The sequence below is a fragment of the Plantactinospora sp. ZYX-F-223 genome (genome assembly GCF_039649625.1).
In the GTDB taxonomy this organism is placed as follows: domain Bacteria; phylum Actinomycetota; class Actinomycetes; order Mycobacteriales; family Micromonosporaceae; genus Plantactinospora.
Genome location: NZ_JBDJAV010000015.1, coordinates 1 through 115343, shown reverse-complemented (window position 1 = coordinate 115343; position 115343 = coordinate 1). Strand labels below are relative to the sequence as shown.

Here is a 115343-nt window from a genome sequence, read left to right as displayed (position 1 = left end):
GAGAGTGCGGCGGTGTCGGAGCAGCGCCAGCCGAGCTTGTCCAGCCGGCGGTCGACGGTGCAGCCCGGTGCGTCCTTGTCGATCACCAGCAGCGAGATGCCGGCCGCACCCGGTGGACCGGTCCGGACGGCGGTGGTGACGAAGTCGGCCCGTACCCCGCTGGTGACGAAGATCTTCGTGCCGTTGACCAGGTAGTCGTCACCGTCCCGCCGGGCGGTCGTACGCAGCGCCGCCACGTCCGAGCCGCCGTCCGGCTCGGTGACGGCGAGTGCCCCGATCCGGGCCCCGGCGAGGGTCGGCCGGACGTACCGGTCGATCAGCTCGGCGGCACCGCCCGACTCCGGCCGACCGTCCCGCTGCCAGGCGGCGACGATGTGCGGCAGCGCGATGCCGTGCGTGAAGAGCGCGGCGACCAGCCCGGACGAGCCGCCGGCCCGGATCAGTTCCTCGGTGACCAGCAGGCTGTCCCGCAGGTCGCCGCCGCTGCCGCCGACCTCCTCCGGAAAGCCGACCCCGAGCAGTCCCAGTTCGGCGGCGACGCCGTGCAGTGCCCGGGGCACCTCGCCGGCCCGTTCCCAGCCGTCCAGTTGGGACAGTACGTCGCGCGCGACGAACCGCCGGGTCAGCTCCCGGAGCTGCCGCCGTTCCAGGCTCTCCGGCTCGCTCATCCCGACCCCGCTGCGGCCGGTCGTACCGCCGCCTCCCCGGCCTGGACCGCCTCAGCGGCGTGCAGGGGCGCCGCACCGGTCCCCGCCGCCTCACCGGCCCGCAGGGGCGCCTTGCCGGTCCCCGCCGCCTGCGTCGGTGGCCCGGGGAGCAGTTCGGCCGGCAGGTCGACGACGCGGGCGCGCAGCAGTTCGCCGAGCGCCTTGGCCTGCGGGTCGAACCGGGTGGAGCCGGCCGCGCCCGCCCCCAGCAGGCCGGTGAGCACGAAGTTCACCGCCCGCAGGTGGGGCAGGTCGTACCGCCGCACCGGCAGTGTGGCGGTCTCCGGCAGCAGCGTGCGCAGCCGTTCGACGGTCAGCCAGCCGCGCAGCCAGTGGTGTCCGGCGTCCGACCGGGCCCACACCCCGAGGTTGGCGTCGCCGCCCTTGTCACCCGAGCGGGCGCCGACCACCGTCCCGAGCGGTGCCCGCCGGGTCGGGCCGGTCTCGGCCGGTGGCTCGTCCGGGCCGGCGAGCGGCTCCGCGTCCGGGCCGGTGAGCGGCTCCCCGTCCGGGCCGGCGAGCGGCACCGCGTCCGGGCCGGCGAGCGGCTCCGCGTGCTGCGGCGCGGTGACCGGCGGAGGTGCGATGTCGACCCGCTCGCCGGAGGGGAGCACGGCGACCTGCCGTACCCGCTCCTGGGCCACCTGCTCGGCGGCGAAGACCCCGTACGGGCTGGCGTCGCCGGGCGGGGTGGTCAGGGTGCAGCCGGGGTAGGAGGCCAGGGCCAGTTCGACGGCGGCGGCCGAGAAGGCCCGCCCGGCCCGCTTGGGGTCCCTGTCGTTCAGGTGTACGTGCAGCAGCGCGCTCGCCGTCTCGGTGTCGACCGCGTCCGCATGGTCGGTACGGGCGAGCGTGAACTCCAGCCCGTCGGCGCCGACCGCCTCGGTGAGCTGCTCCCGGACCAGTGCCACCTTCGCCTCGATGTCCAGTCCACAGAGGACGAACGTCATCGAGTTGCGGAAGCCGCCCAGCCGGGTGACTCCGACCTTCAGGGTTGGCGGCGGGGGAGTGCCCCGGGCCCCGCTGACGCGCACCCGGTCCGGGCCGGCGTCGGTCAGGGTGACCGTGTCGAGCCGGGTCACCACGTCCGGGCCGAGATAGTCGGGGCCGGCGATCTCGTACAACAGTTGTGCGGTGACGGTCTCCCGGGTGACCGCCCCGCCGGTGCCCGGATGCTTGGTGAGCACCGCCGAGCCGTCCGGGTGCAGCTCGGCGATCGGGAAGCCGGGACGGCGCCCGCCGTCCGGCAGCTCGGTGAAGAAGCTGAAGTTGCCGCCGCTGACCTGGGTGCCGCACTCCAGCAGGTGGCCGGCGACGGTCGCCCCGGCCAGCGGGTCGAGATCGGCCCGGGTCCAGCCGAAGTGCGCGATCCCCGGGCCGACCGCCAGCGAGGCGTCGGTGACCCGCCCGGTGACCACCACGTCCGCTCCGGCGCTCAGACAGGCGGCGATGCCGAACGCCCCCAGGTACGCGTTCGCGGTCAGCGTGCCCGGCCGGTCCAGCGCGTCGCCCTCGACGTACCCGATCCGGGCCGGCAGCCCGAGCCGGTCGGCGAGGGTACGCAGCGCGGCGGCCAGCCCGGCCGGGTGGAGCCCGCCCGCGTTCGTCACGATCCGCACGCCCCGGTCCAGCGCGGTGCCGAGGCAGGGTTCGAGCTGCCGGAGGAAGGTGCGGGCGTAGCCGAGTTCCGGGTCGCGGTGCCGGTCCCGGCCGAGGATCAGCATGGTCAGCTCGGCCAGGTAGTCGCCGGTCAGCACGTCGAGGTCGCCGCCGTCGAGCATCTCCCGCCAGGCGCTGGACCGGTCGCCGTAGAACCCGGAGGCGTTGCCGATCCGCAGCACGTCCGGGCTGGCGCCGATCACGACACCCCGCCCGGCCGGCGGTGTTCAGCTAGATCGGGGTGTCCGCCCGGCTCGCGGCCGGGGCCGGGTGGGCCGGCGAAGACCTGGGCGATGCCGAGCCACTCGGTGGCGACCGGCCCGACCGCGACCAGGGCCAGGTCGGCGTGGTGCCGCCGCCGGGTGACCAGCAGGCAGAAGTCCAGCGCCGGCCCGGAGACCCGGTCCACCGCGTCGGCCGGCCCGAACCGCCAGGACTCACCGTCGGGCCCGGTCAGCTCGACCCGTACGGGTGCGTCGGGGATCGGGCGGCCGTGCGTGGCGAAGGCGTGCCCGACGGTACGGGCACCGAGGTAGGCGACGTGCCGGAGCCGGGCGGTCGGCGTACGGGTGACGCCGAGCGTGTCGGCGACGTCCTCGCCGTGCGCCCAGGTCTCCATGATCCGGGCGGTGGCCATCGAGGTGGCCGACATCCTGGTGCCGTACCAGGGCATCTTCACCCCGGCCGGCACGCCGCGCAGCGCCCGGTCCAGGGCCGACCGGCTGGCTCGCCACCGGTCCAGCAGTTCGGGTACGGGTGCCAGGAACTCCGACGCGCCCCGGTCGATGAAGCCGTGCGGGTCGTTGGCCGCGTGCCGGATCGACTCGGCGAACGCGTCGATGTCGGTGGCGGCCAGCGTGGCGACGTGGTCGGTCCAGGCGAGGTGGGCGATCTGGTGGGCGACGGTCCAGCCCGGCGCGGGGGTGGGACGGGCCCAGTCCGCCTCGGGCAGCTCCACGACCAGCGCCTCCAGCGCCGCCGACTCGGCGGCCAGGTCCGTCAGCAAACTGTCCAGGTCGACCATGCGCGGCCTCCTTGCCGGTCACGGATCGTGTGCGTTCGGTGCGGGTCGGTGGTGCGGCGGTGCGGGTGGGTGGCGTAGTGGTGCGGGTGGGTGGCGTAGCGGTGCGGGTCAGGGGTGTGCGGTGGCGACGATCGAGGCGAGTTGGTGTTTCCAGATGCCGAGCAGGGCGCCGCGCCGCGCCGAGTCGTCGGAGAGCAGGTTGGCCACCCCGAGCCCTCGGAGCAGGTCGAGGGTCGCCTGGATCGCCTCGCGTACCCCCGGTTGCCGTTCGTCGGCGCCGAGCAGGTCGACGGTGAGCCGGTGCATCTCGCGGCCGACCCGGGCCTCCAGCGGGACCAGCGCGTCCCGCAGCTCCGGATCGGTCCGCCCGGCCACCCACAGCTCCAGGGCGGCGACGAAGAGCGGGCCGGTGAACGCACTGGCCAGCATGTCGATGACCCGGTCGAGCCGCTCGGGTCCGGCCGGCAGGCCGGCCGCCTCGGCCCGGATCTCCGCTGCCCGGCGCTCGGCCAGGTGCTCGACGGCGGCCATCACCAGGGTGCTCTTGGTGGGGTAGTGGTGCAGTTGGGCGCCCCGGGAGACGCCGGCCCGGGCCGCCACCACCGTGGTGGTGGTGCCGGACCAACCCCGCTCGACCAGGCACTCCACAGTGGCCTCCAGCACCCGGGCCTGGGTGGCCCGGCTGCGTTCCCGCTGGGGGGTACGGGTCGGTGTGCTGGACACGGGGACAGCCTGCCGGGTGAGAAACAAACAGTCAAGACTGCTTGTTTCTCGTCGCTGGTCTGTCGATTCCACTTTGTACACTCGGCGTACCACCCAACCGAGGCGTCGTGGTAACCCGGAGTTGGTTGACGGCGTTTTGTGCGAAAAGTACGGTATCTCTGCTTCGCGGTTCGCGAGGCGTTCTCGCGCGTGGCGGAAGGTGGGTCAGCAGGATGTTCGACGACCTCGTAGAGGAGATCCAGGAAGATCTCGACGAGCTTGAGGACGCGTTGGAGGACGTCGGCCTCGACGTCGAGATCGACGGGGAGTAACCGTCCGGGGTGGTCGACCCGGGTCGGCTACCCCAGGCGCCGTACCGGCGCGTCATCGGTGCGGCGTTCGCGTCCCGGCTCGGTGACCCTGTCGTTCCGCCAAGTACGGCAACCGCGTGTACCGTCCGAGATGGTGGCCGCCTGGCGTCGGCGGTGAGCCTCGTCCAGCCCTTCCCCGGGAGGTTGTCGCGGACATGACCGAGACGGACACGATCGGGGCGCGGATCAGGTACTGGCGGCTACGCCGGGGCGGCATGACCCAGGCCGTACTGGCAGGGCTGGCCGGTGTCTCGCAGTCGTACATCTCCCAGGTGGAGGCGGGACACAAGGGCATCGAACGCCGGTCGACCCTGGTGGGCATCGCCTCGGCGCTCCAGTTGACCGTGGCCGACCTGCTCGGTCAGCCCGGTGACCCGACCGACCCGGTCAAGGCCGGTGCGGCCGACACGGTACCGGCGATCTGGACGGCCCTGATCGAGATCGAGGAGGGCGAGCGGCGTACTCCGACCCGGAACGTCGAGGAGTTGACCGCGGCCATCACGGAGAGCGCCGAGTTGCGCGACCGGGCCGACCACGGGGCGATGTCGCGGCTGCTGCCGAGCCTGCTGCCGGACGCCGCCGCCCACGGCGGAGTGCTCCTGGCCCAGGTCGCCTACCACACGGCGGCGTGCCTGCGACACCTCGGCTACCGGCACCTGGCGCTGTCGGCCGCCCGGGTGGCGCTGACCGCCGCCGAGGAGGCCGAGTCGGCCGCCTGGATCGGTGCGGCCCGGTTCGCCTGTACCCAGGCGTTGCCGATCGAGGCGGCCGGGATCGCGAACCGAGCCGCCGGCCGGGCCCTGGCCGACCTCCAGGCCGCAGCGGCGGCCCCGGACGTACGCCAGATGCTTGGCCAACTGCACCTGTCGGCGGCCCTCACCTCCACGGTGGACGGCCGGCCGGACGACAGCCGGGCACACCTGGCGGAGGCGAGCCGGGAGGCGGAGAGCCTCGGTGACCCGGCGGACGGTGCCGGCTTCAACCAGTGTGGGTTCGGCCCGACCAACGTGCGGCTCTGGGAGATGTCGATCGCGGCGGAACTCGGCGAGTACGGCCGGGTCCTCGAACTGGGCCGATTGGTTCGTCCCGACGCGCTCCGGCCAGCCATCCGGCACATGTCCTACTGGCTGGACCTCGGGCGGGCACTGGCACACTCCGGCCGGTCCGATCGGGAGGCGTTGGTGGCGTTCATGCGGGCCGAACGCGCCGCGCCCGCCCCGTTCGCGTTGAATCCACTGGCCAGGGAGGCGGTGTTGACGATGGTGCGCCGGTCCCGCCGCCGCTCCGTCTCGGCGGACCTGCGCGTCCTCGCCCGCAGGTTCGGAGTCGACGCCACCGCATAACCGCGAGTGATTAGCTCGTCACGCCGCTTCCGTAGCCTCTCGGTCACGGAAGCGGCGCCACGACCTCCGTCGGCAAACGGTCCCGGCCGCACGTTGCTTCCGCTGCGCAGGTGCGGGATCCAGCTTCCCCTTCTGGCTTCCGCACCTGTCTGAACAGGGTGCGGTGGTCGGTGCCGTGTGGGGCCCGGCCGCCGCGCCCCCAGGACTCTGCGGCGAGGAGATCACCATGCGCGGATGGCGGTGGGCCCGGCGGTCCGACCCGGTGCCTGATCCGGTCGGACCGGCGACGGCGTACCCGGACCAGCGAGGCTGCTACGCCGAAGGTGCCGCGCCGGTCGAGCGGCAACCACCGGAACGGCAGGCGGCCACGGCAGACCCGACCTCCGGCGGGCAGGTGGACGGGCCGGCGAGGCCCGGCGGGTACGGCCGGCGGCGCGGTTACCGCCGCGACGGCATCGGCCGATGACGGAGCCCGCTGGAAGGGTTGCCGGCTCGGGGTTGGCGATCGCCCGGACCGTCATCGCGATGCGCCGGGCCGCCGAGCGCTGCTGGCACTCCTCGCCGTCCGCAGCGCCGGGTTGCGTACTCCTCGAATGGGCGGCCCGGCGAGCCACCCGGCAAACCTTGACGCTCGCCGCCCGGCGGATCGTCGCCGCGCACTGGCCCACCGCCGGGGGCGGCTGCCCGCTCTGCGTGACCCCGGACTGCCCGGCCTTCCTGACCGCTGCGGCCTACCTCGATCTGATCGGCGACAGCTACCTGCCACTGCCGGCCCGCTCCGCGAGCCGGCCGCTGCTGCCGGCGGTCTCGGAATCTTGGCAAATTAGGGCACGCGGCGAACCATAGTTCGCCAAGGATCTTGGCGAGGTCGCTGTGCACGGCGGGCGCGGATCGGCCCCGCACCATCCCGGTGGTGGTACGGGGCCGAGGGCGTACGTGGTCGGTCAGACCCGGGCGCGGCGGGCCAGGCGCTCCGGGTCGAGGATGATGATGCTCTTGCCGTCCAGCCGCAGCCAGCCCCGCGAGGCGAAGTCGGCCAGCGCCTTGTTGACGGTCTCCCGGGAGGCGCCGACGAGCTGGGCGATCTCCTCCTGGGTCAGGTCGTGGGTGACCCGGAGTACGCCGCCGTCCCGGGTGCCGAACCGGCCCGCCATCTGGAGCAGGTTCTTCGCCACCCGGCCGGGCACGTCGGTGAAGATCAGGTCGGCCAGGTTGTCGTTCGTCCGGCGCAGCCTGCGGGCGAGTACCCGGAGCAACTGCTCGGCGATCTCCGGCCGGTTGTTCAGCCACGGCCGCAGCGCCTGCTTGCGGAGCCGGGCGAGCCGGGTGTCGATCACGGCGGTGGCGGTCGCCGTACGCGGGCCGGGGTCGAACAGCGAAAGCTCGCCGACCATGTCGGACGGGCCCATCACGGCGATCAGGTTCTGCCGGCCGTCAGCGGCCCGGCGACCAACCTTGATCTTGCCACTCAGGACGATATAAAGGCTGTCGCCCGGTTCGCCCTCGTTAAAGACGATCTCGCCCTTGCGGACCTCGATCGTCTCCATGTCCTTCGCGAGTGCCTCGGCAGCCTCGGGGTCCACGCCCTGGAAGATCCCGCTCCGAGCCAACACCTCGTCCATCGCGCACCTCCGCCCACGCGAGCCGCCCGCGGCCGGGTTCCGGCCGGTGATCGGCGCGCGCCGCCAAGTCTAGGCGCATGTGAAGAGTAATCGGAGGAGCACCCCTGGAATCTTGATCTGGCGCCGGGGCGGGTAACCCCAGATAACCCGGGGGTACGCCCGGTTTGGCGGCTGCTGTGTCCGCCCGGGCGGGTCCAGGGCTCACGCCCGGGTCCAGGTGGTGGTCGGGCCCGGCGGCGACCGAAGGGGTGGACCTTAGAGTCGGTCGGTGCTTGGTGAACTCGCGTTGACCTACCGTGCCGAGGAGGGGCGGGAGGTCCCGATGCTGGTGTGGCGGCTCGACCGACCGGCGCTGGCGATCAGCTCCGGGCCGCTCGGCGGCGGGATCGGGGTACGACACTGGGTGGTCAACGCGACCGTGCCGATGTCGTACCGCCGGGACGACCCGGAGGTCCACCTCGGCGAGCTGGCCGACCGGCTCGGCCTGCACGGACCCGGGGTCGGACTGCTCACCGGGGTCGACGTGACCGAGGTGGTGACCGCCGACGACGGCGGTGTCCGGATCTGGGCCACCGTCGGTCTCGGTGCCCCGATCTGGGCGGCCGAGGCCCCCGGGCGCAGCCTCCGTCCGGTGGACCACGTTGGCACGGTCAACATCGTCGCGCTGTTGCCGGAACGGCTCGGCGACGCCGCACTGGTGAACGCCGTAGCGACGATCACCGAGGCGAAGGCGCAGGCGCTGCGCGAGCTGGGCCTGCCGGCCACCGGTACCGCCACCGACGCGGTGACCGTGCTCTGCCCGCCGGACGGCCCCGCCGCCCCGTACGGCGGCCCACGGTCGCGCTGGGGTGCCCCGCTGGCCCGCGCCGCCTGCCGGGCGGTACGTGAGGGCGGCGCTCGACCGACCGTCCCCTGGTCGCAGCGCTGACGGTCGTGACCTCAACGGTCGGGTGCCCGGCGGGGCTGCCGCGGTAGCGTGCGTAGGCCATGATGACTGACGTCGATCTGGCTGACACGGCGTCGTGGTACGGGGGAGCGATTCGATGCGACGACTCGGCGGCATCCTGCTGATTTTCGCGCTGACCGGCGGATTGGCCGGCTGTGGCGGTGGCGACGAGCCGCGCCTGCTTCCGGTCCCCGACACCTTCGTCGCCGAGGGCACGTCCCGACTCTCGGATCCGTTCGGCGACCTGGAGATCGAGTCGCGGGAACTTCCCGAGGACGCCGTTCTCGTCGGCGCGGAGTACGAGGTGGCACTGAGCCGGTACGGCGTGGCGAGCGAACTGACCGAGGAGGCGGTCCGGGAGCTGCGCCTGCGGGGTCAGGCGCAGGCCGCTCCCTGGCTGGCCGGTAACGGCCGGGAGTTCCTGATGCTCCACCTGACCGAGCCCGAGCAGCCCACGCGTCGGCTGTCCAACCGGTTCCCGGAGTCGGCGGTGCTGGTGGACGGCGAGCCCCGGAAGCTCGGCGAGACGGCGCTGCTGCCGAACCGGGTGGTCGTGGTGTCGGTACCGGCGGGGGCGGACGCCACCCTCGCCGTCACCGAGGGCGGGCAGACCCAGTCGATCAGCATCCGCACCGGCAAGCTCGTCGGACCGTCGCCGAAGCCGGTGACGCCGACGTCGTCCCCACCCGAGGGGGATCGGCCGGTCGCCTCGGGTTCCGCCCGGCTGGCCGACTACGTCACCGTCGCCCGCCGGGATCCGGGCGTGGGTTGGGACGCGTTGATCGACGTCGACATCGAGGTCGAGCTGCGCCGGTACGACCAGAAGCGGGGCGCGGCCCCGGACGGCGCCCTCTGGACGTACGTCAGGGTGAAACTCCACGCCAACCCCACCCGGGTCAAGTTCAAGATTGATCTGTCCCGGAGCCTGACCATCCGGACCGCCGCCGGACAGGTGCTCCGGGTCCCCGCCGGTACAACGCTGACGGTGCCCAACTTCCAGGCCCCGGGTTCGACGCTGACGGTTCCGGCCACCTGGTCCGAGGCGTTCCGGGTACCGGCGACGACCCGGAAGCTGTCGGTGACCTACCGGACCCGGGCCACCGTCACCGAGGACGACGGCCGGAAGGCGGCGTTCGAGCGTCGGGACACCCGCAACACCGGCACCATCACCCTGAAGTGACGGCGCCGGTGTAGTCGACCGAACGCGGGTCGAGGACCGTCCGGGACCGGCCGGAGGTGACCCTCGGGGAGTCCCGACAGGCGGTACGGCAACATCGGCCGATCGACGGTCGCCCCGGTTGCCCGATCCCGGTACTGTCACCGGGCGATGTACGAGACCGAACCGACCACCCCCAAGTCCCGCCGGGCGCCCCGCAGCGCCGGCCGGACCGTCCTCGTCGTGACCGCGGTCCTCGCCGTCCTCCTCGGCACCGGGGTGGCCGGAGTGGCCGCCTTCGACATGCTCGGCGGCGACGACCCGGCCGGGCCGCAGGCCGCGCCGAGCGCCGCCGGCTCCGCCTCGGCCGACCCGTCCCCGACCGGGGAGCCGGCGCCCAAGGTCATCTCCATGTCCGCCACCGGCGACATCGTGATGGGCAACGCCCCCGGACGGCTGCCGGCCAACGGTGGCAAGGGGTTCTTCAACTCGGTCAAGAAGGCGCTCGACGCCGACCTGGTGATGGGCAACCTCGAAGAGCCGCTGACCGACGACACCGGGACCTCCAAGTGCGGCGCCAACTCCACCCGCTGTCACCAGTTCCGGGCTCCGCCGTCGTACGCGGCGCACCTCAAGGAGGCCGGCTTCGAGCTGCTCAACCAGGCCAACAACCACGGGTACGACTACGGCGAGGCCGGCTACGAGAACACCCAGGAGGCCCTGGAGAAGTACGACCTCCAGCACACCGGCGCGCCCAACCAGATCACCGTGGTCGACGTCGAGGGCGTCAAGGTGGCGGTGGCCGGCTTCTCGTCGTACGCCTGGTCCAACAGCCTGATCAACATCAGCTCGGCGAAGAAGGTGATCCAGAAGGCCGCCACCATGGCGGACCTGGTCGTCGTGCAGGTGCACATGGGCGGCGAGGGCTCGGAGAAGACCCGGGTCCGGCCGGGCACCGAGATGTTCCTGGGCGAGAACCGGGGCGACCCGATCAAGTTCTCGCACTCGATGATCGACGCCGGTGCCGACCTGGTGGTGGGGCACGGGCCGCACGTGATGCGGGCGCTGGAGTTCTACAAGGGCCGGCTGATCGCGTACAGCCTCGGCAACTTCGCCGGTGGCGAGGGGACGCTCAGCAACAACGGCCGGCTCGGCTGGGGAGCCGTGCTCAAGGTCTCGCTGACCGCCGAGGGCGAGTGGGCGGGCGGGCAGCTCATCTCGACGTACATGAACGGCGCGGGCAAGCCGACGATGGACTCGCAGCGCCGGGCCGCCGGGCTGGTCCGGGACCTGTGCAAATCTGACTTCCCGAAGACCGGCGCCCGGGTCGCCGCCGACGGCAAGATCACCCCGCCGGCCGCCGCGAGCTGACCCGGCCGTCGTGAGCTGAGACCCGGCCGTCGTGCGTCGAGACCCGGGCGTCGTGACCTGAGGCGGGGCGTCGCGAGCCGAGGCGGGGCGTCGGGCCGGCTGCCTCCGGGGCGGGCGGGCTTCCCAGGGTTCGGCCGGGTCGGGCTCCCCGGCGTCGATGTCGGCGCCGCGACGTAGGCTGGCCGGCGTGAGTGCCAGAGACGACTCCGCGCAGACCGGAGTCGCAGTCACGCCCGGCGAGGCGACCCGGGCGATCCGGGCGGCGCGGCCGGGCCGGCGTACCGTCGAATCCGATCTCGGCCGCAAGCGACGGGCCCGGCGGATCGGCCGGGAGCTGACCGAGACGCACCCGGACGCCCACTGCGAGCTCAACCACCAGGGACCGCTGCAACTGGCCGTGGCGACCATCCTGTCGGCGCAGTGCACCGACCAGCGGGTCAACGAGGTGACGCCGAAGCTGTTCGCCCGCTATCCGAGCGCGGCCGACTACGCCGGGGCGGACCGGGCCGAGCTGGAGGAGATGATCAGGCCCACCGGCTTCTTCCGGAACAAGACCAACTCCTTGATCAACCTCGGCCGCCAGCTCGTCGAGCGGTACGACGGCCAGGTGCCCCGCCGGCTGGCCGATTTGGTGACCCTGCCCGGGATCGGTCGCAAGACCGCCAACGTCATCCTCGGCAACGCCTTCGGGGTGCCGGGGATAACCGTCGACACCCACTTCGACCGGCTGGTGCACCGCTGGGAGCTGACCACCGAGACCGACCCGGTCAAGATCGAGCACGCCGTCGGCGCGCTGTTCGAGCGGCGCGACTGGACGATGCTCTCGCACCGGGTGATCTTCCACGGCCGGCGGGTCTGCCACGCCCGCAAGCCCGCCTGCGGCGCCTGCACCCTGGCCCGGCTCTGCCCCTCCTACGGCCTCGGCCCGACCGACCCGGCCGCCGCCGCGAAACTGCTCAAGGGCCCCCGGGCCCGCGAGCTGGCGGTGCAGGCGGGGGTCGATCCCGACCTGGTGCCGGCGACCGCCGCCGTCGGCGACACCCCGTGAAGCGGCGGATCCTGGGCGGGCCACTGCTGGCACTGGTGTTGCTCGCCGCCGCCTGCACCGGACCGGACGCGGAGCCGGAGGCCGGCGCGGCGCCGGGTGGGGAGGAGAGCGCCACCACGGCCGCCTTCGCCGACTGCGCCGCCCTGACCGCCCCGCTCGCCGCGCCCGGCGGCCCGGCCAGCCCGACACCCGGGTCGGGTCGGTTGTTGCCGGCGCTGAGCCTGCCCTGCTTCGTCGGGGGCGGCGAGGTCGCCGTCGGCGAGCTGCGCGGGCCGGCCGTCGTCAACCTGTGGGCCTCGTGGTGCGCGCCCTGCCGGAAGGAACTGCCCGCCTTCCAGCGGCTCGCCGAACGGGCCGGCGACCGGCTCCGGGTGGTCGGAGTGAACAGCGGGGACGCCCGACCCGCCGCCCAGTCGATCGGCGAGGACTTCGGGCTGGAGTTTCCCAGCCTCTACGACCGCGACAAGAGGCTGCTGACCGAGCTGGGCGGCCGGGCCGTACTGCCGGTCACGCTCCTGGTGGACGCCGAGGGGCGGATCCGGCACCGCGACGAGTCAGGTGCCCTCGACGATGCCGAGCTGGCCACGCTGGTCCGCCGGCACCTGGGGGTGGCGGTGCCGTCGTGACCGAGTACGAAATTCCGGCGTGGTGCGAGCCGCTGCTCACCCGGGTCCGGTCGGCGCGCACCGAGGACTTCACCCGGGTACGCACCCCCGCCGACGGCGGGCGGGCCAGCGCCGTACTCGTGCTCCTCGGCGAGCAGCCGGAGCACGGGCTCGACGTGTTGATCCTGCAACGGGCCGCGACCCTGCGTACCCACGCCGGGCAGCCGGCCTTTCCGGGCGGGGCCTGCGATCCGGACGACGAGGACGCGGCGGCGACCGCGCTGCGGGAGGCGCACGAGGAGGTCGGTCTCGACCCGAGCAGCGTCACCGTGCTGGCCCAACTGCCCAAGCTGTGGATTCCGGTCAGCGACTTCGTGGTCACCCCGGTACTCGCCTGGTGGCACCGGCCCCACCCGGTGCACTCCCGCGAGCCGGCCGAGGTGGCACACGTCGCCCGGCTGCCGATCGCCGAACTCGTCGACCCGGCCAACCGGGTCCGGGTACGCCACCCCAGCGGCTGGATCGGCCCGGCCTTCCAGGCCCGGGGCATGCTGGTCTGGGGCTTCACGGCCGGGGTGCTCGCCACACTGCTGGAGATGGCCGGCTGGGCGAGACCCTGGCCGCAGGACCGGATACTCGACCTTCCGCCGACGAGCCCGCCCCCGAGCCCCGCACCCGGCGCGGAGGAACACCCGACACGGCGGACGAGCTGACCGGACCGGCAACCCCCTCCTGACCGGCCATCCGGCGGCTCGGGGCGCGGTGCTCGCGGTGGGCTGGGCGGAAGGCTCGCGGCGGGAGATTCGGAAACCGATTCGGCGGTAAGCGCCGGTGGCCCAGGGCATTTCCAGGTCTCCCCCGTACCCTGAACGGGTGTCGGTGGTGGATGTCGTTCTGATCCTGCTCATGTTGCTGTTCGCGATCAGCGGCTACCGGCAGGGATTCGTCATCGGTCTGCTCTCCTTCACCGGCTTCTTCGGCGGCGCCCTGATCGGGTTGCAGGTCGGTCCGCTGCTCGCGGAGCAGTTCACCAGCAACTCGACCCGGGTCGTGGTCGCGCTGGTCTCGATCTTCGGCCTGGCGGTGCTCGGTCAGGCTCTCGCCGGCTGGCTCGGTTCACACCTGCGGCACGCCATCACCAGCCAGGCCGGCCGGACGGCCGACGACGTCGGCGGGGCGCTGGTCTCGCTGTTCGCCGTACTCCTGGTGGCCTGGCTGGTGGCCGTCCCGCTGGCCTCCTCCTCGCTGCCCTGGCTGGCCAGCGCGGTCCGCAACAGTGCGCTGCTGACGGTGGTGGACCGGGTACTGCCGCCGGAGGCGCAGGCGCTCTCCGAGGCGCTGCGGGACACGGTCGACACCAACGGCTTCCCGGACGTGTTCGGCGGGCTGACCCCGACCCGCTCCCGCGAGGTGGCCTCGCCCGACCCGGCACTGGCCGGCTCCCAGGTGGTGGTGAACGGGCGACGCTCGGTCGTGAAGGTGCTCGGCAACGCCCCCAGTTGCTCCCGCCGGATCGAGGGCTCCGGTTTCGTGTACGCGGAGAACCGGGTGATGACCAACGCGCACGTGGTGGCCGGCACCCGGAGCGTCCAGGTCGAGGTGGCCGGCGAGCGGCACAGCGCCCGGGTGGTCGTCTACGACCCGGACCGCGACCTGGCGGTGCTCTACGTGCCGGAGATGTCCGCCCCGGTGATGCGGTTCGCCACCGGTGAGGCGGCGATCGAGGACGACGCCATCGTGCTCGGGTTCCCGCTGGACGGGCCCTACAACGCCCAGCCGGCCCGGATTCGCGACGTCGGCGAGATCGCCGGTCCGGACATCTACGAGTCGGGCCGGGTCAACCGGGAGATCTACACGATCCGGGGTCTGGTCCGCAGCGGCAACTCCGGCGGCCCGCTGGTGGCCCCGGACGGCCAGGTGCTCGGGGTGATCTTCGCGGCGGCGGCCGACGACCCGAACACCGGCTTTGCGGTGACGGCCGACGAGGCTCGCTCCACCGCCAGCACCGGGCTGGAACGGACCCGGGTCACCAACACCGGCGCCTGCACCTGACCGGGGACCGGTGGCGAGACGGTGACGGGGGACCGGCGGCGGAACGGCACCGCTCGGTGGTGGTGTCAGGGGCGGTCGCGGTGGAACCGGCGCCGGACCACCAGCACCGCCCCGGCGACGACCAGCAGGAAGAGGACGCCGCCGCCGCTCCACAGCCTGGGCAGTGGATGGCTGACCTGGTCGCCCGCCGCCTGGGCGGTCCAGTCGGCCGAGCGGCCGGACGCCGCCGCCGTGCCCACGGTCTCCGCTCCGTCGCTGGGCGGTGGAGTCGTCGACTCCTGACCGGGCGCCGAGCCGAAGCCGGCGACGCCGGGCGGCGCCGCGCCGTCGTCCAGCGGATTGGCCCGTACGCTCGACACCTCGCCGTTCAACGCGGCGACCGGGTCGATGACGCCGAAGCCGAACCGGTCGTCCCGGCCGGACGGCCCGACGTCCCGGGCGGTGTTGATGAGCCGGTTGACCACGTCCCCGGCGGACATCTTCGGCCAGTGTGACCTGACCAGGGCCGCCGCCGCGGCCACCAGCGGCGACGCGAAGCTGGTGCCCTGGACCCGCCAGAAACCACCCGGCCGGGCGCCGGTCAACCCGGTGGCCGGGGCGGAGAGCACGGTCTCGGGGCCGGTGATCGAGCCGGACCAGAGCGCGTCGCTCTCGCGTTCCAGGCCCGCCACCGCGACCACTCCCGGCTCGCGGGCCGGATACCAGACCCGTTTGCCGGCGGACGATCCCAGGTTGCCGGTGCAGGCGACGACGACCACGTCCCGGGCGAAGGCGTAGTCGAGGGCGGCGGCGAGCGCGGGACTCTCCCCGGTGCCGCCGAGCGACAGGTTCACCACCTGGGCGCCGTTGTCGACCGCCCACCGGACGCCCTTCGCCACGATCAGGGCGTCGTCGTAGCGGTTCTCCTCGTCGAGCACCCGGACCGGCAGGATCTTGGCCTTGGGGGCGAGCCCGGCCACGCCCCGGGTGTCGTCATTGCGTCCGGCGATCAGTGCGGCGACGGTGGTGCCGTGTCCGACCGGGTCGGTCTGCCCGTTGCCGCTCCCCGCGACCAGGTCGATGCCGGGCAGCACCTGCCCGGCGAGGTCCGCGTGCGAGGCGTCGACCCCGGAGTCGACCACCGCGACCGTGACGCCCTTGCCGGTGGCGACCCGCCAGACCGCCCTGGCGTCGAACTCGTCCAACTGCCACTGCTCGTCCCGCACCGGGTCGGCCAGCACAGGCAGGCTGACCGGCGGCGCCGACACGGCGGCGGTCGCCGGTGCCGGACGCGGGCCGAACAGCGATCCGGCGATCCCGGCCGTGGCGAGCAAGGCCGCTCCGGCGACCCGGGCGACAGCACTCTGATGTATATGCGGCAGCCTGGTCACAGCATGGTCATTTCACCCCGGGGGACACATGATGCACGGAGGTTACCCCGTTTCACCCCCGTCGCGTGGTGAAACTTTGCAACCGATCTGAGATCCACTGTCCACCGCCGCGAGACCGAGGGCCCGGTCGCCCTGGTGATCAGGTCGGCCGGGCCCTCGGGCTCGGAAAAGGGTCAGGTCGATGGGAGGTAGGCGAGCTGCACCAGCCGGATGCCTTCCTTCCGGGTCACCAGCCGGCCCCGGCCGGGCGGCATCGGGCCGGGGCGTACCGAGCCGATCAGGGCGCCCTCGTCCTTGCTGCCGGACATCACCAGACCGGGGGAGGAGAGCTCCCGGAGGCGCTGGATGATCGGCTCGTAGAGCGACCGGGAGGCGCCACCCGAACGCCGGGTCAGCACCAGGTGCAGACCGACGTCCCGGGCCTGGGGGAGATATTCCACCAGCGGCAGCAGCGGGTTGTTCGGGCCGGTGGCGACCAGGTCGTAGTCGTCGACGAGTACGAACAGCTCGGGCCCGGTCCACCAGGAGCGGTCCCGCAACTGCTGCGGGGTGACGTCCGGCCCGGGCAGCCGGCGCTGCATGTAGCCGGCGACCGACTCGATCAGCTCGCTGGTCGCCTGGGCGGCGGTGCCGTACCCGATCAGGTGGTCGGACTGGATCACGCCCAGCAGGCTGCGCCGGAAGTCGACCAGGATGATCCGGGCCTGCTCCGGGGTGTACCGGCTGGTGATCGAGGTGGCCAGCGCCCGCAGGAAGGACGACTTGCCGCACTCGGCGTCGCCGAAGAGCAGGAAGTGCGGCTCGGAGGCGAAGTCGATCGACACCTGCTGGAGGTCGGCCTCGGAGATGCCGATCGGCAGCCGCAGGCCGGCCGCACCGGCGACGTCCAGGTCGGCGTAGGGCAGCACCGGCGGGAGCAGCCGGACCCGGGGGGCCGGTGCCCCGCTCCAGTTGCCGGCGACCGCCTTGACCAGTGCCTGGGTCTGCCCGCCGCCGAGGCTGGACAGCTCCGGCAGCACGGTCAGGAAGTGCAGGCTCTCGGCGGTGATGCCGCGACCCGGCGACTTCTCCGGCACGTTCGCCGCCGCCTTGCGGGAGACGATCGAGTCGGTGGGGTCACCGAGCCGCAGCTCCAGCCGGGAGCCGAACAGGTCGCGGATCGCCGGCCGGAAGTCCATCCAGCGGGGCGCCGCCGCGACCACGTGCACGCCGTACGACAGGCCACGGGTGGCGATGTCGGTGACCAGAGGCTCCAGGTCGTCGTACTCGCCGCGCAGGGTGGGCCAGCCGTCGACGACCAGGAACACGTCACCGAACGGGTCCGCGCCGACCCCGACGCCGCCGGCCGAGGCCCGCCGCTTCCGGTACGCCGGCATCGACTCCACGCCCAGCTCGGCGAAGCGCTGCTCGCGCTCGTTGAGCAGGGTGGAGATCTCGCCCACGGTACGCCGCACCGCCGCCGCCTCGGACCGCCCGGCGACCCCGCCGACGTGCGGCAGGTCGCGCAGCGCGGCGAGCGAGCCGCCACCGAAGTCGAGGCAGTAGACCTGCACCTCGGCCGGGGTGTGGGTGAGCGCCAGCCCGCAGATCAGGGTACGGAGCAGGCTCGACTTGCCGGACTGCGGGCCGCCAGCCACCGCCACGTGCCCAGCGCCGCCCTCCAGGGAGAGCCAGAGCAGGTCACGCCGCTGCTCGAACGGCTTGTCGATCATCGCGACCGGCACCTGGAGCGCGCCGTGCAGCTCGGGGTTGCCGAAGGTGAGCCCCCGGGACGGGTCGGTGACCACCGGGCCGAGGATCTCGTCCAGGGCCGGAGCCTGGGACAGCGGCGGCAGCCACACCTGGTGGGCCGGCGGGCCCTGGCCGACCAGCCGGGAGACCATCACGTCGAGCAGGCTCTGCGCCGCCGGGTCCTCCGGGGCCGGCTTCGGGGTGGCCGGCACCACCGGTTTCGGCACCGGCACGAAGTGCGTCGAGTACGACAGCAGCCGGGGACCGGTGTAGCCCTGCGCGCCCGGCCCACCCGTGGTGGCCTTCTGGTAGGGCCCCGAAACGTACGCCGCCTTGAACCGGACCAGTGGCTCGGTGCCGAACTTCAGGTAGCCGTGCCCCGGCGCCCGGGGCAGCTCGTAGGCGTCCGGCACCCCGAGCACCGCCCGGGACTCCAGCGCGGAGAAGGTCCGCAGACCGATCCGGTAGGACAGGTGCGTGTCGAGCCCGCGCAGCCGGCCCTCCTCCAGGCGCTGCGAGGCGAGCAGCAGGTGCACCCCGAGCGACCGGCCCAGCCGGCCGATCTGCACGAAGAGGTCGATGAAGTCGGGCTTGGCGCTGAGCAGCTCGGAGAACTCGTCACAGATGATCAGCAGCGAGGGCAGCGGTGCCAGTGCGGCGCCACCGGAGCGGGCCTTGTCGTAGTCCTTCAGGTTGGCGTAGTTGCCCGCCTTGCGCAGCAGTTCCTGCCGGCGGATCATCTCGCCGTTGATGGCGTCGACCATCCGGTCGACCAGCGGCAGCTCGTCGGCGAGGTTGGTGATCACGGCGGCGGTGTGCGGCAGCCGGTCCAGCGAGGCGAAGGTCGCACCACCCTTGAAGTCGACCAGTACGAAGTTGAGCGCCTCGGACGAGTGCGTCGCCGCCAACCCGAGCACGAGGGTGCGCAGCAGCTCGGACTTTCCGGAACCGGTGGCGCCGATGAGCAGGCCGTGCGGGCCCATACCGTCCTGTGCGGACTCCTTGAGGTCCAGGTCGACCACGCCGCCGTCGCCGCCGACGCCGATCGGCACCCGCAGCTTGTCCCGGTTGGGCCGGGGCGCCCAGCCCTGCACGGTGCTGAAGTTCTCCGGGTCGCCGACCCCGAGCAGCTCGCCCAGGGTCATCTCCTTGACCAGCGAGTCGTCCGAGGAGCCCTTCTGCGCGGCGGCGAGCCGCAGCGGGGCGAGCCGGCGGGCGACCGCCTCGGCCTCCTCGACGCTGAGCCGGTCCGGGGTGCCGACCTCGGCCTGCCCGTCCATCGAGTAGGTGTTCAGCCGGCCGCCGTCGGTCTCCAGTACCAGCATGGCCCGGTCCAGCAGCCGGGGTGGCGGGCTGTCCAGGTCGATGATGGTCACCGCGTCGATGCCACTGTCCCCGGCGAGGTAGCTGGTACCGTTGAGGTCGCCGCCGTCGAGCACGATCACCACGTGCGGGCCGTCGGTCGCCGGGCCGGAGAGGCTGAACCGGGAGCGGTTGCCGACCACGTCGTCGATCAGCTTCTCCAGCTCGACCGCGGAGCTGGCCACCAGGCGTACCGGGCCGAGCGCGTCGACGGCGGTCGGGTGGTGGGCGTGCGGCAGCCACTTGGCCCACTCCCACCGGGCCCGGCGCTCAGGGCCGGCGCAGATCGCGATCAGCAGCTCCTCGGGGGCGTGGAAGACCGAGAGCTGGGTGAGCACCGCTCGGGCCAGCGCCTGCGGGTCGCCGCCGGCCGGCTCGCGGGACTGGTCGCGCTGGCTGGGCGCGTTGCGGACGAAAACCCGGGCGAAGCCCCGGATGGAGAGCGCCACCGGCAGGTCCGGCACCACCGAGTACGCGTCGAGGAACCGGCGCAGCGCACCGGCGGTCATCGGCTCCAGGTCCTCCAGTGGCCGGGTCACCGGCGGCACCAGCGGGGTGGCCAGGGTCTGCGGGCCGACCGCGACCCGGACGACACCGAAGTCGCCGTCGCTGGGGCGCCGCTCCCAGACCCGGTAACTACCCACAGTGGACCAGAGCTGGGCCGGGTCGGGATGCCGGTAGAAGAGGCCCGCCCGCTGCTTCGCCGCGGTCTCCCGGACCCGGCGCCGGAGCGTGGCCAGGTGCCGCAGGTATTCCCGGCGGGCCTGCATCATCTCCGACTTCTTCGGCGAACCGGAGGCGCTGCCCCAGGAGGACGCCACCATGGCGAGCGAGGAGACGCCGAACAGCGCGCCGATGACGTACGAGGAGGGGCCGCTCTGGCCCCGGCCGAACATCATCGCCATCGCGACGGAGCCACCGAGCATCGGCAGCACCATCATCAGTTGCTGCCACTTGCCGCCGGTCGCCTGCGGGATCTCCGGCGGTGCCTCGACGGCGAGTTCGCCGGTCGGGATGTCCGGCGCCGGCCGGCGCGGCGGGCGCTTGATGACGACAGTGCTCATCGGTCGCCTCCCGCCGGCCGGTCCGCGCTGTCCCGCCGATCGGTGCCCACCTGCCCGGACCAGCCGCCACCCGGCCGTACGTCGAGCTCCGGGGCACGTCCGGCGCGGTTCCTGCCGCTCCGGCCCTGGCTACCCGTGTCCATGTGAGAGACCTCCCCTAAGGCCGCGCCAGCGGAGCAGTTGACCGTCCTGGCGGGCCATCCGACGCCCCCGCGTCGCAAATGTCATCGCGCTCGGTCGGACGAGTGTGACCCATCCTAGGTAAAGTGCGGTCGTCCGCGCAGCCATGGGTTGCCCCCTCGATGGAGGACTGTCGATGAGTACCGGGCTCGCCCGCGTCACGATCAGCGCGCCGCAACGACGGGTGGACGTCGCGCTGCCCGAACACCTGCCGCTGGCCGAACTCCTGCCCGAAGTTCTCCGGCATGCCGGCGAGGGGTTGGCCGACGACGGCGAGAAGCACGGCGGGTGGTTGCTGCGCCGTACCGACGGCGAACCGCTGGCCGCCGGCAAGGCCCTGCTGCCGCAGGGGGTGCGCGACGGCGACGTGCTGCACCTGGTGCCGGCCCGGGCGCAGTGGCCGGAGCTGGAATACGACGACGTGGTGGAGGCGATCGCCGACGGGGCGAGGCGCCGGGGCAGTGCCTGGTCCGGCCGGAACACCCGGATCGGCACGCTCGGCGCGGCGGGCGCTCTGCTCGCGATCTGCCTGCTCGCGGTGATCGCCGGCGGCACACTCTGGGAGTTCGGCGCCTTCGTCGCGCTCGGTGCGGCCGTGCTGCTGTCGCTGAGCGCGGTGGTCGCCTCCCGGGCGTACGGGGACGCCACCGCCGGTGCCGCCCTCGGCGGGTACGCGATGCCGTTCGCCTTCTTCGGCGGTGCCCTGCTGGTCGCCTCCGGTGACCCGGTGGGCGTGGTCGGCTGGATCGGCTGGCTCGGTGCGCCGGAGGCACTGGCCGGCTCGGTCGCGCTGCTGCTGATCGCGGTGCTCGGCATGGTCGGGGTCGCCGCCGGTCTGCGGGTCTTCGCCGCCGGTGTCTCGGTCGGGCTGCTCGGCGCGCTGACCGCGCTGGTCGGGTTCCTGCTCTCGGCGGCCGGGTCGGCCGCGATCCTGATGGCCGCGCTGGTCTGCGCGATCGGCATGCTGCCGCTGCTGGCGATCCGGTTCGGCAAGCTGCCGATGCCGCCGATCACGCTGCCCACCGGTGCCGAGGCGGCGGAGGGCTTCACGGCCTCGACCCCGGTGCAGAGCGGCGCGCGGGAGCGGCCCGACCGGGGGCGGGTCTTCGCGGCGGTCGCCCGCACCGAGGAGATGCTCACCGGGATGCTGGTCGGGCACGCCGTACTCGCCGTGGTGGCGGCGCTGGTGCTGGTGGCCTCGGGCGGGTTCTCCGGCCGGCTGATGGTCGCCGTCTCGGCGGCGGCCCTGCTGCTGCGGTCCCGGCTCTTCGTCACGGTCCGGCAACGGGTACCGCTGATGGCGGCCGGGATCGGCTCCGCCGTGGTGCTCGGAATCGCCCTGCTGTTCCGGATGCAGGAGACCGGCCTGCTGCTGCTCACCGCCGGCGGCCTGGTGCTCGCCCTGGTGGTGATCGGGGCCGGCGCGACCTACTCGAAGCGGGAGCCCGGGCCCTACCTGGGCCGCACCGCCGACATCATCGACACCCTGATGGTGATCGCGGTGGTGCCGGTGGCCTGCGCGGTGCTCGGCCTGTACGCCCAGGCCCGCGGCCTGCTCGGCTGACTGTGCGGGTGGGCTGACCCCGCGCCCCGTCCCATCCCGGCGGGCGGGCCGTGATGACCGACGAAATCGGCCGGTGGTCCCTGACGGTGCCACCGGCCGGTTGCTGTGCTGCCGGGGGTCAGTGCGGCGACTCGCCCCGTTCGACCGCTTCCTGGTGCCGGCGGAAGGACGTCCGGATCTCCGCCTCCGCCTCGGTCCGACCGACCCAGGTGGCGCCCTCGACCGATTTGCCTGGTTCCAGGTCCTTGTACACCTCGAAGAAGTGCTGGATCTCCAGCCGGTCGAACTCGCCGAGGTGGTGGATGTCCCGCAGGTGCTCCTGGCGCGGGTCCTCGTACGGCACGCAGAGGACCTTGTCGTCGCCGCCCTTCTCGTCCGTCATCCGGAACATGCCGATCGTCCGGCACCGGATGAGGCAACCTGGGAACGTGGGTTCGGGTACCAGCACCAGAGCGTCGAGTGGATCGCCGTCCTCACCCAGGGTGCCTTCGATGAAACCGTAGTCCGCCGGGTACTGGGTCGACGTGAAGAGGGTCCGGTCCAGCCGGATCCGGCCGGTCGCGTGGTCCACCTCGTACTTGTTGCGGTGACCCTTGGGGATCTCAACCGTGACGTCGAAATCCATCTCGCACGCTCCCTCGTTTGCCGGCGCTGGCCAACGGAACCACAACAGTCGGCACCTGCGCGGGTGATCTCGCGATTCACCTTGCGGCGCCGGCCCCGGTGCGGTGTTCGGACCAAAGTAGTGTCGCCTAGGCAGAATTCGACGGGGAGGAGGGGCCGGTGGGGAGTGAAGATTCACACTCGGGCCTGACCGGAGAGAACCCGCCGGAGCACCCGGCACAGGGCCGCGTGGTGGTGCCGGGCGCCAGCGGGTCGCAGCCGCCCGCCGGGTCTGCGCCGGTCCGGGGCCGGGCCGCCGTGCCGCTGCCGACCAACCTGCCCATCCCGCCGTCGAACACCGCGAATCCTTCATTCGGGTCGCCGGCCGGGTCCGGCCGGGCCGCCCCGCCACCCGGCGCCGCCGGCTGGTCCGGGCAGAGCGTGCCGATTCCGCCGTCCGGTGCCGCGCCCGGCTGGTCGGGGCAGGCCGTACCCGTTCCGCCGGCCGGCGCGGCCGGGTGGTCGGGGCAGGCCGTGCCCGTGCCGCCCGGTGGACCGGGGAAGGCCCCGACCGACCCCTCTGCCTGGTCCGACCGGCCCGCGCCGCCGGCCTGGCCCGGGCGGCCGGGCTCCGGCGCACCGGGCGGGCCGGGCACGCCGGCTTCCGGCAACGGCACGCTCCCACCGGGTACGCCGCCGGGCAGCCCGCCGCCGGGGGTGACCGCCGGCGGGGCGGTGCCCGGCGGGGTACCGCCGGCCGGGCGGCGGAGCCGGGGCAGGCTGCTCGGAGTCCTCGCCACCGCCCTGGTGCTCGCGCTCGCGGTCGCCGGGGTGGCCGTGGTGCGCCCCGGCCCGGTGGACGGCTGGCTGGGCGGGGACGGCTCGGCCACCCCCGGCGCGCTCGACCCGACCGAACCGCCACCACCACCCGTACTGGCCGCCGCCGGGGCGAACGCTCCGGCACCCACCCCGGCGGGCGTGCGGGCCGCGCTGAGCCCGTTGGTCACCTCGTCCCCGCTCGGCAAGGAGGTGAACATCTCCGTCGTCGACGCGGTCACCGGGCAGGCGCTGTACGAGAACGGCCAGGACACGCCGACCATCCCGGCGTCGACCACCAAACTGGTCACCGCGGCGGCCGTACTCGCGGCCCGTGGTCCGGCGTACCGGATCGCCACCCGGGTGGTGGCCGGGCAGAACCCGGGCGAGGTGGTGATCATCGGTGCCGGTGACCCGACGCTGGCGGTGAACGCCACCGGCTGGTACCCGGGCGCCGGGCGGCTCGACCGGCTCGCCGCGCAGGTGAAGAAGGCGCTCGGCGGCACCGCGCCGACGAAGGTGATCGTCGACGGCACCCTCTTCCCCGGCCCGGTCGTCGAACCGGCCTGGGACTCGGACATCCCCACCGGCGGGTTCGGTGCGGTGATCACCGCCCTGATGACCGACGGCGCGCGGAAGGACCCGGAGGACAAGGGCCGGGGCCAGGAGCGGTACGCCAAGCCCGACGAGGCCGCCGGGCGGGCCTTCGCCAGGCAGTTCGGGCTGCCCAACTCGGCGGTGGTGATCGGCAAGGCGCCGGCGGCGGCCGCCACCGCCCCGGCCGCGGCGGCCAGCGCCAGCCCCGGCCTCCCCAGCGCCGGCACCGAACTGGGCCGGGTCTCCTCGCCGCCGATGATCCGGTTGGTCGAGTTCATGCTCCGGGAGAGCGACAACGTGGTGGCCGAGGCGCTGGCCCGGCAGGTCGCGCTGAGCCGGGACAAGCCGGCCTCCTTCGTCGGCGCGGCCGAGGCGGTCGACGAGATGGTCGGCGAGTTGGGGCTGCCGGCGGCGGAGAGTGCGCTCGCCGACGGCAGCGGGCTGTCCCGGGCCAACCGGGTCACCCCGAGCCTGCTGACCGACGTGCTGACGATGGCTGCCAAGCGGACCCGGCCGGAACTCGCCGACCTCTTCCCGGGGCTGCCGGTGGCGGCCTGGTCGGGCACGCTCAGCGACCGGTTCGACCGGTCCGGCGCGAGGGCGACCACGGCCGGAGCGGGGGTGGTGCGGGCCAAGACCGGCACGCTGAGCGGGGTGCACGCGATCTCCGGCGTGGTGACCACCGCCGACGGCCGGCTGCTGGCCTTCGCCGTACTCGCCAACAAGGTGCCGGTGGGGCAGTACGAGGCGCAGCCGGAGCTGGACCGGATCGTCACCACCCTGGCCCGGTGCGGCTGCCGCTGACCCTGCTAGGCAGGGGGTGGGGGGCAACAACTGGTGGCGCTTCGGTCGTCACTAGTGCTCACTAGCCGGCTAGAGTAGCGGCGTGAATCTGAAGGAGTGGGCAGCGGCCACCGGAATCTCGTACGCGACCGCACGGAGGCGGTACGAGTCCGGGACGCTGCCCGTTCCGACGTATCGGCTGGGCCGGCTTATCGTGGTCGGTGAGCCTGTCACCGGCTTGACCGGCAGCACCGGGCAGACAGTGGTGTACGCCCGGGTTTCGTCCGCCGATCAGAAGCCGGATTTGGACCGGCAAGTCGCCCGGGTCACCATGTGGGCCACTGGGCAGAACCTCGCCGTGAATCGCGTGGTTACCGAGGTTGGGTCCGCACTGAACGGGCACGGTAAGAAGCTCCTCGCTTTGCTGCGCGATCCGGCTGTGACGACGATCGTGGTGGAGCATCGAGACCGGTTCGCCGGGTTCGGTGCCGAATACGTCGAAGCTGCCCTCACCGCGCACAGCCGCCGGCTGCTGGTGGTCGACCCGGCCGAGGTCGACGACGCCCTCGTGCGCGACGTGACCGAGATTCTGACGTCGCTGTGCGCCCGCCTGTACGGCCGTCGCGCTGCCGCGAACCGGGCTCGCCGCGCGGTTGAGGCCGCAACCATCGGGGACGACCCAGCGTGAGGACGATCCAGGCGTACCGGTTCGCCCTCGACCTCACCCCAAGCCAGGAACGCGACGCGTACGCGCACGCCGGGGCGGCTCGCGTCGCGCATAACTGGGCGTTGGCCCGGGTCAAGGCGGTCATGGACCAGCGGAATGCCGAGCGCGCCTATGGTGTGCCGGACGAACTTCTGACGCCTTCGCCGTCCTGGTCTTTGGCCGGGCTGCGCCAGGCATGGAACGAGGCGAAGGCCGAGGCGGCACCGTGGTGGGGCGAGGTGTCGAAGGAGGCGTTCAACACCGGCCTGGACGCCCTGGCACGCGGACTGAAGAACTGGGCCGACTCCCGCTCGGGTAAGCGGGCCGGTCGCCCGGTCGGGTTTCCCCGGTTCAAGTCACGCCGCCGGACCACACCCAGCGTGCGGTTCACCACCGGGGCGATCCGGGTCGAGCCCGACCGGATGCACGTGGTGCTGCCCCGGTTGGGCCGGTTGAAGCTCCACGAATCCGCCCGTAAGCTCGCCCGCCGACTCGAAGCGGGGACAGCACGAATCATGTCCGCGACCGTGCGCCGCGACGGTGGACGCTGGCACGTGTCGTTCACCGTCGAAGTCGAACGAGCCGAACGGACCCCGGCCCGGCCGGACGCCGTGGTCGGTGTCGACGTCGGGATCACGAACCTCGCGGTGCTGTCCACCGGTGAGCTGGTCGACAACCCACGCCACCTGGTCGCCGCGCAGATCAGGCTCCGGCAGATGGGTCGGGCGTTGTCGCGCAAGACCGGACCCGACCGGCGGATCGGGCGGCGGCCGTCGAAACGGTGGGAACGCGCGGTGGCCCGGCTCGGCCGCGCCCATGCGCGGGTGGCGAACCTGCGCCGCGACGGGCTGCACAAGCTGACCAGCGAACTGGCCCGCGAGTACGGCACGATCGTGGTCGAAGACCTGAACGTGGCCGGGATGCTGCGTAACCGCAGGCTGGCCCGGCACATCGCCGACGCCGGTTTCGCCGAGTTGCGACACCAGCTCGCCTACAAAAGCGTCTGGAGCGGTAGCCGGCTGATCGTGGCCGACCGCTGGTACCCGTCATCGAAGACCTGCTCAGGCTGCGGCGCGGTGAAAGCCAAGCTGGCCCTGTCCGAGCGCACCTACACCTGCACCGCATGCCGCCTGGTCCTCGATCGAGACCTGAACGCTGCGCGCAATCTGGCTGCTCTCGCGGCCGAGTTCGAAACCGCCGGGAGTGGCCCGGTGGCAGCACGTGGAGCCGACCAGAAGACCCGCGTACACGGGCAGGTGGCTACGAAGCGTGAACCCGGCCCCGCCCCGGCGGGCAAGACCGGGACCGCCCTACCGGAAGGCAGGGCGGCCGATCGTGTGCTCACTAAAGCGCACTGAAAGGTAACGGTGTGAGCACCCGGGTACGGTGGTGGTATGGCGCAGTTCGTGGACTGGGATCTGGCCGCCGCCACCGCAGGGGCGTTGGGAAAGTCGGGACCGCGGGTCTCGTACGACGAGGCGACCGAGGTGGTGTCCGAGCTGCGCCGGCTGACCGACGAGGCGGCCGGTCACGTGCTGGCGTACACCGGGCTGCGCTCGCAGGTGGCCCATCCGCCGGTGCGGGTGGTGGACCGGCGGGACTGGGCGGCGACCAACATCGCCGGACTGCGTGAGGTGATCACCCCGCTGATCACCCGCCTCTCCGGGGACAAGCCGCCGGGGGTGATCACCGACACGATCGGCTCCCGGCTGACCGGGGTGCAGGCCGGCACGGTGCTCGCCTACCTCTCCGGCCGGGTCCTCGGCCAGTACGAGGTCTTCTCCGCCGACCCTGGCCAACTGCTGCTGGTCGCCCCGAACATCGTCGAGGTCGAGCGGAAGTTGCAGGCGGATCCCCGGGACTTCCGGCTCTGGGTCTGCCTGCACGAGGTGACCCACCGCACCCAGTTCACCGCCGTGCCGTGGATGCGCGGGCACTTTCTCGGCGAGGTGCAGGCGTTCGTCGACGCCTCCCAGGCCGGCGGCGACAACTTCCTCGACCGGATCCGCCGGGGCGTCGGCACCCTCTCCGACTCGATCCGCAACCCGGAGAGCCGGGCCAGCGTGCTGGACATCGTGCAGACGCCCGGCCAGCGGGCCGTACTCGACCGGCTGACCGCGCTGATGACCCTGCTGGAGGGGCACGCGGAGTTCGTGATGGACGGCGTCGGGCCGGAGGTCATCCCGAGCGTCGAGTCGATCCGGGCCAAGTTCAACCGGCGCCGCGAGTCCGGCAACCCGCTGGAGAAGGCGATCCGCAAGCTGCTCGGGGTCGACGTCAAGATGCGCCAGTACGCCGAGGGCCGCAAGTTCGTGCACGGCGTGGTGGACCGGGTCGGCATGGAGGGCTTCAACCGGATCTTCAGCTCGCCGTTGACCCTGCCCCGGCTGGAGGAACTCTCCGACCCGGACGCCTGGGTGGCCCGGGTGCACGGCCCGGTCGGCCCGGTCGCCGCCACCGGCTGAGCCGGTCGTGGCCGCCCTGCCGCCGCCGGTCGCGGCGATCCGGGTCGCCGTCCGGCGGGCGCTGCACGGCGTACCCCGGAACCGGCCGGTCCTCATCGCCTGCTCGGGCGGCGCCGACTCGCTGGCGCTGGCCGCCGGCACCGCATTCGTGGCGCCCCGGCTGGGCGTGCCGGCCGGGCTGGTCACCGTCGACCACGGCCTCCAGGAGGGCTCGGCACGCCGGGCCGCCGACGTCGCGCGGTGGGCCGGCGGGCAGGGGTTCGCGCCGATCGAGGTGGCGACCGTCCAGGTCGCCGGCCGGCCGGGCGGGCCGGAGGCGGCGGCCCGGGAGGCGCGCTACCGGGCCCTGGTCGAGGCCGCCCGCCGGCACGACGCCAGCGCCGTGCTGCTCGGGCACACCCGCGACGACCAGGCCGAGACCGTGCTGCTCGCGCTGGCCCGGGGCGCCGGCCCGCGCGGGCTCGCCGGAATGCCGGCCACCCGGGAGTACGCCGGGGTGACGCTGGCCCGTCCACTGCTGGAGATCACCCGCGAGCAGACCCGCAAGGCGTGCGCGCTGCTCGGGCTGACCCCGTGGGAGGACCCGCACAACACCGACGACCGGTACGCCCGGGCCCGGGTCCGGGCCGACGTGCTGCCGGTGCTGGTCCGGGCGCTCGGCCCCGGGGTGCTGGACAACCTGGCCCGGACCGCCCGGCTGGCCGCCGAGGACGGCGCCGCACTGGACGAGCTGGCCCGGGCCGGTTACGCCGAGGCCCGGATTCCGCCGGCCGGGCTGACCGGGCCGGTCTCCCCGGGCGGGCCGAGCGTGCCGGTCTCCCCGGGCGGGCCGCCGAGCGGGCCGGTGGTGGCGGGTGCCGCGGCCGGCGGGCTGGCCGTACCGGTGCTGGCCGGGATGCCGCCGGCGGTGCGTACCCGGGTGCTGCACCTCTGGTGCCGCGAGCTCGGCGCGGCGCCGGCCGCGCTGTCGTACCGGCACATCGCGGCGCTGAACGCGCTGGTCACCGCGTGGCACGGTCAGGGCGCGACACATCTGCCCGGCGGCATCCGGGCGACCCGGCGCGGCGGGATGCTGATCGCGGAGTAGACATGGGGAATGCCTTCCCCCCGACAGCCGCTCTTCGCGCCGCACGGTGCCGTCGCCACCAGCCAGCCGCTCGCCGCCGCCGCCGGACTGGCCGTACTCCGCCGGGGCGGCAACGCCGTCGACGCCGCGCTCGCCACCGCGATCACCCTCACGGTGGTCCAGCCCGGCTCCAACGACATCGGCGGTGACCTGTTCGCGATCGTCTGGGACGGGGAGCGGCTACACGGGCTGAACGGCTCCGGCCGGTCCCCGACCGGGCTGACCCGGGAGCTGGTGCTCGCCGCGACCGGCGGGCGGGGTGCCGAGCCGACCCCGGGTCACGGCGGCGCGCAGGCGGTCGGGCCGGCGATGCCGGCGCGTGGCTGGCTGCCGGTGACCGTACCCGGTGCCCCGGCCGGCTGGCGGGACCTGCACGAGCGGTTCGGCAGGCTGCCCTTCGCCGAGCTGTTCGGCGACGCGGTCGGCTACGCCGAACACGGCTTCCCGGTCTCGCCACGGGTCGCCGCGAGCTGGGCGCGCTCGGTCGAGGTGCACGCCGAACTGGCCGGCGAGGAGTACGCCGAGTGGGGCCGGGTCTTCACCGTCGACGGTGGACGGGCGCCCCGGACCGGGCAGCGGTGGCGCAACCCGGACGCCGCCGGCACGCTGCGCCGGATCGCCGAGACCGGTGCGGCGGACTTCTACACCGGCCGGATCGCCGAGACGCTGGCCGGACACGCGGCCCGGACCGGCGGCCGGCTCACCGGCGACGACCTGGCCGGGCACGCCTCGACCTGGGTGGACCCGGTCCGGGCCAGCTATCGCGGGCACGAGGTGTGGGAGTTGCCGCCGAACGGGCAGGGCGTGGCCGCGCTGCTCGCGCTGAACATCCTGGACGGGGTGGAGCTGACCGACCTCGACCCGGCCGAGCGGCTGCACTGGCAGATCGAGGCGGTCAAGCTCGGCTTCGCCGACGCGCACGCGTACGTCGCCGACCCGGAGCGGGTGCAGGTGCCGACCGCCGAGCTGCTCACCCCGGAGTACGCCGCCGCCCGCCGGGCGCTGGTGACCGACACGGCCGGTATGCCGGCACCCGGCGACCCGGCCCGGGGCGGCACCGTCTACCTCTGCGCCGCCGACCGGGACGGGATGATGGTGAGCCTGATCCAGTCCAACTACCTGGGCTTCGGCTCGTACGTCGTCCCGCCGGGTCTCGGCTTCGGGTTGCAGAACCGGGGTGCCGGGTTCAGCCTCGACCCGGCCCACCCGAACGTGGTCGCGCCGGGCAAGCGCCCGTTCCACACCATCATCCCCGGCTTCCTCACCCGGGACGGCGCGCCGGTGGGCCCGTTCGGGGTGATGGGCGGGCACATGCAGCCGCAGGGGCACCTGCAGGTGGTCTCCGCGACCCTGGACGACGGGCTCGACCCGCAGGCCGCGCTGGACCGGCCGCGCTGGTACTGGCACGCCGGCCGGTCGGTGCTGGTCGAGCCCGGCCTGGCCGCCGGGGCGGCCCGGGACGTGGTCGAGCGGTTGCGCGCCCGGGGGCACGAGATCGCCGTCGAGCCGGAGCCGTCCTCCTTCGGGTACGGCCAGGCGATCTGGCGGCTGCCCGACGGCGGCTACGTGGCCGGCTCGGAGCCCCGGGCCGACGGGTGCGCGATCGGCTATTGAGCTGCGGGTACGCCGCCGACAGCGGCGCGCCCGCCGGTGACGGTGACCGTGCCGCCGACGACGAGGAGATGGCGGTCGCGAGACTGTCGAGCTGCCTCGTTCGCGCGCCCACACCCCGGACGCACCGTCGACCCGGTGAACGTGCCGCCGGGACTCAGACGGTGACCGACTCGTGCACCGCCACGGGGAGCCGGCCCCGGAAGGTCGACCGGTAGGCGTGCGGGGTGGCGCCGAGCCGGCGGCCGAAGTGGTGTCGCAGAGTGGCCGCGTCGCCGAAGCCGGCCCGGGTGGCGACCGCCTCGATGCTCAACTCGGTCTCCTCCAGCAGCCGTCGGGCCAGCAGCACCCGCTGGTTGGTGATCCAGTCGTGCGGTGTGGTGCCGGTCTCGGCCCGGAACCGCCGGGCGAACGTCCGGGGCGCCATGTGCGCCCGGCCGGCCAGGTCGTCGACGGTGAGCGGCCGGTCGAGGTGCTCGATCAGCCAGCCCAGCACCGGCTCCAGGGTGGGCGCCGCCGGGGTGGGCGCGATCGGTGCCTCGATGTACTGCGCCTGCCCGCCGTCGCGGTGCGGTGGCACCACCATCCGCCGGGCCAGCTTGGTGGCGAGCGCCGAGCCGTGCTCCTGGCGGACCAGGTGCAGGCAGGCGTCGATCCCGGCCGCCGTGCCGGCGCCGGTGAGCAGGTTGCCGTCCTGCACGTAGAGCGAGTTGCACCGCACCTTGGCCAGCGGATACATCTCGGCGAGCCGGTCGGCGTACTTCCAGTGGGTGGTGCACTCGCGCCCGTCCAGCAGGCCGGCGGCGGCCAGCACGAACGCGCCCGAGCAGACACTCAGCACGTACGCCCCGCGGTCGGCGGCCCGGCGCAGCGCCGCCAGCACGGTCTCCGGAACCGGGGCGCCGATGATGTGTATCGCCGGCACGGCGACCAGGTCGGCGTCCTCGACCGGGGTCAGGTCGGCGCTCGGGGTCAGCCCGAAGCCGGACCGGGTGCGGACGGGCTTGCCGTCGTGGGTGCAGACGTCGAAGCGGTAACCGGGGAAGCCGTCGGCGACCCGGTCGGTCCCGAAGACCTCGCAGAGCACGCCCAGCTCGAAGGTAGCCACCGGGTCCAGGGCGATCACGGCCACGTTGCGAAGCATGGATCGATGCTAGCCGAGAAGTGGCAGAAAATCGATGCTGCATGGCAAAGCTGCCACTGTCCGGTTGGCGCCCGGCGGCGCAGACTTGAGTCGTAACAGCCGGTGCGCACCGGCGGCGAACCAAAAGACCTGGTCAGGCCCGAGATCCCGGGCCGGCCGCATCGAAACGTGGAGGTCGCCGCCATGGAACTCTTCGTCCCTCTCTTCTTCCTCGTCCTGCTTCTCGCCTCGATGCTCGGGCTCACCGCCGACAGCCGTGACTCGGCCGACTGGCGGCCCAGCAACGGCGGCTGGCGGTCGTCGCCCCGTGGCTGACGAACCGTGTCGGAGAGTCCGCGCCTGGCCAGCCGGGGTGGGCACCGCGCGAAGGTGCCGCCCCGGCGACGGGCGCGAACCGGCGTACGGCAGGCTAGGCGCATGGCTCAGGGCTCCTGGTACGACGCCGACATCGACCACGTGATCATCTCGGAGGAGCAGATTCGGGAAAAGATCGCGGAACTGGCCAAACAGGTGGCAGCGGACTACGCCGGCAGCAAGGACGGAATCCTGCTGGTGTGCGTGCTCAAGGGCGCGATCATGTTCATGGCCGACTTCGCCCGGGCGCTCGGCCGGCACGGGCCGTCGGCCGAGCTGGAGTTCATGGCCCTCTCCTCGTACGGGCAGGGCACCACCTCCTCCGGCACCGTGCGGATCCGCAAGGACCTGGACCGGGACATCGCCGGGCGGCACGTGGTGGTGGTGGAGGACATCGTCGACTCCGGGCTCACCCTCTCCTGGCTGCTGCGCTATCTGGAGTCCCGGGCGGCGGCCAGCGTCGAGGTGGTGGCGCTGTTCCGCAAGCCGGACGCGATCAAGGTCTCGGTGCCGGTGAAGTACGTCGGTTTCGACATCCCGAGCGAGTTCGTGGTCGGCTACGGGCTGGACTTCGGCGAGCGCTACCGCGAGGTGCCCTACGTCGGCGTACTGAAGCCGGAGGTCTACGCCCGGTCCTGATCGGGGCCCGTTCCGCCCGATCCCTGCCCGGTCGTCCGGTCGTCAACCCGGATCGTTGTCCGGTACGCCCTGACCATCCTGAATGTCATCGCCGAAATATCGAGTCGACGTACAGCGCGCTCCCAGGAAACGCGGTTACGGTATGCGGTGGTGGCGCGGAAGCATCCCGCGCCGGGCCTCCTGCCCAGTTTGCCCCGAAAGATGGGGCCGTACGGGGCCAGGCGTCCGGCACTGGTCCGTGGTCACCCGGCACCGGGCGGAAGCGGACCTGTTACCCCAGGGCTCGCAGGCTCGCTCCTCGCGTTCACGGTGTACCGTCGAATGACCGCGGCGCGGTACCAAGCGCCCGGCGTCGAGGCCGGCTCGCAGGGGACGGCTTCGGCCCGCCGCTCCGGCGGCGGCAGTAGGCAACCAGGACGATCAGGACGTCGATCAGGAGGGTCCGGGCGTTACGGCGCTCGACAACAGCATGGAACGTACGCGTTTCTTCCGCCGCCCGGTGGTCTGGATCATCCTGGTGATCATCGGTGCGATAGCGCTCAGCTCATTCTTCAGTGGTGGCCCGAGTTATCACAAGGTCGAGACCAACGTGGTGCTCGACCAGCTCAACAAGGGCGACATCGAGAAGGCCATCTTCCAGGACAAGGAGCAGACGCTCCAGCTCGACCTGAAGAGCGCGGCCAAGTTCGGTGACACCGATACGGACAAGATCCAGGCCCAGTTCCCGTACGAGGTGGGCGACGAGGTCTGGAACTCGGTGGCCGCCGCCAAGGCGGCCGGCCGGATCAGCGGTCCGATCGACACCGAGGTCTCCGGCGACAATCTCTTCGTCTCGTTGCTGGTCAACCTGCTGCCGATCGTCATCCTGGTGATCCTGCTGCTGCTCTTCATGTCGCAGATGCAGGGCGGCGGCTCCCGGGTGCTCAACTTCGGCAAGTCCAAGGCCAAGATGATCACCAAGGACACTCCGAAGACCACCTTCGCGGACGTCGCGGGCTCGGAGGAGGCCGTCGAGGAGCTGCACGAGATCAAGGATTTCCTGCAGAACCCGGCGAAATACCAGGCCCTCGGCGCCAAGATCCCCAAGGGCGTGCTCCTCTTCGGCCCGCCCGGTACCGGTAAGACGCTGCTGGCCCGGGCCGTGGCCGGCGAGGCCGGGGTGCCGTTCTACTCCATCTCCGGCTCCGACTTCGTCGAGATGTTCGTCGGTGTCGGTGCCAGCCGGGTCCGCGACCTCTTCGAGCAGGCCAAGGCGAACGCTCCGGCGATCGTCTTCGTCGACGAGATCGACGCGGTCGGCCGGCACCGTGGCGCCGGTATGGGCGGCGGCCACGACGAGCGGGAGCAGACCCTCAACCAGCTCCTGGTCGAGATGGACGGCTTCGACACCAAGGGCGGCGTGATCCTGATCGCCGCGACCAACCGGCCGGACATCCTCGACCCCGCGCTGCTGCGGCCCGGCCGGTTCGACCGGCAGATCGCGGTCGACACCCCGGACATGGAGGGCCGCAAGGCGATCCTGCGGGTGCACGCCAAGGGCAAGCCGTTCTCGCCCGACGTCGACCTCGACGCGGTGGCGCGGCGTACCCCGGGCTTCACCGGTGCGGACCTGGCCAACGTGATCAACGAGTCGGCGCTGCTGACCGCCCGCAGCGACAAGCGGGCGATCTCCAACGACTCGCTGGAGGAGTCGATCGACCGGGTGGTCGCCGGCCCGCAGCGCCGGACCCGGGTGATGAGCGACAAGGAAAAGAAGATCACGGCCTACCACGAGGGCGGGCACGCCCTGGTCGCCTGGGCGCTGCCGCACTCCGCCCCGGTGCACAAGGTCACGATCCTCTCCCGGAGCCGCTCCCTCGGGCACACCCTGGTGCTGCCGACCGAGGACAAGTACACCCAGACCCGGGCCGAGATGATCGACACCCTGGCGTACGCGCTGGGCGGCCGGGCCGCCGAGGAACTCGTCTTCCACGAGCCGACCACCGGTGCCGCGGACGACATCGTCAAGGCCAGCGCACTGGCCCGGGCGATGATCACCCAGTACGGCATGAGCAGCAAGCTCGGTGCCATCAAGTACGGCACCAGCGGCGACGAGCCGTTCCTGGGCCGCAACATGGGGCACGAGCGGGACTACTCCGATGCGGTGGCCGCCGAGATCGACGCCGAGATCCGGTCGCTGATCGAACTGGCCCACGACGAGGCATGGGAGATCCTGGTGGAATACCGGGATGTCCTGGACAACCTCGTGCTGGAGCTGATCGAGAAGGAGACCCTCTCCACGGCCGACATGGCGCGGATCTGCGCCCGGGTGGTCAAGCGGCCGCCGATGGCTCCGTACAACGGGTTCGGCAAGCGGCAGCCGTCGACCGAGCCGCCGGTGCTCACCCCGGCCGAGAAGGAGAAGCTCAAGGCGCAGGCCGAGGCCGACGGCGTGCAGGCGACCGTCGGGGGCAACACCAACAACACCACGCCGAACTCGGACGGCCCACACTGAGCGCAGCGAACCAGCAGGCCGCCGGCGGAAACGTCGGCGGCCTGTCCGCGTCCGCCACCGAGCCGGACGGCGACGAGGAACTGGACTACCTGGCCGCTCGGCTGGTCAACGGCAAGCTCGGTGGCGGGCCGGTCGAGGAGGCCGTCGACCTGGCCCGGATCGAGAAGGCGGTCCGGGAGATCCTGATCGCCGTCGGCGAGGACCCGGACCGGGACGGCCTGCGCCAGACGCCGGCCCGGGTGGCCCGGGCGTACGCCGAACTCTTCGCCGGGCTGCGGGTCGACCCGGCCCAGGTGCTCAGCACCACGTTCGAGGCCAATCACGAGGAACTCGTGCTGGTCCGGGACATCGACGTGATGAGCCTCTGCGAGCACCACCTGCTGCCGTTCCGGGGTTCGGCGCACATCGGCTACATCCCGGGTGAGAACGGCCGGATCACCGGGCTCTCCAAGCTGGCCCGGCTGGTCGAGGTCTACGCCCGCCGGCCGCAGGTGCAGGAGCGGCTGACCGCGCAGATCGCCGACCTGCTGATGGCCAGGTTGGAACCGCGCGGTGTGATCGTGGTGCTGGAGTGCGAGCACATGTGCATGGCGATGCGCGGCATCCAGAAGTCCGGCGCCAAGACCATCACCTCGGCCGTACGCGGACTGCTGCAACGGGACGCCAAGTCCCGCGCCGAGGCGATGGCCCTGATCCTCAACGCCAACCGCGCCATCTGACCGTCCGCCCCGTGCGACGCGGCGGCCAGGTCGACACCGCCCCGGTGGTAGCGGCATGCGCCCGTCGCCGCTGGCCGGCAGTTCGGTTTCCGTCGTGATGCCACAGCGGCATCATGATGACTCTGTGGCATCACGCTGATCGGGCATATGCCAGCGTCCGGACGACCGCCGGCCGTGGCCGAAGCCCGACGCGCATCCCGCTAGCCGCGCCACCCGGCCAGGTAGACGCCGCCGAGGCAGAGTACGGCCAGCAGGCCCAGCAACGCCGTCACGAGTGCGCCGTAGAGCAGTACCCGGGTCCAGGGCAGCGGGCCGGCCCCGGGCAGCCGGGTCGCGGCGTCCGCCGCGTCCGCGGTCGCCCGGGCGTCCCGCAGCGCCGCCAGCACCGCCTGGGGGCCGCCGGCCATCGCCTGGCCGGCCGCCGCCACCTCCGGCTCGGATGGCACCAGGTCGGCCTCGGCGACGCCCAGCGCGCGCAGCCGGGACTGCTGGGGCACCAGCCGGGCCCGTATCCCGGCCAACTCCTCCCGGGCGCTGTGCACGCCCCGCTCCTGTTCGGCGGCGGCGGTGGCCGCGGACCGGCGTACCTCGTCCAGCCGCTGTGCGGCGGCCAGGTAGTCCTGCCAGGCGTCTCCGCTCACGGCGTACCCTCCCCGTCCGGTGTGCCGTACGGGACGACCAGGCTGGCCAGGTCGGTGCGGCGGTCGTAGAGCAGTGCCCGGCCGGGGCGGGGGTGCCACCCTACCGGTCGACCGAGCAGCCGGGTCACCTCCGGCTCGGGTACGTCGAGGAAGAGCAGCCCGTCGATGCCGGCCGCAGCCGCGTCGGCCGTCCCGGCAACGCTGCCGGGCTCCGGATCGGCGGGCGGTTCGGGCGTCGGCGGTACGGCGACCAGGTCGGTGAACGGGCGCACCGCCCGCCACCAGCCGAGCAGGTGTACGCCCCGGGCCGGGCCGTCGCGCAGCAGGGCCCGGAGCCGGTCGGCCGGCAGGTCGGCCGCCGCCAGCTCGTCCAGCCCGAGGGCGACCAGATAGCCGGGCCCGGCCAGCTCCAGCGCGGCGGCCAGCCCGACGGCGTCCACCCGGCGGACCGGATGTCGCCGGGACAGCTCGGCGGCCAGCGCGTCGGCCGCCGGATCGGGGCCTGGCGCGGCGATCACGAACTCGACGCTGCCGGCGGGATGCCGCGCGGCAAGTCCCCGGGCCGCGCCGGCCACGACTCCGGCACCGGCCGGATCCGGCCCGAGGACCGCGAGGTGCCGGCCCGGCGCCCGGTCGAGGGGCAGCTCCGCCGGGCGCGGCGACACGTCGACCAGCAGCCCGACCGGCGCACCCGCCGGCTCCGGGAGGTCAGCGCCCCCCGCCGGCCTGTCGGCTTCGGCCGGGTCCGGCTCGCCGGCCGGGACCGGAGGCGGCGGTGGGGTCAGGTAGCCGGTGAAGACGGCCGGTGCGGGCGTTCCGGCCGGCCGGTCCGTCCAGAGGCGGTGCCGGAGCCCGCTGAGCGCCCCCTGGTCGGCGTGCGGATCGGGAAACCGGATTGTCCGTTCGTGCCCCCGGGTGGCGCCACGCGGCCCGCCCAGCCCACCGGCGGTGTTCACCACCGCCGTGCCGAGCGGCAGCCCTGCCGCCGAGTCGTTCGCCGGCTCCAGCACGTCCGCGCCGCCGGGCAGCGCCACCCGGACCGGAAACTGCCCGAGGAACGAGTCCCGCCGGGCGCGCAACGCGGCCAGCGCCGGAGCCGGTCGGCCGGTCAGGATCAGGTGTACGCCCGCCGACCGCCCCCGCCGGGCCACCGACTCCAGCCGGGCCAGCGCCTCGGTACCGATCGCGTCCTCCTCGGCCAGCAGCAGCGCGTACTCGTCCAGCACGCAGAGGATCCGGGAGGTGGGGCGGCGGTCGGCGTCGGACCGCTGGGCGGGTACCGGCGCTGCGCCGGCCGGGTGGTCCGGCCCCACCGCCGCCCTCGGGGACGGGTCCGCCGCGCCACGGCGGTCCAGTTCGGCGTCGAGTTCGCGGAGCACCGCGAGGCCGTACTCCCGGTCGGCCTGCACCCCGACCGCCCGGACGTGCGGCAGCCACGGCCCGCCCGGCCCGGTGCCGCCGGACCCGTCCGCCGGCACCGGCACGAAATCGGTGAACGCCGTCCCGTCGGCGAAATCGAGCAGATAGAGCGCCAACTCGTCGGGGTGGTAGCGGGTGCAGAGCCCGTAGAGGACGTTGACCAGGAAGGCGCTCTTGCCGGCACCGCCCCGGCCGCCGACCAGCCAGTGCGGGGTGCGCTCGTCGAAACCGAGCGGCACGGTCCGGTCACCGTCGTGCCCGACCGGGGTGCTCAGCCCGTCGGCCGCCGACTCGGTCCAGAACCCGTCCGACGGCTCCGGCAACAGGTCGTCGAGGGTACGCCGGTAGTCGGCGTGGAACCGCGCGGCCAGGTCCCGGCAGACCCGGTCCAGCAGCGGGGCCGGCGGGCACCCGTCGAGGAAGACCGGTGCGTTGAGACCGGTGCCCGGCAGGTGCGGCACCGGGGCGCTGAACGAGGCTCCGGGCGGATCGCCGACCAGCGCGTACGGGTTGCGCATCGCGATCATGGTGGATCGGGAGAGCGGTGCCTGGCTCGTCTGGACAGTCAGCGGTGGAGGGGGCCAGCCGGCCACGATCAGGTGCAGCCCCGCCTCGGGACCCTCCCGGGCCAGCGCGCCGATCCGGGCCAGGTCGCTCGCCTCGGTCAGCTCCGGCAGCGAGCCGACCACCACCAGCAGGGTACGGTCGTGCCGGTTGTAGCGGGCGGTGGCCGGCCGGGTGGGGCGTACCCACTGCTCGGCCTCGGCCAGCACGGACCGCAGGCCGGTGCGGTCGGTGACCGGCGGCGGCATCAGGCCGGCGTCGGCGAGCGGCGCGAACGGCGCGAAGAGCCGGCCCTCGGCGGTGGCGTCGATGCCCCGCACCAGCAGCGAGCCGGCCGGGGCGGCGGCGAGCAGCCGGAGGAGTACGGACCGGAGCAGCCCGGCCACCCGGGGATCCCGGCTGTCCGCGTCGACGGTGAGGTGGCCGGTGCCGAGCAGCGGCACCAGCACCGGAAACCGGGCGTCGTCCAGCGGCTGGGCGGTGCCGATCCGCACGAAGGCCGGCTGGGCCGGGCCGCCGAGCGGGGCGTCCTCGGACTGGGCGTCCAGCGGCGCGCCGAGCCAGCCCGGGGCGAGTTGGCTCGCCGCCGCGCGCAGCCGTTCGGCGAGTTCGTGCTGCTCCCGCTGGTCGGCCGGGATCGGCCGGATCGCCTCCAGGGCGGTGGCCGCGGCGGCAGTGGTGGCGGCGGCCCGGCGGTGCAGCACAGCCGCTGTGCCGGCGGCGGCCCGCCAGCGCAGCGTGGCGGCGTGCCCGGTCGATCCCCTCCAGGTGTCCACCGCACCAACTCCCTCGTCCTGGTCTGAGACGGTATCCCAGCGCGGCGGCAACTTCGCGGACCTGTGGGATGGTCGTGGCACAGATAGCGGGCATAGCGGGTAGTTACCGCTTGCTCCCTTTTGGTTACCAAGCTGGAATTCACGCCCATTGGGTACGGAGGCGGCAGCGGCTAGCCTCAGGGGGTGGAATCAGTGCACCCCCCGGCCGATTCCCAGGTGTCCCGGGTACCCACCCAGCGGACCCCGCCCGGACAGGCCGCTCCCGAGCCGGTCGCACCGCCACCGGCGCCGCCTCGACGGCGGCTGGGCCTGGTGCTGGCGGTGGTCGGTGGTGCACTGGCACTCTTCTGCCTGGCCGGCGCCGCGCTCGCCTACGTCGCCTACGACCGGTTCACCGCACCCGATCGGAGCGCCCCGGACGTGGTGGTGGACAACTACCTGCGGGCCTTCCTGGTCGACGAGAACGACGTACTGGCCGAGCAGTTCGAGTGCGCCGACTCCGCCGCCCTCGCCCCGCTGCGGGCGCTGCGTGCCGACCTGGCGGCCCGGGAGAAGCAGTTCCAGATCACCTTCGCGGTCAAGTGGGGGCCGCTGGACGTACGCACCCAGGGGGAGCGCGCCGAGGTCTCGGTGGAGCTGGTGATCTCGTACCTGGTGGACAACCTCTCGCAGACCGAGCACCAGCGGTGGCGCTTCGGCACCGAGCAGGACGACGGCTGGCGGGTCTGCGAGGCCAACCCGGTGGGCTGAGCCGCCGGGCCGTCACTCGATCCAGAGCAGGTGCACCGGTACCTCCAGGGTGGTCGGCGGGCGGCCGCTCCACGCCCAGCGGTACCAGTCGAGTTCGGCGGTGACCCGTACGCAGATGTCCCCGTCGTTGCTGGTGTAGACCTCGGTGACGGCGCGCAGGTCGCGCCGCTCGACGGCGTCGGCGACCTGGACCACCCGGCGGCCGGCGACCGCGTCCGCCTCGACCACCGGCACCGGGGCCCGGTGCGTCGGCGCGTCCAGCGACACCAGCCGGGAGATCACGTCCGGCCGGGCCGGTCGGGGGATCGGCGGTGTGCCGGCGTCCCACCCGGAGACCTCGCCGAGAGTCTCCACCCAGACCCGTTCCGCCGGCACCAGCGGGGCGAAGACCTCGATCTGCTCGGCCTCCGCCCGGTACCACTCGTGCTCGGCCAGCACCGGCACGTAGGTGCGGCTGCCCTGCACCACCCGCTCGTCCGCCCGCAGGTCGCCCCGCCAGCCGAGCCCGGGCAGCCCGACCAGCACCCGGCGGCCGCGCAGGTCCACCCGGTCCGCGGCGGCGGCGATCACGATCGGTCGGGGCGGCGCCGGAGCCCAGTCGGGCTGGCCGGCGAACGGATCGGGAAGTGGGTCATGGCTCACGGATCGCTCGACCTACCTGTGGCTCCTCGACGGAACGCGCTCGGCGCCTGACACCGCTATTCTCCAGGCTCTCACCTCGACGGCAACACCGTGCGTGACGGTAGCCAACCAGAGGCGATCATCGGGCAGCCGGCCAGGACAGCAGCGGGTGCCGCCCCAGCCGCCGCCCGGATAGCGGAGATCCGGTCAGTCCAGGCCGTGCTCTCCCGGGGCGGTGTTGAGCACCCAGGCGAGCGGCATTGTGGCTCGCGCCTGGTAGTGGGTGCCATCGAGCCGGTACATGGTGACGGTCTGACCTGGGTCCTGGTCGATGGTCCAGTACTGCGGGATGCCCGCGCCGGCATACTCGGCCGGTTTGGCGGCGGTGTCCATGGCAGCCGAGCCGGGCGAGATGATCTCAACCGCGAGCAGCACGTCCGCGACCGGCAGCCATACGGATTCGGCTTGCGCCTTGCTCCAGACGACCAGGTCGGGAATGCGACCGCCGACGCCGCCGGTCGCGCCGGGGATGCGCAGGCCGACCGCCTGGGCGACGCGGTCCGCCGGGATGCCGGCGGTGAGCAGCCAGCCCATGAGCCGGGTGGCGATGATCGCGTGCGTGTATCCGGCTGGCGGAGTGACCGACAGGACTCCCTCGGGGCTGAGTTCATACCTGTGGTGCTCGTCGGCGGCCATCATCGCGGTGAGGTCGTCAAGCGTGATCACCGTGGGCATGTGTCGACCGACGGCCTCTGCGCTCATGCACGCCATGTTACTGCTGGCCAGAGCTTGTAGGGCCTGGCCCGGGCCGATGAAATGCGGTTCGTCGATGATTCGGGGCTACAAGCCGCCACCATCATCGTCCTGGCTTCTCGGCGACGAAGACGCCACGACCTGGGCGGCCGATCAGGATTCCGCGCTGGCGGAGCCGGGCGGTGGCGCGCTGGATAGTTGCGGGCGAGACGCCGTACTGGTCCGCGAGCTTCTGGCCGGACGGTAGTTGGGACCCAGGTGGAAATTCCTTCCGCTCGATCCTCGCGAGGAGGTCTTCGAGCAGCTCATCCATTGTCGGCGGGATAGGCACAGGTCGCCCCTTGCGGTTCGGTTGGCCCATCCAGTATCGATCATGGATCTGACGTAGGCAACGTATCTGCCAGCTCTGAGCAAAGTGATGAGGTGAGCAAGAAGAGGTAGTGAGCATGTTGACTGAGATGGTGAGGTGCAGTAGCGTCACTGACGTCGGGAAACGATGTCTTTGCGGTCGGTTGGCACCTTTCGCAGGGGCGATGCACCCGTAGAACAACCAGGAAAGTTGACCGGCGGCCAGCACGGCTGCCCCTGTTGCCGTACCGCCGATCTGGGCTGCGGTGGCCGGGGCGGGGGTGGTCCGGCCGGACCCGAAACGGCCGGGCCACCCCCTCCAGCACAGGGAACAAGGACAGGGAACAGGACGGAACACCTCAGGCGAAAGGATGGACGGACGTGCGGCAACTCCTTCGACGCATCCTGACAGGATCGAGAGGAGCCGACCGGTTGTCTTCAGTGCTCGGCGAGCGGCGCGCTCGGCCGTACCAGCCGATGCGGCCCTGGCAGGTGCGGGGCCGGCGGTTCCGGACCACCTGGCGTGGCCTGGACCCGGGCGAGGTCGCGGCCTTTCTCGACCGGGTCGCCGACGACCTCGGCGGCGTCTATGCCCAACTCTCCAGCAGCCAGGAGGAGGCGGCCCGGATCAAGGACGCGCTGCGGCGCTGGCAGTCCGCCCAGGCGCCGAGCATGCGCGAGATGGCGCGACGGTGAGCGTCGAACTGCACCGGTACGTCATCCACCTGCCGATCGTCACGACCGACCTGCTCCGGGCCTGCGTCCTGGCCCGGACCGTCGCTCGGGCGCTGACGTTCCTGTGCGTGGACGTGCCGGAGACCACCGTCTCGGAAGAGCGGAACCAGGACGTACGCCATCGGGTCTTCTGCACCCGGCGGCTGCCGAACGGCCGGCGCTGCGGGCTGCGGATCGACCACGAGATTCCGTGCACCCCACGGGTGCGGCGCCGGTCGATATGACGACGGTGGTGGTCTGCGCCGGGGCGCCCGGACCTGGCGGCCGAGCCTGGTCGGGCGACCCGGTCCCGTTCACGTCTACCCCGACTTCGCCCCGGACGCCGGCCCCGGGCCTGCTACAGCTCAGCCGGACCCGGTGAGCGGTGCGCCCCGGTCCCGCATGAACGGCACCGGGTCGGTGGCGCCGTGCCTGCTCCGGTCACCGCGCAGGTGCACCTCGAAGTGCAGATGCGGCCCCGAGGAGTTGCCGCTCGATCCGACCCGACCGATCACCTGCCCGGCCTCCACCATGTCGTTCTTAGAAACCATCGGTCTGCTGACCATATGGCAGTACCGGGTGATCACGTTGCCCGCGTGCAGGATATCGACGTACCAGCCGCAGCCGCCCTTACCCGGGAAGCCGTCGACGTCGCAGCTCAACCGGCCGCGCCGATCCGGGTCGCAGCGGGACACCAGTACCCGGCCGGCGGCCGCCGCCCGGATCTGGGTGGTGTACTTCGCCGCGCCGATGTCGACGCCGTTGTGCGACGGCCGGCTGGCGGTACGGAATCCGGAGCCGACCGCACCCGGGATCGGCGCGGTCCAGCCCGAGGCGGCGATCTCCGCCCCGTCGGCGCAGCCGAGCCCGAGGTCGGTACCGGCGGCCCGGGCGGCCCCACCGGTCAGCGCGTTCACGATCTCGGTCGCCAGCGGCTCGTGCTTGGCGTACGCGTCCGGGAAGGCGCTGACCTGTACCGCCTGGGCGGCCCGGGTCAGCGACCGCTTCTGCCAGTTCCGGACGGTCTTCAACTTCTCGTAGAACTTCCGGGCCGCGTACTCCGGGTTGCGGATCTGCTCCGGGGTGCCCCAGCCGGTGCTGGGTCGCTGCTGGAAGAGCCCGAGCGAGTCGTGGTCGTTGCGGTCGCCGAGGTGACCGAGGTTGGTCAGGCCGGACTCCTGCATCGCGGTGGCGACCGCGATCACCCAGGCCCGGGGCGGCAGGCCCATCTCCCGGCCCACCTTGATGATGATCGCCGCGTTCCGCATCTGGCTCGTCTTGTACGGCCCGATCAGCGGCAACTCGCCTTCGATCTTGATCGGGTCGGTGTCGCCGCAGCCGAAGGTGGCCGCCGCCAGGTTCTCCTCCTCGGAGGCGAACATGGTCACCAGGAACGCACCGGTGCCCCCGACGCAGCAGAGCAGCGCGAGTACCCCGGTCAGCGCCGTCGCCAGCGCGACCCGGCGTACCGGCCGCCGGGCCGGACCGCGGTCGGTCATCCCTCACCCACCTCCCCGCGCCCGCTCAGCGCCGTTGCCAGTCCACCGTGTCGACCCGCCAGCGGCCCTCCAGCGCCACCAGGCCGAGCCGGAGTTCGCCCGAGTCCACCGGTACGACCACCTCGACCAGGCTGTCGTTCTGGGGTACGACCATCAGCTCGCCGGTGATCCGGTCGGCCGGCACGGTGGCCGGGTCGACGCCGGTCAACTGCTCGGCCAGGTTCTCGGTGACGAGCGGGTGCAGCCCCGCGTGCCACTCGTCGGCGGTCACGTCGCGGTGGTCGAGCCAGGCGGTGGCGAACGACCGGGCCACCTGCGCCGGCTCGGGCGCGCCGGGACTGGTCCGCGGCGACGGCTCCTCGGTCACGGTCAGCCCGTCGTCGCCGGCCGCCGGGTCGGTGACGCTGATCGGGCCGGGAGTCCCGCCGATCAGTCCGGGCCGGCCGTCGCCGGGGCCGGCGACCAGCCGGGCCGCGCCGACGATGCCGACGACGACCACGGCGATCACGACCGCGATCCCGAGCCGGGACCGGAGGAGCCGGGTGAAGAGGAACTCGACGGCCCGCCGCATCGGGTCACCTCGCCTCGGATCGGATCCGGGGCGCCGGGGCAGGTGCCGGGCCGGGCGCGGGTGCGGAATCGGGGCGGTAGATCACGTAGGAGGGGTTCTCCACCGGTACGTCGGGCTCGGTCCACTCCGCCGGCCGGCGCCGGGACGGCCGACCCCGGCCCGGTCGCGAACCGGACCCGCCACCCGGGGCGTCCGCCGGGGGCGTGTCGGGCGGGTCGGTACCCCGGTCGGTGCTGGTCTCCGAGCGGCTGCCGGCGGCGCTCTGCGCCGGGTCCTCGTGCCGGGCCTCCGGGCGTATGTTGGTTTGCTGGACCAGCACGTTGCGGTTCTTGACCCGGACGTCGCGCTCCTCGGACTCGTTCTCCAGCCGGGACGCCGACCGGACGTCCCGGAAGAACCGGCGGTGCCACGAGCCGGCCGAGCCGATCACCTCGGTGCTGTCCCGGCCGCCGCCGAGTTGGGTGATCCGGCGGTACGGCCGCAGCAGCAGCCAGCCCACCACTCCGCAGAGCCAGACCAGCACCACCTGGAGCCAGCCGGGAATGGTGGGGGTACTCATCACCAGGTCGACGGCGAAGAGATAGATCGCCGCGCCGGTGCCGAAGATGGCGATGTTGAACACGGCGGCCACCACGGCGTTGCCCAGCCGGCGCAATCCGGCGCTGGCCGGGCGGAGCAGCCCGACCGTGCCGAGCACCGGGGCGGCGATCACCGCCCACCGGAAGAGCAGGAAGCCGAGCAGCACCAGCAGCGACGCCGTCAGGTCGAACATCGCGAAGAGGATCGCGGCGAGGATGGCGATCAGCCCGGCGCCGATCCGGTCGGAGTCGCGGGCGCCGCGCAGGTACTCGTACGCCTCCGGGTCCTCCTGATGGATCTGCTCGGCGACCTTCATCCACTGTTCTTGCTTGGCCTCGACGGCGGCGGGCCGGGTGCCCGGGTTGGCGGCGATCCGGGCGGCCTCCTCCCAGGTGAACGCCTTGGCGTCGTAGAGCGCCCGGCCGTACTTGCGGGCCGTCTCGCTGTCCGAGGAGCCGAGCGCGCCGCGCAGCCAGTTGCGGTAGAGCATGGTCTCGGTCGCGGTGTCGCCGGCCCGCAGCGCCGGCGGCCGGTTGTCCTTGCAGGCGGCGGGACTGAGCGAGCCGCACCGGTCGGCCGGGATGCTCTTGTCCCGGGGGCCGACCGCCTCGTGCACCACGTTCAGGGTGGTGACCAGGGTGCCGTCCGCGACGTTGGCGGACCGGACCGGCCAGGCGGCGATCGCGGTCACCGCGACCATCACCAGCACCGCCCAGCCGGCGGTGGTCATCGCGTTGCTCATGTCGGACTGCCGGGAACGCCAGAGCAGGTAGATGCCGACGATGCAGAGGGTGATGATGCCGAAGACGCTGAAAACCCGCTCGTAGACCGCCTTGGTGGCCTGCTCGACCAGCGGATCCGCCCAGTCCCACATGGTGCTCGGGTCCCAGGCGCGCTCGCGCAGCGCGTTCGAGGCGCCGATGATCGCGGCGGCGATCCGGATCTCGCCGTCCGCGATCTTGTTGAACACCTTGCTGCCCGGGTCGATCACGTCCGAGGCGCAGCCGCCGGTGTCGTCGTACGTCTCGTAGCTGTAGCCGGCGTTGCCGTACTCGGTGTACATGCCTTTGACGCCCGGCTTGCCGCTCGCCTCCGGCCGGGTGGCGAACCAGCCGCCCAGCCCCTGGTCCGGGGCGCTCGGCGTGGGAGCCTTGACGCAGTCGCGGATGTTCTGCCCGACGTCGGCGAGCCGGTCGACGCAGTCCCGGAAGTTCGCCTCCCACTCGGCGGTGGTGCAGAGCGCGACCTTGGCCCGGCTCGGGACCGGCGCGGCCGAGGCGGGTGCGGCGCCGAGCGCCGGCCAGACCAGCGTGGCGGTCGCCAGCACCCCGATCGCCAGCAGCAGGGCGGCGAGGCGGGCTCCGTTCCTCGTCGGACCCTTTCCAACTCCGACAGCGGGGCGCCGGCGGCCACGGCGGACCGCGAGTGGCGGTTGGAAACGGTCCATCGGTCAAGCCTCCAGGTCCGCGACGGGGGAGGGCAGGTTGGTCGCGGCGGCCTTCGCCGTGACCGGGGTGGTGTCCAGGTGGTCGAGCAGGCCGGGCACGTACGAGACGTCGACGCGTACCTTCTGCACCCGGCCGTCGACGTCGCGCATCACGAACTCCCGGAAACCGAGCCGGTCCGCCGAGGAGGCGTCCACGCTGGACAGTGAGGCCAGGGTCGCCTCGTAGCCGTCGTTGACCGGCACCCGGAGCAGCCGCAGCGCCTCGGAGGCGATGTCGACGTCCTCGGCGATCCGCCCGACGAAGACGGTGGAGACCAGGTTCTGCACGTCGAGGCCGAGGATGTCCTTCGGGTTCTGCGAGGAGACCAGCGCGGCGAGGTTCCACTTCCGGGAGTCCCGGGCCAGCCGGACCAGGAACGACCGGCCGGAGCGCCAGCCCTCCATGAAGTGCGCCTCGTCCAGGCCGACCAGCTTCCGCGACGACATCGCGCCGCCGTAGCAGCGGCGTACCGCCAGCCGGTGCGCGGTGTGCAGCATCGGCAGCGCCAGCGCCTCCTCGGCCGACCAGTACTCCCGCTCGATCTTCAGGTCGGGGAGCCGGAGCCCGGCCATCGTGATCACGGTCAGCGTGGCGTCGGCACCGAGCAGCCCCTCCGGCGGCCGGCCGAAGAAGAGCAGCGCCAGCGGCATCTCGGCGGTGTCCAGCAGCAGGTTGGCCAGCTCCCGGCCCTCGTCCTCCAGCCCGGCCAGGCAGGCCACCACGTCGTCCAGCGTGGAGGTCTCCTCGGCCGGCACCTGGCGTACGGCGTGCCGGAACAGCGTCGCGGTGGACGCCTCCCGGGCCACCTGCGGGGGTACCAGCATCATGCAGATGTCCTGTACCAGCATCCGCCGCTCGGCCCGGGCGTTGGAGACCGCGATCTGGAACTCCCGGTCACCGGCCGAGCCGGTGGGAAACTCGCTGCGCAGCGGCGTCGGGATCAGCGCGTACGGCGCCAGGGTGCCGTGCTCGGAGCCGGTCAGGTTCAACACCCGGGAGTAGGGACGCAGCTCCGGCATCGCGCAGAGCCGGGCCAGCGGGCCGGACGGGTCGAGCAGGGTCACCTGCACCCCGCGCCGGGCGGCCAGATAGCCGAGCGCGCCGAGCAGGGTCGACTTGCCACCGCCCGGCTCGGCGACGAAGACGGCGAGGCCGGAGCGCTCGCGTACCTCCATCGGGAAGTGCATGTCGAGGAAGACCGGCCGGCGGCAGGTGCCCGCCGTCCGCCCGATCAGGTCGCCGCGCCGGTCGCCGACCGTGGAGGCGGCCTGCGGCAGTGCGGCGGCGAGCAGGTTGACCGGCATCCGGCGCAGGTAGCCGGTGTTGGCGATCGGTTCGCCGGGAATGAACTCCCGGGCCAGCCAGTCCTGGTTCTTCGGATGCTGGAGCGAGATCCGCAGCTCCCGCGAGTAGAGCTGGATCAGCCGCCGGGCCCGCTCCAGGCACTCCTCCCGGGTCCGCCCGCCGACCGCGATCCGGTGCCAGCCGTGCGCCCGGGCCGATTCCACCGGCAGCCCGGTGGTCATCTCGTCGCCGATCACCAGGGCCCGCTTGGCCAGCCGCTCCAGCTCGGGCGGGGCGTCGATGCCGTGCTCGGCGTAGTCGAGCTGCTGGGAGCGGATCATCCGCAGCCGGTGTTCGAGGTTGCGGAACGAGTCGCCGGGGCCGAGGATGTCGACTCGGGTGGAGAGCTCCATCGGCCAGGGCAGCCGCTCGTGGAAGTGCAGCCACGGCTCGTGCCGCTCCGGGATCTCCAGCGGCTCCATCCGGCCCACCGCGAGGACGGCGACGTGCCGCTCCTCCCCGGTCACCCGGTTGACCAGCTTCACCGTCGACCCGTACGGGGTGCGGTAGCGCTCCACCTGCTCGGTCAGGGCGAGCAGGTCACCGCGTTCCCAGCGGCCGTTGGTGACCGGCGAGAGCTGGCCGGGCGGGGCCATGCAGAGCGCCACGGAGCGGTACATGAGCCACTCCAGCTCCTCGGCGGAGACCTGCCGCCCGCGCATCCCGAACGCGCCGAGCACCTCGTCGAACTGCTCGACGGTCCGGCCCAGCTTGCGCCGCTCCCCGTCGGCGACGCCCCGGCCGAAGGTCCGGAGGATCCGCTCGGCCAGCGAGTTGCCGAGCGACCGGCGGGCGAAGGTGACGCCGAGATAGGTCTGCCCCTCGGCGTGGTTGACCGAGAGCAGGTGCCGCTGGGCGGCGACCAGGTGGTCCGACCAACTCGGCGCGCCGGGCACGGTGGCCAGCGGCTGCGGGGTGTGCTGGTCGATCGTCCGGGCCCACTCGTCGGCCGGGAACGGCCGGGTGGTCCGGCGCAGGTGCAGCCGGAAGCCGGCGAGGCCGGCGTACTGCTCGGAGATGGCCGAGAGCAGCGCCTCCCGTTCGGCGTCCGGCCGGAACGCCCAGCGCACCTCCGGCAGCCAGTACCACGCGGTGACGGTGTTCGGGGTGAAGGTCAGGTGACCGGCGATCTCGGTGATGGCCAGCTCGACGGCGGGATCCCGGTCGCCGAAGCGGAGCTTCGGGGCTCGTACCCGTTGCGGTTTGGTCAGCGGTTGCGGCCGGGCCGGCTTCGGCGTGCTCCGCCGCTGCTTCGGGGTGACCGGCCCGGGGTCCCGGTCCGCTGGCCTGGCGGCTCGCCGGGCCGGCTGCTCGGCGGGCTCGCGGACGATCGGCAGCGCACCGGAGTGTTCGCCACCGCGCTGCTGCGGCGCCGGTCTCGGCCGCCCCGGGTGCGCCTCGGCCGGCGCGCCGGCCAGTGCCCCGGCGGTGCCACCCGGGACGGCGCGGGGGGCCGCCGGTTCGGCCGGCCAGCCGGCGCCACCGGCCGGGTCGGGGTCGAGGCGGACCGGTTCCACCGGCCGGAGGGCGCCGTCGGCCCGGGCGTCGGTGATGTCGTCGTGCACCGGCCGGGCCGCCGGGGCGGCCGGCGGGGCTTGCCGGGCGGTGGGCTGGCCGGGCGCCGCCTCCGGCCGGGCCGGCGGGAGTTCGTCCGGCTGCCAGGCCGGCAGGCCGACGGCGGCGTCCGGATCCTCGCCCCAGCGTCCGCGTGGCTGCGGTGCGGGCGGGCGGTGTGTGGGGCGGGGCGCCGGGGCGGCCGGCGACGCGGGCTGGACCGGGCCGCCGAAGAGGTCGAGGAAGGGGGAGTCGATGTCCGGGTGCTCGACCGGGGCCGGCGACCGGGCCGGCGGCGCGGCGGCGGGCCGGGCCGGGCGGTTCCGGGCCGGTGGCTGCGGTGCCTGGAAGACCGCGACCCCGCCGTGGCCGGTGTTGCTGAGCAGCGCGGCGTCGTACTCGTTCTCTTCGGCCAGCTCAGACGGGGGGTAGCCGGAGGACTGCGTACCGTTACCAGGATTGTCGGCCGGGCGACCTGCCGGGTGCGACGAGCCCGGCCGGGTGGGGCGGGTCATGCCGCCGCCTCGCCCGGCCCGACGGGCTCCACCGGGAAGCGGCAGAGGAATCTGGTTCGCTCGGTCACGCCGTCACCTCGCTGCGGTCGGTCATGTCAACTGCTCCCGGATCCGGATACGGGTCGCGACCAGTCGGGGGTCGCGCTGTTCTGTCGCCGGTTCGCGGGTGCGCCGCCAGTCGGTCAGTGCCGTCCGGATCACCATCCGGGCGGGCCGATCGGGGTCGACGTACCGGAAGACGAACGAGGTGGTGACGATCGCGAGCGCGATCTCCCAGGCGGGGATCAGCTCGACCTTGAGCGTGAAGAGCCAATGAATGAACATGAAGAGCGGCACCAGCAACATGAACAGCCCGTACTGCGTGTAAGGCAGGTGGATGGGCAGTGTGTAGCCGGGCGGCCCCAGGTAGACCAGGCGGGCCCGATAGATGTCGTCGTCGGTGCGCAGCCGCATCTCGTGCTCCGCGGTCTATTCGAAGATCAGGTTGATCAGGTTCTCGCCGACGAAGAACAGCGTCGCCGCCCCGGCGATGAAGGCCAGGCCGAGTAGCGCGATCGCCGAGCTGGTCAGCACCTTGGAGACCTCGCCCTTGCTGGCCCGGCCGATGAAGATCACGCCGAGTACGGCGAGCAGGATGGGCGCGATGTTGGTGGCGAAGAAGCCGACGATCCCATCGGTGTCGATATTGCCCTCGGGCTCGGCCGCCGTCACGAGCGCGAGGGTGTGGAGCGCGTGCGTGGCAGCCGGCCATGCCGTCTCCACCAGCTCCATGGCGAACATCGGAATCCTCCCCGGGTGCGGCGACGCCTCGCCTCCGCACTGCTGTCAAGCCCGGTCAACCGGGTCGGTCGTGGGGTGTTGATCGACCCTGCGTCTCGCAATCACCGCGAAGGGTGATGGTTTGTGGGCATCTTTGTCCTAATTCGGCCCATCTCTTAAGTTCTGGCATCTGGCTGATGCGAGCGTACGGCGCGTGCCTGTTTGGAACAAGCGGCGCCGAGTGCCACCGATCCGTCCCGACCGGGCAGTTTTCACGTGCCCGCCCGTCCCCCGGATCCGAGCAAGATCGGGCTGCTGCCGGGGAGGGGTGGCCTGCCCGCCGGGCCGAGGGGGCACCTTCACCGGGTAGCGCGATCCGGGGGCGACCTGGGTGGCGACCGGGCAGGTGGGTAGCGTCGAGCCGTGACCGAGTCAGTCCAGGGGGCCGCCGCGACCGGTGGTGGGTCGCCGGGCGACGGCGGGCTGCTCCGCTCTTCCCGGCCGGTGGTGATGGGCGTCCTCAACGTCACGCCCGACTCCTTCTCCGACGGCGGCCGCTACGCCGACCTCGACGCCGCGGTACGGCACGGGGTGCAGATGCACGCCGAGGGCGCCCAGCTCGTCGACGTGGGCGGCGAGTCCACCCGGCCGGGCGCGGACCGGGTCGACGCGGAGACCGAGGCCGCCCGGGTGCTGCCGGTCATCCGGGAACTCGCCGCCCGGGGAGTGCCGATGAGTGTCGACACCTACCGGGCCGGTGTCGCCGCCGCCGCGCTGGCCGCCGGCGCGACCGTGGTCAACGACGTCTCCGGTGGACTCGCCGATCCGGACATGGCCAAGGTGGTCGCCGAGGCGGGCTGCCCGTGGATCCTGATGCACTGGCGCGCGCACGCCAAGCGGATGCAGGAACTCGCCCGCTACACCGACGTGGTCACCGACGTACGGGCCGAGCTGGCGCAGCGAATCGAGGACGCCCTCGCCGCCGGGGTCGCCGCCGACCGCATCGTGATCGACCCGGGCCTCGGCTTCGCCAAGCGGCCGGCCGACAACTGGCAGCTCACCGCCCGGCTGCCGGAGCTGCTGGCGCTCGGCTATCCGCTGCTCTTCGGGGCCAGTCGCAAGTCGTACCTGGGTATGCTGCTGGCCGGCCCGGACGGCACGCCACGGCCGACCGGCGGGCGTACCGCCGCCACGGTCGCCACCAGCGTGCTGGCGGTCGCGGCCGGCGCCTGGGGGGTACGGGTGCACGACGTACGGGAGACCGTGGACGCGCTCGCGGTCTGGGCCGCCAGTGGCCGGCCCCGGCTGGTGACCGGGGAGGTGGCCGGATGACCGGGCCAGCCGGCGAAGGCGGTCGGCCCGCCGGGCCATCCGGTCCGGGCACCGACCGGATCGTGCTGACCGGGCTGCGGGCGCGTGGCCGGCACGGCGTCTACGACTTCGAGCGCGCCCAGGGCCAGGACTTCGTCGTCGACGTGGTGCTGGAACTCGACCTCACGATGGCGGGCCGCTCCGACGACGTGGCCGACACCGTGCACTACGGCGAGCTCGCCGAGCGGCTGGTCGCGATCGTGACCGGCGAGCCGGTCAACCTGATCGAGACGCTGGCCGAGCGGCTCGCCGCCGCCTGTCTCGCCGATCCACGGGTACTGGTCGCCTCGGTCACCGTGCACAAGCCGCAGGCGCCGATCCCGCACGACTTCGCCGACGTGGCGGTGACCGTGACCCGGCGGAGGTGACATGACCCGGGCCGTGCTCTCGCTCGGCAGCAACCTCGGCGACCGGCTCGGACACCTGCGCGCGGCGGTGACCGGGCTGCGGGACGTCCTCCTGGTGGCCTCCGGGGTCTACGAGACGCCGCCGTGGGGCGAGGAGGACCAGCCGGCGTACCTGAACGCCGTCCTGCTGGTCGCGGACGACGCGGCCGGCCCGCGCGACTGGCTGGACCGGGCCCGGGCCGCCGAGACGGCGGCCGGCCGGGTCCGCGACCCGGAGCGCCGGTTCGGGCCACGCAGCCTCGACGTGGACGTGATCGCGGTCTGGTCGGCCGACGGCGAGCCGGTGTGCAGCGACGACCCGGAGCTGACCCTGCCGCACCCCCGGGCCCACCTGCGGGCGTTCGTGCTCCGGCCGTGGATCGACATCCAGCCGTACGGGCGGCTGCCCGGCCACGGCTGGCTGACCGACCTGATGTCGACCGAGCCGGTCGCCACCGACGTGCTGGACGTGCGCCCCCGCCCGGATCTGCGGATAGAGTCGGATTGACGGTGACCGCGGTGCGGACCGGACGGGTCCGCCGGCCTGCGCGATCCGGTGCCGACGAGCGGAGTGAGGAAGAGTTGTGACCGAGCGCAGACCCCCGACGCGCGGCCCGGCCCCCGAGCGCGGGCGGATGGGTCCGACCAGACCCGCCTCCCTGGTGGTGGCCGGACTCGCCTCGGCGGCCCTGGCCTGGTTGCTGGTCAGCAGCTTCTACAGCCACATTCCGCCGCTGCCCTGGCTGCCCATCGTCACCCTGCTCGCGCTCGCCGCCCTGGAGGGGTACGCCGCCGCGAACACCAAGGCCCGGATCGAGCGCAAGCCCGGCCGGGATCCGGTCGACCCGCTGGCGGTGGCCCGGTTCGTCGTACTGGCCAAGGCGTCGGCGTTGGCCGGGTCGATCTTCGCCGGCTTCTACGCCGGGCTGGACGTCTGGCTGCTGATCGAGCGGACCCGGGCGGCCGCCAACGACGTACCGGCGGCCAGTGCGGGACTCGGCGCCTCGCTCGCCCTGGTCGGCGCGGCGCTCTGGTTGGAGCGCTCCTGCCGGGTACCCGATCGTGATGATCAAGATTCACAGCGTGACGACGTGGGTCGGCGCGACGAGCGCTGAGCAGGTCGCGCGCCGAATCGACGCGCACCGGGGGTGACGGCCGGGCGTGCACGCGGGTACGGTGCCTCCGACCGGGCCAGATCCGCTCGCTTCACTGGATCGGGCCCAGTCCGACCGCTCCGGTCCCGGATGCCGCCCCGGGTCGGAGCCTGTTCGGCGGGACGAAACAGGAGGCGCGCGCAATGGCGTACGACGATTCGATCTATCGGCGACGGGACCCCGGAACGGATCCGGTGGGTACCAGTGAGCGGGAGGATCCCCGGTACGGCGGTGACCCCGGGTACGACGCCGACACCCGTACGTCGTCGAGCCACCTCACCGGACGGTTCATGGGTGGTGAGCCGGCCGTCGCGGCCGACCCGGAGCCGGTCGAGCCGACCAGGCGGCGGAACGTCTCGCCGGCCGCGCTGGAGAACGTCTTCGACGATCCCACGCACGGCGAGCCCGGCCGGGACCGGATCGCCGTGCACCTGCTCTGGGAGCTGGTGCTGCTGGTCGTGGTGGCGGTGCTGCTCTTCCTGTGCAACCGGGACTATCCCGACCTGCTCCGTGGCGCGCAGCGGGAGAGCCTGCTGGTCTTCGGTACCGCGATCGGGCTGCTCACCCTCGGCGCCGGGCTGACCCTGCGAATCGCCGCCCCCAATCTCGCGCTGGGTCCGGTCGCGGTCGCCGCCGCGCTGCACTTCGCGGAGAACTCCGACCGGGGTGTCGTCCAGGCGATGCTGCCGGCGCTGGCCGCCGGGGTGGCCGTCGGGCTGGTGATCGCGGTACTGGTGGTGGGCTTCCACGTGCCGGGCTGGGCGGCCAGCCTCGCCGCCGGACTCGCGGTGATCGTCTTCATCGAGCAGCGGAGCGCACCGGTCGACGTGCAGGGCGAGTACGACCCGACCCAGCACGCGGTCTACCTCTTCGCCGGCTTCGCCGCCGTCGCCGTGCTGGCCGGCCTCTTCGGCACCGTCAAGACGGTACGCCGGGCCGTCGGCCGGTTCCGGCCGGTGGGTGACCCGGCGCTGCGCCGGGGCGGGGCCGCCGGAGTCATCGTCACGCTCGGCCTGGTGCTGTCGACGGTCTTCGCGGTCGCCGCCGGGATGCTGCTCGCGTCCGGCGGCACCGGGCCGGTGGCGCCGACCACCGGCATCGAGTGGACCGGTCTGGCCATGGGTGCCGCGCTGCTCGGCGGCGCCAGCGCCTTCGGACGGCGGGGCGGGATCGCCGGCGGGCTGCTCGCGACCGTCGCGCTGGCCCTGTTCATCCGGTACGCCGACGAGCGTGACCTGGACATCGCGCCGACCGCCCTCGCCGCCGTGCTGGTGGCCGCCGGTCTGGTGGTGACCCGGCTGATCGAGGCGAACGGCCGCCCCCGGTCGTACGCCGAGCGGGACCGGGACTGGGTGGAGGAGCCGCCGACGTCGAGGGCGAGCTGGGACACCACCCAGCCCCAGCCGCCGGAGCCGTGGACCTCCTCGCTGCCCGGCCAGCCGACCGACCGCTGGGGCGGCGACCGCTGGGACGCGCCGGACCGGTGACCCGGGTGGCTGCCGGTCGGGAGCCGTGGTCCGACCGACGCTGGGACGCCCGCAGCCCGGTGATCCGTCGGGGGCGGGGGTGCGGCTTGCGGCGGTTCGGGCGGATAGGCTCGGCGTTATGACGGAATCGGGTCCCGAGTCTCGTACCACGCCGACCTTTGCCGAGCTGGATGCGCTGTCCACGGAGGAGTTGCGCGAGCGGGCCTTCGCGCTGGCCCGGGAACGGCGGGACATCGGCTTCTTCTGGTCGGTGATCCGGCACCTGCCGAACGCGGACGAGGCGGCGGCGCTGGACGGCTCGCCGAACGCGGCCGGACCGACCGTGGACGAGGCGGTCGCGCTCTGGCGGGAGTTCACCGGCCACGGCTACGAGGAGACCGCGCCGCTGCTCCGCGCCGCGTTCATCGACTATCTACAGAAGCACTGACCGGGACGCCGGCCGGGTGGATCCGCCGGCGGGAACGAGTCCGGTAAATCCCGCTATCGGTACGCCAATAGCGTGCATCGGTTGCAGTCAAGCGCATTCCGGGAAATCCGGCACCGGGTTTCGCGATCAGATTCCGCTGGGAATTACCCCGTGCATGGCTCTCACCGATAGGTACAAGACGGCCACGGGTGCGGGCACGCTCGCCGCACTCGTACTGGTCCTGGTCTTCGGCGGCCCCTGGTACGCCGACTGGGCCCGGGACGAGACCGACCCCGACACGGCGGGTGGCTGGTTCCTCCGGCTGCTCGCCTGGCCGGCCTGGCGGTTCGACTCGGACGACACGATCCAGAACGTCATCGCCGCCGACCTCAAGGCCATCCTGGTGGTGGTGCTCACCTGGGTCTTCCTCTACCTGCTGCCCGGCTCGCAACTGGCCCGGGCCCGGGGCACCCTCAGCCAATTCCTCGCGGGCTGGTCGGCGTACGTCTTCGCCGGTGCGTTCGCGGCGCTGTTCGCCACGCTGATCGGCAGCAACCCGTCACTGCTGGGCGCCTTCCAGGCTGCCGGCAGCGGTGCCGCGTACGGCTTCTTCGTCGGCTGGATCATCGGCCTGGCCACCCTCGGCGGCTGGCGGGGCCGGCACTGAGTTCGCGCCGTGCCCGGGCACGACCTCGGCCCCCTGGGCGGGCGGACGCCCGCCCGACGGCGCCCGGAGTGACCGTTCGCCTCCCTCCCGCGACCGGATCACTCGGGGCGCCGGGTGCCGGCGGTGCCGGTGGTGTTCGCGCCGGTCGACCGGGGGATGTCCTGGACGGGCGACGTCGGCCTGCCCGCCGCGTCCGGAGATGGACGGGGCCGGCCCGCCCGGGCGGGGCGCCGGAGAGCGGCTATCCGCCGACCGGGTCGGCCGGGTAGTCGATGCTGAGGATCTGGTGCCGGCTTACCGTTCCGACCGGCTCGCCACCCTCGCCGGTCACCCGGGCGTCGTCCGAGTTGGTCCGCAGCAGCACCGCCAGCGCGTCGTAGAGCGACGACCCGAGCGGCACGGCCGGCAGCCCGCCGATGGTGGCCGGGTCGGCCGGCAGCGGACGGAGCAGGTCCCGGGTGACCGGGGTGACCGCGAGCCGCCGGATCGCCCGGTCGGTCCCGACGAACTCCCGGACGAACGCCGAGGCCGGCTCGCCGAGCAGGGTCGCCGGGTTGGCGTACTGCTCCAGCCTGCCGCCCTGGGAGAGCACCACGATCCGGTCACCGAGCCGGACCGCCTCGTCCAGGTCGTGGGTGACCAGCACGATCGTCTTGCGTACCTCCGCCTGGAGCCGCAGGAACTCCTCCTGGAGCCGGGCCCGCGCGATCGGGTCGACGGCGGAGAACGGCTCGTCCATCAGCAGCACCACCGGATCGGCGGCCAGGGCCCGGGCCACCCCGACCCGCTGCCGCTGGCCACCGGAGAGCTCGTGCGGATAGCGCGGGCCGAAGGTGGCCGGGTCGAGACCGACCAGGTCCAGCAGCTCCGTGGCGCGTTGCGCGATCCGGGCCTTCGGCCAGCCGAGCAGTCTCGGCACGGTGCCGACATTCGTGGTGATGGTCTGGTGCGGGAAGAGCCCGACGTTCTGGATCACGTAGCCGATCCGCCGCCGCAGCCGCACCGGATCGGCCCGGGTGACGTCCTCGTCGCCGAGCAGGATCCGCCCAGAGGTCGGCTCGATCAGCCGGTTGATCATGCGGAGCACGGTCGACTTGCCGCAGCCGGACGGCCCGATCAGTACGACCAGCTCGCCGGCCTTGACCTCCAGACTCAGCTCGCCGACCGCCACCGTGCCGTCGGGATACTGCTTGCGTACCTGGTCGAGGGTTATCGCGGCGGCACCCGTGGTGCCGGCGTGCCCGGCGGAGCCGGCCTCCGGGGTAACGTCCACGTATGTCCTTCCGGGTGATCGACCGGGCTGACCCGGGTAATCCGTGGTTCTCCTGGGACTATGTGCAGGGCAATTCGGAGACCATCCTCGCCGCACTGCGGGAGCACGCCTCCCTCACCGCCCAGGCCGTGCTGATCGCCGCCCTGGTGGCGATCCCGCTCGCCGTGCTGGCGTACTGGTTCCGGCCGCTCACCGGGCCGATTCTCGCACTCTCCGGTGTGCTGTACACGATCCCGTCGCTGGCGCTCTTCGCCTTCGTCGCACCGTACCTCGGGACGGGGACGGCGACGGTGCTGCTCGGGCTGGTCCTCTACGCCCTGCTGCTGATCATCCGGAACGCGCTCGCCGGCCTCAACCAGGTGCCGGCGGAGGTCCGGGACGCGGCCCAGGGCATGGGGTACGGCCGGTTTGCCCGACTGCTCCGGATCGATCTTCCGCTGGCGTTGCCGGGCATCTTCACCGGCCTGCGCCTGGCGACCGTCTCCACGGTGGCCCTGGTCACCGTCGGGGTACTGGTCGGGCACGGCGGGCTCGGGCAGCTCATCCTCGGCGGGTTCCGGAACAACTTCTTCAAGGCCGAGATCATGACCGGGACGCTGCTCTGCGTACTCCTGGCCCTGGTGCTGGACCTGGTCCTCGCCGGCCTCGGTCGGCTGCTCACCCCGTGGGTACGGCGTCGGGGAGCCGCTGGGTGAGCGCGAGGAGTGAGCCGGTGTTGCGAGCCCCGCAGTCGCGAACCGGAGGTGGGCAGGGGTGAGCGCGCGGAGTGAGCCGGTGTTGCGAGCCCCGCGGTCGCGGACCGGAGGTGGGCAGGGGTGAGCGCGCGGAGTGAGCCGGTGTTGCGAGCCCCGCGGTCGCGGACCGGAGGTGGGCAGGGATGAACCCGATCGAGCAGGCCGTCGTCTGGCTCAACGACCCGCTGAACTGGACCAACCCCGGTGGTGTGCTCGACCGGCTGGTCGAGCACCTGGGCATCTCCGCCGCCGCCGTCGCGCTCGGCTGCCTGGTCGCCTGGCCGCTCGGGCTCTGGCTGGGCCACACCGGGCGGGGCGGCGGCATCGTGGTGCTGGTCTCCAACGTCACGCTGGCCATCCCGACCATCGCGCTGCTGACCATCCTGCCGCTGACCCTCGGCTTCGGTAAGCGGCCGGTGATCATCGCGTTGGCGGTCTTCGCGGTGCCACCGCTGCTGGCGAACGCGTACACCGGGATCCGGCAGGTCGATCCGGAGGTGCGGGATGCCGCGCGCGGGATGGGGCTCTCCGGCGGGCAGTTGCTGCGCCGGGTGGAGTTGCCGCTCGCGGTGCCCTACCTCGCGGCCGGGTTCCGGACCGCCGCGGTGCAGGTGGTGGCGACCGCCGCGCTCGCCTCGTTCGTCAACGGGGGCGGGCTGGGCCAGATCATCAGCGCCGGGTTCGGGCTGGGCATCTCGGTCGGCGGGGGTCAGATCCTGGCCGGCGGGCTGCTCGTCGCCCTGCTCGCGCTGCTGGTCGAGCTGGTCTTCGCGCTGGTGGAACGGCTGGTCACGCCCCGGCCACTGCGCCGCGCCCGACGCCGGATCATCCGGCGGGCCGACCAGCGGGCGGCGGCGGCGATCACCGGCTCCTGACCGCTCGGCCGGTGTGGGTCTGATCACCTTCCGCAGCCCCGGCGGGACCCGCTCGGCCCGCCCAGCACGCGTGACTATCACATAGAGTGGTCACCTCTGTGCGAATCGTGCCCCTTTGCGTGACGATCCGGTGACGAAGCGCGCCGCGGATTGTCGTACCTGACGAGAGGATGTTTCGTGAGAGGTCGCGGGCGACCGTCCTGACACGTCGCCCGTCGGACACGCGGCCGGCCCACCCGGGCCGCGCCGGGACACAGGAGGCGGGCGTTTTCATGCGTACACGTTCACGTCTGGCAGTCGGCGCCGCCGGTGCCGTCGTCGCGGCCGGCTTTCTCGCCGGCTGCGGTGGGGCCGGTTCCTCCGGCACCCAGGCCCCGGCCACCGGGGCGCAGGGCGCCGGTTGCGCACCGGTGGCGGGGTCGAGCCTGGTCGTGCTCGACGACGACAAGAAGCTCCAGAACACCGACAACATCATCCCGGCAATCAACAGCAAGGCGGCCCAGCCGCAGTTGGTCGCGGCCCTGGACAAGGTCTCGGACAGCCTCGACACCAGCAAGCTGATCGCCCTGAACAAGGCGGTCGACGTCGAGCGCAAGACCCCGAAGGTGGCCGCCGAGGAGTTCGCCTCGGCCAACAACCTCACCGCGGGCATCCCGACCGGCGGCACCGGCAACATCACGGTCGGCGCGGCCAACTTCAGCGAGAACCAGACCCTGGGCGAGCTGTACCGGATCGCCCTCACGGCCGCCGGCTACCAGGTCAAGGTCCAGCAGATCGGCAACCGCGAGCTCTACGAGCCGGCGCTGGAGAAGGGCGACATCCAGGTCGTCCCGGAGTACGCCGCGACGATGGCGGACTTCCTGAACAACAAGGTGAACGCGAAGGGCGGGGCCACCCCGCCGCCGATCTCCTCGCCGGATCTCAACCAGACGGTGACCGGGCTGAAGGCGGCCGGTGAGAAGGTCGGCATCACCTTCGGCAAGCCGTCGGCCGCCCAGGACCAGAACGCGTTCGCGGTCACCCGGGAGTTCGCCGACAAGTACGGCGTGCGGACGCTCAGCGAGCTGGCGGCGAAGTGCTCCGGCTCGGCGACCGTACTCGGTGGACCGCCGGAGTGCCCCCAGCGGCCGAAGTGCCAGGCCGGGCTGGTGCAGGTCTACAACTTCAACGCGGGCCGGTTCGACTCGCTCGACGCCGGTGGCCCGCAGACCAAGTCGGCGCTGACCACCGGCACGATCAGCGTCGGGCTGGTCTTCTCGTCGGACGGCGCGCTGGCCACGAGCTGACCGTCGGCGCGGGGGTGAACCTCCCGGGCGAGGAGCGGAGCTGACCGAGGGCCGGTCGATGTCACCGTACGTGGCGTCGGCCGGCCCCCGCTTTGCCGGCCGCCGCCATTTCGGTCCCCGGTAAGTGTGGGTAGGCTCGACTGCCATGTCAGCCCGCGAGGCCCCCGAGGGAACCCGCCGTAGGCCGCTGCTGACCGTCCTCTTCTGGGTCGGGGTGGGGCTGGCTCCGCTGGCCGCCCTGTTACTCCTGGTCGGACAGGGCAACGGGCCGCTGCGGATCGCGGCGGTGCTCGCCGTGCTGGCGGTCGTACTCATCGGACTGTCGATCACGTTGCGTGGCGACTCGGAGGGTGTCCGGCTGGACCTGGAGGAGACCCTCATCGAGGAACTCGACGACCTTCGGGGCGAGCTGCGCAACGACATCGCCACTGCCGCCCGGGCCACTCACAAGGCGTTCGGCGAGAAGCTGGAGGTCGTACGGGGCGACGTCGAGGCGCTGCGTGGCCAGCTCGACGCCGTCCGGGCCGGCGGGGCGGCGCCGGCCACCTCCGCTCCCGCCGCGACGGCCGCCGCGACTGGTCCGGTCGGTGCCGCGGCGATGGTCGGCGGTGCGGCCGGTGCCGCCGGCGTGCCCGCCGGACGGACGTCGGCCGAGCCGGGCCAGAGCGGCTGGGCACCACCCACGGATCCGGGCCGGGCCGCGCGGATGCCGGACGAGCCGGCCCCGGCGGGCTGGGCGCCGGGCGGACCGGTTCGGGACGGCTTCGGCTCCCGCCCGGACGGGCCAGGCCGGGCGGTTGGGGGCGCGGCTCCGTCGCACGCCGCGGCTCCATCACACGCTGCGGCTCCGTCGCACGCTGCGGCTCCGTCGCACGCTGCGGCTCCGTCGCACGCTGCGGACCAGGGCGACACCGGCGAATTCCCCGGCCGGCCCGGCGGTGCCCACCAGGGCGGCAGCTACCGGGCGAGCGGCCATTCCGACGGCGGCCGGGCCGGGCCGGGCCGGGGACGGTACGGCCGGGACGACGGCACAGCGGGTGAGCCCGGGCAGTACGGCCACTCGTGGGCACAGGGCGCCCGGCCGCATCGGGGCGGCCCAGCGGGAATGCCGGGCAGTCCCGGAGGCGTGTCCGGGCCGCCGCTCGGCCGGGGCATCGTCCGGCACACGGAGACCGTGCAGGTGACCACCCGGCAGACCATCGTCGGCGGTCACGAGGACGACGAGCACGGGGCCGGTTACGGCGCCGGGACGTATGGCGGCGGCGTCTACGGCGGCGCCCATTCGGGCGGCTACGGAAACGGGGTCTACGGCGGCGGTGGCCAGGCCGGCGGCTACGGCGGCGGCGGTACATACGGCGGCGGTACGTACGGCGGGGGTACGTACGGCGGGGGTACGTACGGCGGTGCCGAGGAGCGGGCCGGCGGTCCGGGCCGGAGCCCTGACGAGCGCCGGTCCGGTGGCGGCTACGGCGGCGGTGACGAGCGTGGCGCACGCGGCTACGGCGGGGAGCGCCATGGCCCCGGCGGTGACGGCGGGGCCGGTCACGGCGGCGACGACCTGGCTGGTTACGGCCACGGCGACGACCGTGCTGGTTACGGCCGCGGCGACGACCGTGCCGGCTACGGCGGTGGTGAGCGCGGCAGCTACGGAGCCGGCGACCAGGGCGGGGGTCACGGCGGCGGTACGTACGGCGGCGGTACGTACGGCGGTGGCGGCTACGGTGGCGGCGGCCGCGAGCGGGACGGGCGCGACGAGGACCTGGCCGACCCGCAGGCGGCGCGGGGTCGGCGGTCCGCCGAGCCCGCCGACGAGGGGCGGGACGCGCGACCCGGCGGCGGCTGGCGCGGCCGCCCGGCCGAGCCGGAGCCGGAGCCGGAGACCGGCGACCCGGCCGACGACTCGTACTGGGCGGAACTGCGGGCCGGTGACCGCTGGGCCTCGGTACGCAGCGACGACCGGGGCCGGGAGGTCCGGATGGGCGAGCGGCGGGCGTCGATGCGGACCGACGAGTCGGGTACGGAGCTCCGGGTCGAGGACCGCTGGGCGGAGATGCGCCGGGAGGAGCCGAGGCCGGACGAGAGCCGGCGGGCCGGTCGCCAGTGGTCGGAGCCCCGCAGCGACGACCGGCGGTCCGGCGGTCAGCACGGCTCCGGCGGTTGGTCCGGCGGCGACGGTGCCCGCCGCGGCGGTGCCGGCGACCTGGGCGACGGCCGGGGCTGGGAGCCGTCCGGCGGTGCTCCGGCGCTGCCCGCCGGAGGTGTGGACCCGGCCGCTGTCTGGGGTCCGCCCCGACAGGAGCCCGAGCCGGAGCCGGCCCGACGAGGGCGGCGGCACCGGGAGGACGAGGAGTACGGCTACCCGCCGCTCGACGAGTCGCCCCGAGCCGGCGGCACCCGGCGGTCGGAGTACGGCGGCTACCCCGCCGACGGCGACTGGCGCTGACCACCATCCCGGCGCGACCGGTCCGGGCCTACCCGTCCCCGCCACCCGTCCCCGCCACCCGTCCGTGGTCGGTCGTCGGCGGCTACTCGTCGGCAGGCACCCGGCGGCGCTATTTGTCGATGTCCCCGACGACGAAGAACATCGAGCCCAGGATCGCGATCAGGTCCGGCACCAGGCAGCCGGGGAGCAGCGTGGCCAGGGCCTGCACGTTGGCGTACGAGGCGGTGCGCAGCTTCATCCGCCACGGGGTCTTGTCGCCCCGGGACACCAGGTAGTAGCCGTTGATCCCGAGCGGGTTCTCGGTCCAGGCGTAGGTGTGCCCCTCCGGCGCCTTCACCACCTTGGGCAGCCGCACGTTCACCGGACCGCTGATCCGGTCGACCTGGTCCAGGCAGCGTTCCGCGAGGTCGAGTGAGACGTACGCCTGGTCGAGCAGGACCTCGAACCGGGAGTGGCAGTCACCGGCGCTCCGGGTGACCACCGGCACCTCCAGCGACCCGTACGCCAGGTAGGGCTCGTCGCGGCGCAGGTCGAGGTCGAGCCCGGAGGCCCGGGCGACCGGGCCGGAGGCGCCGTACGCGGCCGCATCGGCGGCGGAGAGCACCCCGACCCCGACGGTACGGGCCAGGAAGATGTCGTTGCGCCGGATCAGGTTGTCCAGGTCCGGCAGGCGGCGGCGCACCTCGCCGATCGCCGCCCGGGCCCGCCGGGTCCAGCCGGCCGGCACCTCCTCCTTGAGCCCGCCGACCCGGTTGAACATGTAGTGCATCCGGCCGCCGGAGACCTCCTCCAGCACCGCCTGGAGGGTCTCGCGTTCCCGGAACGCGTAGAACATCGGGGTGATGGCGCCGATCTCCAGCGGATAGGAGCCGAGGAACATCAGGTGGTTGAGCACCCGGTTCAGCTCGGCCAGGGCGGTACGCAGCCAGACGGCCCGCTCCGGCACCTCGATCCCCATCATCCGCTCGACAGCGAGCACCACGCCGAGTTCGTTGGAGAACGCCGACAGCCAGTCGTGCCGGTTGGCGAGCACGATGATCTGCCGGTAGTCGCGTACCTCGAAGAGTTTCTCCGCACCCCGGTGCATGTAGCCGACGATCGGCTCGCAGGAGATCACCCGCTCGCCGTCGAGCACCAGTTTGAGCCGGAGTACGCCGTGGGTCGACGGATGCTGTGGCCCGATGTTCAGCACCATGTCGGCGGTGTCGAGGCCCGCCCCGGTGCCAACGGTCAGCTCCCGCAGCGCGCCGGTGTCGGCAGTCATGCCCGCCATCGTGCCACGATCCGCCCGGCCGCATCGCCGGCCGAGTCGACCGCGGTCCCGTGACCGGCTGGCCGTCCGGTACGACGGGCCGGCGACCACGGGGTCATTTCGCGGCTCGTCCGGGTGCCGGTCCAGCGGGTTCTGGGTAGAGCCACCTGGACGGGCCCGGATCGACGTCGACCGGTTGGAGCAGCCACCAGTGGCCACCGAGGCCGCCCGGATCGGTCAGTTCGGCCGCTGTGGAGGCGCGGGCGAGCGCCCGGACGTAGCCGGCCGGGTCCGCCGAGGCCAGCGCCAGCGCGGGTCGCCGCCCGTCGGCCCCGAGCGCGCGCAGTGCCGTGTGCTGCTCGACCAGGGTGTACGGCCGGCCGGCCCGTGCCGTACCGGCTGCCGCCACCGCGTCCATCGCGACGTGCGCGGTCAGGTCACAGCTCCCGTCCGGTACCGGATCCACCTGCCGGCCGCTCCGGAACCCGGTGAGCGTGCCGTGCGGCGGGCGGGTGTCCCGCAGGTGTCCGTAGTCGATGGCGAGGGCCAGCCCCCGGTGCAGGCTGCCGACCGCCTCGGCCCAGGCGACGTCCCGGGGCAGCCCGATCTCGACCCGGCCCGGCAACGGCAGTTCCAGCTCGACCCGGCCCGGCAACGGCCCGTCTGGCGGGGTCGGCCACCAGCGGGCCAGCCACTCGGTCTCGGCCGCGTCGAGCGGGCCGCCGCGCGACTCCGCACCGGTGCCGGGGTCGACGAGAACCCGTCGCCAGCCGGCCGGGCCGGGTTCCGCGACGTCCAGCGGTACGTTGTCCAGCCACTCGGTCGCGAGCAGCAGCCCGACGACCCGCTCCGGCAGGTCCGAGCGCCAACCGATCGTCTCCGGCACCGAGTCCGGGCGAGCGGCCAGCTCGACCGCGGTCAGCCGGAGCCGGGCGGCGAGTTCCGGCGGGGCGAGCCGGGCCAGCGTGCCGAGCAGTTCACCCCGGCCGGCGCCGACGTCGACCACGTGCAGCGGGTCCGGCCGGCCCAGCGCGGCGTCGAGCCGGTCCAGCAGCCGCAGCAGGGCGCCGCCGAGCACCGGTACGGCATGCGCGCTGGTCCGGAAGTGCGCGGCCGGCCCGGCGCCGCTGACGAAGAACCCGTGGTCACCGTAGAGCGCGGTGGTCATCGCGGCTCGCCATCCGATCGGCACCGGCCCAGGTTATGCGGCGCCGACCCGCCACCGAAGGCCACCGCCGGCATTGATCCTGATCCACCCGTCGAGTGGCGGTGGCGCCCCTGGTGGAGGGCGTCGCCGCCCGACGGAGCGGGACCCGGCGAGCGGTGAAGGTTTTCACAACCCCTTGGTCCCGAGCTGGCCGGACGGCGCATACTTGCGATCGACCGGTACCACTTATCGAGGACTGGATCACCGCTATGAGCGCTTCCGCGCGCCCGCGTACCGCCGCCTCCGGCGGGTCGGCCCGGCCGACGGCCGCCGCCCCGAGCCGTGACCGCGCCGGCCAGGGCCAGCCGCATCCTTCGTTCCCCCGCCAGCTCACCGTCGGCCTGATCGGTGCCGGTCGGGTCGGTGCCGTGCTCGGTGCCGCGCTGGGCCGCGCCGGGCACCGGGTGGTCGCCGCCGCCGGGGTCTCGACCGCCGCCCGGGACCGGATCGACCGGCTGCTGCCGGGGACCGCCGTACGCCCCGCCGACGAGGTGGCCCGGGCCGCCGCCGACCTGCTGCTGGTCGCCGTACCGGACGACGCGCTGGCCCCGGTGGTCGCCGGGCTGGCGTCGACCGGTGCGCTCCTGCCGGGTCAGGTGGTGGCGCACACCTCCGGCGCGCACGGGCTCGACGTGCTCGCCCCGGCCGTCGCGGTCGGGGCGTACCCGCTGGCCCTGCACCCGGCGATGACCTTCACCGGTACCGCCGAGGACCTGCACCGGCTGGCCGGCATCTCGTACGGGGTGACCGTCCCGGAGTCGCTGCGTCCGTTCGCCGTCCGGCTCGTCGCCGACCTCGGCGGGGTACCCGAGTGGGTGGCCGAACCGGACCGCCCGCTCTACCACGCCGCTCTCGCGCACGGCGCGAACCATCTCGTCACGCTGGTCAACGAGGCGGCGGACCTGCTCCGCGCCGCCGGGGTGGCCCAGCCGGAGAAGGTGCTCGGTCCGCTGCTCCGGGCCGCCCTGGACAACTCGCTGCGGCTCGCCGACGCGGCGCTGACCGGGCCGGTGTCCCGGGGCGACGCCGGTACGATCGCCCGGCACCTGGACCGGTTGACCGCCACCGCCCCGGAGTCGGTGCCCGGCTACCTCGCGCTGGCCCGCCGCACCGCCGATCGGGCGATCGCGGCCGGTCGGCTCCGTCCGGCCGACGCCGAGTTCCTGCTCGGGGTGCTGGCCGACCGGGACCGGAAGGTGACCGCCGTGACCGGGGGGAGTGGGCCGAGATGACCACGGTGTTGCGTACTCGGGCGGAGCTGGCGGCCACCCTGGGGCCGCTGCCCGGAAAGCTGGCGGTGGTGATGACCATGGGCGCCCTGCACTCCGGGCACGAGGCGCTGCTGCGGGCGGCCCGGGAGCGAGCGGACACCGTACTGGCGACGATCTTCGTGAACCCGCTCCAGTTCGGCCCGAACGAGGACTTCGACCGGTACCCCCGGACCTTCGACGCCGATGTGGCGCTCTGCCGGGCGGCCGGGGTCCGGTACGTCTTCGCCCCGTCCCGGGAGGAGTTGTATCCGGACGGCGAGCCGATGGTCAGGGTCGACCCGGGCAGCCTCGGCGAAGAGCTGGAGGGCGCCAGCCGCCCCGGCTTCTTCACCGGGGTACTGACCGTGGTGGCGAAGCTGCTCAACCTGCTCCGGCCGGACGTCGCGTTCTTCGGGGAGAAGGACTACCAGCAGCTCACCCTGGTCCGCCGGATGGTCCGCGACCTGGAGCTGGACGTGGAGATCGTCGGCGTGCCGACCGTACGCGAGCCGGACGGGCTGGCGCTCTCCAGCCGCAACCGCTACCTCTCCGCCGAGGAGCGGATCTCGGCGCTGCGGCTCTCGGCGGCACTGCGGGCCGGCAGCGACGCCGCCGGGGCCGGCCGGGGTGCCGACGGTGCGCTCGCCGCCGCCTACCGCGCCTTCGGCGAGGGTACGACCGGCGCCAAGCTGGACTACCTGGTGCTGACCGCCCCCGACCTGGGCCCGGCACCGGCCACCGGGCCGGCCCGGATGCTGGTGGCCGCCTGGGTCGGCTCCACCCGACTGATCGACAACATGCCGGTCGACCTGGCTCCGGTTTCCGCACCGGGCGGCTGAACCGTCGACCGCCCGTCGACCGCCCGCGAAACCCCGCACCACGGAGGACATGATCGATGTTCCGCACCATGCTCAAGTCGAAGATCCACCGGGCCACGGTGACCCAGGCGGACCTGCACTACGTCGGTTCGGTGACCGTCGACGCCGATCTGCTGGACGCCGCCGACCTGCTTCCCGGCGAGCAGGTCGCGATCGTGGACGTGACGAACGGGGCGCGGCTGGAGACGTACGTGATCGCCGGTGAGCGCGGCAGCGGTGTGATCGGCATCAACGGCGCCGCCGCGCACCTGGTGCACCCCGGCGACCTGGTCATCCTGATCTCGTACGGCCAGATGGACGATGCCGAGGCGCGGGCGTACCAGCCGCGGATCGTGCACGTCGACGCGGAGAACCGGATCCTCGACCTGGGCGCCGACCCGGCGGGCGCGGTACCCGGGATGGTCGGCGACCCGGTCCGGGGCGACCTCGTCGCCACCGGCTGATCCGGCTGGCGGCCGGTCGCCGAGCCGTCTTCCTCGGCCTCCCCGGCGCGACCCGCCGGACGGATGATCTCGCCGTCCGGATGACCCCGCCGGTTAACGTAGGGTGCAGCCATCCGGACCGTTGGTCGCCCTGGGGAGGACGCGATGCGCCGTTGGACGAGCGCCCTGGCGCTGGCCGGGGCAGTGCTGCTCGGCGTCGCCGGCTGCGCGCCTCCGGGCGGCACGGACGGCGACCTCACCAACGCCTGGGCTCCGGTCGGCGAGCCGACCGTCTTCACCCCGGCGGCCGAGACCTGCCATTCGGCGGACTTCTCCGAGACGGTCTACCTATCGTCGTACGTGCCGGTGGACTGCACCACCAACCATCGGCTGGAGACCGTGCACGTGGGCACGTTCGCCGGGGCGGCGGGCGAGGCGGAGAAGCCGCCGGCACCGGGCTCGCCCCAGTTCACCACCGCGTACGCCGAGTGCGACAGCCGGGCGCGCGCCTTCCTCGGCGCCGACTGGCGTACCGGCCGGCTCTGGCTCGGGGTGGCGGTGCCCTCGCCGAAGGGCTGGGCGGCCGGGGCCCGGTGGTTCCGCTGCGACATGACCGAACTGTCCAACGTCGAGGAGGACGGCGACGCGGTCGGCCGGACGGCGAGCCTGAAGGGCGCGCTGCGCCAGGCCGGGCCGCTGCGGCTGGGCTGCTACGCCACCACCCTGACCCGGACCGAGACGATCGACCGGATGCCCCCGGTGGAGTGCTCGGCCCGGCACAACAGCGAGTTCACCGGGGTGTGGCGGGCACCGGCGACCTTGAAGTACCCGACGGCGGACCGCGACTGGCAGCCCTTCTACGACGGCTGCTACACCGTCGCCGCCCGGTTCGTCGGGGTGTCGCAGAGCACGATCCGGTTCCGTACCGGCGTCGTGACGCTGCCCGGCGGGCGGGACGACTGGACGGCGGGCAACCGGGGGGTCCGGTGCTACCTGTGGGTCTCGGACGGCAAGTTCACCCGCTCGCTGAAGGGCGCCGGCGCGGCCGGCCTGCCGATCCGGACCGGCTGATCCCGGTCGATCAACCCGCCTGACCTGCACCGTCACGGCCGGGCACCCCGGTCGATCGGGGTGCGCCGTCTCGGCCGGCCGTCCGCCCGCTCTGGAGCGGACGGCCCGTACGTCCGGATCGGGGAGCGTCGTAGGCCACTTCTCCCGGCCCCGGGCCACCCGACCCCGCCGGTACGCGGTTGACTGGAGTGATGCAGTTTCCGACCGTCGACCTGCCGGTGGTACCCCGGCTGCTGGCCGCGCCGGCACCCGGCTGGGTGGAGACGACCGACGTGATCGTGATCGGGTCGGGCATCGCCGGGCTCACCGCCGCACTGCACCTGCGCGAGGCGGGACTGCACGTGACCGTGGTGACCAAGGTCAACATCGACGACGGCTCCACCCGGTGGGCGCAGGGCGGCATCGCGGCCGTACTCGATCCGCTGGACACCCCGGCCGCGCACGCCTCCGACACCGAGCTGGCCGGGGTCGGGCTCTGCGACCCGGCGGCGGTCCGGGTACTGGTGGAGGAGGGGCCGACCCGGCTGCGGGAGCTGATCCGGGCCGGTGCCGAGTTCGACCGCAACCCGGACGGCTCGCTGATGCTGACCCGGGAGGGCGGGCACCGGGCGGACCGGATCGTGCACGCCGGCGGCGACGCGACCGGGGCCGAGGTGCAGCGGGCGCTGCACGCTGCGGTCGGCCGGGATCCCTGGATCCGGCTGGTGGAGCACGCCCTCGTCCTCGACCTGCTCCGGGCCCCGGACGGCGGCTGGGCCGGTCCCGGCCGGGCCTGCGGGATCACCCTGCACGTGCTCGGCGAGGGCAGCGAGGACGGGGTCGGTGCGATCCTGGCCCGGGCGGTGGTGCTGGCCACCGGCGGGATGGGGCAGGTCTTCGCCGCCACCACCAACCCGGCGGTCTCCACCGGGGACGGCGTCGCGCTGGCGATGCGGGCCGGTGCCGCCGTGACCGACCTGGAGTTCGTCCAGTTCCACCCGACCGCGCTGATGGCGCCGGCCGCACCCGGCAGCGGCGGCGTCCCGGCCCGGGCCGCCCAGCAGCCGCTGGTCTCCGAGGCGCTGCGCGGCGAGGGCGCGCACCTGGTCGACGCGGACGGCAAGCGGTTCATGGTCGGCCAGCACGAGCTGGCCGAGCTGGCCCCCCGGGACGTGGTGGCCAAGGGGATCCACCGGGTACTGCTGGCCACCGGCGCCGACCATGTCTTCCTGGACGCCCGGCACCTCGGCGCGGAGTTCCTGGCCAGGCGCTTCCCGACCATCGTCGCCTCCTGCCGCTCGGCCGGGATCGACCCGGCCGAGCAGCCGATCCCGGTCGCCCCGGCCGCGCACTACGCCTCCGGCGGGGTACGCACCGACCTGCACGGCCGCACCTCCATCCCCGGCCTGTACGCCTGCGGCGAGGTCGCCTGCACCGGCGTGCACGGCGCCAACCGGCTGGCCAGCAACTCGCTGCTGGAGGGGCTGGTGTTCGCCCGCCGGATCGCCCAGGACATCGCCCGGGACCTGCCGGCACAGGCCGAACCGGCTCCGACCGGGGCGTGGCGGGGCGGCGAGGGTGCGACGGTCGACCCGGCGGTGCGGGAGCGGCTGGCCCGGGCGATGACCCGGGGTGCCGGGGTGCTCCGCTCCGCCGACTCGCTCCGGGCGACCGCCGCCGAGCTGGGCACCCTCGGCGCGACCCGGGGTGCGCCGCGTACCGCGAGCTGGGAGGCGACCAACCTGGTCACGGTGGCCGCGGCGCTGGTCGGCGCCGCGTACGCCCGGCAGGAGACCCGGGGCTGCCATTGGCGCGAGGATTACTCGGAATCACGCGACGATTGGCTCGGGCACCTGGTCGGGTCGATCGGTCCGGCGGGTCACCTGCAACAGGACTGGGAGGCACTGTGCTGACGGACTCGACCACGCGGGCGCTGCGCTCGGCCGGGCTCGACCCGGTGGAGGTGGAACGCATCGCCCGGGCGGCGCTGGACGAGGACCTGGGGCCGGAGCGGCTGGACGTGACAAGTCTGGCCACCATCCCGGACGACCAGGTCGACACCGCCGACGTAGTGGCCCGGGCCGACGGCGTGGTGGCCGGGCTGGCCGTGGCGGCGGCCGTCTTCGAGCTGGCGGCCGGCCCGGGCGTACGGGTGCTGCCGGTGGCCACCGACGGTGCCGAGGTCGCCGTGGGAGACGTGCTGGCCACGGTGACCGGGCCGACCCGGGGGCTGCTCACCGCCGAGCGGACCGCGCTGAACCTGCTCTGCCGGATGTCCGGGGTGGCGACACACACCCGGGCCTGGGTGGCGGCGCTGGGCGGCAGCAAGGCGACCGTGTTGGACACCCGAAAGACCACTCCGGGACTGCGCCCGCTGGAGAAGTACGCGGTCCGGGCCGGCGGCGGGGCCAACAAGCGCCTCGGGCTGTACGACGTGGCGATGATCAAGGACAACCACAAGCTGGCGGCCGGCGGCATCGCCGCGGCGTACCGGCGGGTGCGGGAGGCGTTCCCGGCAGTGCCGATCCAGGTCGAGGTGACCACGGTGGCCGAGGCGGTGGAGGCGGTGGAGGCCGGCGCCGACTTCCTGCTCTGCGACAACATGTCCCCGGCGCTGCTGACCGAGGTGGTCGCGGCGGTGGGCGACCGCGCCGAGCTGGAGGCGACCGGCGGGCTGACCCTGGCCACCGCAGCCGAGTACGCGGCCACCGGCGTCGACTACCTCTCGGTTGGGGCGCTGACGCACTCCTCGCCTATCTTGGACATCGCACTGGACCTCCGCTCGCGCGCCGCGTAGCGGCGGGACGCGCCACGACTCGGGGTTCGGACTGACGACATGCTGCTCTGTATCGACATCGGCAACACCAACACCGTGCTGGCGACCTTCGAGGGCGAGAAGCTGGTGCACTCCTGGCGGATCAAGACCGATGCCCGGTCCACCGCCGACGAGCTGGGTCTGAAGCTGCGCGGCCTGCTGGCCGGGGACGCGGTGGAGATCACCGGGGTGGCCGCCTGCTCGACCGTGCCGGCCGCGCTGCGCTCGCTGCGTACGATGCTGGCCCGCTACTACGGCGACATCCCGAACGTGATCGTCGAGCCGGGGGTGAAGACCGGGGTGCAGTTGGCGATCGACAACCCGAAGGAGGTCGGCGCCGACCGGGTGGTCAACACCCTGGCGGCGTACACCCTCTACGGCGGGCCGTCGATCGTGGTCGACTTCGGCACCACCACCAACTTCGACGTGATCAGCGGCCGGGGGGAGTTCCTCGGCGGCGCGTTCGCGCCCGGCATCGAGATCTCCTTCGACGCGCTGGCCGCCCGGGCGGCCCAGTTGCGCAAGGTCGAGCCGGCGGTACCCCGTTCGGTGATCGGCAAGAACACCGTCGAGTGCCTCCAGGCCGGGATGTACTTCGGCTTCGCCGGCCAGGTGGACCGGATCGTCGAGCGGATGGTCGGTGAGCTGGGCGAGGTGCGGGCGGTGATCGCCACCGGCGGGCTGGCGCCGCTGGTGATCGGCGAGTGCCGGACGATCACCAACCACGAGCCGATGATCACGCTGATCGGGCTGCGCATGGTCTACGACCGCAACCGCTGACCCCCCTGCGGCTCGGCCGCCGCCGGCCGGCTCGGCGTCCCCGATCGCCGGAAAGCTGGCCCGGCTCAGCGCCGCCGGCCCCGGAAGACCAGCGTCCGGTACGGCAGCTCGAAGCTCTCCCGCCCGGCCAGCTCCGGATGGCCGGCGGTCAGCTCCCGGATGGCGGCCGCCACCTCCCGCTGCCGCTGCGGGCTGGCGGTGAGGTAGTGCGACCGGGTGCTGATCATCCCGACCAGGCTCTCCGGGGTGAGCGTGACGCTGTGCCGGAACTCGTTCCGTTCGACCGGCGCGAAGGCCGGGCCGTAGCCGTCGATGCCGGGTCCGTCGTTCCGGGCGCCGCGCCCGCCGAGCAGCTCGACGGTGATCGCGGTCAGTTCGGCCACCCAGGGCACCGACTCGTCCCGGTGGTTGAAGATCGCCGCATACGTCCCGCCGGGGCGCAGCAGCCGGGCCCCCTCCGCGTGTGCCACCGGATGGTCGAACCAGTGGTACGCCTGCCCGGCGACGACCGCGTCCACCGACCCGTCCGGCAGCGGCACCCGTTCGGCCGAGCCGGCCCGGGCCACCGTGCCCGGGGTGGCGGTGTCGAGCCTGGCCCGCATCCCCGGGTCCGGCTCGACCGGCGTCACCCGGTAGCCGAGCCGCAGCAGTACCCGGGTGAGGATGCCGGTGCCGGCGCCGAGGTCCAGCACCGCGGCCGGGGCGGGGCGGCCGACCGCCCACTCCACCGCCGGCTCCGGATAGCTGGGCCGGTACCGGTCGTAGCTCTCGGCCGCGGCCCCGAAGGAGAGGGCGTGGGACTGGTCGACCATGCCTGGAGGTTATCCAGTGCCCCGCCGCCGGCGCACTTGAGTACGCTCGGGGCCGAACTCCGCCGACAATTCCCGAGGAAGCATGCCGTGAGCCAGCAGATCCCGAACCCCGCCGACCCCGTGGACGACCTTCCCGAGCAGATGCGGGTACGCCGGGAGAAGCGGGACCGCATGCTCGCCGAGGGCGTCGAGCCGTACCCGGTGGGATATCCGCGTACCGCGACTCTCGCCGAGATCCGGGCCCGCTACGCGGACCTCCCGACCGACACGGCGAGCGGGGACGTCGCCGCCGTCACCGGCCGGGTGATCTTCGTACGCAACACCGGCAAGCTCTGTTTCGCCACGCTGCGGGACGGCGACGGCACCGAACTCCAGGCGATGCTCTCGCTCGACCGGGTCGGCCCGGACCGGCTCGACGCCTGGAAGCGGCTGGTCGACCTCGGCGACCACGTCGGGGTGACCGGTGAGGTGATTACCAGCCGGCGCGGGGAGCTTTCCGTGCTCGCCGATTCCTGGGAGCTGACCGCGAAGGCGCTCCGGCCGCTGCCGGTGGCACACAAGCCGCTTAGCGAGGAGGCCCGGGTCCGGCAGCGTTATGTCGATCTGATCGTGCGGCCCCGGGCCCGCGAGATGGTACGCACCAGGGCGGCGACGCTGCGTAGTCTGCGCGATTCGCTGCACGCCCGGAGTTTCATCGAAGTGGAAACCCCCATGCTGCAGCCGCTCCCGGGCGGGGCCACGGCCAGGCCATTCGTGACGCACAGCAATGCGTTAGACACGGATCTGTATCTGCGAATCGCCCCCGAGCTTTTTCTCAAGCGGGCGGCGGTCGGCGGCATCGACCGGGTCTTCGAGATCAACCGTAACTTCCGTAATGAGGGGGTCGACTCTTCGCACTCCCCGGAGTTCGCCATGCTCGAGGCGTACGAAGCGTACGGTGACTACGACACCATGGCGACCCTCACCCGTGACCTGGTGCAGGCCGCCGCGTTCGCCGCGGCCGGGTCGCATGTGGTGACGCACGCCGACGGTACCGAGTTCGACCTCGGCGGCCAGTGGCGTTCGGTGACCCTCTACGGCACCCTTTCCGAGGCGCTCGGCGAGGAGGTCACCGTCCGCACCGGCATGGCCGACCTGCTGGGATACGCGGAAAAGGTCGGTCTCGCGGTCGACCCGCAGTGGAGCCCGGGCAAGCTCGCCGAGGAGCTTTTCGAAGAACTGGTCGTACCGACGTTGCGCCAGCCCACCTTCGTCCGGGACTACCCGGAAGAGACCAGCCCGCTGGTCCGGGCGCACCCCGACGAGCCGGGGCTCACCGCGAAATGGGACCTCTACGTGCTCGGTTTCGAGCTGGCCACCGGCTACACGGAGCTGGTCGACCCGGTGGTGCAGCGGGAGCGGCTGGTGGCCCAGGCCCAGCGCTCGGCCAAGGGCGACGACGAGGCCATGCGGCTCGACGAGGACTTCCTGCGGGCCATGGAGTACGGAATGCCGCCGCTCGGGGGCATGGGAATGGGAATCGACCGGCTGCTGATGGCCCTCACCGGCCTCGGAATTCGGGAAACCATCCTCTTCCCGATGGTCCGCCCGGAGTAGTTGCCGCCGAGCGGCTTGTCGCGTAGTTTCGCCGTCCTATTGACGGAGCAAGCATCTAACGGGCTATTGTGCTCTTGTTTGCGGCGAACCTGCTCGAAAGGATAGCGACACGTGGCCAAGCAGATCATTCACAAGCTGGTCGATGACCTGGACGGCGGAGACGCGGACGAGACCGTCAAGTTCTCGCTCGACGGCGTGCAGTACGAGATCGACCTGTCGGACAAGAACGCCGGCAAATTGCGGGAGCTATTCGCCCCGTACGTCGCGGCCGGCTCGAAGGTGGGCCGGGGCGGCGTGGTGGTCGGTGGTCGTGCCGCACGGGGGCGGGGTGGCGCCACCGCCGACCGCGAGCAGAACAAGGCGATCCGGGCCTGGGCCAAGAAGGAAGGCAAGGAGATCTCCGACCGCGGGCGGATCCCGCAGGAGATCGTGGACGAGTACCACGCCAAGGCGGGCCGCTAGGCGTCGTGCTTCCTTGATCCCTCGCGCGGGGTGGGTGGACGAGTGCTCGTCCACCCACCCCGCGCTCCTTTGCCTGTTGCGAGCCATATGAGTAAATTGGGGTAAGTGTCCGCTTTGTCGACGGTCGGTGATCCCGGTCGCTCTCCGGCCCTGCCGCGTACTACCCCGGTTGGGGTGGGGTGCTGCCGCGCGGCTCGCCGTCCTCGGGGAACGATCATGCCGACCCGGGAACATCCTGGCGACCCCGGCGTTGTCCACAACCAGTGGACGAAGTTGTCCACAGCCTGTGGATGACGCGGGGCCGCGTCGCCCGGGCAGGGGCTCGAATTTCGCTCTGCGCGTACAGCGGATGGTCTGGGAAGCATCGCTGAGCGTGGGCGGTTGGGAAAAACGTCGCGTACGTGGCTCATTCCGGGAACACACGACCTCAGGAGAGTCGGCTCGCGGCGATAGAGTAAGGGAGCACGGACGTCCGCCCCGGACGTCCGGGTGGTGGCCCCGCCACGATGCTTGGACCATCAAGATCGAGTGCGCACGGCACGTGAGGAGCACGAGGGCATGTTCGAGCGGTTCACCGACCGAGCGCGGCGGGTTGTCGTCCTGGCCCAAGAAGAGGCCCGGATGCTCAACCACAACTACATCGGTACGGAACACATCCTGCTAGGTCTCATCCACGAGGGTGAAGGCGTCGCGGCGAAGGCCCTGGAGAGCCTGGGGATCTCGCTGGAGGGCGTCCGCCAGCAAGTCGAAGAGATCATCGGTCAGGGCCAGCAGGCGCCGAGCGGGCACATCCCGTTCACGCCGCGGGCCAAGAAGGTGCTGGAGCTGTCGCTGCGTGAGGCGTTGCAGCTCGGCCACAACTACATCGGTACGGAGCACATCCTGCTCGGCCTGATCCGCGAGGGCGAGGGCGTCGCCGCCCAGGTGCTGGTCAAGCTCGGCGCCGACCTCAACCGGGTCCGCCAGCAGGTGATCCAGCTCCTCTCCGGCTACCAGGGCAAGGAGCCGGCAGCGGCCGGCACCGCGCCGGGCGAGGCCGCGCCGTCGACCAGCCTCGTGCTGGACCAGTTCGGTCGCAACCTGACCCAGGCGGCCCGGGAGGGCAAGCTCGACCCGGTCATCGGTCGGGAGAAGGAGATCGAGCGGGTGATGCAGGTGCTCTCCCGCCGTACCAAGAACAACCCGGTCCTGATCGGCGAGCCCGGGGTCGGCAAGACCGCGGTCGTCGAGGGGCTGTCCCAGCGGATCATCAAGGGCGAGGTGCCGGAGACGCTCAAGGACAAGCAGCTCTACACGCTTGACCTGGGCGCCCTGGTCGCCGGCTCGCGATACCGCGGTGACTTCGAGGAGCGCCTGAAGAAGGTGCTCAAGGAGATCCGCACCCGCGGCGACATCATCCTGTTCATCGACGAGATCCACACCCTGGTGGGTGCGGGTGCCGCCGAGGGCGCGATCGACGCGGCAAGCATTCTCAAGCCGATGCTGGCCCGTGGCGAGCTGCAGACCATCGGCGCGACGACGCTGGACGAATACCGCAAGCACCTGGAGAAGGACGCCGCCCTGGAGCGGCGGTTCCAGCCGATCCAGGTGGGTGAGCCGTCGCTGGCGCACACCATCGAGATCCTCAAGGGGCTGCGGGACCGCTACGAGGCGCACCACCGGGTGAGCATCACCGACGCCGCGCTGGTCGCGGCGGCGACGCTCGCCGACCGGTACATCTCCGACCGGTTCCTGCCGGACAAGGCGATCGACCTGATCGACGAGGCCGGTGCCCGGATGCGGATCCGCCGGATGACCGCGCCGCCAGACCTGCGCGACTTCGACGAGCGCATCGCCCAGGTGCGCCGCGACAAGGAGTCCGCGATCGACGCGCAGGACTTCGAGCGGGCCGCCCAGCTGCGGGACAAGGAGAAGCAGCTCCTCGGCCAGAAGGCGCAGCGGGAGAAGGAGTGGAAGGCCGGCGACCTGGACGTGGTGTCCGAGGTCGACGACGAGCAGATCGCCGAGGTGCTGGCGAACTGGACCGGCATCCCGGTCTACAAGCTCACCGAGGAGGAGACCTCCCGGCTGCTCCGCATGGAGGACGAGCTGCACAAGCGGGTCGTCGGCCAGGAGGACGCGGTCAAGGCGGTCTCGAAGGCCATCCGGCGTACCCGGGCCGGCCTGAAGGACCCGAAGCGGCCGTCCGGCTCGTTCATCTTCGCCGGCCCGTCCGGCGTCGGTAAGACCGAGCTCTCCAAGGCGCTCGCCGAGTTCCTCTTCGGCAGCGAGGACGCGCTGATCCAGCTCGACATGTCCGAGTTCCACGACCGGTACACCGTGTCGCGGCTGGTCGGGGCGCCCCCCGGCTACGTCGGCTACGACGAGGGTGGCCAGCTCACCGAAAAGGTGCGCCGCCGGCCGTTCTCGGTGGTCCTGTTCGACGAGATCGAGAAGGCCCACCCGGACGTCTTCAACACCCTGCTCCAGATCCTGGAGGACGGGCGGTTGACCGACGGCCAGGGCCGGATCGTGGACTTCAAGAACACGGTCATCATCCTGACCACCAACCTGGGCACCAGGGACGTGGCCAAGGCGGTCTCGATGGGCTTCCAGGCCTCCGAGGACAACGACTCGAACTACGAGCGGATGAAGCAGAAGGTCAACGACGAGCTGAAGCAGCACTTCCGGCCGGAGTTCCTCAACCGGATCGACGACACGATCGTGTTCCACCAGCTCAACCAGACCGAGATCCTCTCGATCGTGGACATCATGATCCAGCGGATCGAGACCCAGCTCCGCAACAAGGACATGGGCCTCGAGCTGACCGACAACGCCAAGAAGTACCTGGCGAAGAAGGGCTTCGACCCGGTGCTGGGCGCCCGGCCGCTGCGGCGGACGATCCAGCGCGACATCGAGGACAACCTGTCGGAGCGGATCCTGTTCAACGAGCTGACCCCGGGCCAGATCGTGGTCGTGGACTGCGAGGGCGACCCGGACAACGTCGACAAGTCCAAGCTGGTGTTCCGCGGCGCGGACAAGCCGGTCCCGGTGCCCGACGCGGTGCCGGCCGACCTCGGCAACACCGCCGCGGCCGGCGCGGACGAGTAGCCGAGCAGCAGCTCAGGTAACAAACGGTTCGGCCCGGTGGCAATCGCCACCGGGCCGAATCCGTCTCCGTGGCGTGGACTATCCGTCAGTGCCCTCGCCGGCCAGCACACAGGTGTCGTCGACCATCTCGACCAGGCCGTCCTCGATCAGTCCGGCCAGGGCCCGGGAGCGTTGCAGGTCGTCCGACCAGACCAGGTCCAGCCGGGACCGGGGCACCGGGCCGGTCGTCTCGCGGAGTACGGCCAGCAGCTTGCCCCGGACCTGCCGGTCGGTGCCGGCGTACCGCTGCGGGCGGCGGGTCGGGCCGGACGGCGCGGTACGCCCCGACGCGCGCCAGGCGCAGCGGTCGGCCAGTGGACAGTCGGCGCACCGGGGTGCCCGGGCGGTGCAGACCAGCGCCCCCAGCTCCATGAACGCGGCGCTGGCCCGGGCCGCCCGCTCCGGTACCGCCGGCAGCAGCGCCTCGGTGGCGACCAGGTCGGCCGGACGGGTCGCCGGCCCCGCGTCCGGCTCTCCGGCGACGGCCCGGGCCACCAGGCGCCGTACGTTGGTGTCCACCACCGGGTGCCGCTGCCCGTACGCGAACGCCGCCACCGCCCGGGCCGTGTAATCGCCGACACCGGGCAGCGCCAGCAACTCCGCCAGCCCGGTCGGCACCTCGCCACCGTGCCGCGCCAGCACGGCCACCGCGCACTCGTGCAGCCGCAGTGCCCGTCGGGGATAGCCGAGCCGCCCCCACATCCGGATCGCCTCGGCCGGAGTGTCACCGGCCAGGTCCGCCGGCCGGGGCCACCGGGTCAGCCAGGCCCGCCAGGCGGGTAGCACCCGTACCACCGGGGTCTGCTGCAACATGACCTCGCTGACCAGGATCGGCCACGCCCCGATGCCGGGCTCCCGCCAGGGCAGGTCACGGGCGTTCTCGTCGTACCACCGGATGGCGTCGGCGGCGAGCTGCGTTGTCGACATGGCACCGTCGATCCTGTCATGCCGGCGCGGCGGGAGGCCGTGCCGGGCGCCGGCCCCGGAGGCCGTGCCGGGCGCCGGTTGTGGGTCCGTCCCGGAGCGTGGGCCGGATGCCGGGTCGGGCCGCGGACGGGGCGGATGATCGGGCAGACTGCCCGGATGAACGAGCTCGCGATCACCGTCATCGGTCCGGACCGGCCCGGCATCGTGGCCGACGTGACGGAGGCGCTCGCCCAGGTCGGGGCCAACCTGACCGACTCGACCATGACCCGGTTGCGCGGGCACTTCGCGATGACGCTGATCTGCGTCGGCCCGTCCGGTGCCGATGCGGAGGCCGCGCTGGCCCCGGTCGTCGCGGACGGCCCGCTGGTGGCGACGGTCCGCCAGGTCGGCGCCGAAGCGACGAGTACGCCGTTCGGCGAGCCGTACCTGATGGCCGTGCACGGCGCCGACCGGCTCGGCATCGTCGCCGCGCTGACCCGGGTACTCGCCGAGGCCGGCGGGAACGTCACCGACCTGACCACCCGGTTGACCGGTCCGCTCTACGTCCTCCTCGCCGAGGTGGAGCTGCGGCCGGATACGGCCGAGGAGGTCGCCGCCCGGCTGGCCGAGGTGGCCGCCGGGCTGGACGTGGAGGTCACCCTGCGGCGAGCCGACTCGGATCTGCTGTGACTTCCTCCCCGCCGTAGAGCTCAAGGGCGGAGAGTCCCTGGGGCGCCCCAGGGGGTTCCTGTTTCCCAGCCGACCGCAGAAGGGAGAACCCTTGCTGTCTTACGTCAGCTCCGCAGGCATCGCCGGGATGACTCCCGGCTACGGCTCGACCAGCCGCAAGGATGTTCTTGGCCGCGTGGTGGTCCCGAACCGCCGGGCGCCCGTCGGTCCTCGCGACGTACAGTGCGCCGTCCCGGATGCGGAAGGCGGAGCGGGTGTAGCGCGCCGACTGGCGGCCGCCGCGGGACTTGAAGCGCGGATAGCGGGCAGGGCCGGCGAAGAAGTTCGCGAACGCGGTGCGCTGGTGGGGCAGGGTCTGCTGCAACGGCACGGAGGAGACCTCGGACAGGAACGCCAGCTCGGCTGTCGGGTAGCCCCCGACACTTGTACGCCGTACGCACGTACGAAGCTCTCCCGAGGAGGGGCGTTGAGTAAGACGACACGCCGGAGGTCCCAGGCCGTCGCCTCCGGATCGTCCCGGCTCCGCCGGGCCGCTCCTGACGGAGTCCGGATTCCTCCCCGGCCTGAACGCCGGGACATCCTCCGGAGATTCTGGTGACGGCGAAGGACGATTCCGGGCTGGTTGAGGAGGGCGGCCTGGGCGACTGGAGACCCGAGCTGCTCGGCGACCAGGGCACGGTACGCCCGGTGGTGACCGCGCCGGCCGGCGTGTTGAGCCGAATCGGTGCCACCGTCGACCCCTGCGACGACGAGGTGGTGCGGCTCGCCGCCGACCTGGTGGCCACCATGCGGGTCTCACCCGGCTGCGTCGGCCTGGCCGCGCCGCAGATCGGGGTCGGGGCCCGGCTCTTCGCGGTGGACGTGACCGGGCATCCCAAGACCGTCACCTCGCACGGCACCTTCGTGCTCTGCAACGCCGAGGTCGTCGAGGCGAGTCGCTGGCGGCCGGGGCGGGAGGGCTGCATGTCGGTTCCCGACCTCACCGGCGACGTGAAGCGGGCCAGCCGGGTGGTGGTGCAGGGGGTCCTGCCCGGCACCGGGGCGGCGGTCCGGCTGGTCACCGACGGCTTCGAGGCGCGGGCGCTCCAGCACGAGATCGACCACTGTGCTGGCCGGCTCTTCCTGGACCGGGTGGCCGGCGCGCACGCGGTCTACCAGCGCAAGGTCTATCTTTGAGCGGCAGCGCCGACACGGCGTGCTGGGCCTCCGGCGCGTCGCGGGGGTCCGGGCCACGCGTGCCGATACGGTGAAACCATTATGCGTCTGACGGTTGGCCCCCTTCCGCCCGCCGTGTATTGGCGGCGTCGAGCCGTCGTGCTCGGCGCCATGTTGCTCTTCCTGATCGTGTTGCTCTACTCCTGCATCAACACAGGTGGGGCGGACGACTCCGGAAGGGGCAAGACAGCCAACCCTGGGCCGTCGCCCACGCTCACCCCACACGTCGACCCGTCGGCGTCCAGCCCTCCCGACTCGGGCGCCCCGGAGTCGGGTGCTCCGGGCGGCGGCGAGCCGTCCGACGTGCCTCCGGCGGACGGGGAGGACTCCGTCGAGCCGGCGGGCGGCGGTCAGGTGCCGACGGCACCGCCGCCGGTCGACAACGAGTGCACCGACCAGGAGATCTCGGTGACTCCGGTGCCCTCGCAGACCTCCGCGCAGCGGGGCGAGCCGATCGAGCTGCGACTCAGAATCAAGAACGTGTCCGACCGGACCTGCAACCGGAACGTCGGCGCCGACCTCCAGGAGCTCTACATCAAGTCCGGGGCCCGCAAGGTCTGGTCGTCGGACGTGTGCAACGCGGTCCGGTCCAACGACGTACGGCCGTTCCCGCCCAGCCACGAGAACGAATACACCATCTCCTGGAACGGGCGGGAAAGCTCCAAGTGCGCCAACCAGGTCGCCAACGGGCCCTATCCGGTGGCCGGCACTTACCAGCTCTTCGGTCGGCTCGGCAACAAGCTCAGTAACCCGGTCCGGATAACCATCACCGGCTGACCGGCGGCACCCTCCCGGCACCGCCGAACCGGCCGGTTCGGACGGTCCGACCGGTGCCGGCGGCCGGGGTCAGACGTAACGCTCCAGGATGGACGCTTCGGCCAGCCGGGACAGCCCTTCCCGTACGCCCCGGGCGCGGGCGTCACCGACCCCGTCGACGGCCTGCAGGTCCTCCACGGTGGCGCCGAGCAGCCGTTGCAGGCTGCCGAAGTGGCCGACGAGCCGGTCGACGACCAGCCCGGGCAGCCGGGGCACCTTGGCGAGCAGCCGGAAACCGCGCGGGCTGACCGCCGCGTCCAGCGCGTCGGAGGCACCCGGATAGCCGATCGCCTTGGCGACCGCGACCAGGTCGATCAACTCGGTGGCGGTGAGCAGGTCCAGCTCGACCAGCGCCTCGTCGAGGGTCCGGGCCTTGCGCCCGCTGGGCAGGTAGTCGCGGATCACCAGGGTCCGGTCGGCGTCCACCCCGGCCATCAGCTCGTCGAGCTGGAGGGCGAGCAGGCGGCCGTCGGTGCCCAGCTCCACCACGTAGCCGGCGATCTCGTCGGCGATCCGGCGGACCATCTCCAGCCGCTGCACCACGGCGACCGCGTCCCGTACGGTGACCAGATCCTCGATCTCCAGTGCGGAGAGGGTGCCGGAGACCTCGTCGAGGCGGAGCTTGTAGCGCTCAAGAGTGGCCAGCGCCTGGTTGGCCCGGGACAGGATCGCGGCCGAGTCGTCCAGCACGTGCCGCTGCCCGTTCACGTAGAGGCTGATGATCCGCATCGACTGGCTGACCGAGATCACCGGGAAGCCGGTCTGCCGGGCGACCCGCTCGGCGGTGCGGTGCCGGGTGCCGGACTCCTCGGTCGGGATCGACGGGTCGGGCATCAGATGCACGGCGGCCCGGACGATCCGGGTGCCGTCGCTGGAGAGCACCACAGCGCCGTCCATCTTGCACAGTTCGCGGACCCGGGTGGCGGAGAACTCGACGTCGAGCGGGAAGCCGCCGGTGCAGAGCGTCTCGACGACCCGGTCGTAGCCGAGCACGATCAGGGCGCCCGTCCGGCCGCGCAGGATGCGCTCCAGCCCGTCCCGCAGCGCCGTGCCCGGCGCCATCAGCGCCAGGTTGGCCCGCAACGGGTCGCCGGTCGGCCCCGTCCCGTTCATGGTCATGCCGACGCCGACGGGGCGGGCCGAGGTGCCGGCGCTGGTGCGGACAGGAGAAGCCGCGCTGGCGGTTCGGTTCGCGTCGCGGTCGATCGGCACTCGGACATTCTACGGACCGCCCTGCGTTCGGTGCTGTCGCGGTTACTGTGACGTGCCACTGTGCCTGCTTCCTCCCATCGGCGCGCCGTCGGTACCGTCTGGGACCCGCCGCGTATTGTCCAGTTTGTAGCTGATTGGCAAGCCTTGCCCGGCGTGACCGTCCCGCCTTGGCGCAGGTGGCAACGGCCGTAAGCATGCCACGCGCCGCCAGCCGCAGCACGGTGTGACCGTATGGTTACTCGGCCGACACCCGCGCCACGGACTGCAGCGCCGATCGTACGTCGGTGACTTCCATCACCCGCATGTTCTCCGGAGCCACCCCGCTGGCGCTCGGCCCGCAGCCCTGCGGCACCAGGGCGTACCTGAAGCCGAGCCGGGCCGCCTCGGCCAGCCGGCGGGGCACGGCGGCGACCCTGCGCACCTCACCGGTCAGCCCCACCTCGCCGATCGCCACCAGATCGGGTGCGATGGCCAGGTTGAGCCCGCCGGAGGCGACCGCCAGAGCGACGGCGAGGTCGGCGGCCGGCTCGACCACCCGGATCCCGCCGACGGTGGCGGCGAAGACCTCCCGGTCGTGCAGGGTCAGCCGCTCCGTCCGGCGTTGCAGCACCGCCAGCACCATCGCCAGCCGGGCGCTGTCCAGCCCGGAGACCGTCCGCCGGGGCGACCCGGCCACCGTGGCGCCGATCAGCGCCTGCACCTCGGTGACCAGTGCCCGCCGGCCCTCCATCGCCACCGTCACGCAGGTGCCGGGGACCGGGTCGGCGGAGCGGGTCAGGAACAGTCCGGAAGGGTCGGCGAGGCTGCTGATCCCGCCCTCGTGCATCTCGAAGCAGCCGACCTCGTCGGCGGTGCCGAACCGGTTCTTCACGCCGCGCACCATCCGCAGCGAGGAGTGCTTGTCACCCTCGAAGTGCAGCACCACGTCGACCAGGTGCTCCAGCACCCGGGGGCCGGCGACCTGGCCGTCCTTGGTGACGTGCCCGACGAGTACGGTCGCGATGCCCCGCTCCTTGGCGACCGCGACCAGAGCGGCGGTGACCGCCCGGACCTGGGTGACCCCGCCCGGCACCCCCTCGGTGCCGGGGGTGGAGACGGTCTGCACCGAGTCCAGCACCAGCAGGCCCGGCTTGACCGCGTCGAGGTGGCCGAGCACGGCGGAGAGGTCGTTCTCGGCGGCCAGATAGAGCTGTTCGTGCAGGGCGCTCATCCGCTCGGCCCGCAGCCGGACCTGGCTCACCGACTCCTCACCGCTGACCACCAGCGACGGGCTGCCGGCTCCGGCCGCCCACTGCTGGGCCACGTCGAGCAGCAGCGTCGACTTGCCGACCCCGGGCTCGCCGGCAAGCAGCACCACCGCGCCGGGCACCAGGCCGCCGCCGAGCACCCGATCCAGCTCGGGCACGCCGGTCGGGCGGGCCCGGGCCGGGGCGGCGCTGATCGTGGCGATCGGCCGGGCCGGCTCGGCGGGCGCCCGGGAACTCACCACCCGGCCCGAGACGGTGGGACCGGTGAGCGTCGACTCGACGACCGCGCCCCACTCGCCGCACTCGGGGCACCGGCCGACCCACTTGGGCGGTTGGTGCCCGCAGGCGTCGCACTCGTAGGCGGGGCGGGGGTCGCGGCTCGCGGCGCGGCCGCGCCCGGTGGCGGGGCGGGGCGTGGCTCGGCTGGTCGTCACCCGAGCACGCTAACCAATCCGTACGACGGAACCGGAACGACCCGGCCGGACGTCATGCCGGGCCGGGTCGTGACGTGCCGGGGCCTACTCGTGTTCCTCGCCCTCGCCGACGACCGGGGTACCGACCGGGGCCGGCGTGAACGGCACCGCGACCGGGGCCCGTACCGGCACCTGGGTGCCGCCGAAGTCGAAGGTCAGCTCGACATTGCCGCCCGGCGGCAGCGGCTCGGTCAGCCCGGAGAGCTGGAGCCAGTTGCCGACGGTCTTGTTCAGGATCACGAACCCGCCGGCCGGGATCCGGATCTCGGCCGGCAGCGTCGGGGACGCCGTGGGGGAAGGAGTGGCGGCGGCACCCTCGGTCGGGGTCGCCGACGGCGAGCCGCCCGGTTCCGGGCTGCCCGAGGTGGCCTCCGGCGAGGGGCTGCCGGTGGTCGGCGACGGGCTCGGCGAGACGGTGCCGGCCGGGGTCGGCGCGGCGGAGGCGCCGGCCAGCACCACCGAACGGGCACCGGCGGAGCTGATCCGCACCGTGACGGCCTCGCCGGAGTCGTTGTAGAGGCCGACGTTCATCGGCGCGTCGGCACCGGCCGGATAGCCCTGGGTGTTCAGGTAGTCGATCGACAGGTTGCGGACCTTGAAGGTGTTGTCGGCCGACTGCGCGTTGGTGCCGACGCTGGTGGGCACCTTGGCGGCGGTCTCGGCGATCTGGCCCGCACCGCACCCGGACAGCAGCAGGGTGGCGGCGGTGGCCGTACCGGCCAGCACCGCAGCGGCTCGCCGAGCCCCCCTGATCGAGCGCGTCACCTGGTCCTCCTCTGTGCGATCCCGGTCGCCGTCGCGATCCCCGGGTCGGCGGAACGGGCACCGTGGCCGTACCCGGGCCCAACGGGCTCCAGGGTAGTGGGCGGTGATCGGCTCGCGTACGCCGACCCGGTATCCCGGCCCGGCCCGCCCGGGCGGTACCGGCCGGCGGCGGGGGTGGGTCAGACCACCCGACCGCTGGTCACCAGCAGCACCACATCGATCAGCGCGACGAGCATGACGGCCCGGAAGACGGCCACCGGGCGGTCACCCCGGGCGGCGGCGGCCCGGCTGGCGTACCAGCCGAGCGCCGGGACCACGGCGGCGACCGCGACCGCCGTCAGGCCGGCCCAGGACGGCGGCCCGGGCGGCCCGACCACCAGGGTCGCGGTGGCCGCGAGCAGCAGCCCGGCGGCGGCCAGCCGGGAGCCGGCCGGGCCGAGCCGGTGCGGCAGGCCGCGCACCCCGGTCTGCTCGTCGTCGGCCAGGTCCGGCAGCACGTTCGCGAAGTGCGCACCGGCGCCGAGCAGCGCGCCGGCCGCGACCAGCCAGGCCGGCGGGGCCGGCGCACCGGGCAGTCCGAGTACGACGACCGCCGGCAACGTCCCGAACGAGACCGCGTACGGCAGCACCGAGAGCGGGGTGGACTTCAGCGGCCAGTTGTAGAGCAGCGCGGAGACCAGGGCGAGGGTGGCCGCCCCGGCGGCGGCGAGGTTGAGGGTGAGCGCGGGCAGCGGGGTGAGTACGGCGGCCAGCACCCCTGCCGTGCCGACCAGCCGCCGGCTGATCATGCCGCTGGCCACCGGCTTGTCCCGGCGGCCGACCGCGGCGTCCCGGTCGGCGTCGAGCCGGTCGTTGACCCAGCCGATGGCGAGCTGGCTGGCCAGCACGGTGAGGGCCACCGCCGCGATGCCGCCGGCCGGGTGGCCGACGCCCCAGGCGAGCAGGGCCGAGACGGTGGTCACCGCGACCGCCGGCTCGGGGTGGCTCGCCCGGACCAGCCCTAACACCACATGCGACATATGGGAAGTCTGGTTGTTACCGCTCGGTCGTGCCAGGCTCGATCACATGCGGACAGCGCGGACCAGGGCAGACGCCGAGGCCGTCGTGCCCGGCAGCCGGGTCCGCCGGCTGCCCCGCAACGATCCCCGGCAGTACGACGACCTCGCCGACCAGTGGTGGCAGCCGGACGGCGCCTTCGCGATGCTGCACTGGCTGGCCGACGCGCGGGCCGCGCTGGTGCCGCCGGCCGCCCGCCCCGGGGCGGTCCTGGTCGACCTCGGCTGCGGCGCCGGGCTGCTCGCCCCCCGGATCGCCGGCAAGGGCTACCGGCACGTCGGGGTGGACCTGGTCCGCTCCGCGCTCGCCCAGGCCGCCGCGCACGGGGTCACCCCGGTGAACGGGGACGCCGGGGCGGTGCCGCTGGCCGACGGCTGCGCCGACGTGGTGGCCGCCGGCGAGGTGCTGGAGCACGTACCGGACTGGCGGCGGGTGGTGGCCGAGGCGGCCCGGCTGCTCCGGCCCGGCGGCACGCTGGTGCTGGACACCCTCAACGCCACCGCGCTGAGCCGGCTGCTGGCGGTACGGGTGGCCGAACTCTTCCCCGGGGTACCGAGGGGGATCCACGACCCCCGACTCTTCGTCGACGCCCGGGAGCTGGTCCGCGAGTGCGCCCGGCACGGGATCGCGCTGCGGATCCGGGGCATCCGGCCGGCGGTCTGGGGGACGGCACGCTGGCTGCTGCGCCGGGCCGTCCGGCGCGTCGGCCCGGCCGGCGGGAACGCGCCACGGATCGTGCCGACCTGGTCGGCGGCGGTGCTCTACCAGGGGTGGGGTGCCAGGCAGGGGTAGGGCGGGCGACAGCACCGGCCGTCCGGCCGGTGCGGGAAGGACACGGATGACGGTGGACGCGCTCGCAGCGGCACGCCGGGTGGCGCCGAGATTCGCCGCCCGGGCGGCCGAACACGACCGGGACGGCACGTTCCCGGTCGACGACTTCGCCGACCTGCGGTCGGCCGGGCTCCTCGGGTTGATGGTCCCGCCGGGGCTGGGCGGTCTCGGGGCCAGCTTCGCCGGGTACGCGGCGGTCGCCACCGAGCTGGCCCGGGGCAACGGCGCGACGGCCCTGGTGTTCAACATGCACGCCTCGGTGACCGGTGCGCTCGGCGCGCTGACCGAGGAGCTGGCCGAGGCGCTCGGCGTACCGTCCGAGGCGCTGGCGGCCCGGGACCGGCTGCTCGCCGAGGCGGCGGCCGGCGCCTGGTACGCGGTGGCGATGAGCGAGCGCGGGGCCGGCTCCCGGCTGTCGAAGCTGACCACGACGTACGAGCCGGTGGACGGCGGCTACCACATCAAGGGGGCCAAGACCTTCTGTTCCGGGGCGGGGCACGCCGACGCCTACCTGGTGGCCGCCCGGAGCGTCGCCGACCAGTCGGTGGTGTCGCAGTTCCTGGTCCCGGCCGGGCCGGACGGGCTGCACGTCGAGCCGACCTGGGACTCGCTGGGGATGCGGGCCACCGCCTCGCACGACCTGCACCTGGACGTGACCGTGCCGACCGACCGGCTGCTCGGCGGGGTGGAGGGGCTGGCCCTGGTGGTCGCGCAGCTCATGCCGCACTGGCTGGTGGCCAGCTACGCGGCCGTCTACGTCGGGGTGGCCCGGGCGGCGATCGACGCCGCCGTCGAGCACCTGACCGCACGCGGGCTGGACGGCCTGCCGGCGGTACGTGCCCGGGTCGGCCGGGCCGACGCGGCCACCGCCGCCGCCCAGTTGGCGGTGACCGAGGCGGCCCGCCGGGTCGACGAGGCGCCGGGCGACGCCGAGACGAACCGTTGGGTGTGGCGGGCGAAGCTGCTGGCCGGGACGACCGCGGCCGAGGTGGCGGCCTCGATGGTGGAGGCGGCCGGCACCTCGGCGACCCGACGCGGCCATCCGCTCGAACGCCTCTACCGGGACGCCCGGTGCGGGTCGCTGCACCCGGCGACCTCGGACGTCTGCGCGGACTGGCTCGGCATCGCCGCGCTCGGCGGCGACCCGGACCGGGACGCCGCGACCCCCAGGTGGTGAGGCGGCCGGTGACTGAACCTTTTCCACCTGAACCGCGCGGCGTTCATACACCGCGTCCCCTTGCGGTCCGCGGACCGCAAGGGGAGGTTGAAAAAGGTTCAGTGGGTACCTGATGGTGCGCGAGCCGGCCGTCCGGCCACCACCGGTCGGGTCGGGCCGTACCGCGGTCGGGCGCGTTCGCCCTGGCGCGAGTCCCGAGGTCACGCTCGGGGGTTGGGCTCGGTGGGCGCGTGGAGCGTGCAGGGGTGCACGGTGTCGCGATCGGAGGACGGCATGGGAAGCGGAAGCGGGCGGGACGGCTCAGGGGTGATCGTCGGCGTGGGTGCGGCGCTGCCGCCCACAGCCAGCCAGCAGGAGCTGTGGGCGGGCTTCTTCGCGGGGCACTTCTCCGGGGCCACCCGGGCGCTCGCCGAGCGGATCTTCGCCAACTCCGGGGTACGGCACCGGCAGGCGGCGGTGAACCCGCTGCTGGAGGACGTCTCGGACTGGCCGACCGAGCGCCGGATGCGCCGGTACCAGATCGAGGCGCTGCCGCTGGGCAAGGAGGCGGTCGGCCGGGCGCTGACCGACGCCGGCCTGTCGGCGGGGGAGATCGGCCTCTTCGTGGTCTGCTCCTGCACCGGGTACGCCACTCCGGGGCTGGACATCCTGCTGGCCCGGGACATGGGGATGGCCCCGGACACCCAGCGCATGTTCGTCGGCCACATGGGCTGTTACGCGGCGCTGCCCGGGCTGGCCGCCGCGAACGACTTCGTCACCGCCCGGGGCCGCCCGGCGCTGCTGCTCTGCGCCGAGCTGACCAGCCTGCACATCCAGCCGTCGACGGCCCGGATGGACACCCAGCAGATCATCTCGCACGCGCTCTTCTCCGACGCCGCCGTCGCCGTCGTGGTCGCCCCGGGCAACGGTCCCGGGTACGCCGTCCGCGAGGTCACCGCCGTCACCGACACCTCGACGGCCGACCACATGACCTGGGAGCTGACCGACACCGGCTTCCGGATGGGACTGTCGCCGAAGGTGCCGCAGGTGCTCGCGGCGCACGTCCGTGACCTGGTCACCGACCTGCTGGCCCGGCACGGCCGGCGGATCTGTGAGGTGGACGGCTGGGCGGTGCACCCGGGCGGTCCCCGGATCCTCAACGTGGTGGAGACGGAACTCGGCCTGCCGCCGGAGGCGATGACCGCCTCCCGGGCGGTACTCGACGAGTACGGCAACTGTTCGTCGCCGACGTCCCTGCTCATCCTGGAACGACTTCGGCGGGCCGCCGTTCCACCCCGTACCGTGGTGATGCTCGCATTCGGACCCGGGCTGACCCTCTACGCGGCACTGCTGGACCGGCGGCCCGGGGCGGCACGGGCGGACGGCACGCGGCCGGCCCACGAGGTCGGCCGGGGTGGCTCCTAGGGAGATCTCCGCCGGACCGGCGGGAGGAGGCGACCGGTGCGCAGGGTGGCGTTGACGATGGCGGCGGTGCTGCTGGTCGGGATCGGCGGCTGGTGGTCGGTCCGGTCGGCACCGGAGCCGGCCCGGCCGGGGCAGACCCGGGTCGGCGCACCGGAGGTGGTGCCCGGGATCGGTGGGGCGGACCTGGCCACCGAGCGGAGTGGAGGTGCGGCCGGGCAGAGCCTGCCGCGATTTCCGGACACCGTCTGGCGGGAGACGGCGACGCTGAACCAGCGCCGGTTCGTCACCTGGTCGATCGACACCCGTCCGGGCGGACGCTACCTGCTCCAGTACGTCTGCCTCAGCCCGGGCGAGCTGCACATCCGGGTACTCCGGGGGGTGACGGGGAGCTGGTCGAAGTCGGTGAGCTGCCCGGGACCGTTCGGCAGTGTGCAGCTCGTCGCGGCCGGTGACGAACTGTCCATCGGCGCACGGCGGCTGAACCATCGCCACGTGGAGATCGCCCTGCAGGTGGTGGCACTGTCCTGACCGGCCTGACGGGAACGTGACGCGGTGCCGGCTCAGGCCGGTTCGGGTGGGCGGCTCAGGCGGCGGCCAGCAGGCGGGGCAGGTCGGCCTGGTAGTCGCCCGGCGAGCTGAGTTCCGGCACGGTCCGGAGGAGCTGCCCCGACCGGCTGGCCAGTACGGCGGCGGGTCTGCCCTTGCCGGCGCCCAGGCGCAGCGTGGCCCGCAGCTCGGAGGTCGGGTCGGTCAGGAAGCGCGGCACCCCGCCGCCGGGCGGCGGCATGGTCCGGGTGCCCGGTTCGGTCCGGCGGGTGCTGACCGCCACCACGGCGACCCCGGGTGGTACGGCCCGGACGGCGGCGTCGAGATGCTCGTCGCAGGCGCAGCCGTCGATGAGGATGATCACGGCGGGAAGCAGGCTCCGCAACGGGACCACCTGGCCGTTCTCGCCCACCAGGTCGAGCGCGGGCAGGGACCGCCCGGCGGGGGCCGTCGGGCTGCCCGGGTTCGTCGGGGTGCCCGGGTTGCCGGGGGTGCTCCGGCCGGTGGCGACCGGTCGGTGCGGGCTGGGCCAGGTGATGGCGAAGAGGCTGGTCAGGGTGGCCAGCAGGGCGACCGACATGATCAACAGGGAGAGTCTCAGCGGGGCGGGGCCGGCGGTGGTGGTGGGCAACCCGAGGCGCCTGCGCCACCCGTCGCGGCGAGCCTGGAGCCGCAGCTCGCGGCGGACCTGCGCGGCTTCCGCCGCCAGCTCGGCGGGATCGTCGGGGATGACGATCCGGCCCCAGTCGGCGGGCAGGTCGGGCACGCCGTCGAACGGGCCGTTGTCCGGACGGCCGTCGCCGTCCGCCGACGTGCTCATGGCGCACCCCCTGGCTGCTCACCTGAGGTGTGAATCGGGCTCCGCTCCAGCCTCCCCCACCAGGGGTCGTATCGCCAGTGGGCGGCGGTGCCGGGTGCCGAAGAGATATGCTGGGGGGACCGCAACGCCCTACATCCGATTTTTCCGATCCGCCTTGTCGGCCGGTGATCCGTGTGTCACGCAGTGTGCCTAAATCCATGGATCGCTGCCGTGTCAAGCCGAAGAAAGACCTCTCACAGGGCCTCTGAGCTGCGCTAACGGTCAGGACTGCGGTGGGACATCGGTGCCTGAGCGTGTTACCCTAGACACAGCGAAAGGGGTTTCGAACCTATGGTTTTCAGTGTCGGCGAGACCGTTGTTTACCCCCACCACGGGGCCGCACTCATCGAGGCAATCGAGACTCGGGTCATCAAGGGCGAGCCCAAGCAGTACCTCGTCCTCAGGGTCGCTCAGGGTGATCTGACGGTCCGGGTGCCCGCCGAGAATGCCGAGATCGTGGGCGTGCGCGAAGTGGTCGGCGAAGAGGGCCTGGGCAAGGTCTTCGATGTCCTCCGTGCCCCGCACACCGAGGAGCCGACCAACTGGTCGCGGCGTTACAAGGCAAATCTGGAGAAGCTGGCCTCCGGTAACCCCCTCAAGGTGGCGGAGGTTGTTCGCGACCTCTGGCGCCGGGAGCGGGAGCGGGGCCTGTCGGCGGGCGAGAAGCGAATGCTCGCCAAGGCCCGCGACATCCTCGTCGGTGAGGTCGCACTCGCCGAAAAGAGCACCAAGGACGAAGCGGAAACTCTGCTCGACAAGGTGCTCACCGAGGCATAGCCCCCCACGCTGGCACTTTCCGCCGGTGCCCGCGAAGTACCCCGAAGAAAGTCCGAGGACCGCGACGTGACCGCGCAGCTCAATCCGCGCGGTGACGTCGCGGTCCTCGTTCCGGCTGCGGGTGCCGGCGTCCGGCTCGGGCCGGGCGGCCCCAAGGCGCTCCGCCGGATCGGTGGCGAACCGCTGCTGGTGCACGCCGTGCGGCGGATCGCCGCCGCACCCTCCGTGCACACCATCGCGGTAGCGGCGCCGCCGGGCGACGAGGACGCCGTCCGGGAACTGCTCGCCCCGGTCGCCGAGTTGACCGTGGTGACCGGCGGAGCCACCCGGCAGGAGTCGGTCGCCGCCGCGCTGGCGGCGGTCCCGCCCGGCCCGGAGATCGTCCTGGTGCACGACGCGGCCCGGGCGCTGACCCCGACCGCCCTGGTCGAGTCGGTGGCCGAGGCGGTCCGCGGCGGCGAGGACGCCGTGATCCCGGTGCTCCCGGTGGTCGACACGGTCAAGGAGGTCTCGGCCGCCGGTGTGGTGCTCGGCACGGTGGACCGGTCCGCCCTGCGGGCTGTGCAGACGCCACAGGGCTTCCGGCGGGCGGTGCTCGCCGCCGCGCACGCCGCCGCCGTCGATCCGCTGACCGACGACGCGGGCCTGGTCGAGAAACAAGGGGTACGCGTCGCCTGCGTCCCCGGCTCGGAATACGCGTTGAAGATCACCCGTCCGTTCGACCTGGCCCTGGCCGAGCACCTGCTCAACGCGGTGCCGCTCGCCGGGCACCACTGATCGCCTACGCTTTCGCACGTGATCCTTCCGCTGGTCGGTGTCGGCACCGACGTGCACGGATTCGAGCCGGGCCGGGCCTGCTGGGTGGCTGGCCTGCACTGGCCCGGCGTGGACGGACTGGCCGGGCACTCCGACGGCGACGTCGCCGCGCACGCCGCCTGCGACGCGCTGCTCTCCGCCGCCGGCCTGGGCGACCTGGGCAGCAACTTCGGGGTGGCCGAGCCGGAGTGGGCCGGCGCCGCCGGGGTGGCGCTGCTGGCCGAGACCGCCCGCCGGCTCCGCGCCGCCGGCTTCGAGATCGGCAACGTCTCGATCCAGGTGATCGGGGTACGCCCGAAGATCGGTCCCCGCCGCGACGAGGCGCAGCGGGCGCTGACGGCGGCGGTCGGCGCCCCGGTCACGGTCTCCGGTACCACCACCGACGGGCTGGGGCTGACCGGTCGGGGCGAGGGGCTGGCCGGCATCGCCGTCGCGCTCATCCACCGGCGGTCCTGAGTCGGGCGGCCCCGCCGTTCCGGTTGGCGCACCGTGGATTCCGTTGTCACGGATCACTACCATCACCCTCGATGGGCCGCCGACGCCGGGGGTGGGTGCCGTGACCTATGTGAAACCCAAGTCGCTGGACGGAAGCGCGAACACGCTTATCGAGCTGGCGGGCCTGCTCCGGGCCGGGCGGCCGGAGCTGACCCTGTCGGGCCGGGTCGCGACCCCGAACGCGCACGAAGAGGTGGCCGATCGGACCAGGGTCTTCGCCGACCACGCGCACGACCAGTACCAGGACGTGGTGGCGTTGCTGTCGGCACTGTCGACGAAGCTCAAGGTCGCGGCCGCCGGCTACGTCAACGCCGACGCGTCGATCCAGCAGAAGGTCGACTCCTTCATCACCGACTCCACCTTCCGGCGGACGTGACGCCGTGGCGTACCGGGCGGAGGTCAGGTACATCGAGGCGATGAAGCCGCACCTGGTCGACATGGCGGCCGAGGACTTCAAGCGGGTGGTCCGGCTGATCGAATCGGCCCTGCCGACCCTGGAGCGGGTCAAACGCGGGACCAGGTGGGCCGGCACCGGCAAGGAGCTGTTCGACCGCCGCCTCAAGGAAGCCGACCTGATGATGGAGGCGTTGCGCGACGGCTACCGGAAGGCCGGGCGGGCGCTCGACGACTACGTGGACGCGCAGACCGAGGCCCAGCGCCTGGTGGGCGAGGGAGTACGGGTCGAGAGTGCGCTAGGCAGCCTGGTCGGGCAGATCGGCGACCCGGGCCCTGAGCCGATGAAGGGGTGGGAGTACCTGCGCGCCCGGCATGCCGAGCTCGCCCGGGCCGGGGAGACCGGCATCGCCGAACAGATCAGGCAGATGCAGCCCGAGGCCGACCGGTTGTTCAACCAGGCGGGCGACTTCTACCAGCGGGCGATCAGGACCGAGACCGCAGCTCGGGGGTTGGCCGGGGCGGCGCTCGGAGCGGCCCGGGGCAACCTGCCCGACTTCCTGGCCAACAGCGGCGACGCGCAGGCCATCATCGGTGCCGTCTCGGGCCTTCAACAGGAGATCCACCAGGCCGCTACCGACCCCAACGCCCGCCGGCCCGGCGCGGCGGTGATGGCCGAGTACCAGGTCGTGGAGGATCCCAACCGGGACAAGTTCCCTGATCCGCCGCTGAGCTGGGTCGTGGACCAGCGCCAGCTCACGGCGTCCGAGGCGGAGATCCTGCGGGAGTTGCAGCGGACGCGCGGCCTGCTGGGGCTACAGAAGTTCAAGGACATCCACGACGAGGCGTTCGCGGTGGCGGACGCGCGTTTCGCCTCCCCGGACCGGAACGACGACCACAACGACGCCTTCCGGCACGCGTACTGGAACGCGCGGCTGACCCAGGAGTTCGGCGAGGAGTGGACGGCGCGCTACACGACGGCGCACGAGACCATCCCGGGCAACCCGGCGGCCCGCGAGGCCATGGACCTGTACAACAACGAGGTCGGCCGGGCCGTGGCGCTGGCGAACCCCGGCGTCTCACCCGAGGTGCTGGCCGACAGGGTGCAGGAGGCCGTGCAGCAGGGACGTACGGTGGTCATCGGCCGGGACGGCAAGCTGGACTACAGCGACCAGCTCACCATCCCGGACACGGGCCAGCCGGCCAACACGACCCTGCCGGGGCATCCCCAGCCGCAGAAGAAGACCGGATCGTGATCCGCAGGCGGACGATGCTGGTGGCGGCACTGGTGCTGCCGGTGTCCGCCGTGGCGGGCTGTGCGAAGGAGAGCCGGACGATGACCCCGCAGTTCGACGAGGACCTCGATGCCAAGTTCGCCGAGTTGCGGGCCAGTGGCGGGTCGGCGCCGCTGCGCACGCTGACCTCGTTCGACTGGGACGCCGTCTACTGCTACTACGAGGGCGCGACCGCCGACGAGGTCAACGGCGACGTCGGCGCCACCGTGCTGGAGTCCGGCAGCCGTTTGATGGTCTCCGGTGCCCTGGCCGTGTTCACCAACGGCGGCGAGGTGGTCAAGGCCCTGGCCATCCCCGAGCTGACCTTCACACCCGGCAAGCAGCCCGCTGGCACGACCGTCGTGGTCGAGCAGGGCATGAGCCTGGCGTCCCCGAACTGACGGGGCTAACCGGCGGCCTGGCGCGGTTCGTCCGGGGCGTCGCCCCGCACCGGTAGTCGAGCAGGCGATCGTCCCCGCATCCGGGTGGCAGCACGGGCGCGGGGGCACTGCTCGGGCTTGGGCGGGAGTCCTTTTGACGGGATCCCATCGAGGTTCGCGAGTGCGGAAGCCGAGGCGGGCTCGGCAGCGGGAAGCCGCCCGACCAGGTGACCGGGGGCATTAAGGGACCAAGCCTGACGCCACGGGGGGAGCGCCAGGCTTGGTCCCGTCTACGGTACCGCGCATCCGGCGGCATGGGGAGTGGGCATTCGGCGGGTCGCCGGTTAACTGGCCGGCGGCGGCTCGTCGACTGCCCGGAGAGTGGTGTCCGGCGGGTCGGGCGTGGAGATCCGGCGGGACAGCGCCGGATAGGCTCGGCCCGTGTCCAGCGACGCTGATTCCGACCAGTCCTCCCCCGCCGAAGGGTACGTCCAGCGCGCCGAACTGCTCGCCGAACTCGGCCGGTACGACGAAGCTGCCGCCGAAGTCGGGTTCGCGATCGCGCTCGACCCGTCGAACGTGCATGCGCTGGTCATGCTCGCGATGGTCAAGCTCGCGGGCGACAAGCCGGAGGAGGCGCTGAGTGCTGCCGACTCGGCCGTGGCCGCCGCTCCGGAGCTGATCCATCCGCTGGTGATCCGGGGACATGCCCTGGCCGACCTGCGCCGGTTCAAGGAGGCGGCGGCGACGGCCGACGAGATCCTCGCGCTCGGGCCGGACGACGCGTACGCCCAGCGCAGCGCGGCGGCGATCCTGGGTGAGTCGCGTAACGGACAGCAGGCGTTGAACGCCGCGTGGCGGGGTGTCGAGCTGGCGCCCGAGGAGCCGCAGGCGCACCTGGTGCTGGGCCTGGTGGCGGCCAGGATGCAGATGTTCGACCTGGCCGAGCGGGCGTACCGGGAGGCGCTGCGGCTCGATCCGGAGCTGGCGGCGGCCCAGCACAACATCGGAGTGATCCGGCTGGAGCAGCGACGCTACTCGGAGGCGCTGGAACATCTCGCGGACGCGGCGGCACTGGAGCCGACCAGCCGGGACGGTGCCCGGGCGATCGGCGGCGGGCTGCGCCAACTCCTGATGTACGGCGCCGGCTACACCATCGTGGTGTCGGTGCTGGTGGCCTGCCTGGCGGCGGCGAACCCGGTGTCGTCCCGGCTCTGGGCCGGACTCGCGGCGGTGACCGGCGGCATCCTGGTCTGGCGGTTCGCCAGGCGGGTGCCGAACCTGGGCCGGGGACGGCTGCCCGACCTGATCCGCTCCGACCGGCTGCTCGCCCTCGCCGTCTACGCCGTGATCGCCGGGCCCTGCCTGATCCTGCTCTACGCGATCCTCGGTACCCCGTGGCCGCTGGTGCTGGCGATTGCCACCACCGCCGCGACCGAGCTGGCGGTGCTCTTCGGCTGGTCACCCGACCGAGACTGACGGCATGATCCGTATCGGATGGCGTGGATGAACGGGTAGAGTCCGGGACAGTACAGAACATCCCACTTCTTTTCGGCTCGCCCCGTGCCGACCGGACGATCGGGGGTGCGATGGCTCGGCAGTGGACGCAGTGGTGGAGTCGCCGGATCGGTGTGGCGGTGTGCGGGGTGTTGGTGCTGACGGGGTGCACCAGCGAGACCGGACCGGAACCCCCGGCGCCCAAGGTGACCACCCAGGAGTTCGAACAGCGACTCACCGAGCACCTGTCCCGCGCGCTGGCCGGGGCGCTGGAGCCCGACGCGCAGGCCACCCCGCCGAGCCATTCCCGGAGCGCGGGCTGTGCCGACCTGCCCGAGGGCGGGCCGACCTGGGGTGTCCGGCCGCGAGCCGAGCTGACGGTCTCGGCCGGCGAGAAGGCCGGGAAGTACTTCGACGACCTGGACACCTGGCTGATCCGCGAGGGTTTTGCCGAGCACACCAAGCGGTTGCGGACCGGCACGCCCACCGACGTACGGGAGGTCATCGCCGAGCACGAGGACGGCACCGAGTTGCTGATGGAGATGGCTCTGGAGAGTGGAGGGTTAACCGTCGGATTGACCGGACCGTGCACCTGGCCGCCGGATCGGCCCGGCGGCCCGCCGTCCTCCGGACAACTCCCACCCCTGCCGGCGCCGTCCGGTCCGACGCAGACCCGCAGCGAGGATTCCGCCGACCCGTGCCGGTCGCCGAAGCTCTATGTCTACAACCTCACCTCCCAACCCTTCGCCGGCCGGGGTCCGCACCTGATGATGCTGGTCAGGTATTCCGACGAGCGGGAGATGGAGTACGCCGAGATCCTGCTGCCCGATGCCTGGGAACCCCGGTACGAGGCGGGCACCTCCAAGCGGAACCTCGACCAGGTGCAGCTCCTCGTCTGCGTACGGGTGGCGGCGACCCGGGACTCGCGCAAGGACGTCACCTGCAACTACGCGAGTGAATCGGCCCTCCTGGCCCGTGGTAGCCCGTTCACCTTCGACCTGTTCGAGAGCGTCTACCACGTCACGGTGCGGGAGGCCCGCAGCGGCAGGATGGTCAGCGAATTCACCGTGCCGGGGCGGCAGGGCGCCGAGGACAGCTGCCCGTTTCGCATGAACTACAACCGGAAGCTGGCCCGGGGCATCGACGAGACGGCCTTCGAGCGCAGGCTGCGGCCGCTCGTCGAGGCGCGCCGGTGACGGGTTGGCGGGGTGGGCTCAGCCGGTGGTCCGGCCGGACCAGGTCCAGGCGTACCCGGTGTCCTCGCAGGACAGTGCCGGACCGCAGAGGTCGAGTGGGCGGAAGGTGTCGACCATGACGGCCAGCTCGTCGAAGCTCTCCGCCCCGATCGCCCGCTCCGGGGCGCCGGGCTGCGGGCCGTGGGTGAAACCGGCCGGGTGCAGCGAGATGGAGCCCTGCTCGATCCCGGAGCCGCGCCGCGCCTCGTAGTTGCCGCCGGTGTAGAAGAGCATCTCGTCGGAGTCGACGTTGTGGTGGTTGTACGGCACCGGGATCGCCAGCGGGTGGTAGTCGACCTTGCGGGGCACGAAGGAGCAGATCACGAAGTTCGGGCCCTGGAAGGTCTGGTGCACCGGCGGGGGCTGGTGGAGCCGGCCGGTGATCGGCTCGAAGTCGTGGATGGAGAACGCCCACGGGTAGAGGTGGCCGTCCCAGCCGACCACGTCGAACGGGTGGTTGGCGTAGACGTGCCGGGTCCAGCCCCGGCGGTGCTGGACGTACACCTCGACGTCGGTCTCCTCGACCAGCAGCGGCGCCTCCGGGCCGCGTACGTCCCGCTCGCAGTAGGGGGAGTGTTCGAGGAACTGGCCGCGTACCGAGAGGTAGCGCTTGGGCGGGCCGATGTGCCCGGACGCGGAGATGGCGAGCATCCGCAGCGGTTCGGGGGCGACCGGCACGATCCGGTACACCACCGAGGTCGGGATGATCACGTAGTCGCCGGCGGTCACCCCGAGGACGCCGAAGCTGGACTCGACCCGGGCGGCGCCCGACTCGACGTAGAGGCACTCGTCGCCGACCGCGTTGCGGTAGAGCGGGGAGGGCTGGTCGGCGACGACGTACGAGATCCGGACGTCGTCGTTGGCCAGCAGGTGCTGCCGGCCGAGGATCGCGTCGGTGCCGGCTCCGCCGTCGAGCTTGTGGGTACGCAGGTGGCGAGGCTTGAGTGGTAGGTTCGGCACCCGCTGCCAGGCCGGCGGGGTGAACTCCTCGGCGGCGACGATCGCGGTCGGCAGATAGCGGTGGTAGAGCAGTGACGAGTCGGAGGAGAAGCCCTCCTGCCCCATCAGCTCCTCGGCGTAGAGGCTGCCGTCGGGCTGCCGGAACTGGGTGTGGCGCTTCCGGGGAACCTCGCCGACGCTGCGGTAGTACGGCATGATCGCCTCCCTTTTGTCCCAGTCACCGGCCGAAAACGTCCGATAATCGGACGGTGTTGTCCGCTAGTCGTAGCGTCCCGTAAGTTCTCTGTTCGTGTCAACGCAGCTACCCCGGCTCTTCGCCGGGCTGGTCGACGACGCCGCCGTCTTCCCGCCCGGCAGCGCCACGCTGCCCGAGGCGGTCGCCGCGCACCGCCGGCACCGGGGTGCCTGGTACGCCCCATTGGTCGGCCCCCTGCTGCTGCCCGCCTCGGCCCTACCCGAGCTGCCGGCCCTGCTCGGCGACGACGAGCGGATCGACGTCGGCGTGATCGGCGACGTACCCGTGCCAGAGCTGTACGCGCTGCGCGAGCAGACCGACCCCCGGATCCGGATCCGGCAGGTTGAGATGGCGGTGGCCAAGCGGGGCGAGGACCCGCTGCCCGGGCTCGCCGCCCTCGCCCGGCTCCCCGCCCACCTGGACGACGCCGACGTCTACGCCGAGATCCCGCTCACCTGGGGGTTGCTCGGCGCGCTCGACCGGCTCGCCGACGAACGGGCCGGCGGCAAGCGGATCGCGGCCAAGTTCCGCACCGGCGGGCTGGCCGCCGAACTCTTCCCCACCCCGGTCGAGCTGGCCGCGGTGATCGGCGCCTGCCGGGACCGGGAACTGCCGTTCAAGCTCACCGCCGGGCTGCACCACGCGATCCGGCACATCGATCCGGAGACCGGCTTCACCCACCACGGCTTCGTCAACATCCTGGCCGGCACCGCCGTGGCCTGCGCCGGCGCCGAGGTGGCCGAGGTGGCCGAGACGCTGGCCGCGACCGACCCGCTGCCGCTGGTCGAGGCGGCCCGGTCCCGGCGGGAGCAGCACCGTCCGCTCTGGATCGGGTTCGGCTCGTGCAGCGTGCTGGAACCGCTGATCGACCTGGTCCGGCTGGGACTGGTGAATGGAGGCTTCGAGCCGTGACAGTTGGGGAGCACGCGTGACCTGGGTGGCGGAGGCGGCGGGATCGGCGTACGGGGTGCACAACCTGCCGTACGGGGTCTTCCGGTCAGCGGGGCGGGCGCCCCGGATCGGCGTACGGGTCGGGGATCTCGTCCTCGACCTCGACGGCGCGGAGGCGGCCGGGCTGGTCTTGGCCGGCGGCGCGCTGCGGCAGCCGACCCTGAACGCGTTCCTGACGCTCGGCCGGGCACAGTGGAGCACCGTCCGGACCAGGATCGTGGAACTGCTGACCGACGAGCGGCACCGGGCGGCCGTGACCCCGCTGCTGGTCCCGCTCGACCGGGTGGAGCTGGTGCTGCCATTCGAGGTCGCCGACTACGTCGACTTCTATTCCTCGGAGCACCACGCCAGCAACGTCGGGAAGATCTTCCGGCCGGACGGGCGGGCGCTGCTGCCCAACTGGCGGCACCTGCCGGTCGGCTACCACGGCCGGGCCGGCACGGTGGTGGTCTCCGGTACCCCGGTGGTCCGCCCGACAGGGCAGCGCGGCACCCCGGACGGGCCGGTGTACGGGCCGTCGACCCGGCTGGACATCGAGGCCGAGGTCGGCTTCGTGGTCGGCGTACCGTCGCCGCTGGGCGAGCGGGTCGGGGTGGACGACTTCGCCGCGCACGTCTTCGGGGTGGTGCTGCTCAACGACTGGTCGGCCCGGGACATCCAGGCCTGGGAGTACCAGCCGCTCGGGCCGTTCCTCGGCAAGTCGTTCTGCACCTCGGTCTCGCCCTGGGTGGTACCGCTGGAGGCGCTGGCCGCCGCCTGGGTACCGGCCCCGGCGCAGGAGCCGGCGGTGCTGGACTACCTGCGGGACGTACCGCACCTCGGGCTGGACCTGCGGCTGACGGTGGACTGGAACGGCACCCGGGTCAGCGAGCCGCCGTTCGCCGGGATGTACTGGACGCCGGCCCAGCAGCTCGCGCACCTGACGGTGAACGGGGCGGCGCTGCGTACCGGCGATCTCTACGCCTCCGGCACGGTCTCCGGCCCCCGCCGGCAGCAGGTCGGCTCGTTCCTCGAACTGACCTGGGGCGGGGCCGAGCCGGTGACGCTCTCCGACGGCTCGACCCGGACGTTCCTGTCCGACGGTGACACGGTCAGCATCGGCGCCACCGCGCCGGGGCCGGGCGGCAGCACCGTCGGCCTGGGCGAGGTCGTCGGGACGATCGCCCCGGCCCGCCCCGACTGAGGCCCGGCGTCCGCACAGCCGGTGTCCGGTCGGCGTTCAGCCGGGTCCCGCACAGCCGGTCGGACGGAGTGTGCGATTGACCGGTCGGGACGAGTAACAGGATTGCTCATCGCGCGTTGACTTACCCGGGCGGGGACAAACCCGTCATCAAGTCTGATAAGCCTTGAAAGGGTACAAAGATGTTCAACGCGGAAGTTGCTTGCTGGCGCAAGAGCAGCCGTTCCAACGACCAGGGACTCTGCATCGAGGTGGCCGACAACCTACCCGGCGTGGTCGGCGTGCGGGACTCGAAGGACCCCGACCCGGTGCTGTCGTTCGAGCCGGCCAGTTGGGCGGCGTTCGTGGCGGCGACCAGGACGGGCGCGTTCGGGAGCTGATTGAACCGCGCGGTTCCGAGCACGGTCGGGACCGCGCGGTCACGGGGAACCCTCGCCCCGGTCCGGCACCGGGGCGCCGAGATCTGATTCGCTCCCTGTCGAGCTGGGCGCACGGACGGGGCGCCGACCCGGATGACGTGCGGCCGGACCGCCATCGTCGCGGGACGGTGTTGTCGGTGGGTGCACCGGCGGGGCAGCTCGACAGTCTCGTCCGGAGGCATGGTCCGGGGCGGAGCGCGGGCGGTGCGTCGAGCGCGCGTCCGTTCATACGTCGCGCTGTCACGTTCTGATCACTCTGCGGCGGTCCGGACTGTGATCGGCCCCTCCCGCGCCGTACCGTGGTGTCGGGGAGGTGCCCAATGTCGACGGTGGCGTTCAGCCGACTGATCGAGGCACCCGCCGACGAGCTGTGGCGGGTCTTCACCGACCTGCCCGCCCGCCCCCGATGGCTCTGCCAGGTCGACGAGGTCGAGGTGCTGAATCCGGCCAGCGCACCGGCACCGGGCCAGGCCGCCGCGCCGTCCGGATCCGGCGGCGGATCGAACACCAGCCGCGAAGGATCGGATACCGACCGCGAAGGATCGGCCACCGGCCTCGGGGTCGGCACCGTCTGGCGGGAGAGCCGGACCGGGCCGGACGGCACCGTGATGGTCGAGGAGTTCGCGGTCCAGGAGGCGCTACCGCCCCGGCGACTCGTCGTCAGCTCGTCGGGCAACGGCGTCGACTACCTGACGACGTACACCTTCGTTCCGGTGCCGGCGCGGCGACCGGGTCGGGGCCGGACCGTGGTGACCGTCAGCCACGAGGGTGTGCCCACCGCCCGGTACGGCCGGCTGCTGGCCGTGGTCTTCGGCGGGCTCGCCGCGCGGGCCGGCGAGGGTGCGCTGCGCCGGGACCTCGCCGACCTGGCCACCGCCACCGCCACCGGCCCGAGCGGCCCGGCCGTCGCCGCCTGACCGAGCGCGCCCGCCGGGTACCGATCGCGCACCTGCCCGGCGGCGGCCGCCCGGCGGTCGATAGGGTTCCGGCGGAGGTGTCCGGGCATGGCAACGCCGAACGGCGCGCGGAACTGGCCGCGGACGGCGGTCGCCATCGCGGTGGCGGTGCTGCTCGCGGTCGGGTCCGCCGTGATCGTCTACCGGGTGCTGGCGCCCGCCGAGGTGAGCACGCCGGCCCGGGCCGACTATCCGGCCCCGGTGACCGCCCGGCCCGGCGTGGTCGGCACCCTGAACGCGGCACCGCTGATCGTCGACGACCGGATCCGGGTCTACGCCACCACCCGGCAGGTCCGGGCCGACCGGCCGGTCGACGCACCGACCCGGCGCACGCCGTACTGGTCGTACCGGCGCTGGCCCGCGCAGGTGGCGGGGCTGGTGGCCGAGGGTGGCACGGTGGTGACCCGCTGGTCGGACGGCGAGTTGGTGGCGCTGGACGCCCGTACCGGCACGGTCCGCTGGCGGGCCACCGGACCACGCCCCGGGCACGACTATCTCGGCCGGCGCACCGGGGCCGCCACCGTCTACGCCCCGACCGGCCTCCACACCGCCCGCTCCTCGACCGGCCGCCCGGTACTGGTGGTCGGCGAGGCCGCTGACCGGCGCGGGATCGACCTCGACTCCGGCCGGGAACTGTGGCGCCTCAGCACCGTTCCGACCTGCTCCGACCGTGGCCCGGACGACGAGACCGCCGCCGGGGCGGGTCAGGGGCTGACCACCACCGACGGGTTCTTGGCCGTCCTCGACGGCTGTGCCGGGTCGGGCGGGGTGGAGTTCTACGACGTGGCCACCGGCGCCCTCGCCGGGCGCTGGCGGCCCGACGACTCCGGGCGGCCGGTCCGGGTCAGCCCGGTCGGCTGCGTGGCCGGCCGGTCCGGCTGCCGGGCCCTGCGGACGGTCAGCGGCGGTGTGACCCGGGGCTGGCTGGTCGACGGGACCCGCCCGGTGCCGGCCCCGGCCCTGGACGCGCCCGAGGCGGTACTGGTCGGTGAGGTCGCGGTGGCCCCGGGCGGGACCGGGCTGGTGGGCCGGTCGGTGCGGACCGGCGCCGAACTCTGGCGCTGGTCCGAGGCCGGGCAGTCCCGGCTGATCGCCGCCCAACCGGGCCGGGTGCACCTGCGTACCGCCGGAGGTGACCTGGTCACCCTGGACGCCGCCACCGGCGCGGAACGGTCCCGGTTCCCGTTCACGTACGGGCGGGACTCGACCACCTGGTCGCCCGGGTTCGCGTACGCCGCCGGCGGCTTCCTGGCGGTGGAGCGGCTCGCCGAGCCGGTGGATCCGGCCGCCGGGGACGACCGCTACTACCTGGCCGCCCAGCCGGTCATCCTGGCCGGCACCTGACCCGGCCCGACACCGGAATCGGCAATCTGCTCGTGTTACTGCTGACCGCCGAGCTGGTCGGCGACCGCCAGGAAGGCGTCGTTCTCCGCGGGGGTGCCGATGGTGACGCGTACGCCCTCGCCGGCGAAGGGGCGGACGATGATCCCGCGTGCCTCGCACGCCTGCGCGAACGGCACCGACCGGTCGCCCAGCGGCAACCAGACGAAGTTCGCCTGGCTGTCCGGCACCGTCGCGGTCGGCCCGGCCGGCAGCCGCTTGCGCAGCGCCTCGGTGACCCGGTCCCGCTCGGTGACCACCAGCGCGCAGCGCCGCCGTACCTCGTCGGCCTGGGTGAGCGCGGCCAGCGCCCCCGCCTGGGCGGCCAGGCTGGTGGAGAACGGGGTGACCACCTTGCGTACCGCCGCGGCCACCTCGGGCTGGCCGACCAGGAAGCCGATCCGCAGCCCGGCCAGCCCCCACGCCTTGGAGAAGGTGCGCAGCACCACCACGTTCGGCCGGTCGCCGTAGGCCGCGAGGCCGTCCGGCACCTCGGGGTCGGTGACGAACTCCCGGTACGCCTCGTCGAGCACCACCAGCACGTCGTCCGGCACCGAGCCGAGGAACCGGTCCAGCTCCGAGCGGCGCAGGCTGGTCCCGGTCGGGTTGTTCGGGTTGCAGACCAGGATCAGCCGGGTCCGGTCGGTCACCGCCGCCGCCATCGCCGTCAGGTCGTGCCCGTGGCCGGCGTCGTTGGGCACCCGCACGCTGGTCGCGCCGCTGGTCGCCGCGATGATCGGGTACGCCTCGAAGGAGCGCCACGAGTACACCACCTCGTCCCCGGGCAGGCAGGTCGCCCGGACCAGGTGTTCGGCCAGCGCCACCGACCCGCAGCCGGTGGCGATCCGGTCCGGGTCGACGCCGTGCCGTTCGGCGAGTGCCGCCCGCAGCGCCAGTACGCCCATGTCCGGGTACCGGTGTGCGCCGGCGACCGCCTCGGCGACCGCCTCGACCACCCCGGGCAGCGGCCCGTACGGCACCTCGTTGCTGGCCAGCTTGATCGCCTCCGGCAGGCCCAGCTCCCGGGCCAGGTCGGCGGGGCTGCGCCCGGGCACGTAGTTCGGCAGCGCGTCGAGATCGGCGCGGGTCAGCCGGGGAGCCCCGGGCCGCCGGTCGGGGCCGGGGGTGGAACTGGTCGGACCGGTCATGACGCGGGGCCTCCAGAGCGATCGTTCGGGGTGCCGGTGTGCTCGGCCGGTGAAGCGAGCCGGACCACCACGGTCTGGCCCCGCTTGTCGTGCAGGGCCTGCCGTAGCGGCCGGTCGAAGAGCGGGAGCGCGCAGTCGACGAGCTGGATCAGGAAGCCGATGCCGCAGCAACTCCAGAGGAAGACCGGCAGGCCGAGCATGTTGAACCGCCGGAACGAGCGGCCGAAGCCCAACTGCTCGGTCTCGGCCAGCGGTACGACCTTGATCCCCATCACCCGCTTGCCGAAGGTCTGCCCGGTGTTGGCCACCGACGGCACCTCGTAGGCGAACCAGAGCGCGACGGCGATCAGCAGGATGACCACCTGCAACCCGTCGGCCTGGGCGCTGGCCTGCGGCAGGCCCTCGGTGGTCGACTCGCCGGCCAGGGCACGCCGCCAGATCTCCCGGCCGACCGGCTCGATCTCCTGCACGAACCGCCAGACGAACCAGCCGTTCACCACCACGTTGAGCAGCAGCACCAAGCCGATGTCGATCAGCCGGGCGACCACCCGGGCACCGAGCGGCGCCAGTTCCAGCCCGTGCGGTCGGGGCGGTGGCGCGGCCCAGTACGGGTGCGGCCAGCCTGGCGGCGGCTGCCCGTACGGCGGCATCCCGGGCGGCGGCCCGTACGGCTGACCCGCCGGGCCGGCGCCGGGCCAACCGGGCGGGGCCGGCGGACCGGAGGCCGGCGGTCCGCCCGGTGGTGCGCCACTGACCGGCGGCGTCCCGCCCGGCGGAGCGCCGACCGGCGGCCCACCCGACGGTGGCCCACCCCAGGGCGGTCCGCCCCACGGTGCGGCCGGTCCACCGGGCGCGCCGGGCGGAGCCGGTGTCGCCGGTGAGCCGGGCGCGGCGGGGGAACCCGGCGCCCCGGGCGGGGCACCGGCACCGCTGGACGGTGCGGGTGCCGGCTCGGGCTCCTCGGCCGGCGGCGGGCCGGGCGGCGGTGTGGCGTCCACGGGCAGCGGCGCGCCCACCCAGCCCTCGCCGTCCCAGTACCGCTGGGTCGTCGGCTCGGCAGGGTCGGCGTACCAGCCCGGCTGCACCGTCACCGGAACGACCTTGGTTGAGTCCTGACGTTCACGCTGGAACCTTAACCACCACGGTCCTGGCGAACTTGTCGTGGAGGCACTGCTGGTACGGCTTGTCCCAGAGCTGCCAGAGCCCGTCGACGTAGCCCAGACCGGGAACCAGGCCGCTGCCCGCCTGCACCAGGAAGCGCCGGGCGAGGGGAGCCCGGCCGATCGAGCCGGCCGGGTCCAGCGGGACGATCTTGATTTTCATCACCCGCTTGCCGACGGTCTGCCCGGTCCGCCTCGGCATCTCCACCTGGTAGAGGTATTGCAGGGCGAACCCGACCACGAGCAGGGCGGCCTCCAGCAGCAGGAACGGCACCAGGAAGCCGAACGGGTCCGGCTCGACGACGGGACCGTCCGGATCGGGGACGGTGAAGAAGTCCGCGCCCACCGTCGAGAAGAAGACGACAAACGCCGGGATGGCGAGCACCAGCACCGTCCCGCCGAGGATCGCCGCGTCGATCAGGTACGCCAGCAGCCGGTCGCTGAACGAGGCGAGTGGCTGGCCGGACGGGCTGACCGGCGGTGGCGGCACCGGATAACCGGGCATCGGACCGTAGCCCGGCCGGCCCGGCGGGTACCCCGACGGGCCGTAACCGGGCTGGCGGGGCTGCGGCACGAACCCGCCGGACGGCGGCCCGGACGGCGGCCGACCCTCTCCGGACGGCGGCGGCATGGCTGGAGGTTGCTGGGTCACGCAGGACAGTGTTACAGGTTTCCGCGCGCCTCTTGCTCCCGCTCGATGGCCTCGAAGAGCGCCTTGAAGTTGCCCTTGCCGAAACCGAGGGATCCGTGTCGCTCGATCAACTCGAAGAAGACCGTCGGCCGGTCCTGCACCGGCTTGGTGAAGATCTGCAACAGGTAGCCGTCCTCGTCCCGGTCGACCAGGATCTTCCGGGCCTTCAGCTCCTCGATCGGGGCGCGCACCTGGCCGATCCGGGCCCGCAGTTCCGGGTCGTCGTAGTACGAGTCCGGGGTGTCCAGGAACTCGACGCCGGCCGCCCGCATCGCGTCGACGCTGGCCAGGATGTCGTTGGTGGCCAGCGCGATGTGCTGGGCGCCCGGCCCGCCGTAGAACTCCAGGTACTCGTCGATCTGTGACTTGCGGCGAGCCACCGCCGGCTCGTTGAGCGGGAACTTGACCTTGCGGGTGCCGTTCGCCACCACCTTCGACATCAGCGCCGAGTAGTCGGTGGCGATGTCGTCGCCGATGAACTCGGCCATGTTGGTGAAGCCCATGACCCGGCGGTAGAACTCCACCCACTCGTCCATCCGGCCCAGTTCCACGTTGCCGACGACATGGTCGACGGCCTGGAAGAACCGCTTCGGCTGCACGCCAGCGTCGATCATCGGCTGCCGGTCCACGATCGGGCCCTGCGCGACGAAGCCGGGCAGGAAGGGGCCGTGGTAGCGCGACCGGTCGACCAGGGAGTGCCGGGTGTCGCCGTAGGTGGCGATGGTGGCGATCCGGACCGTGCCGTGGGAGTCGGTGACGTCGTACGGAGCGGCCAGGCCGGTGGCGCCCTGTGCCATCGCGTGCGCGTACGCCGCGTCCACGTCCGGCACCGCCAGCGCGATGTCGAGTACGCCGTCGCCGTGCCGGGCCACGTGGTCGGCGTCCGGGGCGTCCGGGCGGACCGCGCCGGTGAAGACGAACCGGGCCGAGCCGCTGGTCAGCACGTACTCGGCGTGCTCCCGGTGGCCCTGCTCCGGCCCCCGGTACGCCACCCGGGTCATCCCGAACGCCGTCGAGTAGTAGTGCGCGGTCTGCTTCGCGTTGCCGACCATGAACCGGATGTGGTCGATGCCCTGCACCGGGAAGGGGTCGGTGCCGTCGTCGTGCGCGACGGCCCCGACGAGCCGGTCGACGTCAACGTCGAGGTCCAGAGCCGAGCCGGCGGTGGACGGCTGGTGGAGTGCGCTGGTCATCGTCCTGCCTCCCTGGGGTGCCCGACCGGCCGGCGGCCCGGCCGGTCTTTCCCGGAGCATCCCGCTCGGGCGCCGACTGGGCAACCGAACCGCGAAATGCTGAGCAGGTTGTGCATTTAGTATGGTCAACGACCGTGAGTACTGTGCAAGATGTGCAGCTCGATCAGCTCGACGTCCGCCTGATCGACCTGCTCGCCGCCGAACCCCGGATCGGCGTCCTGGAGTGCTCCCGCCGGCTCCAGGTGGCCCGGGGCACGGTGCAGGCCCGGCTGGACAAGCTGCTCGCCCGGGGCGTGATCGCAGGTCTCGGTCCGCAGCTCGACCCGGCGGCGATCGGCTTCGCGGTGACCTCCTTCGTCACGCTGGAGATCCACCAGCGGCCCGGCCACGACCCGGTGACCGCACACCTGCACGGCATCCCCGAGGTGCTGGAGGTGCACACCATCACCGGCTCCGGCGACATGCTCTGCCGGATCGTCGCCCGGTCCAACGCCGACCTGCAACGGGTACTCGACCAGATCGTCTCGCACGAGCAGATCGCCCGGGCGTCCAGCATCATCGCGCTGGCGGAGAAGATTCCCTACCGGGTGCTGCCGCTGCTCCGCTCGGCCGTGGAGGCCGCGCCGGAGGGCGGAGCGTCGCCGGCGAGCGCGTCGCCGAGCGCGGTGCGCTCGTAGCGGACCGACCGGCCGAGCCGGGTCCGGCTGACCAGCCCGGCGTCCCGGAGCACCGCCAGGTGCCCGCCTACGCTGCCCAGCCCGGTGCCGAGCTGGGCGACGAGTTGACTGGTCGTGGCGGGGACGGCCAGGGCCCGCAGCACCGCCGCCCGGGAGGCGCCGACCAGCCGGTCCACCGCGTCCGGGGTACGGCCGGGCGGGGGCGGGCCGAGCAGGTCGGCCACGCCCCGGGCGGGGTAGACGATCGCGTACGGCCAGGGCGGCTCGGTGTAGCTGATCAGCGGGCCGAAGGCGGTGGGTACGAAGAGCAGCCCTCGGCCGGCCAGCTCCCGGCTGCCCTGGCCGGAGCAGTCGACCTCGATCACCCCGTTCGCACCGTCCGAGATCCAGCGCAGCCGGGGGTCGAGGTCGGCGAGCGCGGTGGCCCAGCCGTACGTGCCGAGCTGACCGGCCCGGTGCACCAGGTCCCGTTCCAGCACCGCCCGCAGCCGTGTCCAGTCCGGCGCCACCAGCGCGGTCCAGGCCGCCTCGATCCCGTCGGCGATCCGGTCCACCACGTCCGGTGCCTCGAAGATCCGCCGCGCGTACTCCGGCGGGGTCCGGTGCCCGACCAGGTTGCGGGCCAACTCCTCGCGGGCCTGCTCCAGCGGGGTGGCCCGGATCGCGGCCAACTCGTCAGCGAAGGTCAGCCCGACCCCCGACGGCGGCGGCTGCACGAAGTCGGCGTTGTAGCCGCCCCGGCGCAGCAGTGCCAGCAGCGCACCGACCGCCGGCGAGTCCCGCCGCAGCCGCAGGTAGCGGTCGCGGACCCGGGCCACCCAGGGGGAGAGCGCGGCCGACCGGTGCTGGCCGGCGCAGAGCCGCAGCGCCGACATCGCCTCGCCGAGCGGCGAGATGGCGAACCGGCTGGCCGCCACGTCCGCCGAGGTCACCTCGATCCGGATGGTCACCGACGGGCCTCCCTCCGCCGCTGCCCCGCCGGTGCGCCTGCCCAGGCCACCGCGTCGACCTGGGGGTTGCCGGCACCTTTCGTTCCTGCCCGAAACCCTAGTGCGGTGCGGCGGGGCCGAGCACGCTGGCCGGGTGAGCACCGCGACGGGGCCGGCCGAGGACCGGGCGAGCAAACCCGGGCCGGACGGCCGGCCGCCCCGGACCGGCGCGCCCGCTCCCGGCGACGCGGCGCTCCGGACCGGGACCCCCGGCCCCGGCGACCGGCCCGCGACGTTCGGCAGTGTGCTGGCGGTACCCGAGTTCCGGGCGCTCTTCGCCGGCTTCAGCGTGTTCATGGTCGGCGAGACGGTGAAGATGCTCGCCCTCGCCGTACTGCTCTACGAGCGCACCGGGTCGGCGCCGCTCGCCGCCCTGGCGTACGTCGTCGGCTTCCTGCCGCACGCGGTCGGCGGCGTACTGCTGCTCTCCCTCGCCGACCGGTGGCGGCCCCGGGCCCTGATGGTCGGCTACGACCTGCTGCGGCTCGCCTCCGTCGCGCTGCTCGCGCTCGGGGTGCTGCCGCCGGCCGGCATGCTCGGGCTGGTCTTCGCGGTCGGGCTGCTCGCCCCGGTGAGCACCGCCGCCCGCAACGTGCTGCTGCCGGAGTTGCTGGCCGGGGACGGGTACGTGCTCGGGCGCTCGCTCTTCACCGTCGCGGCGGGCGGGACCCAGGTGCTCGGGTTCGCCCTCGGTGGCCTGCTGCTCGGCCTGGTCGGCCCGTACGGCGCGCTCTGGCTGACCGTGCTCACCTGCGCGGTCTCCGCCCTCCTGGTCCGGTACGGCGTGGCGGAGCGGCCACACCGGGCGGTCGCCCACGGGGTGGTCCGGCAGACCTGGCGGGTCAACCGGCTGCTGCTGCGCGACCGGCGGGTCCGGGGACTGCTGCTGGCGCACTGGCTGCCCGGCTCGCTGCTGGTCGGCGCCGAGGGCGTGATCGTGCCGTACGCCGACGGCCTCGGTCCGGGGGCGAGCGCCGGGGTGCTGTTCGCGGCGTCCGCGTTCGGCATGCTGGTCGGCGACCTGGTGGTCGGGCGGTGGGTCGCGCCGGCCCGGCGGGAGCGGCTGGCCCCGTGGCTGGCGCTGCTGCTCGGCGCGCCGATGCTCGGCTTCGCCGCCGGGCCGGGGCTGGCGGCCGCCGTCGCGCTGTTCGGGCTGGCCACCTTCGGCTTCGCCTTCCAGCTCGGGCTGGCCCGGCGGTTCCTGGCGGCGGTGCCGGAACAGCGCCGGGGGCAGGCGTTCGGGCTGCTGGCCACCGGACTGATGACCGTGCAGGGGGTGAGCGCCGGGCTGGCCGGGCTGCTCGCCGAGTGGCTCGCGCCGGGCCGGGTGATGGCGCTCGCCGGGGCCGCCTCGATGGCCGCGACCCTGCTGCTGTGGCGCTGGCTGCGCCCCGAGTCCGCCACCCGAACCGCCGACGGCCAGAATTCCGCCCGACCCCGCATGCCCTGATCGTCGGTCGAGGTCGCGGTGATTCGCCGGGGTGCCTGGTCCTGTCACAGGCGCCTGGCAGTCTCGTACGCATGTGCGAGCGACCCGCGCGTGTGGCGCCCCCCGCGACCGAGATCAGGAAAGTAGGCTGGCGCAATGACCGTGTCAGCCCATGACGTAGCCGCGGCTCTCCGCCATCGGGTTCCCGGTCTACCGACGAAGAAACTGCACAAACTTCTCTACTACTGCCAAGGGCACCATCTTGCCGCATTCGGGGTGCCCCTGTTCCGTGAAACGATCTCGGCCTGGGACATGGGGCCGGTGGTCGGCAGCCTCTGGCAAGCCGAACGCGGCGGCGACATCCCCGCCTCCCCCCTGGAACTCGGCGAGGCCGAACTCAACACCGTCGGCTACGTCGTCAGCCGCTACGGCAAGCTCACCGGGACCGACCTGGAGCACCTCACCCACTCCGAAACTCCGTGGCAGTACGCCAACGCCCTCCGGATGCCCGGCGAGTCGGCCAGGATCGAACTGGAGTGGATACGGGAGTACTTCACCACCGCCGGCGCGGTGGACAATGACGACGAGATCCCAGTCGACGCCGCCGAGGTGCGAGCCATCCTCAAGGGCGCCGAAGCACGTCGCAACCCGAGCCCGCGCGCCGACGACCCTGAGCGGTTGCGCGCCCGGATAGCGGAGATGCGGGCACAACTGGGGCGGAGTGCCTGAGGGACGCGGGTTGTGGCAGTTGGCCGACTTCGAGGACCGCTTCGATGCCTGGGCTGACCGCGACAACCCGTCACCAGACCTTCGGATCGTCGTCGCCGAGTGGATCCTGACCCGCATGGAGGATCCTTACGAGGGCGCGAAGCGGGAGCCCGGGTTTCCGGATCTGTGGTCGGTGCGGATCCGGGGTACCGCGGTCGGTCGGCCGGGCGCGTTCGCGATGGTGCTCTGCTCGTTCTGGGTCAAGGAGACCGAGCACAGCGTGGTGTGCGACAACTTCTCGACCCTTGGCTATCCGGTGTGAGGTCGCCGCCGGATCCGAGAGCTGAGGACGGTACGGCTGGAATTCACGACACGGACATAACGTCCTAGCGGCACTTGCCGGACGATCTCGTTTACGGTAACCGGATGGCCAAGGGGAGCGCCCGGAGCGCGGGCGTCATGTCCGCCCTGGCCATCGCGCTGATCGCGGTGATCGTGCTCGCCGCGACCAACGTCTGGAATCCCTTCCCCGGGGTCTGGGACTGGGTCAACCGCGACGAGCCGATCTCCGAGCCGGACGTCGTCTGGCAACAGCGGATCGGCGGGACGCCGCAGAGCGTCACCATCGCCGGCAACACGGTGGTGATCCGCTACCGCACCCGGGTCGAGGCCCGCAGCCTCGCGACCGGGCTGCGGCTGTGGGAGCGCAAGGCCGACTGGGCCGCGGTGGCGGGTGGTGACCGGGACGCCGTCGTCGCCGTCGGCAAGCTGCTGAGCAAGGGCTACGAACTGCTCGACCCCGAGACCGGAGCGGTACGCCGCAAGGACAGCGCGGCGGTCGGCGTCTGGACGTACCGCAACGCCCTGGTCGACGTGCGCTGCCGAGAGCCCCGGGACTGCACGCTGACCGCCTGGGACCCCCGGGGCAGCAATCCGAGCTGGACGACCTTCCTGCCCGGAGTGGAGACCGGGCCACTGGCCGGCAACCCCGACACCCTGGGTACCCGGCCGTTGACCACCCGGCAGGTCCACGAGGGGGCCGGCGGCCCGGTCGAGATGCCGCCGCTGCTCGGACTCTCCGTCGACGGCCGGGTGCACATCGTGGACACCGCCACCGGCCGGGTGATGCAGGACGTGAAGCCGGGGCAGCAGGACCGGATCGTGGTGGTCGGCGGCCGGATGCTGCGCATCGAGGCCCGGGCCGCCGACGGTACCTGCTACTTCACCGTGGTGGCCCGGGATCCGGTGACCGGGCAGGAGGTGTGGCGCCGCGACGGGCTCAACCTGCGTACCGCCGACGGGGCCGGCTGCGTGCAGCGGGAGGATCCGCAGGGCGGGGAGAACGTCTTCGTCGGCGTCGGGCCGGACGCCCGGGAGACGGTTGTCGACGCGTACGACGGCCGGGTGCTGTGGACGGGTCCCAAAGGTGAGAAGCTGCTCGCCGTCGACGACCGGTACGCGCTCTCCCGCTCCGCCGACCAGCGCTCGGTCGTGGGCAGCGAACTCGCCATCGACCGGGCCCGGTGGACCCGGCCGGTCAACTCGGAGGGCGGCGCCGCGCTGGCCCGGCACGCCGCCCTGCTGATCGACCGGCGGCCGAACCGGATCATCGCGCTCGATCCGCGCAGCGGCCGGGAACTGGCCAACGTCCGCTCCTCGGCCGAGGTGCTCGCGGTGGGTCCGGCCGGGATGGTGATCGGCGACGGGCGGGACATCGGGTACCTCCAGTTCGCCGGGGTCTCGACCGGCGGCCCGGCGCCGACCGCCGGTCCGGGCGGCCAGGAACCCGGGCCCGGCACCGAGTGCGGCGGCCCGAAACAGCCGGAGTGTCCACCGGAGAACGGCAAGGACGGCTGACCGGCGTCCCGCTGGTCGGTCGGCGGGGCGGGTCGGATGAGAGCGGCGTCGCAGGGTCGACCCGGCGGGTGGGCCGGCCCCGGTCGGCTGGCCTAGGCTTGCCGGCTATGAGCAGTGGCGCGCCGTTCTCGTACTCCCCCCTGTTGCCCGTCGGCGCCGACCAGACCGAATACCGACTGGTCACCGACGAGGGCGTCGACGTGGTCCACGGGCCGGGCGGCCGCCGCTTCCTGACCGTGGAGCCCGCGGCGCTGACCGCGCTGACCGCCGAGGCGATGCACGACATCTCGCACTACCTGCGGCCGGCGCACCTGGCCCAGTTGCGGGCCATCATCGACGATCCGGCCGCGTCGCCGAACGACCGCTTCGTCGCGCTGGACCTGCTGCGCAACGCCAACATCGCCGCCGGGGGCGTACTGCCGATGTGCCAGGACACCGGCACCGCGATCGTGCTGGGCAAGCGGGGCCGGCACGTGTTGACGGACGGGTCCGACGACGAGGCGGTGTCCCGGGGGGTCTATCAGGCGTACACCCGGCTCAACCTGCGGTACTCGCAGCTTGCCCCGCTCACCATGTGGGAAGAGAGGAACACCGGCAGCAACCTGCCGGCCCAGGTGGAGATCTACGCCGAGGACCCGGACGGGCACCCGGACGCGTACAAGTTTCTCTTCATGGCCAAGGGCGGAGGCTCGGCCAACAAGTCCTACCTCTACCAGGAGACCAAGGCGCTGCTCAATCCCACCCGGATGATGCAGTTCCTGGAGGAGAAGCTGCGGCTGATCG

At 73.1% G+C, this 115343-nt stretch carries 107 protein-coding genes (1 of these 107 running past the window's edge); 71 read left to right on the top strand and 36 right to left on the bottom strand.

Annotation, left to right across the window (positions count from 1 at the left end):
• From AAH979_RS17200 to AAH979_RS17185, 4 genes are all read right to left on the bottom strand, one after another.
• A protein-coding gene (locus AAH979_RS17200) for an acyl-CoA dehydrogenase family protein (RefSeq protein ID WP_346259108.1) crosses the window boundary here: on the bottom strand, positions 1–668 show its 5' portion. 502 nt of this gene lie to the left of the window's left edge; only the first 668 of its 1170 coding nucleotides appear in the window; its start codon is at positions 666–668; the stop codon falls past the left edge of the window.
• Positions 665–2569, bottom strand: coding sequence for an acyclic terpene utilization AtuA family protein (locus AAH979_RS17195; protein ID WP_346259107.1), 1905 nt, complete (start codon positions 2567–2569; stop codon positions 665–667). The genes AAH979_RS17200 and AAH979_RS17195 overlap by 4 nt, the downstream gene beginning before the upstream one ends.
• Positions 2566–3390 carry a TIGR03084 family metal-binding protein gene (locus AAH979_RS17190; protein ID WP_346259106.1) on the bottom strand — a complete coding sequence of 275 codons (825 nt, stop codon included), beginning with the start codon at positions 3388–3390 and terminating at the stop codon, positions 2566–2568. The genes AAH979_RS17195 and AAH979_RS17190 overlap by 4 nt, the downstream gene beginning before the upstream one ends.
• A gap of 108 nt (positions 3391–3498) precedes the next feature.
• A complete protein-coding gene (locus AAH979_RS17185; protein WP_346259105.1) occupies positions 3499–4113 on the bottom strand; it encodes a TetR/AcrR family transcriptional regulator in 615 nt (204 codons plus the stop codon).
• A gap of 505 nt (positions 4114–4618) precedes the next feature.
• On the opposite strand from AAH979_RS17185, the gene AAH979_RS17180 reads away from it, so the two are divergent.
• The 3 genes from AAH979_RS17180 (at position 4619) to AAH979_RS17170 (ending at position 6652) form a co-directional block, all read left to right on the top strand.
• On the top strand, positions 4619–5806 hold the full coding sequence (locus AAH979_RS17180; protein WP_346259104.1) for a helix-turn-helix domain-containing protein: 1188 nt from the start codon (positions 4619–4621) through the stop codon (positions 5804–5806).
• Positions 5807–6032: 226 nt separating this feature from the next.
• Positions 6033–6272 (top strand): hypothetical protein, encoded by a 240-nt coding sequence (locus AAH979_RS17175; protein WP_346259103.1) that lies wholly within the window; start codon positions 6033–6035, stop codon positions 6270–6272.
• On the top strand, positions 6269–6652 hold the full coding sequence (locus AAH979_RS17170) for a hypothetical protein (RefSeq protein WP_346259102.1): 384 nt from the start codon (positions 6269–6271) through the stop codon (positions 6650–6652). Before AAH979_RS17175 ends, AAH979_RS17170 begins: the two co-directional genes overlap by 4 nt.
• A gap of 98 nt (positions 6653–6750) precedes the next feature.
• Here AAH979_RS17170 and AAH979_RS17165 read toward each other — a convergent pair whose 3' ends face one another.
• A complete protein-coding gene (locus AAH979_RS17165; protein WP_192766500.1) occupies positions 6751–7428 on the bottom strand; it encodes a Crp/Fnr family transcriptional regulator in 678 nt (225 codons plus the stop codon).
• A gap of 268 nt (positions 7429–7696) precedes the next feature.
• Between AAH979_RS17165 and AAH979_RS17160 the strand changes: the two genes are divergently transcribed.
• The 7 genes from AAH979_RS17160 to AAH979_RS17130 all read left to right on the top strand — a co-directional run bounded on the left by AAH979_RS17160 (position 7697) and on the right by AAH979_RS17130 (position 14606).
• Positions 7697–8356 carry an adenosylcobinamide amidohydrolase gene (locus AAH979_RS17160; protein ID WP_346259101.1) on the top strand — a complete coding sequence of 220 codons (660 nt, stop codon included), beginning with the start codon at positions 7697–7699 and terminating at the stop codon, positions 8354–8356.
• 115 nt (positions 8357–8471) lie between these two features.
• Positions 8472–9554 carry a hypothetical protein gene (locus AAH979_RS17155; RefSeq protein ID WP_346259100.1) on the top strand — a complete coding sequence of 361 codons (1083 nt, stop codon included), beginning with the start codon at positions 8472–8474 and terminating at the stop codon, positions 9552–9554.
• Positions 9555–9833: 279 nt separating this feature from the next.
• Positions 9834–10901: a CapA family protein gene (locus AAH979_RS17150; protein WP_346259172.1), complete on the top strand. Its 1068-nt coding sequence runs from the start codon at positions 9834–9836 to the stop codon at positions 10899–10901.
• Positions 10902–11154: 253 nt separating this feature from the next.
• A complete protein-coding gene (nth, locus tag AAH979_RS17145) occupies positions 11155–11949 on the top strand; it encodes an endonuclease III (RefSeq protein WP_346259171.1) in 795 nt (264 codons plus the stop codon).
• A complete protein-coding gene (locus AAH979_RS17140; RefSeq protein WP_346259099.1) occupies positions 11946–12575 on the top strand; it encodes a TlpA disulfide reductase family protein in 630 nt (209 codons plus the stop codon). The genes nth and AAH979_RS17140 overlap by 4 nt, the downstream gene beginning before the upstream one ends.
• Complete coding sequence (locus AAH979_RS17135; RefSeq protein ID WP_346259098.1) at positions 12572–13267, top strand: CoA pyrophosphatase; 696 nt, start codon at positions 12572–12574, stop codon at positions 13265–13267. Before AAH979_RS17140 ends, AAH979_RS17135 begins: the two co-directional genes overlap by 4 nt.
• Positions 13268–13427: 160 nt before the next feature.
• Positions 13428–14606, top strand: coding sequence for a MarP family serine protease (locus AAH979_RS17130; RefSeq protein WP_318396856.1), 1179 nt, complete (start codon positions 13428–13430; stop codon positions 14604–14606).
• A 65-nt stretch (positions 14607–14671) separates the two neighbouring features.
• Here AAH979_RS17130 and mycP read toward each other — a convergent pair whose 3' ends face one another.
• A complete protein-coding gene (gene mycP, locus AAH979_RS17125; protein WP_346259170.1) occupies positions 14672–15853 on the bottom strand; it encodes a type VII secretion-associated serine protease mycosin in 1182 nt (393 codons plus the stop codon).
• A 296-nt stretch (positions 15854–16149) separates the two neighbouring features.
• Positions 16150–20133, bottom strand: a complete 3984-nt coding sequence (gene eccCa / locus AAH979_RS17120; protein WP_346259097.1) for a type VII secretion protein EccCa — start codon at positions 20131–20133, stop codon at positions 16150–16152.
• A gap of 316 nt (positions 20134–20449) precedes the next feature.
• Between eccCa and eccD the strand changes: the two genes are divergently transcribed.
• Complete coding sequence (eccD, locus tag AAH979_RS17115) at positions 20450–21877, top strand: type VII secretion integral membrane protein EccD (RefSeq protein WP_346259096.1); 1428 nt, start codon at positions 20450–20452, stop codon at positions 21875–21877.
• 118 nt (positions 21878–21995) lie between these two features.
• Here eccD and AAH979_RS17110 read toward each other — a convergent pair whose 3' ends face one another.
• Positions 21996–22502, bottom strand: a complete 507-nt coding sequence (locus AAH979_RS17110; protein ID WP_107257365.1) for an inorganic diphosphatase — start codon at positions 22500–22502, stop codon at positions 21996–21998.
• Between the two features lie 713 nt (positions 22503–23215).
• On the opposite strand from AAH979_RS17110, the gene dacB reads away from it, so the two are divergent.
• The 6 genes from dacB to AAH979_RS17080 all read left to right on the top strand — a co-directional run bounded on the left by dacB (position 23216) and on the right by AAH979_RS17080 (position 30587).
• Positions 23216–24697, top strand: a complete 1482-nt coding sequence (dacB, locus tag AAH979_RS17105) for a D-alanyl-D-alanine carboxypeptidase/D-alanyl-D-alanine-endopeptidase (protein WP_346259169.1) — start codon at positions 23216–23218, stop codon at positions 24695–24697.
• 82 nt (positions 24698–24779) lie between these two features.
• Positions 24780–25364 carry an IS607 family transposase gene (locus AAH979_RS17100; protein ID WP_346259095.1) on the top strand — a complete coding sequence of 195 codons (585 nt, stop codon included), beginning with the start codon at positions 24780–24782 and terminating at the stop codon, positions 25362–25364.
• On the top strand, positions 25361–26740 hold the full coding sequence (tnpB, locus tag AAH979_RS17095) for an IS607 family element RNA-guided endonuclease TnpB (protein ID WP_346259094.1): 1380 nt from the start codon (positions 25361–25363) through the stop codon (positions 26738–26740). The genes AAH979_RS17100 and tnpB overlap by 4 nt, the downstream gene beginning before the upstream one ends.
• 36 nt (positions 26741–26776) lie before the next feature.
• The gene (locus tag AAH979_RS17090) at positions 26777–27847 is read left to right on the top strand and encodes a zinc-dependent metalloprotease (RefSeq protein ID WP_318396852.1); all 1071 of its coding nucleotides are present in this window, start codon (positions 26777–26779) and stop codon (positions 27845–27847) included.
• A 7-nt stretch (positions 27848–27854) separates the two neighbouring features.
• Positions 27855–28934 (top strand): tRNA lysidine(34) synthetase TilS, encoded by a 1080-nt coding sequence (tilS, locus tag AAH979_RS17085; RefSeq protein ID WP_346259093.1) that lies wholly within the window; start codon positions 27855–27857, stop codon positions 28932–28934.
• 9 nt (positions 28935–28943) lie between these two features.
• The gene (locus AAH979_RS17080; RefSeq protein WP_346259092.1) at positions 28944–30587 is read left to right on the top strand and encodes a gamma-glutamyltransferase family protein; all 1644 of its coding nucleotides are present in this window, start codon (positions 28944–28946) and stop codon (positions 30585–30587) included.
• Positions 30588–30741: 154 nt separating this feature from the next.
• Here the strand turns inward: AAH979_RS17080 and AAH979_RS17075 are convergent, their stop codons facing one another.
• Complete coding sequence (locus tag AAH979_RS17075; protein WP_346259091.1) at positions 30742–31728, bottom strand: helix-turn-helix domain-containing protein; 987 nt, start codon at positions 31726–31728, stop codon at positions 30742–30744.
• A gap of 183 nt (positions 31729–31911) precedes the next feature.
• Here AAH979_RS17075 and AAH979_RS17070 point away from each other — a divergent pair, with 183 nt between their 5' ends.
• The 4 genes from AAH979_RS17070 to folE all read left to right on the top strand — a co-directional run bounded on the left by AAH979_RS17070 (position 31912) and on the right by folE (position 35934).
• Positions 31912–32043: a hypothetical protein gene (locus tag AAH979_RS17070; protein ID WP_346259090.1), complete on the top strand. Its 132-nt coding sequence runs from the start codon at positions 31912–31914 to the stop codon at positions 32041–32043.
• A 102-nt stretch (positions 32044–32145) separates the two neighbouring features.
• A complete protein-coding gene (gene hpt, locus AAH979_RS17065) occupies positions 32146–32721 on the top strand; it encodes a hypoxanthine phosphoribosyltransferase (RefSeq protein ID WP_346259089.1) in 576 nt (191 codons plus the stop codon).
• A gap of 469 nt (positions 32722–33190) precedes the next feature.
• The gene (gene ftsH, locus AAH979_RS17060) at positions 33191–35215 is read left to right on the top strand and encodes an ATP-dependent zinc metalloprotease FtsH (protein ID WP_346259088.1); all 2025 of its coding nucleotides are present in this window, start codon (positions 33191–33193) and stop codon (positions 35213–35215) included.
• A gap of 41 nt (positions 35216–35256) precedes the next feature.
• On the top strand, positions 35257–35934 hold the full coding sequence (gene folE / locus AAH979_RS17055; RefSeq protein WP_346259168.1) for a GTP cyclohydrolase I FolE: 678 nt from the start codon (positions 35257–35259) through the stop codon (positions 35932–35934).
• A 200-nt stretch (positions 35935–36134) separates the two neighbouring features.
• Here folE and AAH979_RS17050 read toward each other — a convergent pair whose 3' ends face one another.
• Both AAH979_RS17050 and AAH979_RS17045 read right to left on the bottom strand, forming a co-directional pair.
• A complete protein-coding gene (locus AAH979_RS17050) occupies positions 36135–36575 on the bottom strand; it encodes a hypothetical protein (protein ID WP_346259087.1) in 441 nt (146 codons plus the stop codon).
• Positions 36572–39295: an FtsK/SpoIIIE domain-containing protein gene (locus tag AAH979_RS17045; RefSeq protein WP_346259167.1), complete on the bottom strand. Its 2724-nt coding sequence runs from the start codon at positions 39293–39295 to the stop codon at positions 36572–36574. Before AAH979_RS17045 ends, AAH979_RS17050 begins: the two co-directional genes overlap by 4 nt.
• 231 nt (positions 39296–39526) lie before the next feature.
• Between AAH979_RS17045 and AAH979_RS17040 the strand changes: the two genes are divergently transcribed.
• Positions 39527–40084: a hypothetical protein gene (locus AAH979_RS17040; protein WP_346259166.1), complete on the top strand. Its 558-nt coding sequence runs from the start codon at positions 39527–39529 to the stop codon at positions 40082–40084.
• A gap of 12 nt (positions 40085–40096) precedes the next feature.
• Here AAH979_RS17040 and AAH979_RS17035 read toward each other — a convergent pair whose 3' ends face one another.
• From AAH979_RS17035 to AAH979_RS17025, 3 genes are all read right to left on the bottom strand, one after another.
• Positions 40097–40726 carry a hypothetical protein gene (locus AAH979_RS17035; protein WP_346259086.1) on the bottom strand — a complete coding sequence of 210 codons (630 nt, stop codon included), beginning with the start codon at positions 40724–40726 and terminating at the stop codon, positions 40097–40099.
• A 186-nt stretch (positions 40727–40912) separates the two neighbouring features.
• A complete protein-coding gene (locus AAH979_RS17030) occupies positions 40913–41467 on the bottom strand; it encodes a Uma2 family endonuclease (RefSeq protein WP_346259085.1) in 555 nt (184 codons plus the stop codon).
• A gap of 94 nt (positions 41468–41561) precedes the next feature.
• Positions 41562–41789 carry a winged helix-turn-helix domain-containing protein gene (locus AAH979_RS17025; protein WP_346259165.1) on the bottom strand — a complete coding sequence of 76 codons (228 nt, stop codon included), beginning with the start codon at positions 41787–41789 and terminating at the stop codon, positions 41562–41564.
• Between the two features lie 449 nt (positions 41790–42238).
• On the opposite strand from AAH979_RS17025, the gene AAH979_RS17020 reads away from it, so the two are divergent.
• Both AAH979_RS17020 and AAH979_RS17015 read left to right on the top strand, forming a co-directional pair.
• Positions 42239–42502: a DivIVA domain-containing protein gene (locus AAH979_RS17020; protein ID WP_346259084.1), complete on the top strand. Its 264-nt coding sequence runs from the start codon at positions 42239–42241 to the stop codon at positions 42500–42502.
• The gene (locus AAH979_RS17015; RefSeq protein ID WP_346259083.1) at positions 42499–42765 is read left to right on the top strand and encodes a hypothetical protein; all 267 of its coding nucleotides are present in this window, start codon (positions 42499–42501) and stop codon (positions 42763–42765) included. Before AAH979_RS17020 ends, AAH979_RS17015 begins: the two co-directional genes overlap by 4 nt.
• A 120-nt stretch (positions 42766–42885) precedes the next feature.
• On the opposite strand, the gene AAH979_RS17010 is transcribed toward AAH979_RS17015, so the two are convergent.
• The 6 genes from AAH979_RS17010 to AAH979_RS16985 form a co-directional block, all read right to left on the bottom strand.
• Complete coding sequence (locus AAH979_RS17010) at positions 42886–44019, bottom strand: peptidoglycan DD-metalloendopeptidase family protein (protein WP_346259082.1); 1134 nt, start codon at positions 44017–44019, stop codon at positions 42886–42888.
• Between the two features lie 25 nt (positions 44020–44044).
• Positions 44045–44590: a hypothetical protein gene (locus AAH979_RS17005; protein WP_346259081.1), complete on the bottom strand. Its 546-nt coding sequence runs from the start codon at positions 44588–44590 to the stop codon at positions 44045–44047.
• A gap of 4 nt (positions 44591–44594) precedes the next feature.
• A complete protein-coding gene (locus AAH979_RS17000; protein ID WP_346259080.1) occupies positions 44595–46616 on the bottom strand; it encodes an MFS transporter in 2022 nt (673 codons plus the stop codon).
• A gap of 3 nt (positions 46617–46619) precedes the next feature.
• Positions 46620–50069 (bottom strand): ATP-binding protein, encoded by a 3450-nt coding sequence (locus tag AAH979_RS16995; RefSeq protein WP_346259079.1) that lies wholly within the window; start codon positions 50067–50069, stop codon positions 46620–46622.
• Positions 50070–50159: 90 nt separating this feature from the next.
• Entirely contained in the window at positions 50160–50522 is a 363-nt protein-coding gene (locus AAH979_RS16990; protein WP_346259078.1) for a hypothetical protein, read from the bottom strand.
• A gap of 15 nt (positions 50523–50537) precedes the next feature.
• Complete coding sequence (locus AAH979_RS16985) at positions 50538–50849, bottom strand: hypothetical protein (RefSeq protein ID WP_346259077.1); 312 nt, start codon at positions 50847–50849, stop codon at positions 50538–50540.
• Between the two features lie 489 nt (positions 50850–51338).
• Between AAH979_RS16985 and folP the strand changes: the two genes are divergently transcribed.
• From folP to AAH979_RS16950, 7 genes are all read left to right on the top strand, one after another.
• On the top strand, positions 51339–52160 hold the full coding sequence (gene folP, locus AAH979_RS16980) for a dihydropteroate synthase (protein WP_346259164.1): 822 nt from the start codon (positions 51339–51341) through the stop codon (positions 52158–52160).
• Entirely contained in the window at positions 52157–52567 is a 411-nt protein-coding gene (gene folB, locus AAH979_RS16975) for a dihydroneopterin aldolase (protein WP_346259076.1), read from the top strand. Before folP ends, folB begins: the two co-directional genes overlap by 4 nt.
• Before the next feature lies 1 nt (position 52568).
• Complete coding sequence (gene folK, locus AAH979_RS16970) at positions 52569–53093, top strand: 2-amino-4-hydroxy-6-hydroxymethyldihydropteridine diphosphokinase (RefSeq protein ID WP_346259075.1); 525 nt, start codon at positions 52569–52571, stop codon at positions 53091–53093.
• 127 nt (positions 53094–53220) lie between these two features.
• Positions 53221–53700, top strand: coding sequence for a DUF3180 domain-containing protein (locus AAH979_RS16965; protein WP_346259074.1), 480 nt, complete (start codon positions 53221–53223; stop codon positions 53698–53700).
• Between the two features lie 182 nt (positions 53701–53882).
• Positions 53883–55226: an ABC transporter permease gene (locus AAH979_RS16960; protein ID WP_346259073.1), complete on the top strand. Its 1344-nt coding sequence runs from the start codon at positions 53883–53885 to the stop codon at positions 55224–55226.
• A 118-nt stretch (positions 55227–55344) separates the two neighbouring features.
• Positions 55345–55653, top strand: coding sequence for a hypothetical protein (locus AAH979_RS16955; RefSeq protein ID WP_107257392.1), 309 nt, complete (start codon positions 55345–55347; stop codon positions 55651–55653).
• Positions 55654–55807: 154 nt separating this feature from the next.
• Positions 55808–56299 carry a hypothetical protein gene (locus tag AAH979_RS16950; protein WP_346259072.1) on the top strand — a complete coding sequence of 164 codons (492 nt, stop codon included), beginning with the start codon at positions 55808–55810 and terminating at the stop codon, positions 56297–56299.
• Positions 56300–56540: 241 nt separating this feature from the next.
• Here the strand turns inward: AAH979_RS16950 and AAH979_RS16945 are convergent, their stop codons facing one another.
• A complete protein-coding gene (locus tag AAH979_RS16945) occupies positions 56541–57572 on the bottom strand; it encodes an ABC transporter ATP-binding protein (protein ID WP_346259071.1) in 1032 nt (343 codons plus the stop codon).
• Positions 57573–57574: 2 nt separating this feature from the next.
• Here AAH979_RS16945 and AAH979_RS16940 point away from each other — a divergent pair, with 2 nt between their 5' ends.
• The 4 genes from AAH979_RS16940 to AAH979_RS16925 all read left to right on the top strand — a co-directional run bounded on the left by AAH979_RS16940 (position 57575) and on the right by AAH979_RS16925 (position 62910).
• The gene (locus tag AAH979_RS16940) at positions 57575–58267 is read left to right on the top strand and encodes an ABC transporter permease subunit (protein WP_346259070.1); all 693 of its coding nucleotides are present in this window, start codon (positions 57575–57577) and stop codon (positions 58265–58267) included.
• Between the two features lie 182 nt (positions 58268–58449).
• Entirely contained in the window at positions 58450–59181 is a 732-nt protein-coding gene (locus AAH979_RS16935) for an ABC transporter permease (RefSeq protein WP_346259069.1), read from the top strand.
• Between the two features lie 272 nt (positions 59182–59453).
• Positions 59454–60467, top strand: coding sequence for a glycine betaine ABC transporter substrate-binding protein (locus AAH979_RS16930; protein WP_346259068.1), 1014 nt, complete (start codon positions 59454–59456; stop codon positions 60465–60467).
• A 145-nt stretch (positions 60468–60612) separates the two neighbouring features.
• A complete protein-coding gene (locus AAH979_RS16925; RefSeq protein ID WP_346259067.1) occupies positions 60613–62910 on the top strand; it encodes a hypothetical protein in 2298 nt (765 codons plus the stop codon).
• 109 nt (positions 62911–63019) lie between these two features.
• Here AAH979_RS16925 and AAH979_RS16920 read toward each other — a convergent pair whose 3' ends face one another.
• Together AAH979_RS16920 and AAH979_RS16915 are read right to left on the bottom strand one after the other, a co-directional pair.
• Positions 63020–64183: an NADH-quinone oxidoreductase subunit D gene (locus AAH979_RS16920; RefSeq protein ID WP_346259065.1), complete on the bottom strand. Its 1164-nt coding sequence runs from the start codon at positions 64181–64183 to the stop codon at positions 63020–63022.
• A 94-nt stretch (positions 64184–64277) separates the two neighbouring features.
• Positions 64278–65354: an SAM-dependent methyltransferase gene (locus AAH979_RS16915; protein WP_346259064.1), complete on the bottom strand. Its 1077-nt coding sequence runs from the start codon at positions 65352–65354 to the stop codon at positions 64278–64280.
• Positions 65355–65578: 224 nt separating this feature from the next.
• Here AAH979_RS16915 and AAH979_RS16910 point away from each other — a divergent pair, with 224 nt between their 5' ends.
• The 7 genes from AAH979_RS16910 to AAH979_RS16880 all read left to right on the top strand — a co-directional run bounded on the left by AAH979_RS16910 (position 65579) and on the right by AAH979_RS16880 (position 72564).
• Positions 65579–66601, top strand: a complete 1023-nt coding sequence (locus AAH979_RS16910) for a DUF2520 domain-containing protein (protein WP_346259063.1) — start codon at positions 65579–65581, stop codon at positions 66599–66601.
• The gene (gene panC, locus AAH979_RS16905) at positions 66598–67458 is read left to right on the top strand and encodes a pantoate--beta-alanine ligase (protein ID WP_346259062.1); all 861 of its coding nucleotides are present in this window, start codon (positions 66598–66600) and stop codon (positions 67456–67458) included. Before AAH979_RS16910 ends, panC begins: the two co-directional genes overlap by 4 nt.
• Before the next feature lie 56 nt (positions 67459–67514).
• Entirely contained in the window at positions 67515–67940 is a 426-nt protein-coding gene (gene panD / locus AAH979_RS16900; RefSeq protein ID WP_346259061.1) for an aspartate 1-decarboxylase, read from the top strand.
• A gap of 144 nt (positions 67941–68084) precedes the next feature.
• On the top strand, positions 68085–68990 hold the full coding sequence (locus AAH979_RS16895; protein WP_346259060.1) for a septum formation family protein: 906 nt from the start codon (positions 68085–68087) through the stop codon (positions 68988–68990).
• 191 nt (positions 68991–69181) lie between these two features.
• The gene (locus AAH979_RS16890) at positions 69182–70882 is read left to right on the top strand and encodes an L-aspartate oxidase (RefSeq protein ID WP_346259059.1); all 1701 of its coding nucleotides are present in this window, start codon (positions 69182–69184) and stop codon (positions 70880–70882) included.
• Positions 70879–71766 (top strand): carboxylating nicotinate-nucleotide diphosphorylase, encoded by an 888-nt coding sequence (gene nadC, locus AAH979_RS16885; RefSeq protein ID WP_346259163.1) that lies wholly within the window; start codon positions 70879–70881, stop codon positions 71764–71766. The genes AAH979_RS16890 and nadC overlap by 4 nt, the downstream gene beginning before the upstream one ends.
• A gap of 39 nt (positions 71767–71805) precedes the next feature.
• Complete coding sequence (locus AAH979_RS16880) at positions 71806–72564, top strand: type III pantothenate kinase (protein ID WP_346259058.1); 759 nt, start codon at positions 71806–71808, stop codon at positions 72562–72564.
• 65 nt (positions 72565–72629) lie between these two features.
• Here the strand turns inward: AAH979_RS16880 and AAH979_RS16875 are convergent, their stop codons facing one another.
• Positions 72630–73376 carry a class I SAM-dependent methyltransferase gene (locus AAH979_RS16875; protein ID WP_346259057.1) on the bottom strand — a complete coding sequence of 249 codons (747 nt, stop codon included), beginning with the start codon at positions 73374–73376 and terminating at the stop codon, positions 72630–72632.
• 87 nt (positions 73377–73463) lie between these two features.
• Between AAH979_RS16875 and lysS the strand changes: the two genes are divergently transcribed.
• The 3 genes from lysS to AAH979_RS16860 all read left to right on the top strand — a co-directional run bounded on the left by lysS (position 73464) and on the right by AAH979_RS16860 (position 78524).
• Complete coding sequence (gene lysS / locus AAH979_RS16870) at positions 73464–74972, top strand: lysine--tRNA ligase (protein ID WP_346259056.1); 1509 nt, start codon at positions 73464–73466, stop codon at positions 74970–74972.
• A 111-nt stretch (positions 74973–75083) separates the two neighbouring features.
• On the top strand, positions 75084–75434 hold the full coding sequence (locus AAH979_RS16865) for an Lsr2 family protein (RefSeq protein WP_318396815.1): 351 nt from the start codon (positions 75084–75086) through the stop codon (positions 75432–75434).
• Between the two features lie 558 nt (positions 75435–75992).
• Positions 75993–78524, top strand: a complete 2532-nt coding sequence (locus AAH979_RS16860; protein ID WP_346259162.1) for an ATP-dependent Clp protease ATP-binding subunit — start codon at positions 75993–75995, stop codon at positions 78522–78524.
• Positions 78525–78602: 78 nt separating this feature from the next.
• Here the strand turns inward: AAH979_RS16860 and AAH979_RS16855 are convergent, their stop codons facing one another.
• Complete coding sequence (locus tag AAH979_RS16855; RefSeq protein WP_346259055.1) at positions 78603–79490, bottom strand: A/G-specific adenine glycosylase; 888 nt, start codon at positions 79488–79490, stop codon at positions 78603–78605.
• A gap of 156 nt (positions 79491–79646) precedes the next feature.
• Here AAH979_RS16855 and AAH979_RS16850 point away from each other — a divergent pair, with 156 nt between their 5' ends.
• The 3 genes from AAH979_RS16850 to AAH979_RS16840 all read left to right on the top strand — a co-directional run bounded on the left by AAH979_RS16850 (position 79647) and on the right by AAH979_RS16840 (position 82151).
• On the top strand, positions 79647–80159 hold the full coding sequence (locus tag AAH979_RS16850; RefSeq protein ID WP_346259054.1) for an ACT domain-containing protein: 513 nt from the start codon (positions 79647–79649) through the stop codon (positions 80157–80159).
• Positions 80160–80777: 618 nt separating this feature from the next.
• Positions 80778–81335, top strand: a complete 558-nt coding sequence (locus AAH979_RS16845) for a peptide deformylase (protein ID WP_346259161.1) — start codon at positions 80778–80780, stop codon at positions 81333–81335.
• A 138-nt stretch (positions 81336–81473) separates the two neighbouring features.
• Positions 81474–82151 (top strand): hypothetical protein, encoded by a 678-nt coding sequence (locus tag AAH979_RS16840; RefSeq protein WP_346259053.1) that lies wholly within the window; start codon positions 81474–81476, stop codon positions 82149–82151.
• A gap of 69 nt (positions 82152–82220) precedes the next feature.
• Here the strand turns inward: AAH979_RS16840 and disA are convergent, their stop codons facing one another.
• The 4 genes from disA to AAH979_RS16820 all read right to left on the bottom strand — a co-directional run bounded on the left by disA (position 82221) and on the right by AAH979_RS16820 (position 86906).
• Positions 82221–83402: a DNA integrity scanning diadenylate cyclase DisA gene (gene disA, locus AAH979_RS16835; RefSeq protein ID WP_346259052.1), complete on the bottom strand. Its 1182-nt coding sequence runs from the start codon at positions 83400–83402 to the stop codon at positions 82221–82223.
• A 235-nt stretch (positions 83403–83637) separates the two neighbouring features.
• Positions 83638–85083 (bottom strand): DNA repair protein RadA, encoded by a 1446-nt coding sequence (gene radA, locus AAH979_RS16830; protein WP_346259051.1) that lies wholly within the window; start codon positions 85081–85083, stop codon positions 83638–83640.
• Between the two features lie 84 nt (positions 85084–85167).
• On the bottom strand, positions 85168–85887 hold the full coding sequence (locus tag AAH979_RS16825) for a hypothetical protein (RefSeq protein ID WP_346259050.1): 720 nt from the start codon (positions 85885–85887) through the stop codon (positions 85168–85170).
• Between the two features lie 179 nt (positions 85888–86066).
• On the bottom strand, positions 86067–86906 hold the full coding sequence (locus AAH979_RS16820) for a UbiA family prenyltransferase (RefSeq protein ID WP_346259049.1): 840 nt from the start codon (positions 86904–86906) through the stop codon (positions 86067–86069).
• Positions 86907–86991: 85 nt separating this feature from the next.
• Between AAH979_RS16820 and AAH979_RS16815 the strand changes: the two genes are divergently transcribed.
• From AAH979_RS16815 to AAH979_RS16800, 4 genes are all read left to right on the top strand, one after another.
• Positions 86992–87735: a methyltransferase domain-containing protein gene (locus AAH979_RS16815; RefSeq protein ID WP_346259160.1), complete on the top strand. Its 744-nt coding sequence runs from the start codon at positions 86992–86994 to the stop codon at positions 87733–87735.
• Between the two features lie 46 nt (positions 87736–87781).
• Complete coding sequence (locus tag AAH979_RS16810) at positions 87782–88951, top strand: acyl-CoA dehydrogenase family protein (RefSeq protein WP_346259048.1); 1170 nt, start codon at positions 87782–87784, stop codon at positions 88949–88951.
• A gap of 273 nt (positions 88952–89224) precedes the next feature.
• Positions 89225–90355, top strand: coding sequence for a type III polyketide synthase (locus AAH979_RS16805; RefSeq protein ID WP_346259047.1), 1131 nt, complete (start codon positions 89225–89227; stop codon positions 90353–90355).
• Between the two features lie 36 nt (positions 90356–90391).
• The gene (locus AAH979_RS16800; protein WP_346259046.1) at positions 90392–90883 is read left to right on the top strand and encodes a hypothetical protein; all 492 of its coding nucleotides are present in this window, start codon (positions 90392–90394) and stop codon (positions 90881–90883) included.
• 55 nt (positions 90884–90938) lie between these two features.
• Here the strand turns inward: AAH979_RS16800 and AAH979_RS16795 are convergent, their stop codons facing one another.
• Positions 90939–91721 (bottom strand): hypothetical protein, encoded by a 783-nt coding sequence (locus AAH979_RS16795; RefSeq protein ID WP_346259045.1) that lies wholly within the window; start codon positions 91719–91721, stop codon positions 90939–90941.
• Between the two features lie 330 nt (positions 91722–92051).
• On the opposite strand from AAH979_RS16795, the gene AAH979_RS16790 reads away from it, so the two are divergent.
• From AAH979_RS16790 to AAH979_RS16755, 8 genes are all read left to right on the top strand, one after another.
• The gene (locus tag AAH979_RS16790) at positions 92052–92537 is read left to right on the top strand and encodes a CarD family transcriptional regulator (protein WP_007073334.1); all 486 of its coding nucleotides are present in this window, start codon (positions 92052–92054) and stop codon (positions 92535–92537) included.
• A gap of 66 nt (positions 92538–92603) precedes the next feature.
• Entirely contained in the window at positions 92604–93314 is a 711-nt protein-coding gene (gene ispD / locus AAH979_RS16785) for a 2-C-methyl-D-erythritol 4-phosphate cytidylyltransferase (RefSeq protein WP_346259044.1), read from the top strand.
• 18 nt (positions 93315–93332) lie between these two features.
• Positions 93333–93809: a 2-C-methyl-D-erythritol 2,4-cyclodiphosphate synthase gene (gene ispF, locus AAH979_RS16780; protein WP_346259043.1), complete on the top strand. Its 477-nt coding sequence runs from the start codon at positions 93333–93335 to the stop codon at positions 93807–93809.
• Between the two features lie 100 nt (positions 93810–93909).
• Entirely contained in the window at positions 93910–94224 is a 315-nt protein-coding gene (locus AAH979_RS16775; RefSeq protein ID WP_346259042.1) for a hypothetical protein, read from the top strand.
• 4 nt (positions 94225–94228) lie between these two features.
• A complete protein-coding gene (locus AAH979_RS16770) occupies positions 94229–95497 on the top strand; it encodes a hypothetical protein (RefSeq protein WP_346259041.1) in 1269 nt (422 codons plus the stop codon).
• Positions 95494–95916, top strand: a complete 423-nt coding sequence (locus tag AAH979_RS16765) for a hypothetical protein (RefSeq protein ID WP_346259040.1) — start codon at positions 95494–95496, stop codon at positions 95914–95916. The genes AAH979_RS16770 and AAH979_RS16765 overlap by 4 nt, the downstream gene beginning before the upstream one ends.
• Positions 95917–96336: 420 nt before the next feature.
• Complete coding sequence (locus AAH979_RS16760) at positions 96337–97374, top strand: tetratricopeptide repeat protein (protein WP_346259039.1); 1038 nt, start codon at positions 96337–96339, stop codon at positions 97372–97374.
• Positions 97375–97541: 167 nt separating this feature from the next.
• Positions 97542–98588 carry a hypothetical protein gene (locus AAH979_RS16755; RefSeq protein WP_346259038.1) on the top strand — a complete coding sequence of 349 codons (1047 nt, stop codon included), beginning with the start codon at positions 97542–97544 and terminating at the stop codon, positions 98586–98588.
• Between the two features lie 18 nt (positions 98589–98606).
• Here AAH979_RS16755 and AAH979_RS16750 read toward each other — a convergent pair whose 3' ends face one another.
• Positions 98607–99782, bottom strand: coding sequence for a homogentisate 1,2-dioxygenase domain-containing protein (locus AAH979_RS16750; protein WP_346259037.1), 1176 nt, complete (start codon positions 99780–99782; stop codon positions 98607–98609).
• A 94-nt stretch (positions 99783–99876) separates the two neighbouring features.
• On the opposite strand from AAH979_RS16750, the gene AAH979_RS16745 reads away from it, so the two are divergent.
• The 5 genes from AAH979_RS16745 to AAH979_RS16725 all read left to right on the top strand — a co-directional run bounded on the left by AAH979_RS16745 (position 99877) and on the right by AAH979_RS16725 (position 104672).
• On the top strand, positions 99877–100734 hold the full coding sequence (locus AAH979_RS16745) for a hypothetical protein (RefSeq protein ID WP_346259036.1): 858 nt from the start codon (positions 99877–99879) through the stop codon (positions 100732–100734).
• Between the two features lie 16 nt (positions 100735–100750).
• A complete protein-coding gene (fahA, locus tag AAH979_RS16740) occupies positions 100751–101956 on the top strand; it encodes a fumarylacetoacetase (RefSeq protein ID WP_346259035.1) in 1206 nt (401 codons plus the stop codon).
• Positions 101957–102135: 179 nt separating this feature from the next.
• Positions 102136–102333: a DUF397 domain-containing protein gene (locus tag AAH979_RS16735; RefSeq protein WP_346259034.1), complete on the top strand. Its 198-nt coding sequence runs from the start codon at positions 102136–102138 to the stop codon at positions 102331–102333.
• A 359-nt stretch (positions 102334–102692) separates the two neighbouring features.
• Positions 102693–103289: an SRPBCC family protein gene (locus tag AAH979_RS16730; RefSeq protein WP_346259033.1), complete on the top strand. Its 597-nt coding sequence runs from the start codon at positions 102693–102695 to the stop codon at positions 103287–103289.
• Between the two features lie 87 nt (positions 103290–103376).
• Complete coding sequence (locus tag AAH979_RS16725) at positions 103377–104672, top strand: PQQ-binding-like beta-propeller repeat protein (RefSeq protein WP_346259032.1); 1296 nt, start codon at positions 103377–103379, stop codon at positions 104670–104672.
• Between the two features lie 35 nt (positions 104673–104707).
• Here the strand turns inward: AAH979_RS16725 and hisC are convergent, their stop codons facing one another.
• From hisC to hppD, 4 genes are read right to left on the bottom strand one after another with little or no spacing between them, the layout of a single operon-like run.
• Positions 104708–105856, bottom strand: coding sequence for a histidinol-phosphate transaminase (hisC, locus tag AAH979_RS16720; RefSeq protein ID WP_346259031.1), 1149 nt, complete (start codon positions 105854–105856; stop codon positions 104708–104710).
• A complete protein-coding gene (locus AAH979_RS16715) occupies positions 105853–106947 on the bottom strand; it encodes an RDD family protein (RefSeq protein ID WP_346259030.1) in 1095 nt (364 codons plus the stop codon). The genes hisC and AAH979_RS16715 overlap by 4 nt, the downstream gene beginning before the upstream one ends.
• A gap of 28 nt (positions 106948–106975) precedes the next feature.
• Entirely contained in the window at positions 106976–107668 is a 693-nt protein-coding gene (locus AAH979_RS16710; RefSeq protein WP_346259029.1) for an RDD family protein, read from the bottom strand.
• A gap of 11 nt (positions 107669–107679) precedes the next feature.
• Positions 107680–108900, bottom strand: a complete 1221-nt coding sequence (gene hppD, locus AAH979_RS16705; protein ID WP_346259028.1) for a 4-hydroxyphenylpyruvate dioxygenase — start codon at positions 108898–108900, stop codon at positions 107680–107682.
• A gap of 134 nt (positions 108901–109034) precedes the next feature.
• Between hppD and AAH979_RS16700 the strand changes: the two genes are divergently transcribed.
• Entirely contained in the window at positions 109035–109577 is a 543-nt protein-coding gene (locus AAH979_RS16700; protein ID WP_346259027.1) for an Lrp/AsnC family transcriptional regulator, read from the top strand.
• On the opposite strand, the gene AAH979_RS16695 is transcribed toward AAH979_RS16700, so the two are convergent.
• Positions 109481–110521, bottom strand: coding sequence for a DUF5937 family protein (locus AAH979_RS16695; RefSeq protein WP_346259159.1), 1041 nt, complete (start codon positions 110519–110521; stop codon positions 109481–109483). The two genes, AAH979_RS16700 and AAH979_RS16695, sit on opposite strands and share 97 nt — an antisense overlap.
• 289 nt (positions 110522–110810) lie before the next feature.
• On the opposite strand from AAH979_RS16695, the gene AAH979_RS16690 reads away from it, so the two are divergent.
• The 5 genes from AAH979_RS16690 to AAH979_RS16670 all read left to right on the top strand — a co-directional run.
• Positions 110811–112016: an MFS transporter gene (locus tag AAH979_RS16690; RefSeq protein ID WP_346259158.1), complete on the top strand. Its 1206-nt coding sequence runs from the start codon at positions 110811–110813 to the stop codon at positions 112014–112016.
• Between the two features lie 135 nt (positions 112017–112151).
• Positions 112152–112724, top strand: a complete 573-nt coding sequence (locus AAH979_RS16685) for a Panacea domain-containing protein (protein WP_346259026.1) — start codon at positions 112152–112154, stop codon at positions 112722–112724.
• Positions 112717–113025, top strand: a complete 309-nt coding sequence (locus AAH979_RS16680) for a hypothetical protein (protein WP_346259025.1) — start codon at positions 112717–112719, stop codon at positions 113023–113025. The genes AAH979_RS16685 and AAH979_RS16680 overlap by 8 nt, the downstream gene beginning before the upstream one ends.
• 104 nt (positions 113026–113129) lie before the next feature.
• Positions 113130–114560, top strand: a complete 1431-nt coding sequence (locus AAH979_RS16675) for a PQQ-binding-like beta-propeller repeat protein (RefSeq protein WP_346259024.1) — start codon at positions 113130–113132, stop codon at positions 114558–114560.
• A gap of 107 nt (positions 114561–114667) precedes the next feature.
• Positions 114668–115343 (top strand): fumarate hydratase (locus tag AAH979_RS16670; protein WP_346259023.1); only part of this gene is annotated, 676 nt, incomplete at its 3' end.

Coding starts and splice junctions, on each gene's coding strand:
- AAH979_RS17190 (WP_346259106.1), bottom strand. CDS start 3,390: ATGGTCGACCTGGACAGTTTGCTGACGGACCTGGCCGCCGAGTCGGCG.
- AAH979_RS17180 (WP_346259104.1), top strand. CDS start 4,619: ATGACCGAGACGGACACGATCGGGGCGCGGATCAGGTACTGGCGGCTA.
- AAH979_RS17175 (WP_346259103.1), top strand. CDS start 6,033: ATGCGCGGATGGCGGTGGGCCCGGCGGTCCGACCCGGTGCCTGATCCG.
- AAH979_RS17170 (WP_346259102.1), top strand. CDS start 6,269: ATGACGGAGCCCGCTGGAAGGGTTGCCGGCTCGGGGTTGGCGATCGCC.
- AAH979_RS17165 (WP_192766500.1), bottom strand. CDS start 7,428: ATGGACGAGGTGTTGGCTCGGAGCGGGATCTTCCAGGGCGTGGACCCC.
- AAH979_RS17155 (WP_346259100.1), top strand. CDS start 8,472: ATGCGACGACTCGGCGGCATCCTGCTGATTTTCGCGCTGACCGGCGGA.
- AAH979_RS17150 (WP_346259172.1), top strand. CDS start 9,834: ATGCTCGGCGGCGACGACCCGGCCGGGCCGCAGGCCGCGCCGAGCGCC.
- eccCa (WP_346259097.1), bottom strand. CDS start 20,133: ATGAGCACTGTCGTCATCAAGCGCCCGCCGCGCCGGCCGGCGCCGGAC.
- eccD (WP_346259096.1), top strand. CDS start 20,450: ATGAGTACCGGGCTCGCCCGCGTCACGATCAGCGCGCCGCAACGACGG.
- AAH979_RS17110 (WP_107257365.1), bottom strand. CDS start 22,502: ATGGATTTCGACGTCACGGTTGAGATCCCCAAGGGTCACCGCAACAAG.
- AAH979_RS17090 (WP_318396852.1), top strand. CDS start 26,777: ATGGCGCAGTTCGTGGACTGGGATCTGGCCGCCGCCACCGCAGGGGCG.
- AAH979_RS17080 (WP_346259092.1), top strand. CDS start 28,944: ATGCCTTCCCCCCGACAGCCGCTCTTCGCGCCGCACGGTGCCGTCGCC.
- AAH979_RS17075 (WP_346259091.1), bottom strand. CDS start 31,728: ATGCTTCGCAACGTGGCCGTGATCGCCCTGGACCCGGTGGCTACCTTC.
- AAH979_RS17070 (WP_346259090.1), top strand. CDS start 31,912: ATGGAACTCTTCGTCCCTCTCTTCTTCCTCGTCCTGCTTCTCGCCTCG.
- hpt (WP_346259089.1), top strand. CDS start 32,146: ATGGCTCAGGGCTCCTGGTACGACGCCGACATCGACCACGTGATCATC.
- ftsH (WP_346259088.1), top strand. CDS start 33,191: ATGGAACGTACGCGTTTCTTCCGCCGCCCGGTGGTCTGGATCATCCTG.
- AAH979_RS17030 (WP_346259085.1), bottom strand. CDS start 41,467: ATGAGCGCAGAGGCCGTCGGTCGACACATGCCCACGGTGATCACGCTT.
- AAH979_RS17010 (WP_346259082.1), bottom strand. CDS start 44,019: ATGACCGACCGCGGTCCGGCCCGGCGGCCGGTACGCCGGGTCGCGCTG.
- AAH979_RS17005 (WP_346259081.1), bottom strand. CDS start 44,590: ATGCGGCGGGCCGTCGAGTTCCTCTTCACCCGGCTCCTCCGGTCCCGG.
- AAH979_RS17000 (WP_346259080.1), bottom strand. CDS start 46,616: ATGGACCGTTTCCAACCGCCACTCGCGGTCCGCCGTGGCCGCCGGCGC.
- AAH979_RS16995 (WP_346259079.1), bottom strand. CDS start 50,069: ATGACCCGCCCCACCCGGCCGGGCTCGTCGCACCCGGCAGGTCGCCCG.
- AAH979_RS16990 (WP_346259078.1), bottom strand. CDS start 50,522: ATGCGGCTGCGCACCGACGACGACATCTATCGGGCCCGCCTGGTCTAC.
- AAH979_RS16985 (WP_346259077.1), bottom strand. CDS start 50,849: ATGTTCGCCATGGAGCTGGTGGAGACGGCATGGCCGGCTGCCACGCAC.
- folP (WP_346259164.1), top strand. CDS start 51,339: ATGGGCGTCCTCAACGTCACGCCCGACTCCTTCTCCGACGGCGGCCGC.
- folB (WP_346259076.1), top strand. CDS start 52,157: ATGACCGGGCCAGCCGGCGAAGGCGGTCGGCCCGCCGGGCCATCCGGT.
- folK (WP_346259075.1), top strand. CDS start 52,569: ATGACCCGGGCCGTGCTCTCGCTCGGCAGCAACCTCGGCGACCGGCTC.
- AAH979_RS16965 (WP_346259074.1), top strand. CDS start 53,221: ATGGGTCCGACCAGACCCGCCTCCCTGGTGGTGGCCGGACTCGCCTCG.
- AAH979_RS16960 (WP_346259073.1), top strand. CDS start 53,883: ATGGCGTACGACGATTCGATCTATCGGCGACGGGACCCCGGAACGGAT.
- AAH979_RS16955 (WP_107257392.1), top strand. CDS start 55,345: ATGACGGAATCGGGTCCCGAGTCTCGTACCACGCCGACCTTTGCCGAG.
- AAH979_RS16950 (WP_346259072.1), top strand. CDS start 55,808: ATGGCTCTCACCGATAGGTACAAGACGGCCACGGGTGCGGGCACGCTC.
- AAH979_RS16940 (WP_346259070.1), top strand. CDS start 57,575: ATGTCCTTCCGGGTGATCGACCGGGCTGACCCGGGTAATCCGTGGTTC.
- AAH979_RS16935 (WP_346259069.1), top strand. CDS start 58,450: ATGAACCCGATCGAGCAGGCCGTCGTCTGGCTCAACGACCCGCTGAAC.
- AAH979_RS16930 (WP_346259068.1), top strand. CDS start 59,454: ATGCGTACACGTTCACGTCTGGCAGTCGGCGCCGCCGGTGCCGTCGTC.
- AAH979_RS16925 (WP_346259067.1), top strand. CDS start 60,613: ATGTCAGCCCGCGAGGCCCCCGAGGGAACCCGCCGTAGGCCGCTGCTG.
- AAH979_RS16920 (WP_346259065.1), bottom strand. CDS start 64,183: ATGGCGGGCATGACTGCCGACACCGGCGCGCTGCGGGAGCTGACCGTT.
- AAH979_RS16910 (WP_346259063.1), top strand. CDS start 65,579: ATGAGCGCTTCCGCGCGCCCGCGTACCGCCGCCTCCGGCGGGTCGGCC.
- panC (WP_346259062.1), top strand. CDS start 66,598: ATGACCACGGTGTTGCGTACTCGGGCGGAGCTGGCGGCCACCCTGGGG.
- panD (WP_346259061.1), top strand. CDS start 67,515: ATGTTCCGCACCATGCTCAAGTCGAAGATCCACCGGGCCACGGTGACC.
- AAH979_RS16895 (WP_346259060.1), top strand. CDS start 68,085: ATGCGCCGTTGGACGAGCGCCCTGGCGCTGGCCGGGGCAGTGCTGCTC.
- AAH979_RS16890 (WP_346259059.1), top strand. CDS start 69,182: ATGCAGTTTCCGACCGTCGACCTGCCGGTGGTACCCCGGCTGCTGGCC.
- AAH979_RS16880 (WP_346259058.1), top strand. CDS start 71,806: ATGCTGCTCTGTATCGACATCGGCAACACCAACACCGTGCTGGCGACC.
- AAH979_RS16875 (WP_346259057.1), bottom strand. CDS start 73,376: ATGGTCGACCAGTCCCACGCCCTCTCCTTCGGGGCCGCGGCCGAGAGC.
- AAH979_RS16860 (WP_346259162.1), top strand. CDS start 75,993: ATGTTCGAGCGGTTCACCGACCGAGCGCGGCGGGTTGTCGTCCTGGCC.
- AAH979_RS16855 (WP_346259055.1), bottom strand. CDS start 79,490: ATGTCGACAACGCAGCTCGCCGCCGACGCCATCCGGTGGTACGACGAG.
- AAH979_RS16850 (WP_346259054.1), top strand. CDS start 79,647: ATGAACGAGCTCGCGATCACCGTCATCGGTCCGGACCGGCCCGGCATC.
- AAH979_RS16820 (WP_346259049.1), bottom strand. CDS start 86,906: ATGTCGCATGTGGTGTTAGGGCTGGTCCGGGCGAGCCACCCCGAGCCG.
- AAH979_RS16810 (WP_346259048.1), top strand. CDS start 87,782: ATGACGGTGGACGCGCTCGCAGCGGCACGCCGGGTGGCGCCGAGATTC.
- AAH979_RS16805 (WP_346259047.1), top strand. CDS start 89,225: ATGGGAAGCGGAAGCGGGCGGGACGGCTCAGGGGTGATCGTCGGCGTG.
- AAH979_RS16795 (WP_346259045.1), bottom strand. CDS start 91,721: ATGAGCACGTCGGCGGACGGCGACGGCCGTCCGGACAACGGCCCGTTC.
- AAH979_RS16790 (WP_007073334.1), top strand. CDS start 92,052: ATGGTTTTCAGTGTCGGCGAGACCGTTGTTTACCCCCACCACGGGGCC.
- AAH979_RS16750 (WP_346259037.1), bottom strand. CDS start 99,782: ATGCCGTACTACCGCAGCGTCGGCGAGGTTCCCCGGAAGCGCCACACC.
- AAH979_RS16735 (WP_346259034.1), top strand. CDS start 102,136: ATGTTCAACGCGGAAGTTGCTTGCTGGCGCAAGAGCAGCCGTTCCAAC.
- AAH979_RS16730 (WP_346259033.1), top strand. CDS start 102,693: ATGTCGACGGTGGCGTTCAGCCGACTGATCGAGGCACCCGCCGACGAG.
- AAH979_RS16725 (WP_346259032.1), top strand. CDS start 103,377: ATGGCAACGCCGAACGGCGCGCGGAACTGGCCGCGGACGGCGGTCGCC.
- hisC (WP_346259031.1), bottom strand. CDS start 105,856: ATGACCGGTCCGACCAGTTCCACCCCCGGCCCCGACCGGCGGCCCGGG.
- hppD (WP_346259028.1), bottom strand. CDS start 108,900: ATGACCAGCGCACTCCACCAGCCGTCCACCGCCGGCTCGGCTCTGGAC.
- AAH979_RS16685 (WP_346259026.1), top strand. CDS start 112,152: ATGACCGTGTCAGCCCATGACGTAGCCGCGGCTCTCCGCCATCGGGTT.
- AAH979_RS16675 (WP_346259024.1), top strand. CDS start 113,130: ATGGCCAAGGGGAGCGCCCGGAGCGCGGGCGTCATGTCCGCCCTGGCC.